This is a genomic window from Geomonas paludis (genome assembly GCF_014193585.1).
Taxonomy (GTDB): Bacteria; Desulfobacterota; Desulfuromonadia; order Geobacterales; family Geobacteraceae; genus Geomonas; species Geomonas paludis.
Genome location: NZ_BLXY01000001.1, coordinates 1035302 through 1150644, shown reverse-complemented (window position 1 = coordinate 1150644; position 115343 = coordinate 1035302). Strand labels below are relative to the sequence as shown.

General features: G+C 63.7%; 107 protein-coding genes (2 of these 107 running past the window's edge). 71 read left to right on the top strand and 36 right to left on the bottom strand.

Annotation, left to right across the window (positions count from 1 at the left end; genetic code table 11):
* The 6 genes from H7687_RS04745 to H7687_RS04720 form a co-directional block, all read left to right on the top strand.
* Positions 1-1071, top strand: partial view of a sensor histidine kinase gene (locus tag H7687_RS04745; protein ID WP_183345624.1) — the 3' portion only. Its footprint begins 555 nt before the window's first position; only the last 1071 of its 1626 coding nucleotides appear in the window; its start codon lies off the left edge, out of view; its stop codon occupies positions 1069-1071.
* Positions 1072-1255: 184 nt separating this feature from the next.
* Positions 1256-1462, top strand: a complete 207-nt coding sequence (gene thiS, locus H7687_RS04740; RefSeq protein ID WP_183345622.1) for a sulfur carrier protein ThiS — start codon at positions 1256-1258, stop codon at positions 1460-1462.
* 104 nt (positions 1463-1566) lie between these two features.
* Positions 1567-2349: a thiazole synthase gene (locus tag H7687_RS04735; RefSeq protein ID WP_183345620.1), complete on the top strand. Its 783-nt coding sequence runs from the start codon at positions 1567-1569 to the stop codon at positions 2347-2349.
* The gene (thiE, locus tag H7687_RS04730) at positions 2346-3008 is read left to right on the top strand and encodes a thiamine phosphate synthase (RefSeq protein WP_183345618.1); all 663 of its coding nucleotides are present in this window, start codon (positions 2346-2348) and stop codon (positions 3006-3008) included. Before H7687_RS04735 ends, thiE begins: the two co-directional genes overlap by 4 nt.
* Entirely contained in the window at positions 3009-3962 is a 954-nt protein-coding gene (gene mnmL / locus H7687_RS04725; RefSeq protein ID WP_183345616.1) for a tRNA modification radical SAM protein MnmL/YtqA, read from the top strand. It abuts the gene before it with no gap.
* Between the two features lie 11 nt (positions 3963-3973).
* Positions 3974-4630, top strand: coding sequence for a fumarylacetoacetate hydrolase family protein (locus tag H7687_RS04720; protein WP_183345614.1), 657 nt, complete (start codon positions 3974-3976; stop codon positions 4628-4630).
* 322 nt (positions 4631-4952) lie between these two features.
* Here H7687_RS04720 and H7687_RS04715 read toward each other — a convergent pair whose 3' ends face one another.
* The 8 genes from H7687_RS04715 to glyQ all read right to left on the bottom strand — a co-directional run bounded on the left by H7687_RS04715 (position 4953) and on the right by glyQ (position 16052).
* Positions 4953-7226, bottom strand: a complete 2274-nt coding sequence (locus H7687_RS04715) for a putative bifunctional diguanylate cyclase/phosphodiesterase (RefSeq protein WP_183345612.1) — start codon at positions 7224-7226, stop codon at positions 4953-4955.
* Positions 7223-8047, bottom strand: coding sequence for a PstS family phosphate ABC transporter substrate-binding protein (locus tag H7687_RS04710; protein ID WP_183345610.1), 825 nt, complete (start codon positions 8045-8047; stop codon positions 7223-7225). The genes H7687_RS04715 and H7687_RS04710 overlap by 4 nt, the downstream gene beginning before the upstream one ends.
* A gap of 291 nt (positions 8048-8338) precedes the next feature.
* Positions 8339-9172, bottom strand: coding sequence for a PstS family phosphate ABC transporter substrate-binding protein (locus tag H7687_RS04705; protein ID WP_183345608.1), 834 nt, complete (start codon positions 9170-9172; stop codon positions 8339-8341).
* Between the two features lie 120 nt (positions 9173-9292).
* The gene (locus H7687_RS04700; protein WP_183345606.1) at positions 9293-9742 is read right to left on the bottom strand and encodes a YaaR family protein; all 450 of its coding nucleotides are present in this window, start codon (positions 9740-9742) and stop codon (positions 9293-9295) included.
* An 83-nt stretch (positions 9743-9825) separates the two neighbouring features.
* Positions 9826-10026: a cold-shock protein gene (locus tag H7687_RS04695; protein ID WP_183345604.1), complete on the bottom strand. Its 201-nt coding sequence runs from the start codon at positions 10024-10026 to the stop codon at positions 9826-9828.
* A 167-nt stretch (positions 10027-10193) separates the two neighbouring features.
* Complete coding sequence (gene ppdK / locus H7687_RS04690; protein ID WP_183345602.1) at positions 10194-12929, bottom strand: pyruvate, phosphate dikinase; 2736 nt, start codon at positions 12927-12929, stop codon at positions 10194-10196.
* A 184-nt stretch (positions 12930-13113) separates the two neighbouring features.
* Complete coding sequence (glyS, locus tag H7687_RS04685) at positions 13114-15177, bottom strand: glycine--tRNA ligase subunit beta (RefSeq protein ID WP_183345600.1); 2064 nt, start codon at positions 15175-15177, stop codon at positions 13114-13116.
* Positions 15177-16052 carry a glycine--tRNA ligase subunit alpha gene (gene glyQ, locus H7687_RS04680; RefSeq protein WP_183345598.1) on the bottom strand — a complete coding sequence of 292 codons (876 nt, stop codon included), beginning with the start codon at positions 16050-16052 and terminating at the stop codon, positions 15177-15179. Before glyQ ends, glyS begins: the two co-directional genes overlap by 1 nt.
* Positions 16053-16316: 264 nt before the next feature.
* Between glyQ and merA the strand changes: the two genes are divergently transcribed.
* Together merA and H7687_RS04670 are read left to right on the top strand one after the other, a co-directional pair.
* Positions 16317-17723: a mercury(II) reductase gene (gene merA, locus H7687_RS04675; protein WP_183345596.1), complete on the top strand. Its 1407-nt coding sequence runs from the start codon at positions 16317-16319 to the stop codon at positions 17721-17723.
* A gap of 160 nt (positions 17724-17883) precedes the next feature.
* Positions 17884-18921 carry an HD-GYP domain-containing protein gene (locus H7687_RS04670; RefSeq protein WP_183345594.1) on the top strand — a complete coding sequence of 346 codons (1038 nt, stop codon included), beginning with the start codon at positions 17884-17886 and terminating at the stop codon, positions 18919-18921.
* Positions 18922-18927: 6 nt separating this feature from the next.
* Here H7687_RS04670 and H7687_RS04665 read toward each other — a convergent pair whose 3' ends face one another.
* The 5 genes from H7687_RS04665 to def all read right to left on the bottom strand — a co-directional run bounded on the left by H7687_RS04665 (position 18928) and on the right by def (position 23091).
* Entirely contained in the window at positions 18928-19794 is an 867-nt protein-coding gene (locus tag H7687_RS04665; protein ID WP_183345592.1) for an NlpC/P60 family protein, read from the bottom strand.
* A gap of 101 nt (positions 19795-19895) precedes the next feature.
* A complete protein-coding gene (locus tag H7687_RS04660) occupies positions 19896-20825 on the bottom strand; it encodes a polysaccharide deacetylase family protein (protein WP_183345589.1) in 930 nt (309 codons plus the stop codon).
* Positions 20826-20859: 34 nt separating this feature from the next.
* Positions 20860-21630 carry a DUF116 domain-containing protein gene (locus tag H7687_RS04655; RefSeq protein ID WP_246404581.1) on the bottom strand — a complete coding sequence of 257 codons (771 nt, stop codon included), beginning with the start codon at positions 21628-21630 and terminating at the stop codon, positions 20860-20862.
* On the bottom strand, positions 21620-22576 hold the full coding sequence (fmt, locus tag H7687_RS04650) for a methionyl-tRNA formyltransferase (RefSeq protein ID WP_183345587.1): 957 nt from the start codon (positions 22574-22576) through the stop codon (positions 21620-21622). Before fmt ends, H7687_RS04655 begins: the two co-directional genes overlap by 11 nt.
* Complete coding sequence (gene def / locus H7687_RS04645; protein WP_183345585.1) at positions 22573-23091, bottom strand: peptide deformylase; 519 nt, start codon at positions 23089-23091, stop codon at positions 22573-22575. Before def ends, fmt begins: the two co-directional genes overlap by 4 nt.
* A 271-nt stretch (positions 23092-23362) precedes the next feature.
* Between def and H7687_RS04640 the strand changes: the two genes are divergently transcribed.
* Positions 23363-23569, top strand: coding sequence for a hypothetical protein (locus H7687_RS04640; protein WP_183345583.1), 207 nt, complete (start codon positions 23363-23365; stop codon positions 23567-23569).
* A gap of 39 nt (positions 23570-23608) precedes the next feature.
* Here the strand turns inward: H7687_RS04640 and H7687_RS04635 are convergent, their stop codons facing one another.
* The 3 genes from H7687_RS04635 to H7687_RS04625 form a co-directional block, all read right to left on the bottom strand.
* Positions 23609-24220: a flavodoxin family protein gene (locus tag H7687_RS04635; protein ID WP_183345581.1), complete on the bottom strand. Its 612-nt coding sequence runs from the start codon at positions 24218-24220 to the stop codon at positions 23609-23611.
* Between the two features lie 258 nt (positions 24221-24478).
* Positions 24479-24640 carry a hypothetical protein gene (locus H7687_RS04630; protein ID WP_183345579.1) on the bottom strand — a complete coding sequence of 54 codons (162 nt, stop codon included), beginning with the start codon at positions 24638-24640 and terminating at the stop codon, positions 24479-24481.
* Between the two features lie 92 nt (positions 24641-24732).
* Positions 24733-26334 carry a thiolase family protein gene (locus H7687_RS04625; RefSeq protein WP_183345577.1) on the bottom strand — a complete coding sequence of 534 codons (1602 nt, stop codon included), beginning with the start codon at positions 26332-26334 and terminating at the stop codon, positions 24733-24735.
* Between the two features lie 118 nt (positions 26335-26452).
* Between H7687_RS04625 and H7687_RS04620 the strand changes: the two genes are divergently transcribed.
* The 13 genes from H7687_RS04620 to H7687_RS04560 all read left to right on the top strand — a co-directional run bounded on the left by H7687_RS04620 (position 26453) and on the right by H7687_RS04560 (position 38058).
* Positions 26453-26806, top strand: coding sequence for a VOC family protein (locus H7687_RS04620; RefSeq protein ID WP_183345575.1), 354 nt, complete (start codon positions 26453-26455; stop codon positions 26804-26806).
* On the top strand, positions 26803-27366 hold the full coding sequence (locus H7687_RS04615) for an SH3 domain-containing protein (protein ID WP_183345573.1): 564 nt from the start codon (positions 26803-26805) through the stop codon (positions 27364-27366). The genes H7687_RS04620 and H7687_RS04615 overlap by 4 nt, the downstream gene beginning before the upstream one ends.
* Before the next feature lie 242 nt (positions 27367-27608).
* Positions 27609-28913: a pyridoxal phosphate-dependent aminotransferase gene (locus H7687_RS04610; protein WP_183345571.1), complete on the top strand. Its 1305-nt coding sequence runs from the start codon at positions 27609-27611 to the stop codon at positions 28911-28913.
* A gap of 360 nt (positions 28914-29273) precedes the next feature.
* Positions 29274-30107, top strand: a complete 834-nt coding sequence (locus H7687_RS04605) for a CheR family methyltransferase (RefSeq protein ID WP_183345569.1) — start codon at positions 29274-29276, stop codon at positions 30105-30107.
* 49 nt (positions 30108-30156) lie between these two features.
* Positions 30157-31443 (top strand): methyl-accepting chemotaxis protein, encoded by a 1287-nt coding sequence (locus H7687_RS04600; protein WP_183346072.1) that lies wholly within the window; start codon positions 30157-30159, stop codon positions 31441-31443.
* Positions 31440-31892: a chemotaxis protein CheW gene (locus H7687_RS04595; protein WP_183345567.1), complete on the top strand. Its 453-nt coding sequence runs from the start codon at positions 31440-31442 to the stop codon at positions 31890-31892. The genes H7687_RS04600 and H7687_RS04595 overlap by 4 nt, the downstream gene beginning before the upstream one ends.
* Complete coding sequence (locus H7687_RS04590; RefSeq protein ID WP_183345565.1) at positions 31892-32257, top strand: response regulator; 366 nt, start codon at positions 31892-31894, stop codon at positions 32255-32257. Before H7687_RS04595 ends, H7687_RS04590 begins: the two co-directional genes overlap by 1 nt.
* Before the next feature lie 3 nt (positions 32258-32260).
* Positions 32261-33943 carry a chemotaxis protein CheA gene (locus H7687_RS04585; protein WP_183345563.1) on the top strand — a complete coding sequence of 561 codons (1683 nt, stop codon included), beginning with the start codon at positions 32261-32263 and terminating at the stop codon, positions 33941-33943.
* Between the two features lie 62 nt (positions 33944-34005).
* On the top strand, positions 34006-34605 hold the full coding sequence (locus H7687_RS04580) for a chemotaxis protein CheC (RefSeq protein WP_183345561.1): 600 nt from the start codon (positions 34006-34008) through the stop codon (positions 34603-34605).
* 124 nt (positions 34606-34729) lie between these two features.
* Complete coding sequence (locus H7687_RS04575; RefSeq protein WP_183345559.1) at positions 34730-35437, top strand: LolA family protein; 708 nt, start codon at positions 34730-34732, stop codon at positions 35435-35437.
* Between the two features lie 268 nt (positions 35438-35705).
* Positions 35706-36191, top strand: a complete 486-nt coding sequence (locus H7687_RS04570) for a YajQ family cyclic di-GMP-binding protein (protein WP_183345557.1) — start codon at positions 35706-35708, stop codon at positions 36189-36191.
* Between the two features lie 17 nt (positions 36192-36208).
* The gene (gene rimO, locus H7687_RS04565; protein WP_183345555.1) at positions 36209-37555 is read left to right on the top strand and encodes a 30S ribosomal protein S12 methylthiotransferase RimO; all 1347 of its coding nucleotides are present in this window, start codon (positions 36209-36211) and stop codon (positions 37553-37555) included.
* 83 nt (positions 37556-37638) lie between these two features.
* Positions 37639-38058 carry a TraR/DksA family transcriptional regulator gene (locus H7687_RS04560; protein WP_183345553.1) on the top strand — a complete coding sequence of 140 codons (420 nt, stop codon included), beginning with the start codon at positions 37639-37641 and terminating at the stop codon, positions 38056-38058.
* A gap of 234 nt (positions 38059-38292) precedes the next feature.
* Here the strand turns inward: H7687_RS04560 and H7687_RS04555 are convergent, their stop codons facing one another.
* The 5 genes from H7687_RS04555 to H7687_RS04535 form a co-directional block, all read right to left on the bottom strand.
* Positions 38293-39285, bottom strand: coding sequence for a 4Fe-4S binding protein (locus H7687_RS04555; protein WP_183345551.1), 993 nt, complete (start codon positions 39283-39285; stop codon positions 38293-38295).
* Positions 39286-39462: 177 nt separating this feature from the next.
* On the bottom strand, positions 39463-40278 hold the full coding sequence (gene ttcA / locus H7687_RS04550; protein ID WP_246404580.1) for a tRNA 2-thiocytidine(32) synthetase TtcA: 816 nt from the start codon (positions 40276-40278) through the stop codon (positions 39463-39465).
* 1 nt (position 40279) lies between these two features.
* On the bottom strand, positions 40280-40966 hold the full coding sequence (locus H7687_RS04545; protein WP_183345548.1) for a ferredoxin-like domain-containing protein: 687 nt from the start codon (positions 40964-40966) through the stop codon (positions 40280-40282).
* Positions 40967-41153: 187 nt separating this feature from the next.
* Positions 41154-43175 (bottom strand): bifunctional homocysteine S-methyltransferase/methylenetetrahydrofolate reductase, encoded by a 2022-nt coding sequence (locus H7687_RS04540; protein WP_183345546.1) that lies wholly within the window; start codon positions 43173-43175, stop codon positions 41154-41156.
* On the bottom strand, positions 43176-44822 hold the full coding sequence (locus H7687_RS04535) for a putative manganese-dependent inorganic diphosphatase (RefSeq protein WP_183346068.1): 1647 nt from the start codon (positions 44820-44822) through the stop codon (positions 43176-43178). It abuts the gene before it with no gap.
* Positions 44823-44974: 152 nt separating this feature from the next.
* Between H7687_RS04535 and H7687_RS04530 the strand changes: the two genes are divergently transcribed.
* A complete protein-coding gene (locus H7687_RS04530) occupies positions 44975-45586 on the top strand; it encodes a DedA family protein (RefSeq protein WP_183345544.1) in 612 nt (203 codons plus the stop codon).
* 90 nt (positions 45587-45676) lie between these two features.
* Here H7687_RS04530 and fsa read toward each other — a convergent pair whose 3' ends face one another.
* Genes fsa through folK form a run of 3 tightly spaced genes read right to left on the bottom strand, consistent with a single transcriptional unit; the run spans position 45677 to position 47074 of the window.
* Positions 45677-46321, bottom strand: a complete 645-nt coding sequence (gene fsa, locus H7687_RS04525; protein WP_183345542.1) for a fructose-6-phosphate aldolase — start codon at positions 46319-46321, stop codon at positions 45677-45679.
* 19 nt (positions 46322-46340) lie between these two features.
* Entirely contained in the window at positions 46341-46577 is a 237-nt protein-coding gene (locus tag H7687_RS04520) for a YHS domain-containing protein (protein WP_183345541.1), read from the bottom strand.
* A gap of 8 nt (positions 46578-46585) precedes the next feature.
* Positions 46586-47074 carry a 2-amino-4-hydroxy-6-hydroxymethyldihydropteridine diphosphokinase gene (gene folK / locus H7687_RS04515; protein WP_183345539.1) on the bottom strand — a complete coding sequence of 163 codons (489 nt, stop codon included), beginning with the start codon at positions 47072-47074 and terminating at the stop codon, positions 46586-46588.
* Between the two features lie 182 nt (positions 47075-47256).
* Between folK and H7687_RS04510 the strand changes: the two genes are divergently transcribed.
* Together H7687_RS04510 and H7687_RS04505 are read left to right on the top strand one after the other, a co-directional pair.
* The gene (locus tag H7687_RS04510; RefSeq protein WP_246404579.1) at positions 47257-47712 is read left to right on the top strand and encodes a tetratricopeptide repeat protein; all 456 of its coding nucleotides are present in this window, start codon (positions 47257-47259) and stop codon (positions 47710-47712) included.
* A gap of 96 nt (positions 47713-47808) precedes the next feature.
* The gene (locus tag H7687_RS04505) at positions 47809-48207 is read left to right on the top strand and encodes a secondary thiamine-phosphate synthase enzyme YjbQ (RefSeq protein WP_183345537.1); all 399 of its coding nucleotides are present in this window, start codon (positions 47809-47811) and stop codon (positions 48205-48207) included.
* Here the strand turns inward: H7687_RS04505 and thiL are convergent.
* The 3 genes from thiL to H7687_RS04490 are packed head-to-tail and all read right to left on the bottom strand — an operon-like array spanning position 48204 to position 52148.
* On the bottom strand, positions 48204-49262 hold the full coding sequence (gene thiL, locus H7687_RS04500; protein ID WP_183345535.1) for a thiamine-phosphate kinase: 1059 nt from the start codon (positions 49260-49262) through the stop codon (positions 48204-48206). The genes H7687_RS04505 and thiL overlap by 4 nt on opposite strands.
* Positions 49259-51697, bottom strand: coding sequence for an endopeptidase La (gene lon, locus H7687_RS04495; protein ID WP_183345533.1), 2439 nt, complete (start codon positions 51695-51697; stop codon positions 49259-49261). Before lon ends, thiL begins: the two co-directional genes overlap by 4 nt.
* Positions 51698-51707: 10 nt before the next feature.
* Entirely contained in the window at positions 51708-52148 is a 441-nt protein-coding gene (locus H7687_RS04490; RefSeq protein ID WP_183345531.1) for an Hsp20/alpha crystallin family protein, read from the bottom strand.
* Between the two features lie 316 nt (positions 52149-52464).
* Between H7687_RS04490 and H7687_RS04485 the strand changes: the two genes are divergently transcribed.
* Positions 52465-54396 carry a tetratricopeptide repeat protein gene (locus tag H7687_RS04485; RefSeq protein ID WP_183345529.1) on the top strand — a complete coding sequence of 644 codons (1932 nt, stop codon included), beginning with the start codon at positions 52465-52467 and terminating at the stop codon, positions 54394-54396.
* 318 nt (positions 54397-54714) lie between these two features.
* On the opposite strand, the gene H7687_RS04480 is transcribed toward H7687_RS04485, so the two are convergent.
* The 4 genes from H7687_RS04480 to mqnB form a co-directional block, all read right to left on the bottom strand.
* Positions 54715-55179: a septal ring lytic transglycosylase RlpA family protein gene (locus H7687_RS04480; protein WP_183345527.1), complete on the bottom strand. Its 465-nt coding sequence runs from the start codon at positions 55177-55179 to the stop codon at positions 54715-54717.
* 106 nt (positions 55180-55285) lie between these two features.
* Positions 55286-57484, bottom strand: coding sequence for a PAS domain S-box protein (locus tag H7687_RS04475; RefSeq protein WP_183345525.1), 2199 nt, complete (start codon positions 57482-57484; stop codon positions 55286-55288).
* Positions 57485-57657: 173 nt separating this feature from the next.
* On the bottom strand, positions 57658-58515 hold the full coding sequence (locus H7687_RS04470; RefSeq protein ID WP_246404578.1) for a 1,4-dihydroxy-6-naphtoate synthase: 858 nt from the start codon (positions 58513-58515) through the stop codon (positions 57658-57660).
* Between the two features lie 218 nt (positions 58516-58733).
* Positions 58734-59477: a futalosine hydrolase gene (mqnB, locus tag H7687_RS04465; RefSeq protein ID WP_183345521.1), complete on the bottom strand. Its 744-nt coding sequence runs from the start codon at positions 59475-59477 to the stop codon at positions 58734-58736.
* A gap of 798 nt (positions 59478-60275) precedes the next feature.
* Here mqnB and gspC point away from each other — a divergent pair.
* The 23 genes from gspC (at position 60276) to H7687_RS04355 (ending at position 79972) form a co-directional block, all read left to right on the top strand.
* Positions 60276-61169: a type II secretion system protein GspC gene (gene gspC / locus H7687_RS04460; protein ID WP_183345519.1), complete on the top strand. Its 894-nt coding sequence runs from the start codon at positions 60276-60278 to the stop codon at positions 61167-61169.
* A 62-nt stretch (positions 61170-61231) separates the two neighbouring features.
* The gene (locus tag H7687_RS04455) at positions 61232-61612 is read left to right on the top strand and encodes a four helix bundle protein (RefSeq protein WP_183345516.1); all 381 of its coding nucleotides are present in this window, start codon (positions 61232-61234) and stop codon (positions 61610-61612) included.
* Between the two features lie 35 nt (positions 61613-61647).
* A complete protein-coding gene (gene gspD / locus H7687_RS04450) occupies positions 61648-63576 on the top strand; it encodes a type II secretion system secretin GspD (protein WP_371877546.1) in 1929 nt (642 codons plus the stop codon).
* Between the two features lie 15 nt (positions 63577-63591).
* Positions 63592-65154, top strand: a complete 1563-nt coding sequence (gspE, locus tag H7687_RS04445; protein WP_183345514.1) for a type II secretion system ATPase GspE — start codon at positions 63592-63594, stop codon at positions 65152-65154.
* Entirely contained in the window at positions 65135-66337 is a 1203-nt protein-coding gene (gspF, locus tag H7687_RS04440; RefSeq protein WP_183345512.1) for a type II secretion system inner membrane protein GspF, read from the top strand. The genes gspE and gspF overlap by 20 nt, the downstream gene beginning before the upstream one ends.
* Positions 66338-66444: 107 nt before the next feature.
* Positions 66445-66975: an REP-associated tyrosine transposase gene (locus tag H7687_RS04435; protein WP_183345510.1), complete on the top strand. Its 531-nt coding sequence runs from the start codon at positions 66445-66447 to the stop codon at positions 66973-66975.
* Positions 66972-67100, top strand: a complete 129-nt coding sequence (locus H7687_RS22080; protein WP_281376668.1) for a hypothetical protein — start codon at positions 66972-66974, stop codon at positions 67098-67100. The genes H7687_RS04435 and H7687_RS22080 overlap by 4 nt, the downstream gene beginning before the upstream one ends.
* Positions 67101-67173: 73 nt before the next feature.
* On the top strand, positions 67174-67617 hold the full coding sequence (gene gspG / locus H7687_RS04430) for a type II secretion system major pseudopilin GspG (protein ID WP_281376667.1): 444 nt from the start codon (positions 67174-67176) through the stop codon (positions 67615-67617).
* Between the two features lie 189 nt (positions 67618-67806).
* On the top strand, positions 67807-68337 hold the full coding sequence (locus H7687_RS04425) for a prepilin-type N-terminal cleavage/methylation domain-containing protein (protein ID WP_183345507.1): 531 nt from the start codon (positions 67807-67809) through the stop codon (positions 68335-68337).
* On the top strand, positions 68334-68678 hold the full coding sequence (locus tag H7687_RS04420; protein WP_183345505.1) for a type IV pilus modification PilV family protein: 345 nt from the start codon (positions 68334-68336) through the stop codon (positions 68676-68678). The genes H7687_RS04425 and H7687_RS04420 overlap by 4 nt, the downstream gene beginning before the upstream one ends.
* Positions 68668-69291, top strand: coding sequence for a type II secretion system protein GspJ (locus H7687_RS04415; RefSeq protein WP_183345503.1), 624 nt, complete (start codon positions 68668-68670; stop codon positions 69289-69291). The genes H7687_RS04420 and H7687_RS04415 overlap by 11 nt, the downstream gene beginning before the upstream one ends.
* Positions 69288-70235: a type II secretion system minor pseudopilin GspK gene (gspK, locus tag H7687_RS04410; RefSeq protein ID WP_183345501.1), complete on the top strand. Its 948-nt coding sequence runs from the start codon at positions 69288-69290 to the stop codon at positions 70233-70235. The genes H7687_RS04415 and gspK overlap by 4 nt, the downstream gene beginning before the upstream one ends.
* Positions 70235-71524, top strand: a complete 1290-nt coding sequence (gene gspL / locus H7687_RS04405; RefSeq protein WP_183345499.1) for a type II secretion system protein GspL — start codon at positions 70235-70237, stop codon at positions 71522-71524. Before gspK ends, gspL begins: the two co-directional genes overlap by 1 nt.
* Entirely contained in the window at positions 71521-72063 is a 543-nt protein-coding gene (locus H7687_RS04400; protein WP_183345497.1) for a general secretion pathway protein GspM, read from the top strand. Before gspL ends, H7687_RS04400 begins: the two co-directional genes overlap by 4 nt.
* The gene (gspN, locus tag H7687_RS04395; RefSeq protein WP_183345495.1) at positions 72064-72900 is read left to right on the top strand and encodes a type II secretion system protein GspN; all 837 of its coding nucleotides are present in this window, start codon (positions 72064-72066) and stop codon (positions 72898-72900) included.
* A gap of 118 nt (positions 72901-73018) precedes the next feature.
* Positions 73019-73753 (top strand): amino acid ABC transporter ATP-binding protein, encoded by a 735-nt coding sequence (locus H7687_RS04390; protein ID WP_183345493.1) that lies wholly within the window; start codon positions 73019-73021, stop codon positions 73751-73753.
* Positions 73754-74076: 323 nt separating this feature from the next.
* Positions 74077-74895 (top strand): ABC transporter substrate-binding protein, encoded by an 819-nt coding sequence (locus H7687_RS04385; protein ID WP_183345491.1) that lies wholly within the window; start codon positions 74077-74079, stop codon positions 74893-74895.
* 308 nt (positions 74896-75203) lie between these two features.
* A complete protein-coding gene (locus H7687_RS04380) occupies positions 75204-76076 on the top strand; it encodes a cytochrome C (RefSeq protein WP_183345489.1) in 873 nt (290 codons plus the stop codon).
* 107 nt (positions 76077-76183) lie between these two features.
* Complete coding sequence (locus H7687_RS04375; RefSeq protein WP_183345487.1) at positions 76184-76579, top strand: DUF948 domain-containing protein; 396 nt, start codon at positions 76184-76186, stop codon at positions 76577-76579.
* A gap of 4 nt (positions 76580-76583) precedes the next feature.
* Positions 76584-76895, top strand: a complete 312-nt coding sequence (locus H7687_RS04370) for a YtxH domain-containing protein (protein ID WP_183345484.1) — start codon at positions 76584-76586, stop codon at positions 76893-76895.
* Between the two features lie 105 nt (positions 76896-77000).
* Positions 77001-78344 carry a YhjD/YihY/BrkB family envelope integrity protein gene (locus tag H7687_RS04365; RefSeq protein WP_183345482.1) on the top strand — a complete coding sequence of 448 codons (1344 nt, stop codon included), beginning with the start codon at positions 77001-77003 and terminating at the stop codon, positions 78342-78344.
* 33 nt (positions 78345-78377) lie between these two features.
* Positions 78378-79715, top strand: coding sequence for a penicillin-binding transpeptidase domain-containing protein (locus H7687_RS04360; protein WP_183345480.1), 1338 nt, complete (start codon positions 78378-78380; stop codon positions 79713-79715).
* A gap of 20 nt (positions 79716-79735) precedes the next feature.
* Positions 79736-79972, top strand: a complete 237-nt coding sequence (locus H7687_RS04355; protein WP_183345478.1) for a CxxCxxCC domain-containing protein — start codon at positions 79736-79738, stop codon at positions 79970-79972.
* Here the strand turns inward: H7687_RS04355 and H7687_RS04350 are convergent.
* The gene (locus tag H7687_RS04350) at positions 79969-80682 is read right to left on the bottom strand and encodes a UDP-2,3-diacylglucosamine diphosphatase (protein ID WP_183345476.1); all 714 of its coding nucleotides are present in this window, start codon (positions 80680-80682) and stop codon (positions 79969-79971) included. The two genes, H7687_RS04355 and H7687_RS04350, sit on opposite strands and share 4 nt — an antisense overlap.
* A gap of 72 nt (positions 80683-80754) precedes the next feature.
* On the opposite strand from H7687_RS04350, the gene H7687_RS04345 reads away from it, so the two are divergent.
* The 5 genes from H7687_RS04345 to H7687_RS04325 all read left to right on the top strand — a co-directional run bounded on the left by H7687_RS04345 (position 80755) and on the right by H7687_RS04325 (position 84392).
* Positions 80755-81189: a UPF0158 family protein gene (locus H7687_RS04345; protein ID WP_183345473.1), complete on the top strand. Its 435-nt coding sequence runs from the start codon at positions 80755-80757 to the stop codon at positions 81187-81189.
* Positions 81190-81315: 126 nt separating this feature from the next.
* Positions 81316-81834 (top strand): rhodanese-like domain-containing protein, encoded by a 519-nt coding sequence (locus H7687_RS04340; protein WP_183345471.1) that lies wholly within the window; start codon positions 81316-81318, stop codon positions 81832-81834.
* The gene (locus H7687_RS04335; RefSeq protein WP_246404576.1) at positions 81831-82259 is read left to right on the top strand and encodes a MauE/DoxX family redox-associated membrane protein; all 429 of its coding nucleotides are present in this window, start codon (positions 81831-81833) and stop codon (positions 82257-82259) included. The genes H7687_RS04340 and H7687_RS04335 overlap by 4 nt, the downstream gene beginning before the upstream one ends.
* A 270-nt stretch (positions 82260-82529) precedes the next feature.
* Complete coding sequence (plsY, locus tag H7687_RS04330; protein WP_183345470.1) at positions 82530-83114, top strand: glycerol-3-phosphate 1-O-acyltransferase PlsY; 585 nt, start codon at positions 82530-82532, stop codon at positions 83112-83114.
* 249 nt (positions 83115-83363) lie between these two features.
* Entirely contained in the window at positions 83364-84392 is a 1029-nt protein-coding gene (locus tag H7687_RS04325) for a peptidylprolyl isomerase (protein ID WP_183345468.1), read from the top strand.
* A 214-nt stretch (positions 84393-84606) separates the two neighbouring features.
* On the opposite strand, the gene rpoH is transcribed toward H7687_RS04325, so the two are convergent.
* Positions 84607-85458, bottom strand: coding sequence for an RNA polymerase sigma factor RpoH (gene rpoH / locus H7687_RS04320; protein ID WP_183345466.1), 852 nt, complete (start codon positions 85456-85458; stop codon positions 84607-84609).
* Between the two features lie 215 nt (positions 85459-85673).
* Here rpoH and H7687_RS04315 point away from each other — a divergent pair, with 215 nt between their 5' ends.
* Positions 85674-86747: a branched-chain amino acid aminotransferase gene (locus tag H7687_RS04315; RefSeq protein ID WP_183345464.1), complete on the top strand. Its 1074-nt coding sequence runs from the start codon at positions 85674-85676 to the stop codon at positions 86745-86747.
* Positions 86748-86975: 228 nt separating this feature from the next.
* Here the strand turns inward: H7687_RS04315 and H7687_RS04310 are convergent, their stop codons facing one another.
* Positions 86976-87542 carry a hypothetical protein gene (locus tag H7687_RS04310; RefSeq protein WP_183345462.1) on the bottom strand — a complete coding sequence of 189 codons (567 nt, stop codon included), beginning with the start codon at positions 87540-87542 and terminating at the stop codon, positions 86976-86978.
* Between the two features lie 394 nt (positions 87543-87936).
* On the opposite strand from H7687_RS04310, the gene clpB reads away from it, so the two are divergent.
* The 4 genes from clpB to glgA all read left to right on the top strand — a co-directional run bounded on the left by clpB (position 87937) and on the right by glgA (position 94725).
* Positions 87937-90528, top strand: a complete 2592-nt coding sequence (clpB, locus tag H7687_RS04305; protein WP_183345459.1) for an ATP-dependent chaperone ClpB — start codon at positions 87937-87939, stop codon at positions 90526-90528.
* Positions 90529-90657: 129 nt separating this feature from the next.
* Entirely contained in the window at positions 90658-91545 is an 888-nt protein-coding gene (locus H7687_RS04300; protein ID WP_183345454.1) for a DNA-binding protein, read from the top strand.
* A 272-nt stretch (positions 91546-91817) separates the two neighbouring features.
* Positions 91818-93077, top strand: a complete 1260-nt coding sequence (locus H7687_RS04295; RefSeq protein WP_183345453.1) for a M48 family metallopeptidase — start codon at positions 91818-91820, stop codon at positions 93075-93077.
* Between the two features lie 88 nt (positions 93078-93165).
* Complete coding sequence (gene glgA / locus H7687_RS04290) at positions 93166-94725, top strand: glycogen synthase GlgA (protein ID WP_183345451.1); 1560 nt, start codon at positions 93166-93168, stop codon at positions 94723-94725.
* Between the two features lie 128 nt (positions 94726-94853).
* Here glgA and H7687_RS04285 read toward each other — a convergent pair whose 3' ends face one another.
* Positions 94854-96896: a sodium-translocating pyrophosphatase gene (locus H7687_RS04285; protein WP_183345449.1), complete on the bottom strand. Its 2043-nt coding sequence runs from the start codon at positions 96894-96896 to the stop codon at positions 94854-94856.
* Positions 96897-97270: 374 nt separating this feature from the next.
* On the opposite strand from H7687_RS04285, the gene H7687_RS04280 reads away from it, so the two are divergent.
* From H7687_RS04280 to H7687_RS04260, 5 genes are all read left to right on the top strand, one after another.
* Entirely contained in the window at positions 97271-98551 is a 1281-nt protein-coding gene (locus H7687_RS04280; protein ID WP_183345446.1) for a nickel-dependent lactate racemase family protein, read from the top strand.
* A gap of 174 nt (positions 98552-98725) precedes the next feature.
* Positions 98726-100102 carry an FAD-binding oxidoreductase gene (locus tag H7687_RS04275; protein ID WP_183345444.1) on the top strand — a complete coding sequence of 459 codons (1377 nt, stop codon included), beginning with the start codon at positions 98726-98728 and terminating at the stop codon, positions 100100-100102.
* A gap of 104 nt (positions 100103-100206) precedes the next feature.
* Complete coding sequence (locus H7687_RS04270) at positions 100207-101487, top strand: (Fe-S)-binding protein (RefSeq protein WP_183345442.1); 1281 nt, start codon at positions 100207-100209, stop codon at positions 101485-101487.
* Positions 101488-102090: 603 nt separating this feature from the next.
* Positions 102091-103815 carry an acyl-CoA carboxylase subunit beta gene (locus H7687_RS04265; protein WP_183345440.1) on the top strand — a complete coding sequence of 575 codons (1725 nt, stop codon included), beginning with the start codon at positions 102091-102093 and terminating at the stop codon, positions 103813-103815.
* A gap of 137 nt (positions 103816-103952) precedes the next feature.
* Entirely contained in the window at positions 103953-106853 is a 2901-nt protein-coding gene (locus H7687_RS04260) for an ATP-binding protein (protein ID WP_183345438.1), read from the top strand.
* 100 nt (positions 106854-106953) lie between these two features.
* Here the strand turns inward: H7687_RS04260 and H7687_RS04255 are convergent, their stop codons facing one another.
* Positions 106954-107157 (bottom strand): hypothetical protein, encoded by a 204-nt coding sequence (locus H7687_RS04255; RefSeq protein WP_183345437.1) that lies wholly within the window; start codon positions 107155-107157, stop codon positions 106954-106956.
* A gap of 415 nt (positions 107158-107572) precedes the next feature.
* On the opposite strand from H7687_RS04255, the gene H7687_RS04250 reads away from it, so the two are divergent.
* The 7 genes from H7687_RS04250 to H7687_RS04220 form a co-directional block, all read left to right on the top strand.
* On the top strand, positions 107573-109225 hold the full coding sequence (locus tag H7687_RS04250) for an acyl-CoA mutase large subunit family protein (RefSeq protein ID WP_183345435.1): 1653 nt from the start codon (positions 107573-107575) through the stop codon (positions 109223-109225).
* 276 nt (positions 109226-109501) lie between these two features.
* On the top strand, positions 109502-109915 hold the full coding sequence (gene mce, locus H7687_RS04245) for a methylmalonyl-CoA epimerase (RefSeq protein ID WP_183345433.1): 414 nt from the start codon (positions 109502-109504) through the stop codon (positions 109913-109915).
* Positions 109916-110258: 343 nt separating this feature from the next.
* A complete protein-coding gene (locus H7687_RS04240) occupies positions 110259-111641 on the top strand; it encodes a porin (RefSeq protein WP_183345431.1) in 1383 nt (460 codons plus the stop codon).
* Between the two features lie 302 nt (positions 111642-111943).
* Entirely contained in the window at positions 111944-112219 is a 276-nt protein-coding gene (locus tag H7687_RS04235) for a hypothetical protein (protein WP_183345429.1), read from the top strand.
* Positions 112220-112316: 97 nt separating this feature from the next.
* Positions 112317-112553, top strand: a complete 237-nt coding sequence (locus tag H7687_RS04230; RefSeq protein ID WP_246404574.1) for a hypothetical protein — start codon at positions 112317-112319, stop codon at positions 112551-112553.
* A gap of 176 nt (positions 112554-112729) precedes the next feature.
* Entirely contained in the window at positions 112730-114208 is a 1479-nt protein-coding gene (locus H7687_RS04225; protein WP_183345425.1) for a hypothetical protein, read from the top strand.
* Between the two features lie 108 nt (positions 114209-114316).
* A protein-coding gene (locus H7687_RS04220; protein WP_183345423.1) for an ATP phosphoribosyltransferase regulatory subunit crosses the window boundary here: on the top strand, positions 114317-115343 show its 5' portion. The gene runs 296 nt beyond the window's last position; only the first 1027 of its 1323 coding nucleotides appear in the window; the start codon lies at positions 114317-114319; the stop codon falls past the right edge of the window.

Sequence of the window (115343 nt, the reverse complement as noted above, 5' to 3'; positions counted from 1 at the left end):
CTGGACGCCTACCGCAGCCGCATGCTGCTCCTCACCCTGCTCCTGATCACCCTCACCTCGCTCAGCCTCACCTATTTCACCCAGAAGCTGGTGAACCGCCCGGTGCGGGAGCTCCTGGAGCACACCCAGATGCTTGCGCGCGGGGAGTTGGACGGCCTGGTGCACAGCTTCGCCCACGATGAGCTCGGGGAGCTGGCCGACTCGTTCAACACCATGACCGTGAACCTGAAGAAGGCGCGCCAGGAACTCGAGGGGTGGGGGCGCGACCTGGAGCTCATGGTGCAGCAAAGGACCCAGGAGATCACCCGGATGCAGGCGCAGCTGATCCGCTCCGAGAAACTGGCCTCGCTGGGGGAACTGGTGGCCGGCATCGCCCACGAGATCAACAACCCCCTGACCGGGATCCTCGTGTTCGCCTCCCTGATCCAGAGCAACCCCAAGCTCGACCCGGTCCTCAAAAACGACATCGAGACGGTGCTTAGGGAAACCAAGCGCTGCGCCGGCATCGTCAAGGGGCTCCTGGAGTTCGCCCGCTGCGCGCCGCCGCAGAAAAGCCCCTGTTCGCTCAACGAGATCTCCGACGCGGCGCTCGAGCTGGTCCGGCACCAGACCCTGTTCCAGGACGTCACCATCGCCCGCAACTACTCCGGCCGCATCCCGCAGCTTTTGCTGGACCCGAACCAGATCGAGCAGGTGCTGGTGAACATGCTGGTCAACGCCGGCCATGCCCTGCGCGGCGAGGGGATGGTCATGGTGGTGACCGGCATCGACCCGGCCCAGCGGATGGCATTCATCAAGATCAGCGACAACGGCTGCGGCATCCCCGAGGCCAACCTGGACCGGATCTTCGACCCCTTCTTCACCACCAAGTCCAACAAGGGGACCGGCCTCGGGCTCTCCGTCTCCTACGGCATCATCCAGGAGCACGGCGGGCACATCGAGGTGCAAAGCCAGGAGGGGTCGGGCACCACCTTCACCATCCTGTTCCCCATTCCCGAAGCGGACGCCACCGCCCCCTCCCCCGCCGACCCGGCGCCGGCCGAACTCCCGGCCGGACCGGCAAGCGGGTAAAGCCGTATACAAACCCGCCATTTTCCCTCTGCCCCGCCCCTCCCGGCGCCCCGTACGGAGCTTAACTGCGCGGAAGAAAACGATTGACAGCAGGGGGCCGTATTGTTAGTTTACGGTCGGGTCACGCCCGGCTCGCGCCGCGGCCGGCCCGGCCAGCCCAACGTCACGCAGTACCGGAGCCGCAGTGAACATCACCACCAACGGCGAAGCCGTATCGATCGATCCCCTTACCGTTCAGCAGTACCTGGTCTCCCTCGGCATCGACCCGCGCCGCGTCGCGGTCGAGCTGAACATGGACATCCTCCCCAAGGCGCAGTACGAGACCACCCTGCTCAAGGAAGGGGACGCCCTGGAGATCGTCCATTTCGTGGGAGGCGGCGCCCGCGGCTAGCTGCCCGCGCCGCCCCGCCCGCCCGTCTCCGGCACACCCTGGTCCCGCGGCAGCGGGGCCCTATGCCGACCATCTGACAAGACGCTACCGATTGGAGAACAGTGATGCCTTTGACAAATGACAAGCTCGTCATCGCAGGACGCGAATTCGACTCCCGCCTCATGGTGGGGACCGGCAAATACGCCGACTTCCACCAGATGGTGCGCGCCATCGAGGTTTCCGGCGCCCAGATCATCACCGTCGCGGTGAGAAGGGTGAACATCTCGGACCGGAGCAAGGAATCGCTCCTGGACCACATCGACCTGAAGAAATACACCCTGCTCCCCAACACCGCAGGGTGCTACACCGCCGACGACGCCATCCGCACCTGCCGGCTGGCGCGCGAGGCCGGGCTCTCCGACTTCGTCAAGCTCGAGGTGCTCGGGGACGAGAAGACGCTCTTCCCCAACAACGAGGAGCTCTTGAAGGCGGCCAAGGTGCTGATCGCGGAAGGGTTCACCGTGCTCCCCTACACCAGCGACGATCCCATCATCTGCAAGAAGCTCGAGGACATGGGGTGCGCCGCGGTGATGCCGCTGGGGGCGCCCATCGGCTCGGGCCTGGGCATCCGCAACCCGTACAACATCCAGATCATCCTGGAGACGGTCAAGGTCCCCGTGATCGTCGACGCAGGCGTGGGCACCGCCTCCGACGCTGCCATCGCCATGGAGCTTGGCTGCGACGGCGTCCTCATGAACACCGCCATCGCCAGCGCCCAGGACCCGGTCGCCATGGCCGAGGCGATGAACCTCGCCGTCCGCGCCGGCAGGCTCGCCTACCGCGCCGGGCGCATCCCGAGGAAGCTCTACGCCACCGCATCCTCTCCGCTGGCGGGGCTGATCGCGTGAAAGGACTCGATTCCCCCTGGATTGACTTCAACCTCTACCTGATCACCGGGCGCGGCGAGACCCTCGGGCGCAACCTGGAGTTCGTGGTGGAAGAGGCGCTCAGGGGAGGCGTGCGCGCCGTGCAGCTGAGGGACAAGGGGGCGGCCAGCACCAAGGAGCTCTACGAGACCGCCCAGGAACTGCGCCGCCTCACCTCCCGCTACGGCGCCAAGCTCCTCATCAACGACCGTGTCGACGTGGCCCTCGCGGTCGACGCCGACGGCGTGCACATCGGCAGCTCCAGCCTGCCGCTGTACAAGGTGAGGAGACTCCTGGGCGAGCGCAAGCTGATCGGCGTCTCCTGCCACAACCAGATCCAGGCCGTCACCGCCCAGGAGATGGGGGCCGATTTCATCACCTTCGGGCCGGTCTACTACACCCCCAGCAAGGCCGAGTACGGGGGGCCGGTGGGGATCGAGAAACTGAACCAGGTGGCGCAGCAGCTGCAGATCCCGGTGTTCGCCCTGGGGGGGGTAAACCTGGAGAACTGCGCCGAGGCAGTCGCGGGAGAGGCGAGCGGCATCGCCCTCATCTCCGCCATCCTCTCCGCCCCCGATCCGCGCGACGCGGCCAAGCGGCTCCTGGCCATGCTTCCCCCGGTCGAGGAGCACCACGTCTAAATGACCGTCGGCGAACCGATCCATAGCCAACTGCGCATCAACTCCTACGGCTCGTATCTCAGGCGCCGCTTCGGCTGCCGCGTCAGCAAGGTCAACGTGGACGGCGGCTTCACCTGCCCCAACCGCGACGGCAGCCGCGGCACCGGCGGCTGCATCTACTGCGACAACAGCTCCTTCTCCCCCAAGGAGACCCAGGCGCTGATCCCGGTCGAGGAGCAGATGGCCGCCGGCATGGCCTACCACCGCGAGCGCCTTGCCAGCGACAAGTTCATCGTCTACTTCCAGAAGTACACCAACACCTACGGCCCGGTGGAGAAGCTCGCCGACCTGTACCGGCGCGCGCTGGCCCACCCCGACGTACTGGGCATCTCGGTGGGGACCCGCCCCGATTCGCTGAGCCCCGCCGCCATCGACCTCCTGACCGACCTGGCCCGCGAGCACTACGTCTGCGTCGAGCTCGGCCTGCAGTCCATGGACGACGCCATCCTCACCCGGATCAACCGCGGCCACACCCTGGCCGAGTACCTGGACGCGGTGGAGCGACTCTCGGGCCGCGGCCTGGAGATCTGCACCCACCTGATCTACGGCTTCCCCGGCGAGACCAGGAACGGCTTCTTGAAGACGGCGCGTCTCATAGCCTCGCTCCCGGTCAACTCGGTGAAACTGCACCAGCTGCACGCGGTCGAGAACACGCGCCTGGCCAACATGTACCGGGACGGGAGCTGGCAGCCGATCGGCATCGACGAGTACGTGGCGACCGCCTGCGACTTCCTGGAGGAGCTCCCGGCGCGGGTCACCGTGCAGCGGCTGTACGGGTCGGCCCCCCTGGCCATCCGGGTCGCCCCCAATTGGAACCTGAAGAACAACCAGATGTGGTACGCCGTGATCAACGAGCTGAGAAGGCGCGGCAGCTGGCAGGGATGCCGGCTCGCCAGCGAGGTCAGGGCGGCCTGAACAGGAGAACCATGAAGACGGCACAACTGACCGGAAGCGCGGAGCCGGTACGGATCGGCAAGATCCTCTGCATCGGGCGCAACTACGCGGACCACATCAAGGAGCTGGGCAACGAGACCCCGGAGCGCCCGGTGATCTTCACCAAGCCCGCCACCAGCGTGATCGGCGCGGGGGAGGAGATCGTCATCCCCGCCTATTCCAGCGACTGCCACCACGAGGCGGAACTGGCGCTGTTGATCGGCAGGGAGGGGCGCAACATCCCCGCCGCCGATGCCCTCTCCTACCTGGCGGGATACGCCGTCGCCATCGACCTGACCTTGAGGGACGTGCAGGCGGAGCTGAAGAAGAAGGGGCTCCCCTGGGACATCGCCAAGGGGTTCGACACCGCCTGCCCCCTCTCCCCGTTCGTGCCGGCCGCGCAGGTGGCGGACCCGCACCAGCTGCGCATCACGCTCACCGTGAACGGCGAGAAACGCCAAGACGGCGGCACGGATCTCATGATCCACCGCATCCCCGAGCTGTTGAGCTACCTCTCCTCCATCTTCACGCTGGAGCCGGGCGACCTGGTGCTGACCGGAACGCCGGCGGGGGTGGGCCCCATCAGGAGCGGCGACCGCGTGGTTGCCGAGATCGCCGGGGTGGGGAGCATCGCCGTATCGGTGCGGTAGGGAGAGTTTCACCAACACAGGAGGTTTGCATATGAACAACGAGAAAAGCTGCCCGGAGTGCCAGGGGCTCATGGTCCTGATGCCGGGTTGAGGTGGCCTCTTCTGGCGGTGCCAGAAGTGTGGCAAGAAGCTGCCCCAAAGCGGAGACAACTCCAAAGGGTGCGGCTGCAAGTAGAAGGATCACTCCACCCACACGTCCACGTCCCCTCTCCCTCTGGGAGAGGGTCAGGGTGAGGGCGTTGCCAAGGGCAAAACAGCTGCACGAGCCCTCACCCGCCCTTCGGGCACCCTCTCCCAGAGGGAGAGGGACTGAGATGCAGGTTCACGCCGGCTGCGCCGGCAGCGGCGCCCCGCCGCCCCCGGCCTCCCCCCCTGCCTCACCCCGCACTCCCGTCCCGCCCGCTCCCGCACTGTCGGGGGACGCCTCCAGCCGCTCCCGCTCCGCACGCAGCACCTCGAGCAGCCGCTCCTCGCCGAGGGGGCGGTAGTAGTAGAACCCCTGCAGTTCGTCGCAGCCGCGCTGGGCCAGGTAATCGGCCTGTTCCCGTGTCTCCACCCCTTCGGCGATCACGTGCAGCTCCATGGCCTTGGCGATGCCGATGATGGCATCCACGATGGCACGCTGGTCGGGAAGCTCACAGACGTTCCTGATGAAGGCCCGGTCGATCTTCAGGTGGTCGATGGGGAAATTCTTCAGGTACTGCAGCGACGAGTAGCCGGTGCCGAAGTCGTCGATGCCGATGGAGACGTTCAACCCCTTCAGACGCCACAGCTTGCTGGCGGTCTCTTCCACGTCCTTGATCAGGCAGGTTTCGGTGAGCTCCAGCTCGAGCAGGGCGAGGTCCACGCCGGTTTGCGCCGCCGTCTCCTCGACGACCCGGCACAGTTCGCTGCGCATGAAGTGACCCCCCGAGATGTTGACGGACACCCTGAGCGGCAGACACCCCGCGTCGAGCCACTGGCGCAACTTCCCGCACGCCGTCTTCAGCACCCACTCACCCAGCGGGACGATGATGCCGGTGGCTTCCGCCAGGGGAATGAAGCAGTCCGGCATGACGCGCCCCTGTTCCGGGCTCATCCAGCGCACCAGCGCCTCTACTGCAGTGATCCTGCCGGTGCGGGCATCGACGATGGGCTGGTATTCCAGGAAGAACTCCTCCCGCTCCAGCGCCATCCAGAGCTCGAACTCGAGCTTGGTCCGCTCCTGCAGCTTCTGGTTCATCTGGGTGCTGTAGAAGCAGAACTCGACGCCCGGCTTCTTGGCGTTGTACATGGCGATGTCTGCGTTCTTGAGCAGGGTCTCCGGCGTGGTGCCGTCGTCGGGGTAGATCGAGATGCCGATGCTCGCCCCCACGTACACTTCCCGTCCGCCGACCTCGTACACCGGGGTCAGTTTCCGGAGCAGGTTCTGGGCGATGCAGGTGGCATTCTCCTCGGTGTCGAGAGTGGCCACCACCACGAACTCGTCCCCCCCAAGCCGCGCCAGGGTGTCCTTCTTGCGCACCGACCCCTTCAGGCGCCGGCCCACCTCGATCAGGATCTGGTCCCCCGCCTCGTGCCCCAAGGTGTCGTTGATCGGCTTGAAGCCGTTCAGGTCGAAGAACAGGGTCGCCATCTTGAGCCCCTCGCGCTGCGCCATGCCGATGGTCTGCTCCATCCGGTCCAGCAGCATGCGCCGGTTCAAAAGGCCGGTGAGGCTATCGTAGTAAGCGAGGTTCTCCAACTGCTCCGCGGTCCGTTTCTTCTCGGTGACGTCCTCCAGCAGGGTCGCCACCATCCCCTCCCCCATGGGGAAGGCGTTGACCGTGAAGACCCGCCCGGCCCCTTCCTGTTTCAGCTCCAGGCACAACTCGCCCTGCGCCCCCTGGAGCGCGTCCCGGACCGATGCGAAAAGCCCCCCCTGCACCTGCCGGATGCTCTTGCCGATGTCATCCCGTCCGAAGCCGAAGACCGATATGGCGGCGGGATTGATGTCCGCCAGGATCAGGTCGGCCTCCTCTTTGTCCCCGGGCACCGCCCGGTACAGCGCCAGCCCCTCGTTGAGCGACTCGTAGACCGAACGGTACTTCTCCTCGCTCTCTTGGAGACTGCGGTAGGCGTTCTCGATGGCCCGCAGCGGCACGGTGCGCAGCCGGAAGAAGGTGAAGTGCGCGGTGATCCCCCCGCCGCACAGGAGCAGCAGCGTCACCAAAAGGGTCGGCGCCAGCGAGCGGGACACCCGCAGGTCGGCGACGTGGTGCCCGGCGTCGTAGATCGGGAAGGTCTTGCTGAGCAGCGGCCTGATCAGATGGTCGGCGCTCTCGGCGATCACCTCCCCCTTGAGGCTCAGGATGCAGCGCACCTCCTTGTCGGGTGAACCGCGCCGCGACAGCAGCTCCTTAAGGCGCAGCTCCTCGAACTGCCACATATTGGGGTTGGACACGACCATGGCGCCCACCACCCGGGCGTTGATCTCCCCCTCGGTCTCCAGCACACCCGTCATACGGGAGAAGGCCATGGTGAAATAGATGGCGGAGGGGACCACCGTCAGGATTGCCGCGAGGATCCCTGCCGTGAGCGTGGTGCTGCGCCGTATGGAGTTGCTCTGCTGGATCATTTGGCTCCCGAGTAAACGAGGCCGTGCTTGGCGGCCAGGGTGCGCCCCTTGCGGGATTCGAGAAACTTGAGGAACTTCGCTACCGCCGCCCCGGCGTCCTTGCGGGTGACCAGGTACAGGGTCTTGGCGTAGGGATACTTGCCGCCGGCGAGGTTGGCCACGGTCGGCTGGACCCCGTTCAGGCGCACCACGTTGACCGCGCCCGGCTCGGAGACGGGCAGTGACAGGGACAACATCCCCAGCGCCCCCTTGGTTTTCCTGACGTTTTCGAAGGCGTCGTTGTCGGTCACCCCCAGCAGCATATCCTTGCGTCCCTGCGCCACGGTAAGGGCGCGGTCCATCTCCGGTGACATGGACCGGGTCAGCTTGCTGTCGACATCCTCGTTGGGGCGCAGCACCACCCGGACCAGCTCGCCATCGGGCCACTTCACCGTCTGCCCCGCGTACATGGCGGCGAGCTCCTTGAGGGTCAGGTTGTCGACCAGCACCTGCTTGTTGGTCACTACCACGAACGGGGTCTTGCCGTATTCCTGCAGCACCAACCCCTCCGCGCTTTCCTCGGGTTTCAGCGGCCGCCCCGACACGGCAAGGTCCAGGGCGTTCCTGGCCACGGCCTTGATGGAGGCCGAGCTCCCCAGGCTTTTCTCCAGGTCGAAGGTGACGCCTTTGTTGTCCTTGTGGAAGGCGGCTACCAACGGCTTCATGAGCACCAAGCCGCTCCCGGTGCCGTTGATCCGGATGGTTTCGGCGGACGCCGCAGTGATGGAAGCGAGGAGGGACAGGACGGTGACTACGCCCAGCAATCGGGAGGGGTTTCGCATCGGTTCTTCTCCTGTCGCAAGATGAGAGTGCCGGCGTCGCCAAACGCTACGGACACGAATGCCGGACACATCAAGGCCACTCCCGTCTTATCGGTTACTGCGCCGTCATCTTTAATGATATTCGAAGCGAGGGCGTATCCACCTACGGGGGCAAGGGGCGAGGGAGGGACTCAAGGGAGAGCAGCAGAGGCGGTCGCAAGAAGCGCCCCGGTGGGGAGGGGCCAGCACCGGCCGGGGTGGGTGCGCTGGGGCGCAAAGGTGCCGGGGGCGGGTCTGCCGCCCCCGGACAGGTCACTTGCCCCGAGTAAGCAGCAACCCGTGCTTGGTCACCATGGCGCGGGCGGTCTTGGAATTGAGAAACTGCACGAAGGCCTTCACCCCCGGCGAGGACTCCTTCCTGGTTACCACCAGGATCTTCTTGGTGTAGGGGTACTTGCCGCTGGCGACATTGGCAAGGGTGGGAGCGACCCCGTTCAGGCGGGCGACGTTGACGGCGCCGGGCTCGGAGAGGGCCATGGACAGCGGCGCGAAGCTGATGGTGCCGTCGGTCTTCTTAAGGTGATCGAAGGTCTCCTGGTCGGTGACCCCCATGAGCATGTCCGGACGTGCGTGTGCGGCGGTCACCGCGCGGTCCATCTCCGGGGAGAGGGAGCGCAGCATCGTGGTGTCGATGTCGTCCTGGGGGCGCAGCACCACGCGGATGAAGTCGCCGTTGGGCCACTTGGCACGCGTCCCGACGTAGATGGCCGCCAGTTGCTCGGTGGTGATGTCGTCGAGCTTCCTGCCGGGGTGGGTGACCACCGCGTACGGGGTCCTGCCGTACTCGAACCAGGTCAGGTCGGGGATGGCTTCATGGGGCTTGAGGGGACGCCCGGGGACGGCGATGTCCAGGGCGCCCTTGGCGATCGCCTTGAGGGCCGCGGCGCTCCCCAGGCTCTTCTGCACCTCGAAGGTGATGTCCTTGTGCTTCTTCTGGAACGCCGCGATCAGTGGCTTCATCAACGCGACCCCGCAACCGGTGCCGTTGAGCCGGATCGTTTCCGCGGCGGATGCCGGCGCGGTGGTGCACAGCAGGAGAAGAAACAGGGTCGGGATGATGCTGCGGGAAAGACGGGAACTTGACATGCTGCGCTCCTCACGGGGGATGAAAACACCGGGACCGGGACAGACACAGCGGGCTTCACTGGAGAGTCGGCCGCCGGTAACCGTATCGGCCCGACGCCCGTTCTTCTTGAGAGTTTTTCGTTACAGCAGGAAATCCACCACCAACCCCTTGATCTTGATGATCTGGGCCACGATGCGGATGTGGTCCTTTTGTTCCCGCATCACCAGGTGGTAGAGGAGATCGGCTTCCTTGTCGATGACGGCGATCACCTCGTGGCTGCGCCCGGTGACCCCGCCGCTCAGCATCTCGATGCGGTAGGCCTCGGCGGATACCTTGCGCGCCATGGTGCCGATCAGCTCCCGGAACACCTTGAAGTTGGCGATGGTCGGTTCCTGCTCAAGGACGTCCCCCGCCTTGTCGATTTCTTCCTTCAGGCGCTGCAGCTCGCCTTCGTATTCGGTGCCGGACTTGGCGATGGCGGCGAGCCGGCCGGCAAAGAGGGGTGCGCTGGCCCCGGCCACGCTCTTGGCGGGCGTTCCCTTCTCTTTCTTGGCTATGCTGCGGGGATCCGACTTTTCGTTGATACGCATGCGCTCACCGGTCGCCCTCGGGCGGGCGAAACGAAAAAGGCCCCGAACGGATTCGGGGCCGGACCAAGGCTCAGGAAAGGAAACTAGTTCTTGACCACGTTGGCGGCCTGCGGGCCCTTGGCGCCCTGGACCACGTCAAAGCTTACCGAGTCCCCCTCGGCCAGGGACTTGAAGCCGTCCCCCTGGATGGCGGAGAAGTGCACGAACACATCCGCGCCGTTCTCCTGCTCGATGAAGCCAAACCCCTTAGCGTCGTTGAACCATTTCACCACACCGTTTGCCATTACTTTTTCTCCTGTACTGCTCGTTGTCTGATGAGGGCGGCCGGTGGTCCGGCCGCCCTTCTTTTTGGCGTCTTAAAAGACGCGCTATCCGCTATTACACGTTTACATCAAGCGTGTCAAGGCTTCTCCGGCTCCCTTGCGACGCCTTGGCCGTGCCGCCTGCCGGATCAGGCGCTGGCTACGGGCTGCTGCAAGGCGTCACTGTCCTTTCCCGCTGCGGCAGATTTTGCCGGAGCGGCCGCCTGGGCATTGAGCGTGGCGTGGGCCGCGGCCAGGCGCGCGATGGGCACGCGGAACGGGGAGCAGGAGACGTAGTCGAGGCCTACCGAGTCGCAGAAGATGACCGAGGCCGGGTCGCCGCCGTGCTCGCCGCAGATGCCCAGCTTGATGCCCGGGCGGGTGGCGCGCCCCTTCTCGCACCCCATCCTGACCAGGGCGCCCACGCCGTTCTGGTCCAGGGTGACGAACGGGTCGTCCTCGAGGATGCCGTTCTCCACGTAGAAGGGGAGGAACTTGCCGGCGTCGTCCCGGGACAGGCCGAAGGTGGTCTGGGTCAGGTCGTTGGTGCCGAAGGAGAAGAAGTCGGCCTCGGTGGCGATGCTGTCGGCGGTGATGGCGGCGCGCGGCAGCTCGATCATGGTGCCGATCAGGTAGTCGACCTTGACGCCGTAGCGTTTCTGCACGTCCTCGCAGACGGCGACCGCGTTGGCGCGCATGATGGCAAGCTCCTTGGTGACCGCGACCAGCGGGATCATGATCTCCGGGACGATCTGGAAGCCTTCATCCTTCACCAGTTCGCAGGCGGCCTCCATGATGGCCTGGACCTGCATGTCGTAGATCTCGGGGAAGGTGACGCCCAGGCGGCAGCCGCGGTGGCCCAGCATCGGGTTGAACTCGTGCAGGAACTCGACCTTGTGCTTCAGGGTCTGCACGGAGACCCCCATGGTGGCGGAGAGCGCCTCGATGTCCTTGTCCTCCTGGGGGAGGAACTCGTGCAGCGGCGGGTCGAGCAGGCGAATGGTCACCGGCAGCCCCTTCATCTCGCGGAAGAGCCCCTTGAAGTCACCCTTCTGCATGGGGAGGATCTTGGCCAGCGCCTTCTTCCTCCCCTCGAGGTCCGCGGAAAGGATCATCTCGCGCACCGCGGCGATGCGGTCCGCCTCGAAGAACATGTGCTCGGTGCGGCACAGGCCGATGCCCTCGGCGCCGAAGTCGCGCGCGGTCTTGGCGTCGTGCGGGGTGTCGGCGTTGGCGCGGACCTTCATGCGGCGGAACTTGTCCACCCAGGCCATGACGGTGGCGAAGTCGCCCCCTACGCCGGCCGCGACCATGGGCACTGCGCCCTTCATCACCTCGCCGGTGGAGCCGTCCAGGGTGATCACGTCACCCTTCTTGATCACGGTGCCGTCCTTGGCCACGAACTGGCCGCCGTGGTAGTCGACCTTGATGTCGCCGCAGCCGGCCACGCAGCACTTGCCCATGCCGCGGGCGACCACCGCCGCGTGCGAGGTCATGCCGCCGCGGGCGGTGAGGATGCCCTGGGCGGCGTGCATGCCGTGGATGTCCTCAGGGGAGGTCTCCACGCGCACCAGGATCACCTTGTGGCCCAGTTTCGCTGCGCTCTCCGCCTCGTCGGCGGTGAACACCACCTCGCCGGAAGCGGCGCCCGGCGAGGCCGGCAGCCCCTTGGCGATGACGGTACGGGGCGCCTTGGGGTCGAGGGAGGGGTGCAAGAGCTGGTCGAGCTGGGAGGGGGCCACGCGCAGCACCGCGGTCTTCTCGTCGATGAGCTTCTCGGCCACCATGTCCACGGCGATCTTCAGGGCCGCCTTCGCGGTCCTCTTGCCGCTTCTGCACTGCAGCATGTAGAGGATCCCCTTCTCGATGGTGAACTCGATGTCCTGCATGTCCTTGTAGTGGCGCTCCAGGATGTCGCGGATCCCTACCAGCTGCTGGTAGCACTCGGGGAGCACCTCCTCCATGGAGGGGAGGTCGCCCGGCTTGTACTTGGCGCGGTTGATCGGCTGCGGGGTGCGGATGCCGGCCACGACGTCCTCGCCCTGGGCGTTGACCAGGTACTCGCCGTAGAAGTAGTCCTCGCCGGTGGAGGGGTCGCGGGTGAAGGCGACGCCGGTGGCGCAGTCATCCCCCATGTTGCCGAACACCATGGACTGGACGTTGACGGCGGTGCCCCACTCGGCCGGTATGTTGTTGAGCTTTCTGTAGGTGATGGCGCGCTGGTTCATCCAGGAGCCGAACACGGCGCCGATGGCGCCCCAGAGCTGCTCTTTGGGATCTTCCGGGAAATCGACGCCCAGGGTCGCCTTGATCTTGGCCTTGAACTCGCCGACCAGTTCCTTCCAGTCGGAAGCCTTCAGGTCGGTGTCCAGGTGCACGCCGCGCGCCTCTTTCTTGCGCTCCAGGAGGTGCTCCAGCTCGTCCTTGTGCATCCCCATGACCACGTCGGAGTACATCTGCACGAAACGACGGTAGGCGTCGTAGGCGAAGCGCTCGTCGCCGGACTGGGCGATGATCCCCTGCACCGTGGTGTCGTTGAGGCCCAGGTTGAGGATGGTGTCCATCATGCCCGGCATGGAGGCGCGGGCGCCGGAGCGGACCGAGACCAGGAGGGGGTTCGCGGCGTCGCCGAACTTCTTGCCCATGAGCCCCTCGACGCGGGCCAGGTTGGCCTCGACCTCGGCGGCCAGCGCGGCGGGGTACTGCTGGTTGTTCTTGTAGTACTCGGTGCAGACCTCCGTGGTGATGGTGAAGCCGGCCGGAACCGGAAGACCGATGGCGGTCATCTCGGCCAGGTTGGCCCCCTTGCCCCCCAGAAGTTCCTTCATTTTGGCGTTGCCGTCAGCCTTGCCGGCGCCAAAAAAGTAGACGTACTGCGTTCCCATGTGCACCCTCCTTAGACGTTGTTAATTAATATCGAGCTTAAAGTATACACATAATCCGAAAAAGGCAACAGCCGCCGGGAGTTGCACCCGGACGGCTGTTTACGTGAGCGTCAGAAAAATCGTTGTGCTGCTGCGTCGGCCTGCTCCAGGGTGCTGCATCCCGGGTTCAGCTGTCGCAGTCTTTTCATGCCGATAACCTCGCGAAGTCGGCCAGGCTGCCGAAGAGCCGCGCGATGGAAGTCAGAAGCGCCAGGCGGTTCTGACGCACCTTTTCGTCCTCCGCCATGACCATGACCTTGTCGAAGAAGGCGTCGACGCTGGGCTTCAGGGTGGCGATCTCGGTGAGGGCGGCCAGGTAGTCGGCGCCGGAGAGGGCCGCGTCCACCTTCTGCTTCACCTGCTGCTGCGCCTCGTAGAGCGCCCCCTCGGCCGGTTCCTGGAACAGAGCAGCCGCGACCGGGGTGTCCACCCCTTCCTTGACGATGTTGCCCACGCGCTTGAAGGCGCCGGCAAGGGCGGCGAAGTCGTCGCGCTTCCTGAACTCGGCCAGGGCCTGGATCTTGGCGGCCGCCTCGACCAGGTCGTCGAAGGAAACCGAGACCACGGCATCCACCACGTCGGAGGGGTAGCGGTCCGCCATCAGGTTCACGAAACGGCCGCGGAAGAAGTCGAGCACGTCCTGGTACACCTGCTCCACCGGGCGGGTCGCCTTGCCGGCCAGCAGGTCCAGGGAGGACTTGATCAGCCCGGAAAGGGGCTCGCGGTACTTCTTGTCCAGGATGATGTTGATGATCCCCAGGGCCGAGCGGCGCAGGGCGTAGGGGTCGGCGGAACCGGTGGGGATGAGCCCCACGCTGAAGCAGCCGCAGATGGTGTCGGTCTTGTCCGCCAGCGAGACGAAGGCGCCGATGTCGGAGGCGGGGAGCTCGCCACCGGCCTGGGTGGGGAGGTAGTGCTCGGCGATGGCGTTGGCGACCGCCGCATCCTCGCCGTCATGCAGGGCGTACTCGCGCCCCATGATCCCCTGCACCTCGGGGAACTCGCCCACCATGCCGGAGACCAGGTCCGCCTTGCACAGGGTGGCGGCGCGGGCGGCCTTGTCGGCGACGGCCGGGTTGTGGCGCTGCGCCAGCCCCTTGGCCAGTTCGCGGAAACGCTCCATCTTCTCGTAGGAGGTGCCGAGCTTCGCCTGGTAGACCACGCTTTTGAGGCTCTCCACGCGGGACTCGAGCTTCACCTTGTGGTCCTCGTCGAAGAAGAAGCGGGCGTCGGAGAGGCGGGCACGCAGCACGCGCTCGTTCCCCTTGACCACCACCTGCGGGTCCTCGGTCAGGGTGTTGTTGATGGTGATGAAGCCGGGCAGCAGTTTGCCCTGGTCGTCCACCAGGGAGAAGTAGCGCTGGTGCTCGCGCATCGAGGTGATCAGGACCTCGCGCGGCACCACCAGGAAGTCGGGCGAGAAGGTGCCGTGCACCGCGGAGGGGTACTCGACCAGGAAGGAGACCTGCTCGAGGAGCGCCTCGTCGGGGAGCACGTTCCCCTTGGCCTGGCGGGCGACCCGGTCGATCTCCTGGCGGATGATGGCCTTCCTCTTCTCGGGGTCCGGAATGACGAAGTGGCGCTCGCACTCCTCCAGGTAGTGGGGCAGGTCGCGCACCGGGAAGGTGGTGTTGGCCATGAAGCGGTGGCCGCGCGAGGCGGAGCCGCTCTCGATGTTGCCGAAGGCGAAGGGGACCACGGTGCCGCCGTAGAGCGCCACGATCCAGTGGATGGGGCGGGCGAAGCGGACGTCGAAGTCGGCCCAGCGCATGGACTTCTTGAAGGGTATGTTGCCGATCAGGCGCGGCAGCATCTCGGGGAGGAGTTCGGCGGTGTCACGCCCGATCTCGCTCTTCACCGCGGCCAGGTACTCGCCCTTCGGGGTGATGACCACCTTCAGGTCGGCCACCTCGACCCCCTGGCCGCGGGCGAAGCCCTGGGCGGCCTTGGTCGGGTTGCCGTCGGCGTCGTAGGCGGCGCTCTTGGCCGGCCCCATGGCGGTCAGCTCCGCGTCGGGCTGGCGCTCGGCCATCCCTTTCACCGCCAGCACCAGGCGGCGCGGGGTCCCCAGCGTCACGATCTCGCCGAACTCGATGCGGGCCGTCTCCAGCTCGCGCTTCATGAGGGCTTCCATGTCGGCCATCGCCTTGGGGACGAAGCCGGCCGGAATCTCCTCGCAACCTATCTCAAGGAAAAGATCCTTGGCCATTAGCGACCTCCTTTCAGGAGCGGGAAGCCGAGCCGCTCGCGCATCTGCAGGTACCCTTCCGCGCACAGGCGCGCCACGTTCCTGACCTTGCCGATGTAGGAGGCGCGCTCGGTGACCGAGATGGCGCCGCGGGCATCCAGGAGGTTGAAGGTGTGGGAGCATTTCATGACGTAGTCGTAGGCCGGCAGCACCAGCCCCTTCTCGACCAGGCGGATACACTCCTTCTCGTACATCTTGAAGAGGGTGAGCAGCATGTCGACGTCAGCCTCCTCGAAGTTGTAGGTGGAGAACTCGACCTCGCTCTCGTGGTGGATGTCGCCGTACTTGACCCCCTTGACCCACTCCAGGTCGTAGACGTTGTCCACCCCCTGCAGGTACATGGCGATCCTCTCGCAGCCGTAGGTGATCTCGGCGGAGACCGGTTTCAGGTCGATGCCGCCGGCCTGCTGGAAGTAGGTGAACTGGGTGATCTCCATGCCGTCCAGCCAAACCTCCCAACCGAGGCCCCAGGCCCCCAGGGTCGGGGATTCCCAGTCGTCCTCGACGAAGCGGATGTCGTGCTTGTTCGGGTCGATGCCGAAGGCGCGCAGTGAGTCGAGGTAGAGGTCCAGGATGTTCATGGGCGAGGGCTTCATGATCACCTGGAACTGGTAGTAGTGCTGCAGGCGGTTCGGGTTCTCGCCGTAGCGCCCGTCGGTGGGGCGCCTCGACGGCTCCACGTAGGCCACTTTCCACGGCTCGGGCCCGAGCACGCGCAGGAAGGTGGCCGGGTTGAAGGTTCCCGCCCCTTTTTCCGTATCATAGGGTTGCTGGATTACGCACCCCTGTCCCGCCCAATACCCCTGCAGGGAGAGGATCAGATCCTGAAATGTCAACACGCCGCCTCCGATCAAATCGTTATTTCAAGTGGTGCAGCTTTTGGAATAAAAAAGTTTACTGTATCCAAACAGTTAGGCTCGCCAGATTACAACAGCGCACACGGCGCTGTCAAGGAATATCACCCGGAAAAACGGGAAAAACCGGCGCGCCCGCGGGGACTCGCGCAAGGGGCGCCGGGACGGCCGCACGGAAATCTCGGGTGAATTCTTCTGTTTACCGCCCGCCCCCGGAACGGTAAACTTAGCGAAGGGGTGATTCACATGAGTATGACCGGGGAGATCGTCATATTAGGATCGGGTTCCACCGCCTTCGCAGCGGCGCTCAGGGCCAAGGAGCGGGGGGCGCGCTCCATCATGATCGAGCGCAGCGTCCTGGGGGGGACCTGCATCAACTGGGGCTGCATCCCGTCCAAGACCCTGATCCACTGCGCCCTGTTCCGGCACGAGGCCGAACTGGGCCAGCGGCTGGGGCTCGGGGTCAGGCGCGACGGCGTCGACTACGGCACCCTGGACGGACACAAGTTCGCGGTGGTGCAGGAACTGAGGCAGAAGAAATACCTGGACGTGCTGGAGCAGCTCCCCGAACTGTCGCTCATCAAGGGGAAGGCGGTGTTCGTTGCCCCCGGCAAGGTGCAGGTGGAGGACCAGGTCATCGAAAGCGACCGCATCCTCATCGCCACCGGCGGCCACCCCCGCGTCCCCAAGATCCCCGGCCTGGAGCATACCCCGCACCTGACCAGCAAGAGCGCGCTCCTGTTGAAGGCCCTGCCGGAATCGCTCACGGTCATCGGTGGCGGCGTCATCGCCCTGGAGCTCGGGCAGATGTTCCATCGGCTCGGGGTCCCGGTCACGGTCCTGGAGCACGGCCCGCGCGTGCTGCCGTCCGTGGAGCCGGAGCCGGCGCTGGCGCTGCAGCGTGTACTCGAGACAGAGGGGATGCAGGTGGTGGTGGGAGCCGCGGTCTGCTCGGTGGCCCGCGACGGGGACGGGGTCCGCGTCGAGGCGCTCATCGACGGCGAGCCGCGCCACTTCTTCTCGCAGCAGTTGCTACTGGCGGTGGGGACCGCCCCCGCCACCGAAGGGATCGGCCTGGAGCGGGCCGGGGTGGAAGTGGACGGGCGCGGCTTCATCAAGGTGGACGGCGAGATGCGCACCACCGCCCCCGGCATCTGGGCGGCCGGCGACGTCACCGGCGGCATGCAGATCGCCACGGTGGGGGCGCGCGAGGGGATCGCCGCGGTGGACAACATGCTGGAGACCGGGTGCCACTGCCAGCTCGACTACCAGACCCTCCCCATGGCCATCTTCACCGACCCCGAAGTGGCCATGGTGGGCTACGGCGAGGAAGCGGCGCGGCTGGCGGGCTTCGACGTCGAGAGCCACACCATAGCCGCCTCCGCCATCCCCAAGGCCCACGTCACCGGCGCGCTGGACGGCGCGGTGAAGATCGTGGCCGACCGGGTCACCGACCGCATCTTAGGCGTCCACCTCTGCCTGCATCGCGGCGCCGACATCATCAACGAGGCCGCACTCGCCATCCGCTGCCGCATGACCGTCGCCGAGCTCGCCGACACCCTGCACGTCTACCCCTCCATGGGCGAAGGGCTGCGCCTGTGCGCCCAGGCCTTCAACCGCGACCTCACCCAGCTCTCCTGCTGCGCCGAATAACGGGGTGAAACCACCATCGCCCGCACCTTTACCGCAACATTAGAATTGACAATTAATTCATGAAGGAATACGATGCACGGCGTTCGGTGCCGCACCTGCGCGGCCGACGTGCCAGGGCATGCTTTTTTTGCAATGAAGTTTATGAGCGAGGGGAAATACGATGGCGGCTGAAGTTCTTTTCGTGGATGACAACAAGCTGATCTTGCAAGCCTCCGTCGACCTGTTCCGGTCGCAGGGGATCGACCTGCTCACCGCCACCAACGCGGCCGAAGCCCTGGAGCTGTTCCGACACCACGAGATAGCCGTGGTGGTCTCCGACAACCGGATGCCCGGAATGTCCGGGCTCGACTTTCTCTCCGAGCTGCGCCGGCTCTCACCGGACACCGTCAAGGTGCTCATCTCCGCCTACGTCGACCTCGCCACGGCACTTGCCGCCATCAACAACTCCGAGGTTTTCCGCTATCTGTTGAAACCGTGGAAACAGCAGGAAATCCTGGACGTGGTGCAGGAGGGGCTGCGACGCTACCAGACCGTGCAGGCCATGAGGCGTGAGGACGAGGCGGTGCTGCGCTCCCTGGCCCAGACCATCGAGCTCAAGGACCCCAACACCAAGGGGCATTGCGACCGGGTGGCGGTCTACGCCCTGCTCATCGCCGAGGCGATGGGACTGCCCAAGGAGACCCTGCGCCAGATCAAGTATGGCAGCTGGCTGCACGACTGCGGCAAAATCGGCATCTCCGAGGTGATCCTCAACGGCAGCGGCCGCCTCAACGAGGACGAGTTCAAGACCATGAAGCTGCACACCGACTGGGGCGCGGACCTGGCGGAAAAGGCGCGGCTTTCCGAGGTGGCCAAGAACATCATCCGTCACCACCACGAGAAATTTGACGGGACCGGCTATCCCCTGGGGCTCAAGGGGGAAGCGATCCCGCTGGAAGCGCGCATCGTCGCGGTAGCCGACATCTACGACGCACTCACCACCGACCGCTCCTACCGCGGCAGGTTCCTCGAGAGCGAGGCCCGGGAGATGGTGCGCTCGATGAGCGGCGCAGCGCTCGACCCCAGCATCCTCGAGGTCTTCCTGCAGGTGGTCCCGGCAGGCCCCCTTCCCTCTTCCGAAGAGGTCCTGGGCGAGGTAACGCCGCGCGAAGCGGACGGCAAGCGCCCCAACCTCACCCTGGTGCGCGCCCAGGCCTAGGGCGCCTCACCGCTCCCCGGCGGGGAACCACCGCCGCACCACGAAACTCCCGGCCCCGGCGCTCCCCTTCGGGAAGCTGTCCGCGGGCTTTCTCGTTTTCATGATCTGCCGGACCAGCTCGAGCTTCGGCGTGATCATCACCCCGCTGTGCTTCCCGCCGCACCCCATCCTGCTTTCGATGATGGAATCGCCATCCAGCACCACCATCACGTGTCCGTTCCAGACCAGGAGGTCCAACGGCTTGAGCTTCCCCGCGATCGCCTCGGCGGAAAGTCCCGCCACGGGGACCGCCTGGCCGTAGCCGGTCAGGGTCGAGGTGTTCCTGGGTGTGAAGCCGTCGGTCGCCTGGTACAGGAGTCCGGAGCAGTCCACGCCCGCGAGCGGGTCGCCCTGCGGGTAGTACCTGCGCAGCAGCGGAACGCCGTCCTTGACGTTGCCCCCCCAGACGTACGGTTTGCCCAGCGCCGCCAAAAGTCGTTTCTGGATCTCTGCCTGTTCCGGCAGGTGCGGGCGGCGTTCCCGGGCGGCCGGGCCGGCTGGCTCGACGAAACGGGCGTCCACGAACAACCCGGTTTTGGAGGGATAGGGGTAATCGTTGCTGGTCACCCGCAGCACCTTGACGCCGTTTTGCTCCTGCTCCCCCTCCACGGTGAAGAGGGTGCCCGGCAGGGCGATGAACTCGATCGGGCGCACCCCGCGGCAGGGGTCGAGCTGCACCTTGCCGCTGAAGCTGCCGGCGAAATCGGGGGTATTGAGGACCGGGGCGTAGGAGGCGGCGACCACCTGCCCGGGTGAGGCGCCGGAGGCGGTACGGCTGGAGACGGGGATGGCGACCAGGCTGAGGGCTATGACGGCAAGGAGAAGAGTCTTCATGACCTACCTCGTGACAGGACCGGCGGGAGCGGCTCAGGTCCTAAGCCCGGCCGGCGGAAGCGCGGCGGATGCCGCAGGTTGTGGCGCGGACGAAACCGCGATCAGTCGGCGAAGGCAGCCGGAAGGGGCAGCAGGCGCACCGCCGTCCCCTTTAACAGCGGCAGGGCGAGCTTGATCCCCTTGGGCTCGTTGCCGTTGCCGTGCACCAGGATGAAGCTGCCGCGCCGCGGCTGCTCCCCCTTGGCGAGCCAGGCGTCGGCGCCGATCGGGACCAGGGACAACTCGGCCAGCAGGTTCATGGCGGCGGCGCCGGAGACAAGCCCGGGAAAGCGGAAAAACGGTGACGGGACCAGGCCGCGCGCGAGCAGTTCCTGCTCCAGCTGCAGCACCTCGGAACGGAGGTCGGTCCCCGGCGCCAGCAGGAAGTTCTCGGACAGGGGGACCTTGGGGTCGTAGTGGTGGTGCCAGGAGTGGTTCACCCAGGTCACCGCCAGCCTCCCCGCCGCCACCTCCCCTTTCAGGTAGGCGACCTCCTCCGGATGGGTCTCCAGCCAGAGCCCGGTCACCATCACGGCCACGGGCACCGCCGCCCCCCGGCACAGCGTCTCCGCTGCCTCGAAGAGCTCCCGCTCGAAGGGGCGTTTCGAGGGGCAGAGATCGACGGTGAGGAAGAATCCGTCGGCAGCGGTTTCGGCGCGGGTGGCGCCGCCGTTTTGCAGCCGGTACGGGGGAGCGGTGTGGCGCTTGACGGCGCGCCCCAGCCGGGTGGCGTAGAAGCCCGCCTCCCCCTCCCTTCTGGGGACCAGGTCCGCCGCCGGCAGGTCGAAGCTCTGCAGCGTGGCGGGGTCCACCACCAGCCGGTGCGGCACCCCCTCCTCCATGAAGCTCCTGATGGCCCACAGCGCCCTCCCGGAGCGGTCCGCGACCGGCTCGCGCAGGGCGCGGTAGTCGGTGATGTGCCCGGCGTGGGCAGTGTGGGGCGCGGCGGTAAGCAGCGGCAGGATCAGGAGCAGGAAGTAGAAAAGACGCATGGCGGACTCTGCGGCTGGAGGTCCGGCGCGGCGGCTAGGCCAGCACCGAGCGGAGCGCGGCGTCGATCTTGTCGACGTCGACGCGGGTGTTGAAGCAGGGGCCGAAGGGGCGGTCGTTGAGCACCCCGATCACCGGGAGGGGGTAGCAGTCCTTGATGCCGGAGGTGAGGTCACGCTCGCAGGCGACGGCCAGGACCAGCTTGGGGCGCTTCTCGATGATCACCTTGCGCGCCAGGGTGCCGCCGGTCGCCACCGAGATGTCGACCTTATACTTGCGGGCCAGGTCGGCGAGCCCCATGATGTCGCAGCGGCCGCAGCGCAGGCACTTGTCGATCTCGCCGGTCACCTTGATCTCGCACTCGGCCAGTTGCAGGCAGTGGGGAAGCAGGATCAGGATCCGATCGGCGTTGATCTTCAGGCGCTGCGAGACCACCAGGGAGTTGTTCATGGCCACGAAGGACTGGCGGATGGTGTCCTTGGAGATGCCGCACAGCTTGCCGATCTGTTCGATGAGCGGGAGCAGGAACTTGATCACCACGCCGCGCATGAACTTCGTGCCGAGGATGTCCTTGCCCAGCGCGGTGGTGAGCACCAACAGGGCGGTGCCGAGCACCGCTATGCCGGAGAGGACGGCGAAGAGCATCCCCACCACGCGCGGCAGGTCCGGGTGGATGTTGGCCAGCCCCATGGTCGGGATGTACCACCCCAGGTAGATGAGCCCCACCACCAACAGGCAGGTCACCCCCATCAGGGCCACGAAGAGCCGCTTCTGGGGCGGCTTCTGGTAGGCCCCCTTATGCCCCAACGGCGCCGTCCTTTTTGCCCAGCAGCGCGCCTGCCGGCACCTTGTAGCCGGCCAGGAAATCGCCGGCGGCCATGCGCTTCTTCCCTTCCAGCTGCAGTTCGCGGATGAGGAGGCTCCCCTCGCCGCAGGCGACCTCGATGCCGTCGCGGCCGGCCGCGACCACCTCGCCCGGGTTACCCGCACCGGCGGCGGTCTGCACCTTGTACACCTTGAGCAGCTTGTCGTCGAGGAAGCTGAAGGCGCCGGGCCACGGGGTCATGCCGCGCACCTGGTTCTTGATGTCCTGGGCGCTCCTGGTCCAGTCGATGAGGCCGTCTTCCTTCTTCATCATCGGGGCGTAGCAGGTGAGCGCGTCGTCCTGTTTCTCCGGGGTCAGCTCCCCGGCCACCAGGCGGTCCAGGGTCTGGGCCAAAAGCTCGGCGCCCAGCTGCGACATGCGGTCGTGCAGGCTCTGGGTGTCCTCGTCCGGGTCGATGGGGGTCGCGCTCTTGAGCAGCATGTCGCCGGTGTCCAGCCCCACGTCCATCATCATGGTGGTCACCCCAGTCTCGGTCTCGCCGTTGATGATGCACCAGTTGAGCGGCGCGGCGCCGCGGTAACGCGGCAGCAGCGAGGCGTGCACGTTGATGCAGCCGTGTTTGGGGATGTCCAGAAGGGCCTTGGGCAGGATCTGGCCGAAGGCGATGACCACGATCAGGTCCGGCTCCAGGGCGCGGATCTGTTCGATCGACTCGGGCAGGCGCACCTTGACCGGCTGCAGCACCGGGATGCCGTGCTGTTCGGCCAGCACCTTCACCGGCGGCGGCAGGGTCTGCTGCCCCCTCCCCTTGGGACGGTCGGGCTGGGTGACCACGGCCACCACGTTTTCACCGCGTTCGATCAGGGTGCGCAGGGTCGGGCAGGCGAATTCGGGAGTTCCCATGAAGATGATGCGCAAACCGGTCATCGATGTTGCTCCTTTGCCTCTTCCTGGGCGCGCTGGTAGCGCTTGCGGAAGATCCCCTTCTTGAGCGGGGAGAGGTGGTCTATGAAGAGGACGCCGTCCAGGTGGTCGATCTCGTGCTGGAAGGCAATGGCCAACAGGTCGTCGGCGCGGATCACCACCTCCTCGCCGTCGAGGTTGAGCATCTTCACCACCACGCGGGCGTGGCGCCGCACGTTGGCGGAGAACTTGGGCACCGACAGGCACCCCTCCTCCTCGTACGCCTCGCCTTCGGCGTGGACGATCTCCGGGTTGATGGCGACGATCAGCTCGGGGTTCTCGTCCTGGCCCGAGACGTCGATCACCACGACGCGCTGGTGCACCCCGATCTGCGGGGCGGCCAGGCCGACGCCGGGGGCATCGTACATGGTTTCGGCCATGTCCCGCACCAGTTCGCGGGTCTTGTCAGTGATCACGGTAACCGGCAGGGAGCGCTTCTTCAGCTCCGGGTCCGGATAGGTCAGTATTTTTCGTACCATAAGTCCTTCCTTTGGCTTTAGGGCTATCCGGGTCACTATACTAAAGGTATTAGGGAAAAATCAACGACATACTCATGAGGGAGGGAGGGCTCCCGGCGCACCGGCCGGCGCCGCCGCGAGTCAAAATTCCGCCGCCGCAGGGGCCAAAGTCAAAAATACGACGGTCAAAAAAGCCGTTTTCGCCGGGCCTGGTTGAGCAATATCGGGTGGTTACCGGCAGGGAACGTCTCTTGCTTGCAGCAAGGTTCGCAGGTCGCAGCAGGAGGAAAACATGACGCCCAAAGCAGTGGCAGCACCGATGACAATCAACGCAGCATATAACCCGCGCCCGGTGGCCCTGCTTGCCGCCGCAGCCGCCGCAGCCGCCCTGCCGCACCTTCTGGCCAGCGGACGCGCCGACTCGCCCCGCGTGCAGAGCAGGCGCCCGCGCCGCCTCTGGGGGCGCGAGGACGGCTTCACCATGGCGTCTCCCCGTTAGTCAACCTGTCACGTCGCGCACAACCTCGCCCGTACCAGGCTACCGCCCCGTCACCAGGGTTTGTCCCATGAGGCGCGCCTTGTCCAGCACCCGCCGCCCCGCGCCCTGGCGCTCTTCTTTCGCCGCCAGTCCCACGAAGATCGTCCCCACGCAACGAGCCCCGAGCAGTTCCGCGCTCTGCCTGAGCGTCTTCACTACCGGCGTGAACAGCCGCGCCAGCAATCCCGGCGCCGCGCTCGCCGCCACCAGCACCGCCCGCCTGGGCTTCTCATTGCTGCGCACCTTGGGAGCGGGTACCCCCCAGGGCCAGTAGGCGTAGCAGACCAGCCGCTCCACGAAACGCTTGGTGAGCGCCGTGACCGAGCCGAAGTTGGTGGGCGAGGCCAGCACCAGCGCCTGGCACCCCTCCACCAGGTCGAGCAGCCGCGCCATCTCGTCGGCCACCGGGCAGATGCCGCGCGCCCTGCCGGGCTCCTGGGTGCAGAGCCGGCAGTTGGTGCAGAACTCGACGTGGGTGTCCAGGAGGTAGACCTTGTGCACCTGCGCGCCCGCCTGGGCGGCGCCGGCGAGCACTTCGTCCACGACCTGGTCGACCATGCCCCCCTTGCGGTAGCTCCCCACGATGGCGACCACCTTCAGCGCGTTGCCCATAACGCCTCCAACTTCCGCAAAACCGTGTACCCCTGGCACTCCAGCTAATCGCCTCCCGGAAGGAGGGAGAAGTACCCCCAGTACCCTCTCCCCCCCGGGAGAGGGTGCCCGAAGGGCGGGTGAGGGAGGTGCCACCAAGGGGTATCCTGCTCACGGCGGCGCCCTCACCCCTGCCCCTCTCCCGCCTGCGGACCAAAGCCCTTCGGTGGGCGGAGGCCCGGAGGGCGAGGGGGAACCCCACCGCCGGCAGGGTACGACCTACTTGATTTCCTCATCCCGGGCGGCCTGCTCGGCCCGCGCCTTGCGCTCCAGGTTCCTTCTGCGGCGACCGCCCAGGAAGGATTCCTCGATCACGATGAAAACGAACAGCACGATGAAAAGGGCGAAGATGACGCCCAGGATCTTGAACAGCAGGGTCATGTTGCGCGTGCTCCTTACTTAACCGTCTCGCCCGGGGCGCCCGGGCCGGCGGCTACTATACCGATCCCGCGTCCCCTGTCAAGGCAAACCCGCTAGCCGTTGCCGGTGAGCTTCTTCCAGCCGCTGCCGGCCAGTTCCAGCACGCCGTCCATGGTGCGCCGGTAGAACTTCCGGACCGGGATGCGGTTCACCAGGATCTCCTCGCCGCTTTTCTCCAGGCTCACCGGCTCACCGGATTTCAACTGCACGATCCCGGCGTAGTGCTCGCCCCCCACGCCGAACAGGAAGGAGTGGCGCTGGCCATGGGCCAGGCAGGAGACGATCAGGATGATCCCCTCCGGGTCGCCGGTCTTGAAGTCGAAGCGGGTGGTGGCGGCGACGAAGCGTCCCTGCACCGGTTCGCCGTTCAACAGTTCGTTGACGCTCAGGTTCTTGGGCTTCATGCGCCCCAGCGGCGGCAGTCCCCAGGGGGAGAGCTCGGGGCGGGAGCGCTGCCGGTAGTGGCTGGTGCGCTCCAGGAGGGTGACCACGTTGTTGTTGATCGGGCCGCCGATGGAGTGGGCCAGCCCCATCTGGAACCTGCCGCCGGTGATCAGGCGGTGGTTCTCGACGATCTGGATCATGCCGGTGGCCCCCAGCGGGTGGCCGCGCCCCTTCAAGCCGCCGGTGATGTTGGTGGGGAAGCTGCCGAACTCGCCGGTCAGCTCGTCGTTCAAAAGCGCCTCGAGGATGCGGCGCCGGGGCACGAAGCCCAGGTCCACCATGTTGATGGGGCCGAAGCCGTTGAAGGGGTCGTGCATGTTGACGTGGATCTTGCCGGCGAAGTCGGTGATCTTCCTGATGCCGGCCATGGCGTAGGCCTCGGCGGCGGCGCGCACGGTGGCGGGGAAGCTGTGGAAGTAGGGACGGTCGGCGATGGTGGGGATGTCGGTGGCGCTGCCCACCCCGGAGACGACCACCTCGTGCGGCGTGGCGGAGAGGAGCACGGCGGCCACCCCGTCGGACATGGGGCAGAAGTCGTGGTAGCGCAGCGGCCACCAGTAGCGGTAGTTCTTGCCGGTGACGATCTGGCGGTAGTACTCCTCGAGCGGGATCTCGAAACTGAGGTGGGCGTCCGGGTTTCTCGCGGCGAAGCGGTGCGCGCGCTGGGTCAACAGGGCGGAGAAGGCGGTCCACTCCTCGCTGGAGAGCTTCAGCCGCTCGATCAGCGAGCGCGCCACCAGCGCCCCGCAGGCGGGCATGGAGAGCCCGAACTCGGCCTCGTCCTTGTCGATGACGCCGGCGACGATGCGGGTCGCCTGACCGGTGGAGACGTCGCTCATCTTCTGGATGCCGATGGCGAGCACGTGGTCGCAGCGCCCGGAGGCGATCTGCAGGTAGGCGTACTCGAGGGCCGAGGCGCCGGAGGAGGAGGCCGTGTCGATCAGCACCGACTTGGCCCCCGAGATGCCGAGCACCCCGGCGATCTTGGCCGCGGTGTTGTCCACCCCGGAGAAGGCGACCGGGTTCTGGCACCCGACCACGACGGCGCCTACCTCGGAGCGGCGGATGCGGCTCCCGGCGAAGACCTCGCCGGCCTTTTCCGCCATCTCCAGAAAGGAGAGCGCCTCGCGCTCCCGGCCGTTGTAGCGCCCCACCGGCGCCGCATACGAGGAGGCGACGTAGACCTCCCTGGGTTTGAATTGCTGCGTCACGGATCCCTCCTGCAAGGGGCGTCCCGCCGCCGTCCGGCGACTGAATAGCCTTGCCAGCGCCCGCCCACTCTGCTATGTATTAGAACGCTGTCACAACATATCACTCAAGGTGGTTTTCATGGTAGAAAAAATTAAGAATATTGTTGTATTTGTCAAGGACATCAAGGCCGCGCGCCGTTTTTACCGGGAACAGCTGGGTCTTGCCGCCGGGCAGGAGACCGAGTACATGATGGAGTTCCTCCCGGCCGAGGGGACCGCCCTGGGGGTGTCGCTGGCCATGCACGAGGCGGCGCAGAAGCTGGTGGGACGCCACACCGGCATCACCTTCACCGTAAAGGACCTGGAAGAGCTCTACACCCGGCTCACCCGCGAAGGGGTCCGCTTCACCGAGCCCCTGGAGAAGAGCCCGTGGGGCAAAATGGCGGTTGTCGCCGACCCGGACGGCAACGAGTTCGCCCTGGTGGAGATGTGAGAGCGTTTCTGATCGGCGTCCTGCTCCTGGCCGGCGCCGGTTCGGCGGCCCTGGCCGCCCTCCCCGCGCCGCGCCCGTACAGCGGGTGCGCAGTGCTGATCCTCAGACAGGGGGCGGGGTGGCAGCCGGAGAGCCTGGCGCTGTACCAGGAGCCGGGTGTGCAGCGGGTCGCCGAGACCACGGCGCAGGCCCTGCCGCGGCTCTCCGGGGACGACGCGGAGCCGCTTGTGGCGGCGAGCGAGCGGCGCGGCGACTGGGTCAGGGTGGCGCTGGACGAGGCGGGACGCCAGGGGTGGCTGGAAAAGGCGCGCGGCTGGGAGTACCGCGAGTGGCGCGACTTCCTCCCCGGACGCACGGTGCGCCTGCTCCCGGGCCTGAAGAAGGAGTGGTACCAGCTGCGGCTGGCGCCCGGCGGCGAGGCGAGCCCCGCAGCGCCGCTCTCCCGGGACCGGGAGTTCAGGGTCCTGGAGGTGGAAAAGGAGTGGGCAAGGGTGGAAGCGCCGGCCGGGTGGCTGCGCTGGCGCGACCCCGACGGCAGGCTCACCGTCTCGCTGAAGTAGCTGCCGAAACAGAAAAAGCATTGACATTGATATCCCTGCATGTTATTTGAGGCGTCATGTATACTAACAACGTTACATCACGTGGCACAGTCCACGCGGCAGCAGCGGCCAGACACTTCTAGAGCCGCCACTGCTGATTAGAAAAATAGATTTCTACTGAAGGCCGTGGGGGACCCCCACGGCCTTTTTTTATACAAAATTCGCTTTAGTCCGGCACATACATACCAATCAGGGGGAAAAGAATGCGCAACGAGATAGTCGCTCCCGGCGCGGGAGAGCTTACCTACGAAATCCGAAACATCGTCACCGTGGCAGAGAAAGTGCAGCGCCTCGGGGTGAAGATCAACTGGGAGAACATCGGGGACCCCATCGTCAAGGGAGAGACCATCCCGCTCTGGATGAAGGAGATCGTTGCCGCCGAGGCGATGCACGACGAGAGCTACGCCTACTGCCCCACCCGCGGCGTCCTGGAGACCCGCGAGTTCATCTGCGAGATCACCAACAAGCGGGGCGGCGCGCAGATCACCCCGGACGACATCATCTTCTTCAACGGCCTGGGCGACGCCATCGCCAAGGTGTACGGGAACCTCAGGGCCGAGAGCCGCGTGCTGATGCCGTCGCCGACCTACACCACCCACTCCATCGGCGAGGCGGCCCACGCCAACGCGGTCCCGGTCTGCTACCGCCTCAAACCCGAGGACAACTGGTATCCCGACATGGAAGACCTGGAGTGCCACGTCAAGTACAACCCGCAGATCTCCGGCATCATGCTCATCAACCCGGATAACCCGACCGGGATGGTCTACCCCCCCGAGGTGCTCAAGGAGATCGTGGCCATCGCCAAGAAGTACGACCTGTTCCTGATCGCCGACGAGGTGTACAGCAACATCGTCTACAACGGCGAGCACACGGTCCCCATCTCCGACGTGATCGGCGAGGTCCCGGCCATCGCCATGAAGGGGATCTCCAAGGAACTTCCCTGGCCCGGCTCGCGCTGCGGCTGGATCGAGGTCTACAACGGCGAGCGCGACCCGCGCTTCAAGAAGTTCGTCAACTCCATCCTCTCCTCCAAGATGAACGAGGTCTGCTCCACGACGCTGCCGCAGCGCTGCCTCCCCGCCGTCATGAAGCACCCGGAATACCACAACTACCTGAACGAGCGCATCGGCCGTTACGAGAAGATGAGCAACATCATGTACGACGCGCTGTCCAGGATCCCGCAGCTGTCGGTGAACCGCACCAACGGCGCCTTCTACATGGCGGTCCCCTTCAAGCCGGGCGTCTTGAACCACACCCAGAGCCTGCCCATCCAGAACCCGGAGATCCGCGCCCTGGTGGAGGGGATCGTGAACCAGCCCGGCGTGGCGCCGGACAAGCGCTTCGTCTACTACATCCTGGCCCACACCGGCATCTGCGTGGTGCCGCTCTCCTCCTTCAACACCGAGCTTCTGGGCTTCCGGGTCACGCTCCTCGAGCGCGACGAGGAGGAGTGCCGCAAGATCTACCGCACCCTGACCGAGAACATCGCCGCCTACCTCGCCTCGTAAGCCGGGCCGGCTTCCCCCGCACCCCTCCTCCCCCTCCCTTGACGGGCCTGCGCGCCGAAGCGCTTCGTCCCGCGGAGGCGGGAGGGTGGGTGAACTTGCCAGCCTGTCCCCTTTTCCTCTAGGTCAGCGCGAATGCGGCGTCTACCCCCACCCCCTACCCCCCTCCCGCGAGGGGCGGGGGGATTTTTGCCCCCCCGCCGCCCCCTTTTTTGCCGCAAGTGCACGTCCTCATTGACTGTTGAACCACACTTATGCTATCCATTCTCCATTTGGGCAGCATCCTCACGAGCTTAGGGGTTCAGATGGCCTCGGTTGCACCGGAAAGAAGGCGTACGGCGGCAAACGCCCGCAGCGTGGCACATGCTTAACGGCATAACCGGCAGCGTCGAACCGGATATCGCCCCGGATACCTTCGAGGTCATCGGGCGCATCCTCAAAGCCCGCTCGGGGTTCACCCTGGACGGCTACAAGGACAAATGCGTCAAGCGGCGCATCCACATCCGCGTCCGCGCCACCCACTCCCCCTCACCTGAGGCCTACGGCGAACTGCTCACCCAGAGCACGGCCGAGCAGGACCACCTGCTCCGGGTGCTCACCATTCACGTCTCCCACTTCTTCAGAAATCCCACGGTCTTCGAAAAATTAGGCGCCGACATCCTCCCTGAACTGCTGCAGCGGCGCGACCAGGTCCGGATCCTGAGTGTCGGTTGTGCCGGCGGCGAGGAGCCCTATACCCTGGCGCTGCTGATGAAGGAGCGCTTCCCCGATGCGGTCGACGCGGGACGCGTCACCATCCTGGGGGTCGATGTGGACAGCATCATCCTGGAGCAGGCGCGGGAAGCGCTGTACCACCCGGACCGGCTGGCGGAGGTCCCGGCCGAGCTGCTGGAGCGCCATTTCATCCCCGAGGGCGGGCGCTACCGCCTGCGCGACGAGGTGCGCAGCCAGGTCCTTTTCGAACACGCCGACCTGAACCACCGGCAGGGGTGGGACCCCTGCGACCTGATCCTTTGTCGCAACGTACTGATCTATTTCGAGAGGGAGCGGCAGGAAACGATCCTGAACAGCTTCGCCGACGCCCTCTCCCCCGGAGGTTACCTGGTGCTGGGCAAGGCCGAGACACTTTTCGGCACGGCCCGCAAGCGCTTCAAGACGATCTGCCCCGTGGAGAGGATCTACCGCGTGTTGAGTTAACTGTGCATCTTTGCCTTTCATGAAAGGAGTTCACCGCATGTCTCGCCCCATATACATTCAGATCGGCTACAAGTTCATACTGGGCTTTCTGACCGTGGTCGCCGCCGTCGTCTTCGTGCCCACCTGGATCGGCCGGGTCGGGCTGCCGCCGGAGCTGACCAACGCGCTCTCCTATGTGGCCGCCCTCTCCGTGGGGCTCCTGTTGGGCGCCTTCTTCTCGAAGAGCTTCACCAGGAACATCACCCTCCTGCGCGGCGCCACCGAGGCGATCAGCCAGGGCGACCTGTCCAGCAACCTCGACTTTCCCGCCACCCGCTTCCCGGACGAGACCCACTCCATGGCGCTCTCGATCAACACCATGCAGGAGAACCTGCGCACCCTGGTGCGCCAGATCCGTCACACCTCCGAGCAGGTCTCCGAATCCTCGCGCACCCTCTCCTCCAGCGCCCTGGAGATCAACGCCTCCACCGAGGAGGTGGCGCAGGCCATCGAGAGCATCTCGGGGGGCGCGGAGAACCAGGCGGAGATGCTCTCCAAGAGCGCCAAGGTGATCCACGAGATGGCGATCTCGGTGGACCTGGTGGCGCGCCGCGCCAAGGAGACCGCCAAGGCGGCCCGGGAGACGAGCCTCACCGCGCAGAAGGGTGGCGAGCTCGCCACCGACTCCGTGGAGCGGCTGAAGAGCTTCTTCGACTCGGTGGAGCTGATCAGCATGCAGTTCATGGACCTGAACGGCAAGCTGCAGCAGGTGGGCAAGATCGCGGACTTCATCGTGGAGATGTCGCGCCAGACCAACCTGCTCGCCCTGAACGCCTCCATCGAGGCGGCCCGCGCCGGCGAGTACGGCAAGGGTTTCGGCGTGGTGGCAGAGGAGGTGAGAAAGCTCGCCGACGGCAGCGCCAAGAGCGCCACCGAGATCGTGGAGCTGATCGACCTGGTCAAGGTGGAGAGCCGCAGGGTGCAGGAGACCATCACCGACAGCTCGCGCGGCATCATCGTGGGCAAGAAGAACCTCGACACCACCGCGGACGCCTTCAAGGAGATCCTCGCCACCGTCGTCGAGACCGAGAGAAAGGCGAACTCCATCGCCGACCTCTCCCAGATGCAGACCACCGGGGCGGCCAAGATGGTGAGCATGGTGGACGAGATCGCCAAGGTCGCCGAGGACAATGCGGCCTCCACCGAGGAGGTCTCCGCCGCCACGGAGGAGCAGCACTCGGCCATGCAGGAGATGGTGTACCAGACCCAGGAGCTGGCCCAGCTCGCCGACGAGCTGCTGCGCTCGGTGGAGCGCTTCCAGGTCGGGCCCGAGCCCGCACCGGAGCCCGAGGCGTGACCGCCGAGCGCCTGCTCCTGTTCAGCGCGGCACGGCAGCAGTTCGCCCTGAACCTGCAGGAGGTCTGCGAGGTGATGGAGCCGCAGCAGTGCTATCCCTTTGCGGGAGCGCCGCCCCACTACCTGGGGCTGATCAACTTCCACGGCAACCTCACCGCGCTGGTGGACCTGGCCGGCTACCTGCGCCTGCCGGGGCGCCCGGTGCCGGGCAAGATCCTGGTCATCGACACCCGGCTCGCCCACCTCGCCCTCAGGGTGGACGCCGTCGGCTCCATCCTCGACGCTACCAGCATCACCAGCTTCGGCAGCCACGAAGATCCGCTCGTTGAGGCGCTGCTCGAGACGCCGCAGGGGAGCGTGCGCCTGCTCCGCCTGGAGACGCTTTTAAACGGCCTGGAGCAGGAACTGCAGCAAAGCGCCCCCAACAATGCCAAACCAGGAGGTACCTGATGGCCTTGAAGGTCATGATAGTTGACGACTCCCTGTTCATGAGGAAAATGCTGCGCGACATCCTCGTCGAGGACGGGTACGAGATAGCCGACGAGGCATCCGACGGCGTGGAAGCCGTTGCGAAATACAAGGAATGCCTCCCCGACCTGGTCACCCTGGACATCGTGATGCCCAACAAGACGGGGATCGAGGCGCTGCAGGAGATCATGGCCTACGACGCCGGGGCCCGCGTGGTGATGTGTTCCGCCATCGGCCAGGAGGCGCTCACCGCCGCCGCGACCGAGGCCGGCGCCAAGGCCTTCATACTGAAGCCGTTCAACCCGGAACTGGTCACCCGTGTGCTCAGGGAAGTGGCCCAGGGGTAACCGATGGACATGTCGCAGTACAAGGCCCTCTTCCTCTCGGAATCCCGGGAGTACCTGCGCACCATCGCGGAGCAGGTAGTGGCCCTCGAGCAGTCGCCCGGGGAGCGCAGTGCCGTGGACGCCCTGTTCCGCGGCGCGCACTCGCTGAAAGGGATGGCTGCGTCGATGGAGTACGGCGACGTGGTGGTGGTGGCCCACAGCATGGAGGACCTGATGGCGCGCGTGCGCGACGGGGCCACCCCCTTCGACGCCGGCGTCGCCGACCTGCTCCTGGAGGGGGTCGACCTGATCGACGTGCTGCTCCAGGACGTGGAGCAGGAGCGCCCGTCCACCCTCCCCACCGGCGACTTCGCGCAGCGGCTGGCGACCTACGCCCCGGCAGCGCCCAAGGCGGCCCCGGCCGAACAGGCTGAAGCCCAGGGAGCCGCGGCCGACGCCGTCCCCTCCCCCGCCCCGACTGGCCCCGCCCCCTCCGCCACCGCGGCGGAAGCCGCCCCGCCAGCGCCGGAGGCGGAAAAGGCCAAGGAGCCGGCCGGCGAGGCGGGCGGTACGGTGCGGGTGAAGACGGAACTGCTGGATCACCTGATCAACCTGACCGGCGAGCTGGTCACCAACAAGCAGCGCCTTCTGACCATCGCCGGCGAGTTGGCCTCCCCGGCCCTGAACGACGCCATCTCCGAGACCGCCAAGCTGCTGCGCTCCCTGCACGACGAGGTGATGAAGGTGCGCCTGATGCCGTTCGAGGCGATCAGCGACCGCTTCCAGCGCTCGGTGCGTTCGGTCGCCAAGAAAAGCGGCAAGGAGATCCATTTCGAGCTGACCGGGCGTGAAATCGGCCTCGACCGCGGTATGCTGGAGCAGCTCGTCGACCCGCTGAACCACATCCTGAGAAACGCCGTGGACCACGGCATCGAGGAAAGCGGGGAGCGGGAGCGGGCGGGCAAGCCGGCGCGGGGGACGGTGCGGCTCGCCGTGACCCGGGACCGGGACCGCATCCAGATCACGGTGCGCGACGACGGCCGGGGCATGGAGCCCGCCACCATGATCGCCGCCGCCATCGCCAAGGGTATCCTGACCCCGGAAGAGGGAGAGCTCTTGTCGCCGCGCCAGGCGCTCATGCTCTCCTGCATCCCCGGCTTCTCCACCGCCAAGGAAGTGACCGACATCTCCGGCCGCGGGGTGGGGATGGACGCGGTCAACGCCGCCATTCAGAAACTCGGGGGGACGCTGGGGATCGAGTCCGAGCCGGGTGTGGGCACCACCATCACGCTTAGGCTGCCGCTCACCATCGCCATCATCCACGCGCTGGTGGTGCAGGTGGGCCAGGTGAAGGCGGCGATCCCCGTGAACGCGGTGCAGCGCACCGTGGAGCTGTCCCGGCGCCAGATCGAGACCATGGGCAAGCGGCAGATGTTCCAGCTCGACGACGAGGCGATCCCGCTGCTGTCGCTGAACCGGGTGCTGGGGCTGCCGCTGGGGCGCTTCCCCGACGGCATCCTCCCCCTCTTCGTCACCGAGGCCCGCGGGCGCCGCGTCGGCATCGTGGTGGACCGGCTCCTCGGCCAGCACGAGCTGTTCGTAAAGCAGCTGGGGCGGCCGCTCTCCAAGTTGGCGGGTGTGGCCGGCGGCGCCACCTTGGGCGACGGCGAGATCGTCGCCATACTCGATTTGGCCGGACTGCTGTAACCGATTCCCGATCGTTAACCGCCGTTGCCCCCACCGGCAACGGCTTACCAGCGGAGGCTAGCATGGCCCACCACGAATTGCACGACGGCGAACTGAACGCCCTCACCCACGTGTGCAACACCGGGATGCAGCACGCCGCGGTCGCCCTGTCCCAGCTGATGGGCAAGGGGGTCAGCATCCAGGTGCCCCGGCTCCAGGTGCTGGAAGGCTCCGAAGTGTCGCACCTGCTCGGCTCGCAGGAGGTGACCGCCCTGCAGCTGCAGATCCTGGGCAACGTGCGCGGCAGCATCCTGATCCTGTTGCTCCGCGAGAACGCGCAGCGGATCCTGGAACTGTTGCTGGGGCAGGTTCCCAAGGAAGGGGAGCCGCTCTCCGAGATGGAGCGCTCCACCCTGATGGAGGTCGGCAACATCCTCGCCTCGGCCTGCCTCAATGCCCTGGGCAACTCGCTGAAGATGACCCTGCTCCCCTCGGTCCCGGCGCTGAGCGCCGGGCTGGGCGGCGACATCCTGGCCCGGGCGCTGGAGCGGGGTGAAACGGACGAGGCGGTGGTGATGATCGACGCCATGTTCTCGGTCTCCGATTCGCTCTGCGGCGGCAGCATCTTCCTCATTCCGGCGCCCGCGTCGCTGGGGGCCCTGCTGGGCGCACTGGAGCAATGAAAAGGTTGCACCTTGCCCGGTTGTATGTCAGAATGCCCGGTCAAACTGCCGCCACCGCGGCACATGTAGGGGACTGGCTCCGCAGGTGCCTGTCCCCTTTTCACTACTTTCAGAGGTCGAAGATATGAAAATCGCCAGAACCGCCGTCCTGTGTCTCGCCCTGATAGCCCTCAACGCCGGCGTGGCCCTTTGCGCCGAACTCGCCCAGGTGGTGCGCACCATCGAGCAGGGTTACGGCTCGCTGAACGACCTGCAGGCCGACTTCAGCCAGAGAAGCAGCATCAAGGCCATGAAGCGCGAGGAGAAGGGTGCCGGAGAGCTCCTGCTGAAGAAGGGCGGGGGCAAGGAGTCCATGTTCCGCTTCAACTACACCAAGCCCAAGCAGCAGATCGTCTCCAACGGCAAGACCGTGTGGTACTACATCCCGGACCAGAAGCAGGTCATGGTGATGGACCTGGCGCAGCTCCTCGAGGCCAGCAACGGCATCGCCATGAACTATCTGTCGGGGCTGGGTCAGGTCTCCAAGGACTTCAGCATCGCCTTCGCCGCCGAGCAAAAGGACAAGAGCGGCAACTACCAGCTGGAGCTCACCCCGCACAAGAAGAGCCCGGCCATGGCCAAGCTGCTGCTGACCATCTCCGGCGAGGCCGTCGAGAGCATGGTCGCCAAGGGGAAGAGTTCGACCCCGTTCCCGGTGCTCTCCTCCACGGTGGTGGACCAGACCGGCAACACCACCAGGATGGACTTCAGCAACGTGAAGACCAACCGCGGCATCTCCAGCGGCAAGTTCAGCTTCAAGATCCCCTCGGGGGTGCAGGTCATAAAAAGATAGAAAAAACAGATAAAGACAAAGATTGAGATTAAGAACGACCTGAAAAACAAACAAGAAAAAGATCGAGATTAAGGATGGAGACGAGTTTCTGGTTCTACTTAGTCTTAATCTTAATCTCAATCTGCTTAAAAAAAACAGATAAAGACAAAGATTGAGATTAAGAACGACCTGAAAAACAAACAAGAAAAAGATCGAGATTAAGGATGGGGACGAGTTTCTGGTTCTACTTAGTCTTAATCTTAATCTCAATCTGCTTTTAGGAGGTGTTATGCCGTCATTCGACATCGTTTCCAAGGTCGACATGCAGGAAGTCGACAACGCCATCAACCAGACCGTGAAGGAGATCGGGCAGCGCTACGACTTCAAGGGGTCCAAGAGCGAGGTAACCCTGGAGAAGGAAAGCATCAAGGTCCTTTCCGAGGACGACTTCAAGCTGAAGGCGGTCATCGACATCCTGCAGTCCAAGTTCGTCAAGCGCAACATCTCGCCTAAGGCGCTACAGTACGGCAAGGTGGAGCAGGCCTCCGGCAGCATGGTGCGCCAGATCATCACCCTGCAGGTGGGGATCTCCAAGGAGAAGGCCAAGGAGATCGGAGCGGTGATCAAGGAAACCAAACTCAAGGTACAAAGCCAGATCCAGGACGACCAGATCCGGGTCACCGGCAAGAACATCGACGACCTGCAGGAGGTGATCCGGATCCTCAAAGGCAAGGATCTCGACATCGACATGCAGTTCGTCAACTTCAGAAGCTGATAGAAGAGGGGATTTTTTTGAACCAGAAGATTAAGGAAAAAGTAAGCCTGGTGAGCCTGGGCTGCCCGAAGAACCTGGTGGATGCCGAGGTGATGCTGGGCTACCTCTCCAAGGACGAGTACGAAGTCACCACCGACGAGATGCAGGCCGATATCATCGTGGTGAACACCTGCTCCTTCATCAAGGAGGCCAAGCAGGAGAGCATCGACACCATCCTCGACCTGGCCGACAGGAAGCACGACGCGCGCTGCAAGCTCCTGATCGTGACCGGCTGCCTGCCGCAGCGCTACCAGGAGGAGCTCGCCAAGGAACTCCCCGAGGTGGACATCTTCATCGGCACCGGCGACTACCCGCGCATCGCGGAGATCATCGCCGAGAAGAAGGGGACCGAGGCCCAGCTCTGCTACACCGGCGACCCCAACTTCGTCTACAACGACGAGTTGCCGCGCCTGCAGTCCTCGCCGCACTACACGGCCTACCTGAAGATCGCGGAAGGGTGCTCCAACAACTGCTCCTACTGCGTCATCCCGTCCCTGCGCGGCGCGCACCGCTCGCGCCCCTTCGCGACGCTCATGGCGGAAGCGAAGGCGCTGGTAGAGTCGGGGGTGAAGGAACTCAACCTGATCGCCCAGGACATCACCGCCTACGGCCGCGACCTGCCGGAACAGCCGAGCCTCGAGCTCCTGGTGCAGGAACTGGCCAAGCTGGACGGGCTCAAGTGGATCAGGCTTCTCTACGCCTACCCGGACGGGGTCAGGGACTCGCTGATCGAGCTGATCAAGAACGAACCCAAGGTGTGCAAGTACCTGGACCTCCCCATCCAGCACATCTCGGACCCGGTGCTGAAGAACATGAAGCGCAGAAGCGGCGAGGCCGACATCCGCGCCCTGATCGCCAAGCTGCGTAAGGAGATCCCGGACATCGCCATCCGCACCTCGCTCATCGTCGGCTTCCCGGGTGAAACCAACGAGGACTTCAAGACGCTCCTGCAGTTCGTCGAGGAGACCCGCTTCGACCGCCTCGGCGTGTTCTGCTACTCCCGCGAGGAAGGGACCCCGGCGGCCGAGATGCCGGACCAGGTCTCCGAGCGGGTCAAGCGCGAGCGCCACAAGAAGCTGATGCGTACCCAGGCCCGGGTCTCCTTCAAGCACAACCGCACCCTGGTCGACAGCGAGGAGGACGTGCTGGTCGAGGGGTACAGTGAGGAAACGGAGCTGCTCTTGAAGGGGCGTTCCTCCCGTCAGGCACCCGATGTGGACGGCCAAGTGTACATCACCGCCGGCAACGCCAACGTCGGTGACATAGTGAGATTGAAGATCACTGACTCCTCTGATTACGACCTGATTGGGGAGATCATCGACTAGGCTTTTAGTCTTGACACCGACCGCTATTGCTGTATTATTGCGTCGCTTTGCGGGACAATGACTCAAATGGAGATAGTTTATACATGACAGAAAAACCCGAAGAAATGAAAGCGATGCTCCTCAAGATGAAAGAGGAGACGCTTAAAGAGATTAACAAGACTGTCAAGTCCGGCTCCGATGCACCGATCAACGAGCCGAGCGGCGACATCTATGACCAGGCTTCCAGCGAGCGCGACCGTGAACTCGGTCTTTTGCTGGGCGACCGGGAGCGCGAGAAATTGCGTAATATCGACGAGGCTTTACTGCGTCTGGAAGAAGGCGAGTACGGCATCTGCGAGGAGTGCGAGGAAGAAATCCCCATCGGGAGGCTGAAGATCGTCCCCTTCGCCCGCCACTGCGTCAAGTGCAAGGCGGACCTGGAGAAGCAGCAGGCACAGACCAAGCGCTTCGAAGAGGACCGCGCCTACCGCGAGATCGCGCTGGGCGAGGAAGAGGAAGGGTAGCAGGGCAAAAACAGGAAACAGCGGCAGGGAACGGGCATTAGCCTTTTTTACCCGGCCGGTGCTGGAAATACTAAGAGGGGACGGTAGAGATACCGTCCCCTCTTTTGTTTTCCTGCTGCGATGATTTTCCGGCATCCCCTCTCCCTTTGGGAGAGGGTTAGGGTGAGGGGATTGGCGCCTGCATCCCTCACCCGCCCTTCGGGCACCCTCTCCCGGAGGGAGAGGGAATAACAGCTAGGGGTGGTCCACCGGGGGTGCCGTTATCAGCCGCTGGTAATCGGCCTTGGTGATGGCGCTGTGCCAGTGACCGGTGGCCCGGCCGATCAGGGTGCCGCCGATGAACACCGCCACCACCAACGCCGCATACACCATGCCCGGCACCACCTTGCCGTTCTTCGCCTTCAGCTGCAGCGCCTCGGGTTTCGGGCAGGCGCTCACGCAGCGCAGGCAGCCGACACACTCCTCGGAGCAGACCCTCTCCTTGTGCATCACGTCGATGTAGGACGGGCAGGCCTTGGTGCAGCCGCCACAGGAGATGCAGGCGCTTTCATTGCGCTGCACCTTGACCGGCGACAGACGCGACACCAGGCCGAGCAGCGCACCGTACGGGCAGAGGAAACGGCAGAACGGGTTCTTGAACAAAAACGAGAGCGCCAGCAGCACGCCGATCACCACCAGCGGGGTACCGGACAGGTTCACGAAGAAGTCGAGCATCTTCACGTCGGCCATCTTGTTGTAATCGCCGGTGATGAAGGAGGCGACGCTGTCCGGCGCCATGAGCACCAGGATCGAAAACAGGAAGAAGGCGAGCAGCAGGTACTTGATCGGACGCAGCAGCCAGTCGAGCCAGAGCCAGACCTTGAAGTTCTTGCCAAACAGCTTGGTCCCCACCTTCCAGCATACCTCGGTGATGGTGGACACGGGGCAGACCCAGGAGCAGAAGGAACGCTTCAAAAGGAGCGACAGCGCGATCACGGTCAACAGGACCACCAGCGCCGCCGGGTGCACGTCATTGATACTGCCCAGGGTCATCCACCCCTTGAGACTCACCAGGCCGGAGATGGGGAGAAACGCCTCGACGCCGTCGGGACGCTCCACGAACGGGGTGGCGCCGCCGCTTCTGAAATGGAGCACGAAACGGTAGAAGGTCACTCCCAGGTAGAGAGAGAAGAGAAGAAAGCCCCACTGCACTGCCAGCCTGACCTGTTGCACTTTTTTTTCTGCCATGAACCTCACCTTTGTTGCCTCGCCTATATGTTGCGACTTATTTTGTCGCTACCACGTGCTACCGTCGTATCATCAAGGAAAGCGGAGGTAGCATATGGAACCGATGGTCATAGGAGCTGTGGGAATCGTCGTCTACTGCGGGCACCTGACGGTGAAGGACATCATCGCCGACCTGCGTCAGGAAGGGATCCTGGTCAAGCCCTTGTCCAGCAAGTGGCGCGGGTGGACGTTGGACAAGGCCTTCAAAAGGCTCTTCTTCACCAAGGGGTTGTCGCGCTCCAAGGTCTCCAACAACTCCTTCATCTTCTTGCGCTGCAAGTCCGCGGTGCCGCAGACCGGGCAGCAGCAGCATACGACCGGGAAACGGTTGTTGCGGGAGAACGGGATAATCTCCTTCTCCGGGACGTAGACCAGCGGCCTGATCACCGTGGTGACGCCGTTGTCGGCCAGCATGCTCGGGGCCATCGCCTTCAGCGACCCCACGAAGAACTGGTTCAAAAGGAGCGTCTCGATGAAGTCGTCCATGTGGTGGCCAAGGGCCAGCTTGTTGCAGCCCATCTGCTGCGCCAGGGTGTAGAGCGTGCCGCGTTTGAGCCTGGCGCAGATGGAGCAGTAGGAGGAGTTGGGGCGGCGCTTCTCCGAGATGATGTCGTAGTGCTCGGTCTTCTCCATGTGGTAGGTGAAGCCGTGCTCCTTCAGGTGCTCCTCGATGATGTCGGCACGGTAGCCGCGGTAGCCGGAGTCGATGTTGATGGCGACTAGTTCGTAGCGTACCGGGGCGCGCCGGCGCAGCGTGTCCAGCATGTGCAGCATGGAGTACGAGTCCTTGCCGCCGGAGACCGCGACGGCGATGCGGTCCCCCTCCGAGATCAGGTTGAAGTCGTGGATCGCCTTGCCGACGCGGTTCTTGATGCGCGTGAAGAGCGCGTCCTCGATGAGCCCTGTAGAAGGCTCCCGCGCAGGTTTTGTTTCAGTCATTATCGCAGCGTCCATGTCACTTCCCGACCGCGGCGTCCTGGCTGCCGAGCACGGCCGCCCTGAATGCCTCGATCCCCTTCTCCTCGATCAGCCTGCCCAGTCGCCCCTGCTGCGGGTCGTTCTTGTACACTTCGACCACCTTGGCGACGATCTCCAGCACCTCTTCCTCGGTCTGGATGTTGTCCACCAGGAGTTCCGCCAGGCGGGGCCTGGGACCGGAGTTGCCCCCCACCAGGATGCGCCACCCCTTGTTGTGGCCGACGATGCCGATGTCCTTGACGCCGGACTCGGAGCAGGCGAGCAGACAGCCGGAAACCCCCATCTTCATCTTGTTGGGAAGCTCCATGGCGTGGTAGATCTTGTCCAGCTTGAGCCCCAGCGAGGCGGAATCGAGCACCGCCCTCTTGCACCACTGGGTGCCCGGGCAGATCTTGATGCTCCTGACGCACAGGCCGATAGCCGCGCCGGGGGCCTGGGCGAGATCGGCCCAGACCGCGTCGAGCTCTTCTTCCTTCACGCCGAACATGGCGATGCGCTGGGCCGAGGTGAGCTTCACTTCCAGCTTGTACTTGTCGGCCACGTCGCAGATCTTTCTCAGGGTGGCGGTGTCCGTGAAGCCGCCCGGGATGTGCGGGGCGATGGCGTAGGTTTCGCGGTCACGCTGCAGGATGGCGCCTTTTTCCAGGATGTCCTTGGTGTTCATCATCTGCTCCTTTGTCTTTATTGAAATTGATGCAGGTCAAAATAGTTGAAAAGCAACCCGGAACACAGAGGTCCCAGAGGTACACAGAGGTCACAGAGGCATAACGCCCTCACCCCTACCCTCTCCCGGAGGGCGAGGGGGAATTACCGGTTTTGCATATACCCTTTCTCTGTGCCCTCTGTGAACCTCAGTGTCCTCTGTGTTCCGCTTTGTTTTTTATGAACTTAACCAACTCCACCGCGATCTCGTATTTGCCGAAGGGGGGGATCAGGTAGAAACCGCCGGCCTTGGCGCTGGCGGCTTCGATGAATTCCCTGGCGATGGCGAGACCTTCTGCCACACCTTCGTCGCCGCTCTTGCCGGCCATGCGCTTGCGGATCTCCTCGGGGATGACGATACCGGGCACTTCGTTGTGCAAAAACTCGGCGTTCCTGCCGGAAACGAGCGGCAGCACGCCGGGAAGGACCGGGATCCCCAGGTGCGCGGTCTGCTCCATCATGTCCTCGAAGCGCGCCAGGTCGTAGATGGGCTGGGTCTGGGCGAAACGGGCGCCGTTGGCCACTTTCTTCACCAGCCGCCGTACCTGCACTTCCATGTTCTGCGTGTTCGGATTGAAGGCGGCGCCGATGGTGAAACCGGTGCCGGAGCCGATAGGATTGCCCAAGGCGTTGACCCCGCTGTTCAGGTCGCTCAACAACTTGATCAGCGTGAAGGAGTTCAGATCGAACACGGAGGACGCCCCCGCCTCGTCGCCCAGGCTCGCCGGGTCGCCGGTGACCGCGAGGATGGAGGTGACTCCCAAGAGGCTCGCCCCCATCAGTTCGGACTGCATCCCGATCAGGTTGCGGTCACGGCAGGTGACGTGCGCGATCACCTCGATGCCGACTTCGCGGCGTATCAGCGAGGCGAGGGCCAGATTTCCCATGCGCACGCGGGCCAGCGGGTTCTCGGCCAAATTGATGGCATGGGCGCCGGCCTCCTTGAGCGCCCGGCTCCCCGCTAGCACCTTCGCGCAGTCGAGCCCCTTGGGCGGGTCGAGCTCCACGGTGATCACCGGCTCTGCACCCCAACGGTCCAGGAAGCTTGACTGAAGCTCCCCTCGCCCTTCGGGCCTTCGCCCACCGTAGGGCTTCGGTCCGCAGGCGGGAGAGGGGCTGGGGGTGAGGGCTTCGCTAGCGGCAGCGCTCTCGCTGCGTGGCAGCGCCCTCACCCGCCCTTCGGGCACCCTCTCCCGGGGGGAGAGGGGTTGCGCGGCGGTCAGTTCCCCCTCGCCCTCCGGGCCTCCGCCCACCGAAGGGCTTCGGTCCGCAGGCGGGAGAGGGGTCAGGGGTGAGGGCGCGGCACCTGCCACTTTCCCCTGCATCCTGGCGGCCATGGCGCGGATGTGCTCGGGGGTGGTGCCGCAGCAGCCGCCCACCAGGGAGGCCCCGGCGGCGACCAGTTCCTCGGCGCGATCGGCGAAGTACTCCGGGGTGGTGCGGTAGATGTAACGGCCGTCGATGTACTCGGGGAAGCCGCTGTTGGGATAGGCGGCCAGCGGCAGCGAGCAGGCGGCAGCGATCCGCTTGACGGTGGCCAGCAACTCCAGCGGTCCGGCGCCGCAGTTGGCGCCCACGATGTCGGCGCCGGCAGCGGCGAGCGCACGCGCGGCGCCCTCGGCGGAGGTACCTCCCGGCAACCGCCCCCCCTCACCGAAGGCGAGGTTGGCGACCACGGGAAGTCCGGTCTCCCTGGCAGCGGACAGGGCGACCAGGAGTTCGTCCAGTTCGGAGAAGGTTTCCAGGATCAGGAGGTCCACCCCGCCCTCGGCCAGCGCCGCCGCTTGCACCCGGAAACATTCCGTGATCTGCTCCGGCGCGAGGTCGCTCTTGCCGCGCCCCAGGGGGCCGATGGAGCCGGCCACGAAGACGTCGTGCCCGTCTGCGGCGCTCCTGGCGAGTTGGGCGCCTTTGCGGTTGATCTCGGCGACCTTGCCACCGAGGCCTATAGCGGAAAGCTTGGCGCAGTTGGCGCCGAAGGTGTTGGTCTCGATCACCTGCGCACCGGCGGCCACGTACTCGCGGTGCAGTTCCAGCACCAGTTCCGGGCGCACCAGGTTCAGGTGCTCGAAGTTCGCCTCCGGCGCCACCCCCTTGGCGTAGAGCATGGTGCCGATGGCGCCGTCGCCGATCAGCACCCCCTGCGCGATCCGATCCAGGAATTTCTTCATCTAGCGACCTCCCAGCACCTTGATCATGTGCGGCACCAACTGCTTCTTGCGCGACATGACACCTTTCATCTCGAAGACATGCGGCTCGGGCTGCGGATAGCCCATGAACCGGGTGAAGGCCTGCCCCCCCTCCATGAGGAACATGGTGCTCTCGGTGGAGATGTCGGTGACCATGAGCCCGGCGAGCTCCAGCCCATCTTTCTCGCGCCGCGCCGCGAGGGCCTTGCGCAGTTCGCCCTTCATCTCGTTGAACTCGGCGTAGCCGAACACCTCGACCTGGCCGACGCCGAAGGTCAGTTCGCCCTGGCTGAAGAGCTTGAAGTCGGAGCCGACCACCCGCTCGGGGCTGCCGTATCCGGAGAGCGCCCCGGACGCGGCGAAGATCTCGGCGCCGAACGCTTCCCAGTCCAGGCCGGCAACGGCGGCGAGGCGCGCCACGGTGGCACGGTCCCTGGGCGTGGTGGTCGGGGACTTGAGGATCACGGTGTCCGAAAGGATGCCCGCCAGAAGCAGGGCCGCGATCTGCGCGGGGGGCTCCACCTCGTGCTCCTCGTAAAGCGAGGCCACGATGGTGCAGGTGCTCCCGACCGGCGCGGTGATGAAGGGGATCGGGTTGCTGGTGGGGGGATTGCCCAGCTTGTGGTGATCGATCACCTCGAGGATCTCCAGGTCCTCGGCGCCGGGCACCGACTGGGTGAGCTCGTTGTGGTCCACCAGGATCAGGGCGTAGGGAAGCGGGGCGAACAGCGAGGACTTGGTGGCGACGCCGGCCAGGGAGCCGTCCTCCTCGAGCGCCAGCACCGCGCTCTCACCCGAGTGCAGCAGCTTGTCCCGTAGTCGTCCCAGCGGTTCTCCGACGGAAACACTCTCGAAGGTCGGGACAGCCAGCGCCAGCACCGGGGTGGCCAGGCGGGCACGGGAAACGGTGGCCGCGGTGTCGAGCGGCGTGGAGATGAGCGCGACCCCGCGCGACTTGGCCAGGCGCACCACGTCATCGGCGACGGGGAGGCCGCCGGTCACCACCAGCAGGCGCACGCCCCGCTCGATGGAGGCCTTCTGGATCGAGGTGCGGTCGCCGGTCACGACGACCAGGGTGGCGGGATCGAAGCCGGAGATCCGGTCGATGAAGGATTCCTCGGCCATGGCCCCCACGAAGAGGTGCAGGCTCTCGACGGCGGCATCGGCGCTCCCGGCGAGGAAGCTTCCGGAGAGGCAGGCGGCCAGCGAGGCGAGCGAGGCCGAGACCAGCCGCAGCGACTCCGCGCCGGTGACCAGCGAGCGCTCGGCGATCTTTCTCAGCGGAATCACTCCCTTGGGAACACCGGCGCCGTCGAGCACCGGGAGCACCCTGATGGAGTTGTGATGGAACTGTTCCAGTGCGGTCAAAAGCGGTGCGTCGGCGGCCACCGTGATGGGGGTGCGCTGGATCACGTCGCGCACCTTGGGGTGCACGTCGGCCAGGTACAGCGGCGCCTCGATGCCGAGCCGCCCCAAAAGCCAGGTGGTCTGGGGGTTCAGGTTGCCGGCCATGGCCGCGGTGACCCGCTCGTCCCCCAGCGCCCGCTTCAGGTGGGCGTAGGCGACGGCCGAGGCGATCGAGTCGGTGTCCGGGTTTCTGTGGCCGATGACGAAGATCTGCTTGTCCATGTTTCCTTTCATGTGCGTCCCGCGCGGGCCGGCGGGAGGCTCATCCCCGGCCGTCCCCTGCGCAGGACGGAAAAAATATTAAATTAGTCGTTTTTTTGGCCTGCGCCGTATAGAATGGCGCCGGCAACGAAAGCGATAAAGGAGAGTAAGGCATGCATGCAGCAGTACAGTGGCTGGTCGAAACCATAGGGGCCATGGGCTACCCCGGCATCTTTCTCCTGATGGCCCTGGAAAGCTCCGTCTTCCCGATCCCCAGCGAACTGGTGATGCCGCCGGCGGGCTACCTGGCCCAGCAGGGGCAGATGAACATGACCGTGGCCATCGTCTGCGGCACCGTGGGGAGCCTCGTCGGCGCCTACGCCAACTACTTCGCGGCGCACTACCTGGGCCGCCCGCTGATCCTGAAGTACGGCAAGTACGTCTTCATCACCGAGGAGAAGTTCGCCAAGGTGGAGCGCTTCTTCAGGGACCACGGCGAGATCTCGACCTTCATCGGCAGGCTTTTGCCGGTGGTGCGCCACCTGATCTCGCTCCCGGCGGGGCTTGCCGGCATGAACCACGTCAAGTTCTCGCTCTACACACTGCTCGGGGCCGGCATCTGGGTCACCGTGCTCACCTTCATCGGCTACTTCATCGGCAGCAACCAGGAGCTGATCATGCGCTACTCGCACCAGGCGGTCATCGGCGTCCTCGTCGCCAGCGCGGTGATCATCGCCGTCTACGTCCGCCTGCAGCGCTGCAAGCGCGCCCAGTCCCCGGAATAATCCCCACCATAAAGCAAGGGCGGGTCCAGGACCCGCCCTCAGTAACGCCTTTGTTACCCGATCTGCGGGAGAAGCCTCCCGCGTCGCCCACTACTTGGGAACCTTCTCCCAGTCTTCCAGGAATTTCTTGATCCCGGCATCGGTGAGCGGGTGCTTGGCAAGCTGCAGCATGACCGAGTACGGGATGGTGCAGACGTCGGCGCCGATGATAGCCGAGTTGAGCACGTGCACCGGGTTCCTGATGCTGGCCACGATGATCTGGGCGTCCATGCCGTAGTTGTCGAAGATGGTCCTGATCTCTTCGATGATCCCCATGCCGTCCTGGGAGATGTCATCGAGGCGGCCGACGAACGGGGAGACGTAGGTGGCGCCGGCCTTGGCGGCGAGCAGCGCCTGCATCGGGGTGAAGATCAGGGTGACGTTGGTCTTGATCCCCTGCTTGTGCAGGGTCTTGGTCGCCTTGAGCCCTTCCGGGGTCATCGGGAGCTTGATGACGATGTTGGGGTGGATCTTGGCCAGCTCGGTGGCCTCGGCGATCATGCCGTCATGCTCCAGGGAGATGACCTCCGCGGAGATGGGACCGTCCACGATCTCGGTGATCTCCTTGATCACTTCCTCAAAACGCCGGCCGCTCTTGGCGATCAGGGAGGGGTTGGTGGTGACGCCGTCCACCAGTCCCAGTTCGTTGGCCTCCCGAATCTCTTTAACGTCCGCTGTGTCGATAAAAAACTTCATCTTTCCTCCGGTTGTGTTGTTAGTGCCCTTGCTGCATCTCTTCGAATTTTTTCAGACAGTCCATGGAGCAGAAGTGGTAGCGCTTCCCCTCCAGCCTGCCGACCACCGCGTCGGCCTCGGCTATGTACACGCCGCAGACCGGATCCTGGAAGGTCTCGGCGGCGGCAGGTTCTTTTTTCGCTATCTTTTCGGACGATTTCCCGACGAACATGCGGTACACGAGGTACGCCAGGAGCGCCCAGATCAAAAACTTCACTCGTCCCCCTAAATCCTGACCACCTTCTCGGGCGAGGTCAGTTCGGTCAACAGTTCGACGATGCGTTTGCCCAGGGTCGGGTGCACCAGGTCGGGTGCGATGTCGGACAGCGGCTGGAGGGCGAAACGACGCTCGGCCAGGCGCGGATGCGGGATGGTCAGTTGTTCGCAGCTGAAAACCAGCTCGCCGTAGAGGAGGATGTCGAGGTCCATGCTGCGGGCGCCCCAGCGCTGCGACGGCACCCGGTGGAAGACCCCGGTCTCCAGCTTCTTGAGCCGGTCCAGGAGTTCCAGCGGCGCCAGTTCGGTGTTGATGCGCACCACGGCATTGTAGAAGTTGTCCTGGGGCACCCCTCCGACCGGTTCGGTCTCGTAGAAGGGGGATACGGCGGTGACCCTGGTCTGCGGCAGCTTGCCCAGCTCCGCTATCGCCATCAGGAGCTTCAGCTCCCGGTCGCCGATGTTGCTCCCCAGCCCTATGTACGCGCACTGTTCCACAGCCGCAGATTAGAACACAAATCCCTTTTTTTTTCAACCCTCAGCGCCTCGCCGCCCCAGTCGCCTTCGGCTAAGAATAACGCGGGGATAGCCGCTGCCGGGGCAACTTGAAGGTTTCCCATGTCACAAATTAAATGGTATAGTATCCCATCTTAATGTAGACGCTGCAGACAGGAGTGCATGTGAACCCGGAACTGACCCAAATGGAAACAAGCGAACTGGTGCATCTCGGACAGGAGGAGCTGGAGGCCCGCCGCTTCTCGTCGGCGATGCGCTACCTGCAGGCCGCCATGGAACGGCAGCGCACCCCGGACCACGTCTCCCTGTACGCCCTGGCGCTGGCCCAGGCTACCGGCAACGTAAAGACGGCGGTGGCCCTGTGCCAGGAAGCCATCAAGAGGGAGCCGCGCAACTCCGACCACTTCCTGCGCCTGGGTACGATATACCTGGTCGCCGGGAGGAAGAAGGAGGCGATCCGGACGCTCAACCTCGGGCTCAGGGTGGGGAAAAGCCCGGCCATCATGAAGCTGCTGCAGTCGCTGGGGCACCGTCAATCCCCGGTGATCCCCTTCCTCTCCAGGGGGAACCCCCTGAACAAGTACCTGGGGAAGATTCGGAGCAGCCTGTTCAGGAGGTAGCCCTTGTCCCCTCCCCCGGAGGGGGAGGAGCTGAGGTAAGGGGGACAGGCACCTGCGGAGCCAGTCCCCGTAGCGAGCGCATCGGAGGAGGGACGGATGATCCAGTACCTGACATTGAAAAGCAGGGAGCGGACGGAGTTGATCGACATCACCGCCATGGTGCAGGGGCTCATTGCGGCCAGCATGGTGGGGAGCGGCAGCTGCGACGTCTTCGTGATGCATACCACGGCGGGGGTCACGGTAAACGAGGGGGCGGACCCGGCGGTAAAACGGGACATCGCCAACTTCCTGGACCGGCTGGTGCCGGACGAGCACTACTTCACCCACGCCGAAGGGAACTCCGCGGCCCACGTCAAGTCGACCCTGGTGGGGAGCTGCCAGCGTCTGTTGATCGACCGGGGCAAGCTCCTCCTGGGCACCTGGCAGGCGCTCTACTTCTGCGAGTTCGACGGGCCGAGAGAGAGGAAGGTGGCGGTGAGGATCAGCGCGGACTAGTCCGCGCCGAAGTGGTCGAAGCCGCGCCGCGGCGGCGTGTAGGGGGAGCCGTCCGGTGCGGTGAGTTGAATGCCGGCGTCCGCGGTTATCTCGCCAATCACGGAGACCGGGAGATTAACGGAGGCGCAGATCGCCGCCACCTCGGCCTCCTTCCCGGCAGGTATGCAGAAAAGCAGTTCGTAGTCCTCGCCGCCGGAAAGGGCCAGCGCGAAGGGATCGTGGCCAGGAGACAGCTTGCCGGTAGCGGCGCCCTCACCCCTGCCCCTCTCCCAGAGGGCGAGGGGGACATCTAGATGGTGCCCACAGTGAGCCAGGTAGTCCCCGGAAAGCGGCAGCCGGGCCAGTTCCAGGCGCGCCCCCACTCCCGACATCTCGCAGATGTGCCCCAGGTCCTGCAACACCCCGTCGCTTACGTCGATCATGGCGGTCACGACACCCGCCTCGGCCAAGGCCACGCCGGCCTCCACCCGCGGTGTCGGGTCCAACTGCCGCGCCACCAGGAATCCTTCCCGCACCCCTTCAAACAACAGCTTGAGCCCCGCCGCCGCGTCCCCGACCGTCCCGGTCACGCAGACCAGATCGCCGGGCTGCGCGCCGCTTCGCTTCAGCACCAGTTCCGGACGCTGCTCGCCCAGCGCCGTCACCGAGATGGCCAGACCGCCCTTGGAGGCGCAGGTATCCCCCCCTACCAGGGTCGCGCCGTAGCGCTGTGCCTGCTCCAGCATCCCGGCCATGAAGCCGTCCATGAATTCGATCGGAACGTCCTTGGGGAGCGCCACGCCGAGCAGGAAGTGGCGCGGGCGCGCGCCCATGGCGGCGACATCGGAGAGGTTGACGGAAAGGGATTTTCTGCCCAGGGTGTGCGGGTCGCAGAAGGAGAGGTCGAAGTGGACCCCTTCCAGCAGCATGTCGGAGGTGATCAGGGTGACCTGTCCGGGGGTGGGAGACAGCGCCGCCGCGTCGTCCCCGATGCCCAGAAGCACCGAGGGTGACGCGGCGACGTTTGCCTTGATCCTGTCTATCAGGCCGAATTCGCCCAGTTCGGCTAGTTTCAAGCCTTGCCCCTCACCGGGGCCGCGACCGGAACGCGGGTCCTGACCTTGGCCTTGGGCGGTTCAGGCTTGGCCGCCTTGGGCGCCGGCGGCGGGAACTTCTCGAGGGCGACCGCCAGCACGTCGTCGATGTTGGCGGCGGTGACGATCTTGAGCTTCTTGAGGATGGTCTTGGGGACGTCCTCGAGGTCCTTCTTGTTCTGTATCGGGATGATCACCGTGGTGACCCCCAGGCGCGCCGCGGCGAGGATCTTCTCCTTTAGGCCGCCGATGGGGAGCACCTTGCCGCGCAGGGTGATCTCGCCGGTCATGGCGACCTCTTTGCGCACCGGGATTTTGGTGAGCGCCGAGACCAGCGCGGTCGCCATGGTGACCCCGGCGGAAGGGCCGTCTTTCGGGATGGCGCCGGCCGGGACGTGCACGTGGATGTCGATGGTGGAGCTGAAGTCCTCGGGGATGTTCAACTCCGCGGTCTTGGAACGGATATAAGAGAGCGCCGCCTGGACCGACTCCTTCATCACGTCGCCCAGCTGGCCGGTGAGGGTCAGCCCACCCTTCCCTTTCATGACCGTCGCCTCGACGAAGAGCACCTCGCCCCCCACCGGGGTCCAGGCGAGACCGGTGACCACGCCGACCTCATTCTTCTCCATCTCCTCCTCGCGCAGGAACTTCGGGGGGCCGAGGTACTTAGGCACGGTGCCGGCGGTGATGACGAACTTCTCCCCTTTGCCTTCGGCGAACTTCCTGGCCACCTTGCGGCAGACGCTGCCGATCTCGCGCTCCAGGTTCCTAAGGCCCGCCTCGCGGGTGTACTTGGCGATGATGGTGCGCAGGGCCTCCTCGGAGAAGACCGCGATCTCCTCGGTAATGCCGTTTTCCTTCACCTGGCGCGGCACTAGGTAGCGCTTGGCGATGCCGAGCTTCTCCTCCTCGGTGTAGCCGGAGAGGTTGATGACCTCCATCCTGTCGCGCAAGGGCCCCGGGATGGTGTCCATCTGGTTGGCCGTGGCGATGAACATCACGTTGGACAGGTTGAAGGGGAGGTTGATGTAGTGGTCCGAGAAGCTGTTGTTCTGCTCCGGGTCGAGCACCTCCAGCAGAGCCGAGGACGGGTCGCCCCTGAAGTCGCTCCCCAGCTTGTCCAGCTCGTCCAGCATGAAGACGGGGTTGTTGGAGCCGGCCTGCTTGAGCCCCTGGATGATCCGGCCCGGCAGCGCGCCGACGTAGGTGCGGCGGTGGCCGCGGATCTCGGCCTCGTCGCGCACGCCGCCCAGCGAGATGCGCACGAACTTCCTCCCCATGGCGCGGGCGATGGACTTGCCCAGGCTGGTCTTGCCGACGCCGGGAGGTCCGACGAAGCAGAGGATGGGGCCCTTCATCTTCTTCTTGAGCTTTCTGACCGCCAGGAACTCGAGGATACGCTCCTTCACCTTCTCCAGGAAGTAGTGATCCTCGTTGAGGATCTCGGAGGCGCGGTTGATCTCGAGGGCGTCCTTGGTCGCCTTGCCCCAGGGGATGTCCACCATCCAGTCCAGGAAGGTGCGCAGCATCCCCGCCTCGGCGGCGTCGGGGTGCATCTGCTCCAGGCGCCCGAGCTGCTTCAGGGCCTCCTTCTCCACGTTCTGCGGCATCTTGGCGTTTTCGATGGCCTTTCTCAGTTCGGCCATCTCCTCGCTTCTGGCGTCGGTCTCGCCCAGTTCCTGCTGGATGGCGCGCAGCTGCTCGCGCAGGTAGTACTCGCGCTGGCTCTTGCCCATCTCCTCCTTGGCGGCGGACTGGATGCGGGCCTGCATGTTGAGGAGCTCGCTTTCCTTGTTGAGGAGGTCGTTCACCTTCTTCAGGCGCTCCAGCGGATCGATCACCTCCAAGAGCCCCTGCGCCTCCTCCACCTTGAGGCCGATGTTGCTGGCCACCAGGTCGGCCAGGGCGCCGGGTTCCTGCATGTTCTCGACGATGACCATCACCTCCGGGGAGACGGCCTTGCCCAGCGCCACGATCTTGGCCAACTCTTCCTTCACGGTGCGGATCAGGGCCTCGGACTCCAGCGTGTTCTCCGGGGCCGCCGGCTCGATGATGCGGTCGATGCGCACCGAGTAGAAGGGCTTCTCGGCCAGGTATTCGGTGATGCGCCCCTTGGTGAGCCCCTGCACCAGGATCTTCACCCTGCCGTCGGGAAGCTTCAGCATGCGCATGATCATGGCGACGGTGCCGACCTCGTAGATCGCCTCGGGCGCCGGGTCCTCGTCGCCGACGTCCCGCTGCGTGGCCAGGAAGATCATGCGGTCCTTGGAAAGGGCGTGGTCGACCGCCGCGATGGAGATCTCGCGCCCCACGAAAAGCGGCAGAATCATGTAGGGATAGACGACCACGTCCCGTACCGGGAGCAGCGGCAGAACATCCGGTATGTTAAGTTCTTCGGTCTCCTGCCTGTTTTCCATTTACCTCTCCTTACTGAATCGGGATCTCGCGGATGTGCGGCGTCTCCCCCTTGCACCAGGGGAACTCGACCGTGAGCAGGCCGCGCCGGTAGCGCGCCTGCACCCCCTCCAGGTCGACGCCGGGAGGGACCTCGATGGCCCTGCAAAAGCGGCCGGTGCCGCGCTCAAGGCAGGTATAGGTGGCGCCCGGCTCCGTTTCGTCTCGTGCCGTCCCCTCCACCACCAGGGTGGAGCAGCACAGGCTCAGGGTGATGTCGCTGCGGTCGCAGCCGGGGAGTTCCACCTCGACCACGAAGGAGCGGTCGGTTTCGTAGATGTCTAGCAGCGGGGACTGTTCCTTGTCGGTGAAGCCTTCCCGCCCCTCCAACGTGGAGAGAAACCGGAAGATCTCGTCCATCTGCTGGCGGAACAGGTTCAGCCATTCCAAAGGTTCCTTGGGAATTACCGCCATCGCGCCCCTCTGTTGCACGGCTATTAATGAAAAACCGGCCCCGTGGCCGGTGCAGATGATTTAACCATCTTTATCATGAAAGTCAAGGTAATCCGCCTTAACCTGGGAGCCCTCCCCGCCCGGCGCGGGTTTGCGGACTCAAGATCTCAGGATCCTTAATGATTATCGTTTTGGAATTGAATTTATTGGGCCCGATGTGTATAATCCCGCAACCTCACCGGGCCCCATGGCCCGGCAGCGCCCGGCAGCACCGGGCCGAGCCCCGGCGCGGCGCCTGCGCCCCCACCACACGTTCTCTCGAATAAAAGGGCCCTACATGAAAAGATACGCAGCACTGTCGTCGCTTCTGGCGGTGACCCTGTTCAGCACCGGCTTCAGCTGGCCCTTCCCGGCGACCAACAGCTGCCTGGAAGCGAAGAAGATCATCCTGGAACTGCCGCCGCAGGCAAGCGAACAAAAGAAGAAGGATGCGGAAAAGCGCGTAACGGAGCTCTGCCCCACCGGCGCCCCCGGGCGCTACCTCAAGGCCCTCGCCTTCGAGCGGAGCGGCAACGTCGACGCCGCCATCCAGGAGTACCGCGAGACCCTCGCGCTGGACCCGGACTTCTACCCCGCCAGCGGCAACCTGGGCCTGTTGCACCTGCAGAAAGGGGCCAGTGAGGAGGCGGCGGTCGAGCTCTCCCAGGGCTTGAAGGCCGGCGACCCGCGCTACCACGGCGGCCTCGCCCGCATCCTGGCCCAGAAGGATCTGCACCAGCTCGCCATCTTCCACTACACCGAGGCGCTGGCCGCCTTCCCCGAAGACGCCGCCCTGCACAACGACCTGGCGGTCTCCTACGACGCGGTTGGGCAGAAGCAGAAGGCCGAGGACGAATACAAAAAGGCGCTCGCCATCCAGCCGGGCAACGCCCGTGCGCGCCTGGGACTGGGGGCCCTGCTCCTCGCCCGCGGCGAGACCGACAAGGCGGTGACCGAACTGAAGCAGGCCGCCATCGCCGAGCCGGGCAACAAGGAAGTGCACCGCCTGCTCGCCGAAGGGTACGTCCGCAAGGGGGACCAGAAGAGCGCCGAGTACGAGCGGGTGCTGGCCGGCATCGGCCCGAAGGTGAAGGAGACGCCCAAGGTCGACCACATGGCCCTCGCCGACCAGTACAAAAACGCCAAGGATTACGAGATGGCGATCAGCGAGTACCGGCTGAGGATCGCCGAGGAGCCGACCGACGCCGTGGCGCAGCAGCGCCTGGGGGACTGCCTGCTGGCGGTGGGGCGCGAAGACGAGGCGATGTCCTACTACCGCGACGCCATCAGGAACAAGGGCGAGAACCCGCAGCTGCACCTGAACCTGGCCGGCATCTACGAGCGCAAGGCGCTCCTGGACGAGGCGGTGGTGGAGTACCGCCAGGTTCTCTCCAGCACCCCGGACAACCAGCAGGCGCGCCAGCGTCTCGCCGAGATCTACACGCTGAGGGGAAGCTTCCCGCAGGCGCTGGAGCAGTACCAGGCGCTGATCAAGGCCAACCCGGCCGACGCCTCGACCCAGCTGAAGCTGGCGCGGGCCTTCGTGAACACCAAGGACCTCGACTCGGCCATCAGCGCCTACCAGGCCGCCATCAAGCTCGACCCGGAGTCGCTGGAGACCCACCGCGAGCTCGCCAACCTTTTGCGCAAGCGCAACGAGATGGACCAGGCCGCCAACGAGTACCAGGAAGTGCTGCGCCTGAAGAAGGATGACCAGGAGGCCCGTACCGCCCTCACCGCCATCTACGTGAAGAACAAGAACTACGACTCCCTGGCCAAACTGCTCAAGGAAGGGGTGGAGCTCTCCCCCAACGACGCCAACGCCCACTACAAGCTGGGGCTGGTGTACGAGTTCCAGAAGAACTACAGCGCCGCCACCGACGAGTACAAGGAAGCGGTGCGGCTGAAGGCCGACCACGCCAAGGCCCTGAACGCCATGGGCCGCGTGCAGATGAAGGACGGCCGCATCGCCGAGGCCAAGGAATCGCTCGAGGCCGCCAGGAAGGCCGACCCGGAGCTGGAAGAGGCCCAGGTCCTGTTGAGCAACATCAAGGACGAGTTCAACCCCGAGCCGAGGAGCTTCCGCAAGCACAAGGGGTCGAGCGGAAAGTCCAAGAAAGGCAAGAAAGGGAAGAAGTCCAAGGACAAGGAAGAGAAGTCATCCAAGAAGTCCTCCAAGAAAGGCTCATCCAAGAAGAAGTCCTCGAAGAAGAAGCAAAAGGAAGAGTAGCCGCCGACTCCGGCAGCAGCACCATATGAAAAGGCAGCCCTTAACCGGGGCTGCCTTTTTGCGTATGCAGGGCCAGACTAGCCCGCCGGAAGGGTTCCTCCCCCCCTCCCGCTGAGGAGGGGGGATCAAGGAAGGGGACTGGCTCCGCTAGGTGCCTGTCCCCCTACTACCTTGCGGGTGGCAGGGCTGAAAGGAGCGTTCCGCAAGAGGGACAGGCACCTGACGGAGCCTGTCCCTTCTGCTGTCCATTGCAAGAAAAAAGGCCGGTGGGACAAGCCACCGGCCTTTTTCTCTGTTCGCCCAGATTGTATTTTGTTGCTAGGATTCGTCCTCGGTGAGCGGGATGATGGCCACCTTGGCCTTGCCCTCCCCGAGGAACCCCAGTTTCCTTGCCGCGGCCCGTGACAGGTCGATGAAGGGGAACCCCTTCTTACGGCAACGGTCGTTGACGACAACCGTGACTTCCTTGTCGTTGGCGAGGTTCCTGACCAGAACCTTGGTGCCCAGCGGAAGACTCTGGTGGGCGGCGGTCATCTTTTCCGGATGATACCGCTCTCCCGACGTGGTCGCTCTTCCGTGGAACTTCTTGGCATAGTAGGAGGCTATGCCGACCAGTTTTTTCACCACCGACTTTTCTTGCGGTTCTACCTTTTCTACTGCCTTTTCTACTACCGGTTTTGCTACTTGTTCTGCAGCCAGCAGGGGAAGCGTGTGGATCGGGAGGAGCATCAGGGCCAGGACGACGATGCGTACCAGCCTGCGGCTCCGCTCGGATGATGCCATGCGCACCTCCTTTGTTGGGCGAGGCATTCGTATAACACGTTCTAACCCGCGAGTCAAGTTCCAATGAGCGTCGCGCCGGGTAAGCCTTTAATCTTGCAAGGTTTACCTACCCCGCCGTTTGCCCCTGCGCCGGTACGGCTTCGACGGGCTGCGCGCCACGCTGGCGCCGGCCGATGGTGGTGGTGTCGTTAATGATTACCACTTCGCGCGCCGAGCCGTCCACCTCCGGCGGGAAGGCGTGCCGCTTGACCACGAACCACTTGCCGGTGGGCTTGTGCAGCAGTTCCACCCCCGGGGACTCCAGGTGCTCCTTGAGGCCGTGCTGCTCGAGGAAGGCGACACAGTCCCTGCCCACGATGTCGCGGTGCGCCATCCCGGTGAAGGTTTCCACGGCCCGGTTGAAGCGCCGGATCTTGCCGAACTGGTCGGCCAGGATGAACAGGTCGGAGATGCAGTCCATGATCTCCTCCCACTCGCGCCGGATCCCCTCCATCTGGTGGAAGACGTTCTTCAACTCCTCGTGCTTCATGTAGAGGCGGGCGTCGCTTTCCAGCAGTTCCCGCTCCATCTGGCGCTGGTCGGTGACGTCGCGGGAAATGGCGATCAGGCACGCCTCCCCCTGGTACTCGATCACGTCGGCCGACCACAAAAGTTCGCGGATCTCACCGGACTTGACCCGGAAACGCACGTCGAGGTTGCGCACGTGACCGTGCTCGTTCAGGAGCTTGAGCATGACCATGCGCGCGTCGGGGTCGGCCCAGAGCATGAGTTCGGTGGAGGTCCTGCCGATCACCTCCTCCCGGCTGTACCCGGTGATCTCCTGAAACGCCTCGTTGACGTCGATGTAGGTGCCGTCCTCGGCGCGGGTGATGACGATGGAGTCCGGCGAGGCATGGAAGGCCTTGGAAAATTTCTCTTCCGAGTTCCTGAGGGCATCTTCGGCCTCGATGCGCCAGGTGATGTCCTGGGCGGTGCCCAGCATGTGCAGCGGCTTGCCCTGGGCGTCGTAGGTCACCTCGGCCCGCGCGGAGAGAGTGCGTGTCGAGCCGTTGGGGAGCACGATGCGGTAGTCCATGTGATAGGCGCTGCGGTTGTAGATGGCGTCGTTCACAGCGCGGACCACCTGCTCCCGGTCCTGGGGGTGCACGGCCTGCAGCACCAGCTCGTGGGTCGGCACGAAACAGGCCGGGTCGGCGTCATAGATGCGGTACATCTCGTCGGACCAGGTGAGCGTGTCGCTGCCGAGGTCCCAGTCCCAGTTGCCCAGCCGCGCGATGCGCTGCGCTACGGCGAGAATGGCCCGGCTTTCCCTGAGCGCCTCCTCGGCTTCCTTGTGGGCGCTGATATCCACCAGGGAGAGCACGGAGCGGTCGGTCCCCTCGATCGCGGCCCAGTTGCCGGCCATGGTCCGGATGGCGTCCCTGCCGGAGAGCTGCACCTCGAAGCTGCGGCGCGGCGTGCCGGAAAGGGCGTCGTCCCCGGGGATGGCGACCCCGTCGCTGTCGCAGCTGCCGATGAACTCGGTCCAAAGCCTTTTCCCCTCGAGTTCCTGGCGGGAAAGGCCGGTCAGCGCCGCGAAGCCCCGGTTCACCATCTGCAGCGTGCCGTCGGGGAGGATGATGGCCATGGCGGTCCCGGTGTCTTCGAAGATGGCACGGTACCTCGCCTCGGACTCCTCCAGCCGCTGCTGCGACAGGCGGCGCACCGTGATGTCCCGCGCCACGAAGAGCACCCTGCGCACACCCTGCTCCAGGTCCCCGATAGGGTGCACGGAGATGTCCTCGTAACGGATCTCGCCCCCCCCGGCGCGGTAACAGATCTCGCTGTTAAGGGCGGTGCCGCTGCAGGTACAGTCGGAAATGAGACTCATGATCTGGTCGGCAAGCCCCTGGCGCGCCACCAGGTCGGAGAAGCTGCACCCCTTGGCCCGCTCTTCGGTCAAGGCGTAGTTGGCGAGGAAGACGCTGTTGCAGTTGACGACGGTGTAGTCGGCGGTGCTCAGGACACAGATGGCGTCATGGGATGAATCCAGGAAGATCTGGGAAAGGTCGTCGGAATGGCGCAGCGCCGTCTCCACCCTGCGCCCCCGCTCGCACACCACGGAAAGGGAGGCGAAGAAGGCGCCGAGCAGGCTGGCATAGAAGGTCCGCATCCAGATCTCGTAGCTATTGGGATCGTGGAGCTGCTGCAGGAAGGGTTCCCGCCCCATGATGGTGGCGTCGAGCAGGGCGTCCCCGAGCCAGAACGTGGCCATGAAGCCGAGCGCCACGCCTATGTGCCGCTTCCAGTTGAACGGCTTGATCATCTGGAATCCTCCACGATGCTAAGACAGCTTTTGCACCTTTCGGCGGAAAAGGAAATTACTTGAGACGAAGGGACTGGCTCCGGTCAGGTGCCTGTCCCTCTAGCGGAACGCTCTATGCCCCATCCAACTGACCGAAGCTCCAAGGGGACAGGCACCTGGCGGAGCCAGTCCCCTCAGAAAATGAGCAGCGGGTCCTGCCAGGGGGGGATGATCCCCGCTGCCGCCGCGCGCCCCAGGAGCAGGCGCACCGCAGCTTCACCTTCGCTCCCCAGACCGCGGGAGAAATCGTTCACGTAGAGCCCGATGTGGGCGTCGCACACCTCGTCGCTCATCTCCTGGGAGTGAGCGCGGATATAGGGGCGGGCCTCGCCGGGATGGCCGAAGGCATACTCGACGCTTTCCGCTATCCCCTGCTCGAGCCTGAGCAGCACCTCCCTCCCCAGGGAGCGCTTGGCCGCGATCCCGCCCAGCGGGATGGGGTGGCCGGTTTCCCGCTCCCACCACTCCCCGAGATCGAGCACCTTGTGCAGGCCGTACTCCTGGTAGGTGAAGCGGGACTCGTGAATGATTACCCCGGCCGCCACCGAACCGTCGGCCACCGCCGCCATGATCTCGTGGAAAGGGAGGTAGACGAAATCGGTCAGGGTGGGATTGAAGAGCCGAAGCAGCAGCGCCGCGGTAGTGTAGCGCCCGGGAAGCGCAACGCGCTTGCCGGCCAGGGTGGCGGGGTCCACCTGGCCGCGCGCCACGACCAGGGGACCGCAGCCGCGTCCCAGGGCGCCGCCGCTTCTGAGCAGCAGGTAGTCCTTCAGGATGTGCCCCAGGAGGTGGTAGGAAACCTTGGAGACGTCCAGCACCGACTCCAGCGCCATCCGGTTCAGGGTCTCCACGTCTTCCAACTGCTCCCGGAAGCGGAAGCCGCAGTCGACGCGCCCGTGGATCAAGGCGTCAAAGATGAAGGTGTCGTTGGGGCAGGGCGAAAAGCCCAGGGAAAGTATCGGTGCCGATTGCTGTTCCTGTCTTACTGGCATAACTGCATCCATGTGTTGCTCAGACTCCCTGTTTACAGCGACAGCGCCACGGCCGCAGGCGCCCGCCGCGGCAAAGGCCGCACTTTAAGACTCACCAATATACAATCAGGGGGTCTGCCGTGCAAGAAAAGGTTAACGAGATCCTCATAGTCCAATTAGAAATACTGACGGGAAGATCCCTTAGACGGGGACCAAGGAAGGGAAACGCAGAACCTTCTTTAGCGGATGCCGGGGCGGCCGGCGGCCAGTTGCTCGAGGTACAGGCCCAGAAAGCGCTGTACCTGTCCCACCGCGCGCTTCAGGTCCCAGCGGGACAGGTCCCGGTCCTCCACCATGTTGCTGATGCCGCGCACCTCGAGGCAGGGGACACCGTACATCAGCGCCACCTGCGCCACGGCAGCCCCCTCCATGTTCTCGCAGACCCCGGGGAAGCGGCGCAGCAGCTCCTCCCCCTGCCGGGTGGTGCCGGAACAGGTGGAAACGGTGAGGAAGGGCCCCATGACCGCGTCGAAGCCGCCGGCCGTCGCGCAGTCGAGGGCGCGGCGGGCTAGCTCCTGGTCCAGCGGGATCCGGTTGAAGAGCCGCTCGCCTCTCCCCTCGTACACGGGGATGCCGATCAGGTCGAGCCCGCGCCACCCGGTGGGGGTCGTAACCCCCTCGTCGGCAAGGCACTCGCTGTCGGCCACGGCGAGGTCGCCCACGGCGAGGCCGGCGCCGGCAAAGGCGCCGCCGCAGCCGGTATTGATGACGAGATCGGGGGCGTAGCGCTCGCAAAGGAGGGTGGTGGCGCTGGCCGCGTTCACCTTCCCGATCCCGGTCAGGGCGAAGAGGATCTCGAACCCACCGACCTCGGCGCGGTGCAGCGGCACGTGCCCGCCGCCCGGTAGCGCGCAGGCCGTGGTTGCGGCCAGCAGTTCGGAGAGTTCCATCCGGGTCGATGCGGTGACGATGATGCGGCTCATGCGCTGCTCCCTGCACAGTTTTGGGCGCGAGTGTAGCACAGCAGAGAAGGCGACTTCAACGACTGTCGCGTTGGCTTACAAAATCCATTTTTGGCCTCCAACGCTTAAAGGGCGTAAAGCGTATTTAACGCAAAGCCGCAAGGACGCAAAGAAAACCTATTGGGTAAAAGACAAGACAATTTAAGTTTCCCTTTTACAGTATTCTGCTCAGCGTCTTGGCACCCCTGCGTCTTCGCGTTGAAGCTTTTTACTCTTATCGTTTTGTACGCTTTGTCTGCTTTGCGTCATTGCGTCTTGCGTTACAAATTAAAGCTTTTGATCCTGAGTTTTTTATGTCTTTCATTGCTTTGCGTCTTTGCGTCGCGTCTTGGCGTTCCCAGTCAAATAACCGTCGCCTGTCAAAAAAGTGATCCTTTGGGGGGAGCGTTCCTGGTTCCGGCACTCGGCGCCGCCTCGCTGCGCCGGGGTCTTCATTGGAAAAAAGTGCGGCAAATCATGGTCCATCTGCTAAACTCTTTCCCGTATCGGCGCTCCAGAAGCGGCGGCACAGCTTTTGCTGATAAAGGTGGCGCTTGGTTAAGGCATGGGTACCGCAGGCTCTCATTATCCAGTCTCCCCTCGTGAGCCGTCGTGACGGTGGTCCCTGAGCCGGATGGTTCGAACGCCATGGACAGAGGGGGAAAAGGGGAGCCGCCGGGATGCCCGAGACGGGGTGTCCGGACCCCCTTTTTTGTTGCATAACTCAGAGGCATCTAATATATTCGCTCAGTTCCAACTACTCGCAAAGAAGGGTCTTTCATGCCGCGCTGGATTCTCCCCCTGAACCTTACTCTTGGCCTCGCCATCACCGCAGTCGCGGCGCTCATTGCAGCCGATTTGCTGAGCGTCAAGATCGCCGCCCTGTACCCCAGGACCGCACCGAAACAGGTCGCGGCGCAGGCGGCGACGCCGGCCGGGAGCCAGGACCTGATGAGTTTCGCGCCCATCCTGGAGCGGGGGCTGTTCGGCAAGGCGACCCAGGGGAAACTGACACCGCTGCAGCAGCAGGCGGCCGCGGGTCCCGCGGCGGCCGCGCCCCCACCGGCGGCGGTCGGGGACCTGGTCCTTTTAGGGACCGCGGTCGGCTCCTTCCGCGAGACATTCGCCCTGGTGTTGAAGAACTCAAGCCACGAGGAGCGGGTCTTCAGGCTGGGGGACACGGTGTTCTCGGCGGGCCCGCTGGTGTCGGTCAAGAAGGACGTGGCCGAGATCCTGGTCGGCGGCAAGCGGGTTAAGATCCTCACCCCCATGGCCGCCGCGGCCGAAGCGGCAGCGGCTCCCGTGGCAGCACCCGCCGCTGTCGGCGGCAGCCTGACCGCCACTGCCGGCGCAGGCGGCAACTACGTCATCGACCAGCGCGCGCTCAACGCCGCCCTGGACAACATCGGCCAGGCCATGACCGACGCGCGCCTGCTCCCCAGCATGAAGGACGGCAAGGTCGAAGGGTTCCGCGCCTCGGAGGTGAAGCCGCAGGGGATCTTCGGCACCGTCGGCATCAGAAACGGCGACGTGCTGTTGCGGATGAACGACTTCCCCATCGACTCGCCGGAGAAGGCGATCCAGTCCTTCGCGTCGCTCAAGGGGCAGAGCCGGATCAAGCTCGACCTGATCCGCGACGGCAAGCCCACCACATTCACTTACGATATACAGTGAGGCGAGATTAAGACTGAGATTGAGACTAAGGAGAGGCGAAACAACAAACACCTGAGGGCGCCATGTACCATAGCTTCAAAGATATGCCGGTTTGGCAGGAGGCTATGGCCGTGGCTGAGCGGGTGCACAAGGCAACGGAGCATCTCCCGCGAAAGGAAGATTACGGCCTTACTTCACAGATTCGCAGGTCCGCCCTCAGTATATCAGCAAACATTGCAGAGGCTTTTGGAAGGAAACACCTTCTTGACAAGGTTAACTTCTACTACCACGCTCGAGGGTCTCTGACGGAGACACAGAATCACATCGAGTACTCAAGGAGAGTGGGGTACCTTACAACGGAAGAGGCCGATTCACTTGATGATGCTCTATGCAAGCTGTACCTGGAAATCAACAAGATTGTAGTGACTTTAAAAGAAATGCAGTCAGGTTTTACTAAATCTTAATCTTTATCTTAATCTGCCTCTAGGGGGGTTTATCCTTGAAAAGAAGAGTTGCGCGCATCACTGCCATGCTCATATTCCTGCTGGCTGCCCCGAATCTCGTCCTCGCCAAAGGGGTGGTGCTCAACTTCACCGACGTGGACATCGCCACCATGGTGAAATTCATCAGCGACCTGACCGGCAAGAACTTCATCATGGACGAACGGGTCAAGGGTAAGATCTCGGTCTTCTCCCCGGCCAAGCTCTCCAACGAGGAAGCCTATAACGTCTTCACCTCGGTGCTGGAGCTCAAAGGCTTCACGGTCATCCCTGCCGGGAAGGTGATGAAGATCGTCCCGACGGCGGCCGCCAAGCAGGCCGGGATGAAGGTCTTCAGCGACGGCGAGAAGGGGGTGGTCAACGACACCTACCAGGCGCGGGTGATCCAACTGGAGCACGTCGCCCCGCAGGACGCGGTCACCTTCCTGCAGCCGCTGGTCTCCAAGGACGGGCAGATCTCCGCCTTCGGCGCCGCCAACCTGATTCTCGTGGTGGACTCCGCCTACAACATCCAGAAGATCCTGGGCATCCTCAAGTACATCGATACCGACCAGGTGCGCGAAGGGGCCGAACTGGTGTTCCTGAAAAACGCCGCCGCCGACAGCGTGGCCACCCTGGTCAAGGACTGGCTCTCCGGCAAGCAAAGCGGCAAGACCGCCGCCGGCGCGGTCCCCTCCGCCGGCAACGTACCGGTGGTCGCCGACGCCAGGCTGAACGCCCTGATCATCTTCGGCTCCGACAAGGACAAGGCCGACATCAAGAAACTGATCGCGCTGGTCGACGTGGTCCCCCCCACCACCAGCAGCAAGGTGAACGTCTACTACCTGGAAAACGCCGAGGCGACCGAGGTGGCCAAGGTGCTGGAAGGGCTGGTGAAAGGTACTCCCACTACTGCTCCCGGCGCCCCGGGCGCCGCGGCGGCGCCGCAACAGGCCGTGTTCGAGGGCGGCAAGATCACCATCACCCCGGACAAGGCCACCAACTCGCTGGTGGTCATGGCCTCCCCGACCGACTACCAGAACCTCTTGCAGGTGATCCAGAAGCTGGACCGCAGAAGCCGCCAGGTATTCGTACAGGCGATGATCGCCGAGGTCTCGGTGAACCGGGCCAAGGACCTGGGCGTGCAGATCGGCGTTATCGGCGCCGCCTCCAACGGCACCGTTGCCACCATCGGCACCTTCGACCCCTTCGGCACCGTGGCCGGCCTCTCCACCACCGCACAGGCGGCCAAGACCCTGGGCATGGACGTGACGCTGGGCAAGATCAACGTCCCGGTGGTGCTGCAGGCGCTGCAGACCAACGGCGCACTGAACGTCCTCTCCACGCCCAACATCATGACCAGCGACAACAAGGAGGCCGAGATCTTCGTGGGTGAAAGCGTACCCTTCGTCTCGGGCACCAACCTCACCTCGACCGGCCTGTCGCAGCAGTCCATCGAGAGAAAAGACACCGGTATCATCCTGAAGATCAAGCCCCAGATCAGCGAGGGAGAGTACGTCAAGCTGGACATCTACCAGGAGATCTCCGCGGTCAAGAACTTCGGCACCGCAACCGACCCGAGCCTGGGCAGCACCAAGCGCTCCGCCAAAACCTCGGTGGTGGTGAAGAACACCGACACCGTGCTCATCGGCGGCCTGATCCAGGACACCGACCAGGAGACCGAGAGCAAGGTCCCGCTTTTGGGCGACATCCCGGGCCTGGGCTGGCTCTTCAAAACAAAGAGCACCAAGCGGGACAAGACCAACCTGCTGATCATGCTCACCCCGCGCATCATCAAGGACGCGCGCGACCTGGCCGAGGTTTCGGTGACCCAGAGGAACAACTTTTCCGAGGCGGTGAAGAACAACGCTCCCTTCAACCTGGAGCGCGCTCTCGAGGAAAAGCCGAAGTCCGTGACCGCGGACAAGCCCGAAATTCGCAACCAGTAACGGCGGACATACTCCATGGCAGAAACGCTTGACATAGAAAGCATAGCGGCGCGTCTCGGCCTCCCCTTCCAGGCCGAGATCGACGACTCCAAGGTGGACGGCTCCCTGGTGAACCGGGTGCCGCTCAACTTCGCCCGCAACAACCTGCTCTTGCCGCTGCGCGAGGAGGACGGCACGGTGATCGCCGCCAGCGCCGACCCGGCCAACCTCCTGGCCGTGGACGAGATGGCGGGTCTGTTCCAGCGTCCGGTCTCCACCGTGGTGGTGCCCCAGCCGGTCCTCATCGACGCGGTGAACCGGCTCTACTCCCGGCTCTCCGGCTCGGCGCAGGAAGTGGTCGAGGAGCTCGAGGGGGAGGAACTCTCCACCCTGGCCACCTCGTTCAACGAGCCGCGCGACCTGATGGAACTGACCGACGAGGCGCCGGTGATCCGGCTTTTGAACTCGATCCTGTTCCAGGCGGTCAAGGAGCGCGCCAGCGACATCCACATCGAGCCGTTCGAGCGCGAGCTCGAGGTCCGCTTCCGGATCGACGGCCTGCTCTACAAGATGCTCTCCCCCCCGAAGGTGATCCAGGAAGCGCTCACCTCCCGCGTCAAGATCATGTCCGGCCTGAACATCGCCGAGAAGAGGCTGCCGCAGGACGGCCGCATCCGGGTGAAAGTCGCCGGCCGCGACGTGGACATCCGCGTATCCCTGATCCCGACCTTCTTCGGCGAGCGCGTGGTCTTAAGGCTTCTGGACAAACAGCGCGGCGTCCTTTCCCTGAAGGAAATCGGGCTCTCGGACAAGAACGACCTCCTCATGGAGCGCCTCTTGTCCCGCACCAGCGGCATCATCCTGGTCACCGGCCCGACCGGCAGCGGAAAGACAACGACGCTCTACGCGGCGCTGTCCCAGATCAACTCGCCGGAGAAGAACATCATCACCGTCGAGGACCCGATCGAGTACCAGCTGAAGGGGGTGGGGCAGATCCAGGTCAACCCGAAGATCGACCTGACCTTCGCCAACGGCCTGCGCTCCATCCTGAGGCAGGACCCGGACATCGTCATGATCGGCGAGATCCGCGACGCCGAGACCGCCGAGATCGCCATGCAGGCCTCGCTCACCGGCCACCTGGTGCTCTCCACGCTGCACACCAACGACGCCGCCACCGCCGTCACCCGTCTCATCGACATGGGGATCGAGCCCTTCATGGTCGCCTCGTCGCTCTCCGCGGTGCTGGCGCAGCGCCTGGTGCGGGTCATCTGCCCGCACTGCAAGGAATCCTACACCCCGGACCGCAGCTACCCCGGCGTGGAACTGCCGCCGGTCCTCTACCGCGGCCGCGGTTGCGACAAGTGCTTCAACCTCGGCACCATCGGCCGGGTCGGCATCTACGAACTGCTCCCCATCGACGCGGAGCTCTGCTCCATGATCATCCGCCAGGCCTCCTCCGGCGCCATCAAGGAGTACGCCGTCTCCAAGGGGATGCGCACCTTGCGCGAGGACGGACTGATGAAAGCGGCGGCCGGGATCACCACCATCGAGGAGGTCCTGAGGGTGACCCAGGACGACTATGCCGACCTTTCGCTATAGCGCATTCAACCAGAAGGGGGCCGAGGTCGCCGGGACGGTGGACGCCGCTACCGAGAGCGAGGCGCGGCTGCAACTGAAGCAGAAGGGGCTCTTCGCCAAGGAAATCGCCCCCGCAGCCGAGGCCGGCTCGCGCTGGGCGCTCAAGTCCGGCGTCAGCGTCCCCGACCTCTCCCTTGCCACGAGAAGGCTCGCCACCCTCTTGGGGAGCGCCGTGCCGGTGTACGAGGCGGTGGCGACCCTGTGGGAGCAGGAGGCCCCGGGCGAGTTGAAGCGGGTGCTCGGGCGGGTGCGGGACCGGCTCGCCGAGGGGCAGGGACTGGCGCAGGCACTGGCCGCCGAGCCGCAGGTGTTTTCCGAAAGCTACGTGGGCATGGTCGCCGCCGGCGAGGCGAGCGGCGCCCTGGAGGTGGTGCTCGAGCGTCTGGCCGAGTTCCAAGAGGACCAGGCTGAGGTGAGAAGCCGGGTCATCACCGCCCTCATCTACCCCGCCATCATGGTGGTGGTCGGCATCGCCGTCATGATGGTGCTCCTGGGCTTCGTGGTGCCCAAGATCTCCGCCGTCTTCGAGAGCAACAAGGCCACCCTGCCCCTGGTCACCGTCCTTCTCATCAAGGCCAGCACCGCGGTGAGGAAGGGTTGGTGGATCATGGGCGCGCTGGCCCTGGGCGCCGTCGCCGCCTGGAAGCGGGCCAAGACCAACGAGACTTTCCTGCACAAGCGCGACCGGTTCATCCTGGGTCTCCCCATGGCGGGCCAGCTCTGGCGGCGCCTGGTGCTGTCGCGTTTCGCCAAGGTGCTCGGGCTCTTGCTGCAAAGCGGCGTCCCCATCATCAAGGCCATGGAGATCACCGGCGAGGCCGTGGTGAACCGGGAGTACAAGTCGTTCCTTGCCGAGGCGCGCGAGTCGCTGATCCAGGGGGGGAGCCTCTCCGCCACGCTCAAAACGAGCCCGCTCTTCCCGCCGCTCTTGACCCACATGACCGCCGTCGGCGAGAAGAGCGGCGAACTGGACGCAATGCTGATCAAGGCGGGCGATGCCTTCCAGAAGGAGTTCAACGCGCAGGTGACCCGATCCATGGCCCTGCTCGAGCCGATGCTGATCCTGGGCATGGGGCTCACCATCGGCTTCATGGTCATCGCCGTCCTGCTCCCCATCATGCAACTGAACCAGTTGGTGAAATGAGTTGAATGGCCTCCCCCTTTCGCAAAGGGGGAACGAGATTTTCTCGTTCCCAAGCTCCAGCTTGGGAACGCAATGCGGTAGAAAGCTCCAGCTTTGAAGGAGTCGACGTGAGAAGCCGCTACAAAGCCAGTGACGGGAGCAGCACTCACTTTGTGACGTCCACCATTGTGGAGTGGATCCCTCTCTTCACCTCGGCGCGCTACTGCGGCATCGTCACTGACTCGCTGTGTTTTTGCAGGGAACGTAAAGGACTACAGCTTCATGCCTATGTCATCATGGACAACCACGTCCATTTGGTAGTAACCGCGCCGGATGTAACGGTATTCATGCGTGACTTCAAGAGCTTCACCGGCAAGAAGATCATAGAACTCCTGGACGCTGAAAAGAAGAATTGGCTTCTGGGAAGGCTGGAATTCTTCAAGAAGGAGTACAAAACTGAAAGCCAGCACCAGGTCTGGCAGGAAGGATTTCATCCGCAGGTGATTTCCTTTGAGGAGATGTACCGGCAGAAGTTGGATTATGTGCATTCCAATCCGGTACGCCGCGGGCTCGTCTCCTCGCCGGAGCATTGGGTTTACTCCAGCGCCTCCAATTACTTTCAGGGAGCGGGAATCATAGATGTTGATCAGATCAGTTGAAGCTGGAGCTTCAACATCGGCCGGGCGTTCCCAAGCTGGAGCTTGGGAACGAGAGTAAGCTGGAGCTTGGTAACGAGAGCCTGGAGCTCGGTAACGAGAGCCTGGAGCTTGGTAACGAGAGCTAAGGTTATCGCAGCGCTGGTCGGCCTCTGTACCACTACTTTAAATACAATCCGATTGATATAGGAGGGTTCTGAAATGCTGAAGACAATGAAAGACAGCCGCGGCTTCACCCTGATCGAACTGATGGTGGTCATCGTCATACTGAGCCTTCTGGCCGTTTTGGTCGGTCCGAAGATCATCGGCCGCAGCGACGACGCCAAGGTAGCCGACGCCAAGGTCCAGATCCGCAACCTCGAGACCGCGCTCAAGCTCTACAAGCTGGATACCGGTAGCTTCCCCGGCACCGAGCAGGGGCTGCAGGCGCTGGTCGCCAAGCCGACCACCGGCAAGATCCCCAACAACTATAAGGCGGAAGGGTATCTCGAGAACAAGAACGTGCCCAAGGATCCCTGGGGCAACGACTACGTCTACCTCTCCCCCGGCGAGCACGGCGACTACGACCTCTCCTCCTACGGCGCCGACGGCGCGCGCGGCGGCGAAGGCAAGAACGCCGACATCGAAAGCTGGAGCATGAAGTAGGTCGCAGGAAACGGACTGTCCACGCTCCCCTCGCCCTTCGGGCCTTCGCCCACCGAAGGGCTTTGGCCCGCAGGCGGGAGAGGGGCTGGGGTGAGGGCTTTCCCTTGGAGCAGCACACGCGATATAGCAACGCCCTCACCCCGGCCCTCTCCCGGGGGGAGAGGGAGAGTTCGAGGAGATCGCGCCCCTTTGGTTTTTAAAGGTAAGATCCCAAAATGTAGCGGCCGGGAAGCCGGCTTCACCCTCCTGGAGCTGATGGTGGTGATCTTCATCATCGCCCTCGCGGCCGGCATCGTGCTGCCCCGGCTCCCGGAACCGGAGGGCACCCGCCTGAAGAGCTCGGCGCGCAACCTGGCCAGCGGCCTCAGGTTCCTGAACGACCAGGCCATCATCACCAAGAAGGTCTACCGCCTGCACCTGCACCTGGGCGAGAACACCACCCGCATCACCGAGCTCTCCCCCTCCGGCGAAGAGCTGCAGCCGGGCGACCAGTTCATGGGGAGGCGTCTGATCGAAGAGGGGATCGATATCGAGGACGTGAACGTGCCCGCCTTGGGCGTCGTGACCGAGGGAGAGGTCATCATCCCCTTCGGCCCGGGCGGCGTGGCGGACGGAGTGACCATCCACCTAAAGGGGGGCGAGAAACACTACACAGTGACCGCCAACCCTTCCGGCGGCAAGGTGACGGTGCAGGACGGCTACCAGGAGGTGACCTCGTGAGAGGCTTTACCCTCCTGGAGGTGATGATCGCGCTGGCCATCACCGCCGGCGTCCTATTGACGGTGATCTCCTCGGTGAACCACCACCTGGCCCGGATCTCGGCGGACAAGGAAGAGACCACGGCGGTGCTCCTTGGGCGCGCCAAGCTGGAAGACCCCGAATTCGCCAAGAAGGCCGAGAAGAAGGGAGACTTCGCCCCCGACCACCCCGATCACAAGTGGGAGCGCGAAATCACCCAGACCGAGATCCCCGGGCTGAACCTGGTCCGGCTCACCGTCACCTGGAACAACGACAGCAAGAGGCTTTCGCTCGTGCAATACGCACCGCAAAATGCGCAATAACAAGGGCTTCACCCTCATCGAACTCCTGATCGCCCTGGCGCTGCTGGTGATCCTCGCCGGCGCCCTGTACGGCACCTACTTCTCGGTGGTGGCCGCGCGCGAAAAGGGTGGCACACGCATGGAGGAGCGCCGGGAGCTCTCGACGACGCTGGGAAAACTGCACAACGAGCTGGCCTCGTGCTTCTTCAACAAGAAGAACGAACGGCTGCTCTTCGTGGTGGAAAACCAGGACAGTTTCGGAAAGCCCAAGTCTCGTTTGGCTTTTACGACCCTGACTCCTCCCCGTATCGACCCTGCTCCGGCCTCAGATGTCATGCTCGTGGATTACTTCGTGCGGGAGCAGAACGACGGGCAGCGCCTGACTTTGATGCGGGAAGCCCGCTCCCCTTACCTCGATGTCAGTGTGAAGTCCACCCCCTACCCTGTCATTGACGAGATAGAAGGATTTCTAGTCGAATGCTGGGACGGAGCCAAGTGGGTAAAGGTATGGGACACGGGGAAGGTCAACGGTATTCCGATGAACTCATTCATTCCCAAGCAGGTCAGGGTGACCGTGACGCTCAAGGGGGGTGAGGTCTTCAGCACCATCGCCGCACAGAGGCTTAGCGAATGAGGGGGCAGAGGGGCTTCGCCCTGGTGATCGCATTGATCGTGACCACGCTCCTCGTGGCGCTTTTGGCCGAGTTCGTCAACGAGGTCTACGTCGACACCTCGCACAGCCATAACTTCGTGGCGTCGCAGCAGGCCGGGGTAATGGCCGAGTCCGGTATCGCGGGGGGCATCAAGCTGCTGCAGCTTTCCGCCTCGCTCCGTAGGGCGAATCTGGACACCTCCAGTAATTTCAGTTCGCTGCTCGAGCTGTGGGCGCAGCCCCGCTCTCTTGACGCGGATAACGGCACGGTCACCGTGACCATTGAAGAGGAGAGCGGCAAGATCGATCTAAATGCCGCCACTTCGCAGACAGGAGAGCCGGTCGAGTTTTCCAAGAACGCTCTGCTGCGACTGTTCGACAACCTGAAACTGTCACGTGACCTCTACGACGCGCTGGCAGACTGGGCGGACACAGACGACATGCCCCGCCCAAGCGGAGCCGACAAGAGTTACTACGGCTCGCTGAAGCAGCCCCACCAGGTGCACAACAACAAGCTGGAAACGGTCGAGGAATTGGCGCTCATCAAGGGGTTCACGCCAGAGGTGGTAGCCAAGCTGAAGAACTTCGTGACGGTTTACGGTACCGCAAATGGAGTCACCGACGGAATTAACATCAACACGGCGCCTAAGGAGGTCCTGATGTCTTTGAACGATGACCTCATGCGGGGCAGCGGGGTCTCGCAAATCCTTGAGTACCGCAAGACAAAGGTGATCAAAAGCTCCGCCGACGTTTTTGGCAGTTCCCCCCTGGCTATCGCCTTGTCTCCCCCTTGGGTCGGATTTAAGGGATCCATCTACCGCATCCGCTCGGAAGGGAAAGTGGGTGAATGCATCAGTGTCGTAGAGGCCGTGGTAACCAACGTGGAAAACGCTCCGCCTACGATCCTTTACTGGAGAGAATATTGATGGACATGCTGATCGTACAGCTGAAAAGGACCGAGCTGGTCCTGGCCAGTTTCAGGGCCAAGAAAGGCGGAGCGGCCTTCCTCTCCGCCGAACGGCACCCGCTTCTGGGTGAGGAGGGGGAACTCTCCCGCATCCTGGGCGGCAGCTCCCTGGCCACAGGAGAGCACCGGGTGGTCCTCGCCCTCCCCCCTTCCACGCTGTTCATGAGGGAGCTGGAGCTCCCCATCAGCGATCGCGCCAAGGTCCGCGAACTGCTCCCGCTGGAACTGAAAGGGGAGACCGCCCTCGACACCGACCAGTTGGCCTTCGACGCCCTCCCCCTTGCCGGCGGCAAGATGCTGGCGGTCTGGGGCAGGGTCCAGGAGCTTGCCGAGAAGATCGATCTCCTCAAGGAAGCAGGGCTCGAACCGGAAGTGGTGACGGCATCGGTCTTCCACTGGGACAAGCTGGCTCCCGCCGCCGGTACCGTCGCGGTGAGTGACGGCGAGGCGGTGGCGGCCTACAGCGACGGCGCCCCCATCTACTTCCGCGCCCTCCCCCCCAACGCCACGGACCAGGACCTGCAGCGTACCGTCACCGCCCTGGAGATGTCCCGCAGCCTGCGCGTGGAGCGGGTCATCTCGCATAACCCGGGAAAACAGCAGCAGGACACCGTCGCCCCCTCCACCAGGGGGCTCTTCGAGGCCTTCGGCGACGACCCGCGCGCGGCCCACGATCTGGCCGGCGCCTACGCGCTCGCGGCGGCCGTGGCGGACAACTCCGCCGTCAACCTGCGCCGCGGCCCGCTCGCCTACACCGCGGCCACCGAAAAGCTGTACCAGCGCCTCCGCGTCAGCATGATGTTGGCGGCCGCCCTGGTGCTGCTCATCTTCGTCGAAAGCGGCGTGCGCTACTACCTGGTCAAACGCGACCTCGCCTCGCTGGACCGCACCATCACCGGCATCTACAAGGAAGTGTTCCCGACCCGTAAAAAGGCGGTCGACGAGGTGGCGGAACTCCGGTCCGAGATCAAGCGTCTGGAAGGCGCCAAGACATCCAGCAACGTCTTAAAGCTCTTGAGCGACGTGGCCCAGGTCAAGGGGGACGACGTCTTCGGCATCTACGAAACCGAGGTAACCGGCGCGGATGTGCGCCTGAAGGGGGACGCGAAGAGCGTCCAGGCCGCCGGGGACCTGAAGACGCGTGCCGCCGCCATCCTGGAGGGGGCCGAGGTCGGTGAGACCAAGTCCCGTCCCGACGGCAGCGTGACCTTCACCCTGAGCGGGAAGATGAAGGGGGTGACCCGATGAACCGCGAAGAGATGATCACCCTCATGCAGGGGCTGGACCAGCGCACCCGGCAGCGCATCGGCATCGCCATCGCCGTCGTGCTGGCCATCATCGTGCTTCTGTCCGCCGCCAACAGCAGGATCTCGGCCCTCGAGAAAAAGCGTGCCGCCCGCGAGGCGGACATCGCCGAGATGATGCGCCTGAAGCTGCGCTACCAGGAGGCGAACCAGGGCGCCCAGCGCCTGGCCAACCGGCTCATGGCCACCAAGCCCGACGACTCCCCGGCCAAGATCGTGGAAGAGATCGGCATCAAGGGGCGCGCCAGCCAGATCAAGTCGGTCAAGGGGGACGACATCCCCGGCTACGTCGAGGATGCGGCCGAGCTGCGCATGGAAGGGCTCTCCGCCAATGAGGCGGTCAACCTGATCTACCGTTTGGAAAAAGGGGCCCGCCCGGTGACGGTGAAGAAGGCCCTCATCAAGCAGAGGTTCGACGACCCGTCCAAGCTCGACGTGGCACTCACCATCGCCCTGATCAAGCCGGCGCCGGCGGGGAAATAGATGAACAGACGCACCCTCTACCTTGCCTGCGGCGTTCCCGCGGCCCTCATTTTGTTCCTGCTGCTGACGCTTTTGTTCACCCCCAACCACGCCATCGTGGGGGTAATGGTCCGGGCGGCCGAGAATGCGGGGTACACCCTTAAGTGCACCGGCTTCGGCAAGAGCTTTCCCTTGGCTATCAGGGCGGACCAGGTCGAACTGGGCTCCGACAAGGGCGCCATCCTGAAGCTGAACCAGGTGAAGGTGCGCCTGGAACTCCTGCCGCTTTTGGCAGGCAAGGCGCGCCTCGCCTACCGCTGCGGCATCGGCACGGGCGAAGCGAGCGGGGATATCGACCTCGGCAAAGGCAAGGGGTGGAGCATGCAGTGTCGCGGCGTGCGACTCGAGGACATCCCATTCTTCAGCACCGTCGCCGAGGCCACGGTCAGGGGCGAGTTGAAGCTCACCGGCAAAATGGAAGCAAACAAGGCGGGCGGGAGCGGTGACCTGCAGCTGGAGGTCCGTGCCGCCGAGGTCGCCGGCGTGAAGATCGGCTCCATGCCGCTTCCCGATGCCGCCTACCGCGAGGTGCGCGGCGCCCTGAAGATCGACAAGGGACGCGCCGTTTTAAAAAGCTTTACCTTAAACGGCGACGGCATCTACGTGCGCCTCTCCGGCGACACCGTGCTCGGCAACCCCGTCGGCGCCTCCCCCCTCAACCTGACCATGGAGATGATGCCCAAGCCATCCTTCCTGGAGCGCCAGAAGTTCGTGTTTTTACTGCTCACCAAGTACCAGACCTCCCCAGGGGCGTTCAAGGTCCCCATCGCCGGCACCCTGGCCCACCCGTCACTGTAAATTTCTCAAAACGCGGTTTGAGGAAATCAAAAATTGGGTTGCATTTGTCGCATTCGTTACTTAAGATGAAGGTAATGAAAGCGCCGTCGCGCAGGTTTTAACCGAGCGGGAGTATCCCATGATCGAATTCAGAGGCGTCCACAAGTGGTTCAAGAAGCTGCACGTGCTGAACGACATCAACCTCCACGTGAAGCCCGGGGAAGTGCTGGTGGTCTGCGGCCCATCCGGCTCCGGCAAGTCCACCCTGATCCGGACCGTGAACCAGCTCGAGCCCATCGACCAGGGGACGCTGATCGTCGACGGCAAGGATTTAAGCGACAGGAAGCTCGACATCAACAAGCTGCGCGCCGAGGTTGGTTTCGTCTTCCAGCAGTTCAACCTCTACCCTCATCTTTCCGTCCTCAATAACATCACCCTGGCCCCCATAAAAATCCGTAAGACCCCGAAGGCAGCGGCGCAGGAGCAGGCCATGGCGCTTTTGGAGCGGGTCGGGCTCGCCGAGAAGCGGGACGCCTACCCCGCCCAGCTCTCCGGCGGCCAGCAGCAGCGCGTCGCCATCGCGCGTGCCCTCGCCATGAAGCCGCGCATCATGCTCTTCGACGAGCCCACCTCCGCCCTTGACCCCGAGATGATCGGCGAGGTGCTCGACGTCATGCAGAAGCTCGCGCTAAGCGGCATGACCATGGTCGTGGTCACCCACGAGATGGGGTTTGCCCGCGAGGTTTCTCACCGCGTGGTCTTCATGGACCAGGGAACCATACTGGAGCAAGCCGCTCCCGAGCAGTTCTTCAAGAACCCGCAACACGAACGGGCGCAGCAGTTCCTGAAACAGCTGCTCTCTCCCATGCATTAACCGCCTGAACGGCCGTTCAAGGTTCAACGTTCAACGTTCGACGTTAAACCCACCTCACGATGCGCGGGCTCAGCTATGGCTTCTGCATTGCAGCTTTTTTTGCCGGGGAAGATGCACGTGCAAGTCACTGTGATGTTTGCCCGTGCCCTTTCACTGTGTCGAACGTTGAACCTTGAACGTTGAACGGCATCTGTTTCTTGTTTTTTTTGCCCGAAAGGATGCAGGTACAAGTCACTCTGGTATAATCCGGTACGTTTTCACTCCGTCGAACGTTGAACCTTGAACGTTGAACGGGTTTTATTCATTCAAAAGGAGGAACACTGATGAAGAAACTGTGGACGCTGTTTGCTGCTGTTGCACTGGTCGGCATCATGGCTCACGCCGCACTGGCAGCCGGGGATACCCTGGCCGAGGTGAAGAAGAAAGGGGTCCTCGTGGCCGGCGTGAAGGATTCGCTGCCGCCGTTTGGCTACGTGGATGAGAAGACCCGCGAAATCGTGGGCTACGACATCGACTTCTGCAAGTACATCGCGAAGAAACTGGGCGTGAAGCTGGAAGTGAAACCGGTGACCTCGGCCTCCCGCATGCCGCAGCTCATGGAAGGCAACATCGACATCATCGCCGCCACCATGACCAAGAACCCGGAGCGCGCCAAGCAGATCGACTTCAGCTACACCTACTTCCTGACCGGCCAGAAGTTCATCACCAAGAAGGGCGCGGTGAAGAGCCTCAAGGACCTGGAAGGGAAGAAGATCGGCACCGCCAAAGGCTCCACCTCGGAGCAGAACGTGGCCAAGGCCATCCCCACCGCCACCATCCTCTCCTTCGACGATTACCCGCAGGCCTTCCTGGCGCTGCAGCAGGGCAAGGTGGCGGCAGTCACCACGGACGAGTCGATCCTGGCCGGCATCCTGGGCAAGGCGCCCAACAAGAACAAGTTCGAGATCCCCAACCTGCAGATCTCCGAGGAGCCCTACGGCCTGGGGATGAGGAAGGACGACAAGAACTTCGTCGCCTTCGTCAACAAGACCCTCCTGGAGATGGAGAAAAACGGCGAAGCCAAGAAGATCTTCGAGAAGTGGTTCGGCCCCAAAACCGCCACACCGCTCAAGCGCACCTTCAAGATCGCCGCCGACAAGTAGCCTCCCCCTGCGGCCTCCCCCTCCCGGGGAGGCCGCACTGCTTTGACGCCGCCGCAATAGCACCGCTTCGACTCAAGAAACAGTGTAAAAAACGCGCTACGCTGCTTCTTTATCCCCGCCTCTCTCATTGTCGCCCAATCCCCCGACAGTACCTTTACCGATATCGATCAACTCGGACTGTAGTTAGTATGGCGCTAAAGCTTGATCAAGGGGGCTGTTTTAGTGCCTAAACCCTTGACAATTCACCTCAAGACGTTATATAAATCCATGCTTAAAATTAACTCTGTTTTAATACCAAGGAGGGGGCAATGAGAGTAGCAAAACTTTTCAACCTTGTATCGGCCCTGGCGCTGTTCGCATTCGTGGGAACCGCTGCCGCTGCCGGTCCTGCACAACCTACGGCGGTGCTGACCAGCGCGGACTGCGTGAAGTGTCATGAGCAGCCGCCCAAGGATATCGCAGCTGCAGGCGGCAAGCACAAAACCGAGGTGACCTGCCAGGACTGTCACGTCGGGCACCCGCCCAAGGTTAAGAAGCCGATCCCGCAGTGCAGCCAGTGCCACGAAGGCAAGCCGCACTTCAAGCTCCAGGGCTGCCTGGGCTGCCACTCCAACCCCCATACCCCGAAGAACATAAAGTTCGGCAACAACGTCACCGATCCGTGCCTGACCTGCCACACCGGTCAGATCGAGCAGCTGCGCTCCTTCAAGAGCAAGCACACCGCCCTCAACTGCTCCTTCTGCCACAACGTCCACGGCCGCATTCCGGAATGCACCCAGTGCCACAAGCCGCACTCCAACGACATGGCCGCCAAGGACTGCAAGGTCTGCCACCAGGCCCACAAGCCGGCTGACGTGACCTACAAGTCCGACACTCCGTCCAAGATGTGCGCCGCCTGCCACAGCAAGGCGTTCAAACTGCTGACCGCCAGCACCGCGAAGCACAGCAAGCTTGCCTGCGTCTACTGCCACCAGGCCAAGCACAAGATGGTGCCGCAGTGCACCCAGTGCCACGTCAAGCCGCACCCGGCCGCCATCATGGCGAAGTTCCCGAAATGCGGCGAGTGCCACAGCATCGCCCACGACCTGAACCGTTGGGGTGACGCAGCTGCCCCGGCCCCGGCAGCCGCCCCGGCCAAGCCGGCAGCTCCGGCCAAACCGGCCAAGCCGGTGAAGAAGTAACACTCCTGCAGCGAATCGGGGAGGCCCTGCGCGGCCTCCCCGATCTTTTTACCCCTCCCCGTTTTCAACCCTTTGACAACCAGTTCGCGTAGCACCAGGAGGATCGCATGCTTTTTCTACAGATAACCTCGGCAGTGACGGCGCTGACTCTCGTGATACTGGCGCTGTGCCTCATTCCGGTCCTCACTGAACTGAAGAAGGCGGCTTTGGCCCTGCAGGGTGCAGCCGATCTGCTGCAAAAGGAAGTAACGCCCCTGGTCAAGGAACTGCGTGACACGGTGTCTGATGTGCAAGTAGTAACAGGCGCCGCGGCCGCCAATGCCGAAGGCGTGAACCTGCTTTTGAGCGAGCTCGGCCACGCCGGACACAACATTCGCATGATCAACAAGGTATTAGGCATCGCCACTGAGATTGTGGCCAACGCTCCGGTCTGGATCACGGGGGCCAAGGTTGCGGGCAAGTATATTGCTGATAGAATAATCAAATCCAAAATTAGGGGGTGACGCCATGTCAAAAGATAAAGATATCGGGACCGGTACCATGCTGCTTTCCTTCCTGGCCGGTGCTGCCGTCGGGATAGGGGCAGCCCTGCTGCTCGCGCCGAACACCGGCGAGGAGCTGCGCGGCAAGATCAAGGACCTGGCCGACGACGCGGTGGACAAGATCAAGGAATACGCCAGCGAGGCGCAGGACAAGATCAGGTCCAGCTACGAGGACGGCAAGGACCTGGTGCTGGAGAAGAAGAACATCATCTCCTCGGCCATAGAGGCCGGCAAGGAGGCCATGGAGCGGGAGCGGGAGAAGAAGACCCAGGTCTAAGCGCCATGTCCCACAGTCCGAAAGCCCACCCAGGTGGGCTTTTTTTCTTTGCGGCGCACGCCCCGGCGGGGGTGCCTGCCGCGAGCAGCAGCGGTGCCACAGCTTATGAACGACAGTAACGGCAAGAAGAAGTTCTCCCCCGGCCTCATCTGGCAGTACGACCCGGCGGCCATCGGCGGCTGGAAAGGTAGAGGGGTGCGGCTTTTGCAGTTCACCAGCTTCGCCTTTTCCAACTTCATGGCCAACAACGCCCTGTTGCGCGCCACGGCCCTCTCCTTCACGACGCTCCTGTCCCTGGTGCCGCTGCTCGCCCTCGCCTTCTCGGTGCTCAAGGGACTGGGCGCGCAGAACCGCCTGGTGCCCCTGATCCTGAAGCAGGTGACCGCGGGGAACGAGGAGGTGGTGATCCGGGTCATCTCCTACATCGGCAACACCAACATGGGCTCGGTGGGGGCCATCGGTCTCGCGGCGCTGCTCTTCACCGCCATCAGCATGCTGGGCAGCATCGAGGAGGCCTTCAACGTGATCTGGGGGGTGCCGGAGACCCGCACCTTCTACCGGAAGTTCAGCGACTACCTGAGCGTCCTGGTCAGCGCGCCGCTGCTCCTTCTGGCCGCCACCAGCATCACGACCACGCTCTCCAGCAAGTGGCTCACCGGCTGGATCATGGAGTGGACCTACCTGGGCGACCTGTTCCTGTTCGCCCTGGGTCTCACCCCCTACCTCGTGGTCTGGGTCGCCATCTTCCTGCTCTACGTGTTCATCCCCAACACGCGGGTGCGCTTCGACTCGGCGCTGATCGGCGCGGTGCTCGCGGGCACGCTCTGGCAGTTCGCCCAGTGGGCCTACATCCACTTCCAGGTCGGCGCCGGCAACTACAACGCCATCTACGGCACCCTGGCCGCGCTCCCCATCCTCATGGTCTGGATCTACGTGAGCTGGATCATCGTCCTGTTCGGCATGGAGGTGGTGGCGGCGCACCAGAACCGGGGCACCTTCCGGCGCGACATCCGGGGGCGCGAGATCAGCCACGAGCTGCAGGAACTGGTGGCGCTGGCGGCGCTGCGGCACATAGCGGACGCCTTCTATCGCGGCGAGCCCGCCTGGGGCGAAAGCCACCTGGCGGCCAAGCTGGGCGTCCCCCTGCGCGTCGTGCGCAACACGCTGGAGCACCTGCGCGACCAGGGCTTCGTGGTCATGGCCGGCGAGGGGCGCGGCAGCTACTACCCGGCACGCGACCTGGACCAGGTCTCCATCGCCGACGTGCTCCTCTCCCTGAGAAGGCGCGGCGCCTCGGCCGCCATCACCGGGGAGGATCTGGCCGGGGGCCTTCTGAACCAGTCGGAACAGGCGGTCACGGCGGCCCTGGGAGGGGTCACCCTGAAGGATCTCGCCTTCCCGGAAATGCGCCCCCCCGGCGTTGACAAAGGGGACGCAGTTGACATATAGTGGCCCGATTCAACTGAGGGCCAGAAGCGGGATATGCAAGATTTTAAAGACATCGACAAAGATAAGAAACGCAGCAGACGATTCCGCAAGGCAAAGGCAGAAGAAGGACGCAACGTGTTCCTTCGGCAGATCGAGGAGACCAAGCCGCAGAAGAAGCGGCTCAAGATCATCCTCCCGGCCATCGCGCTTTTGCTCGCCTCCTACCCCCTGATCTCCCTCTTCGGATCCCCCCGCGCCAAAACCGCGCCGGCGGCAGAGGTGCCGGCCGCCGTCTCCCTGTCCAAACTGGACCAGGGGAGCGCCTTCAAGCTCGCCGCCGACGCCTACTCCAACGCCCAGGTGCAGGGGGGAAAGTTCACCGCGCCCCTGCCGCAGGGCGGGCAGGTGATCTACAGCATCGACGAAGAGGTGCAGAGAAAGATCGAGAAACTGTTCAGCGACTACAAGGTCCCCTACGGCCTCTTCGTCGCCCTCGAGCCCAAGACCGGGCGCATCCTCGCCGCCGTCTCGCATTCCGCCTCCCAACCGGGGTGGGAAAAGGGGGCCAACTACCACCTCTACCCCATGGCGTCGCTGTTCAAGATCGTCACCGCGACGGCGGCCCTGGAAGAGAAGAAGGTGGGGCCGGACACCATGTTCGCCTTCAACGGCAAGCTGACCTCGGAGAGCCCGAAGTACTGGCGCGTGCGGCCGGGGCGCGGCAACCAGCAGATGCCGCTGTCGCTTGCCATGGGGAAATCGGTGAACCCGGTGTACGGGCGTCTCGCCGGCGAAGTGGTCGGGCGCGACCCGCTGCTCCTGTACGCGGGGAAATACGGCTTCAACCAGCCCATCGTCCCCGGCTCCCCGATCCTTGCCAGCACCGCCCCCGTCCCGGGTACCGTCGACGAGCTGATGCGCATGGGCGCGGGGCTCAACCGCGAGGTGAAAGTCTCCCCCTTCCACGCCGCCGCCATCATGGCCACGGTGGCCAACGGCGGGGTGATGATGGCGCCGTCGCTGGCCAGCGAGATCCGGGACGCCAAGGGTAACGTGGTGTTCTCCCAGAAGCCCCAGGTGCTGCGCACCGTGATGTCGCCGCAGACCGCCAGCGACCTGGCGCACATGCTCGCCACCACCGTGGAGAGCGGCACCTCGCGTCGCGCCTTCCACGACCGCAGGGGGAGGAGGATGCTCGCCTCGGTGCGCATCGCCGCCAAGACCGGCTCCATCGACGGCTCCGACCCCGCCGGGCACTACAGCTGGTTTGCCGCCTACGCTCCCATGGAAGACCCGCAGATCGCCCTGGCCGCACTGGTCATCAACGAGAACAAGTGGCGCATCAAGGCGACCTCGGTGGGCGAACAGGCCCTGGAGGCGTTTTTCAGGTAGCCGGTTTCAGGTAGGTGGAGATGGATTGTTCAGGATGCGGGACCTGCTGCGTCGCGCCGGATATCAGCGCCTTGGGGAAGAAGGTGGGAGAGCCGTGCCGCCACCTCTCCGGTGAGCAGCGCTGCCAGATCTACCAGGAGCGCCCCGCCGTGTGCCGCGGCTACCGGCCCGACGAGATCTGCGCCCTGATCGCCGCGCCGACCCTGCAGGAGCGGGTGGAGAAGTACCTGGGACTGTTCGGGTTGCGGCCGGACTAGGCGAAGCGCTCCAGGGTGACCCCCGCGTCGGTCCACTGGGCGTAGGAAAAGTGGGTGATCCAATCGCCGAGGGCGATGAAGACCCGCTCCCCTTCCCTTACTTCCATCGGGAGATGGAAGTGACCGGTGATCACCAGGTCGCACCCGGATGCGAAGCGCTCGCGCGCGAAGCTCTCCAGGATGCGCGGGTAGTCCCAGCGGCTCTTGCGAGCGGTGTGCTGGCGGCTGGAGCGCAGGGACAGCTTGACCGCGATGCGATCGGACAGCCGGCGCGGGACAACCGGCACCAGCGCCCTCACCAGGGGGCTGCGCAGCACGAAGCGCCAGGCCCGGTAGCGGCGGTCGGCGCGGTTGACCTGGTCCCCGTGGCACAGGCAGACCCTCTTCCCGCCCATCTCCAGTTCCGCGCCGCCGACATGGACCTCGGCCTGCAGTTCGTCTCTGAAGAAGCCCCCCAGGTGGAAATCGTGGTTCCCCTCGAAGTAGACGATGCGCACCCCGCGCGCCCTCACCCGCTTCAGACAATCCACGATGTCGCCGTAGTGGCCGTACACCGGCCGCGGGTTGCCGATCCAGAACTCGAAGATGTCACCCAAGAGATAGAGGGTGTCGGTGTCGGGGGGAAGCGTGTCCAGGAAACGGACCAGGGTCCGGTAGTTCCGGTCCTGCGGGCTCCTCAGGTGGGCGTCGGCGATGAAAATCTTGCGCATTTGCGCAATATATACAAAAATACGGGTCTGGTAAAGGGGACTTAACCCCCAACCTGTTTTCAAGAGGTACCGATGCACGCACTACGCAACCTGGAGATCGTCTGGGAAGACCTGATGGAGGCCTTCGAGAACGGCGACCAGGACCTGGTCTACTTCCTGGACCGCGAGACCGGCGAGGTCTTCTCCGTCCCCGCCGAATACGAGGACGAGAGTTTCTGGGAGGAGGTGGCCTCCCAGGAGGAGCGCTTCCTGGAGATCCCCCCCTTCGACTACGGGCAGGAGCGCCAACTGGTGCACGCCTTCATCCAGCGCCTGACCAACGAGGGATTGAAGTCGATGCTGACGCGGGCCTTCAGCGGCAAGCAGTCCCACGGCAGGCTGCACGAGATCCTCGCTTTCTACCCGGAGGAGCAGGAACGCTTCCAGGCCATCCGCGAGGCCTTCCTCACCGACCGCGCCGCGCATTGGCTGGAGGAGCACGACATCTACCCTCCCGAGCGGTTCTAGCATCCCCCGAAGCGGCGCCCGTTGACCCGGACGCCGCTTTTGCGTAACATCTCTCAGGTGTCCACTTCAACGGGACGTGCCGCCTGCAGCGCCGGGCGCACCTCCCTCACATTCGGGTCCCTACACATGGCACAGAAAAGCTGGCTCAAAACTTCCCTGGAGATCGCGGTGATCGTGCTCGCCTCGGCGCTGTTCGGCATCGCCTGGAACAGAACGCTCCTGGCCGATGCCTGGCGCGGCGCCCCCGCGGGGCAGGCGGCGCCGGTTCCCCAGCAGGCGGCACCGGGCTCCCAGCAGGCGGAGGCGCTGCCGATGCCCATCGCCCTGGCCCAGGTAAAGGAACTGCACGACTCGGGACAGGCGGTGCTGGTGGACGCCAGGAGCGCGGCGAGCTTCGCGAAAGAGCACATCGCGGGTGCGCGGTCGCTGCCGCTGGAGGAAGCGACCCGCCAGGCGACGCCGCAGCTCAAAGGCGTCGCCAAGGACGCCGTCATCATCGCGTACTGCAACGGCTTTTCCTGTCACGACAGCATGGACCTGGGCAAACTCCTGATCAAGGCCGGCTACGCTTCGGTGTACGTATTCGAAGGGGGGCTACCCGAATGGCGCGACGGCGGATACCCCACCTCGGGAGGGAAGCAATGAAAAGTTTCCGCTCCTCCATGATCCCCCTGGCGCTGCGCATCGTCCTCGGGGCCATCTTCATCTATGCCGCCATCCCCAAGATCGCGGATCCGGTCACCTTTGCCGGCAGCGTGGCGGCCTACCGCATCCTCCCCTACTTCTGGAGCTATGTCACCGCCGCGGTGCTTCCCTTCCTGGAGCTCACCTGCGGGGTGCTCTTGATCCTGGGGGTGCGGGTCAGAAGCGGCGCCCTCATCATCGGCGCGCTCAACGTGGTCTTCATGGCCGCACTCTCCGCCGCCATGATACGGGGGCTGGACATCGATTGCGGCTGCTTCCGCCCCGACGGCCCCAAAACCGCCCCCTGGGTTGCACTGCTGCGCGACGTATTTTTTCTCGCCATGACCGCTGCGGTGCTGCGCTACGAGCGGCTGCGCGCCCGGTAGCACCGCCAGGTTCGCGCGCCCCCTTCCCTTGATTAAAGCCCCCCCTCCCCTCGCGGGAGGGGGTTAGGGGGTGGGGGCAGGTGCCACAGTTGCAGTCATGGCAAGGTCACCCACCCCCCTGCCCCCTCCCGCCTTCGCGGGACGAAGCGCTTCGGCGCGCAGGCCCGTCAAGGGAGGGGGGGCACACAACACCATCCCCCCGGCGGCTTGCAGTTTGAGCCGAAATACTGTAGGATGCGCCGTTGTTTCATTAACCACTGGGAGAATGTTTTGAAGACCGAAATTCTGCTCGTGATCGGCGCGTACCTGCTCGGCTCGGTACCGACCGGCCTGCTCCTGGCCCGGAGTATGGGCATCAATATCAGGGAATGTGGCAGCGGCAACATCGGCGCCACCAACGTCTACCGCACCGCCGGCAAGAAGCTCGGCATCATGACCCTGGTCGGGGACTGCCTCAAGGGGCTGATCCCGGTCCTGATCGCGCAGTCCCTGGAACTCTTTCCGATGTGGGTCGCCCTCATCGGCCTCGCCGCCTTCCTCGGTCACGTCTACACCGTCTTTCTCGGTTTCAAGGGTGGCAAGGGGGTCGCTACCGCGCTGGGCGTGCTGCTGGGCACCGCACCGCTGGCCGTCCTCTTCGGCATCCTCGTTTTCGCCGCCGTCCTCTACAAGTGGCGCTACGTCTCCTTGGCATCCATCAGCGCAGCCGCCTGCATCCCCGCACTCGCCTTTGCCACCTGTGCCCCCCGCGAAACCATCGTCATGGCGGCTGTCATCGCCGTGATCGTGATCCTCAAGCATCACGAGAACATCGCCCGGCTCCGCGCCGGCACCGAGAACAAGTTCAAGGCCTGAAATCCAGGCTCGCCAGCCGCACCGACCGGTCAGACGCAGGGGTAAATGCCCCTGCGTCCGGTCAGGCGGTGGGTCATTTGCACCGTGCTCCCCCCTCTTCCCCGCACCTTCTCTCCGCCCCCACCGGGCCATTTCCAGGAAACTGCTGTAATCACACGACGTTGCCCCAGACGGAAGCCGTAAGGGTACATCTCTTGCTGTCCTCCAGGGCGCTGCACAGGAACGTTACGCTTCACCTGGAGGAAATGGATGTACCCTCGGAGCAAAGCGGTCGCTTTGGTGATCGCGATACCACTCCTTTTGCTATCCCTTGTTGCCTGCAACCAAGCAGACCAGAAACCGCAATGGCAGTCCCCGCCGTCACTCAGAGAAGGCTTTCCCACCGATCCTGTCCAGAAGGTCAACGGCACGATCATCACCCGCGCCGAACTGGATCGCGCGGTGAAGGCCCTTACGGTAAACCGGCAGTTGCGTCAGCCGCTGTCGCCGGCCATGCTTCGCGAGCTTGAGGCGGAAGCCATCGTACAGCTGGTAGAGTCCGAGCTGCTGTACCAGGCTGCCCAGAGCACGGCGACCATGCCCCGGGGGGGGGAACGGCAGGTGTCCGAGGCAATTGCCCGTGAGCGGACCAGACACCTGAGCGATGCCGCATTCTACCGCAGCATCGAGGAGGCCGGACTAACCCTGCCGCAACTAGAACAGTCGATACGAAAAGAACTGGTGATCGGCAACTTCGTGGAGCAGAGGTTCGGCAGGTCCGTGGGCGTCGCTGCAGATGAAGCCGAGGCTTTCTACGAAGCGAACAGGGAACGGTTCAGGACCGGGTGCAGTGCCAGGGCCAGCCAGATCCTGGTTGCGATTTCCGGTAGTGGCGAGGAACGGGACAAGGAGCGGGCACGGGAACGGGCGGAGGTCCTGCTGCACCGGGTGCGGGAGGGAGAAAGCTTCAGCATCCTGGCGCAGTCGCACTCGGATTGTCCCAGCAAAGCCCGCGGGGGCGACCTCGGCTACTTCAACCGCGGCGAGCTCGACCCGCGCCTGGAACAGGCGGTCTTCGCGCTGAAGCCGGGCGAGATCAGCGATGTCGTGCAGACCTCCTACGGCTTTCACATCCTGAAGCTGACCGAAAAGCGCGCCTCGCGCCCGGAGAGTTACCAGGAGGCGAAGTCCGCCGTCTACGCCTCCCTTAAGAAAGGGAAGATGGCCCCGCTGGTCGCGGCGTACGTAACCGAGTTGCGCGGCAGGGCCAAGCTCGAACCAGGCCTCCCCCTCCCTTGACGGGAGGAAGGGACTGGCTCCGTTAGGTGCCTGTCCCTCTGCGGAACGCTCCTTTCAGCTCAGCCACCTTCAACAAGCATTAGGGGGACAGGCACCTGGCGGAGCCAGTCCCCTCTAATAGAGCCAAAGCAAAAAAGGGCGGCTCCCAGCAGGGAAGCCGCCCTTCAAGCGAAGGGGGACAGGCACCTTGCGGAGCCAGTCCCCTTGTTTTCCATTATGCCGCCTGCTCCAGGACCAGCGGGGTCAGGAAGCGCTTCATTTTCTTGAGCGCGCCTTCCTCGATCTGGCGCACCCGCTCGCGGGAGATGGAGAAGTGGTCGGCGATCTCCTGCAGGGTAAGCGGCTGGTCCGCCGAGACGCGGTGCTCGATGACGAAGCGCTCCTTCTCGTTCAGCTGTTCCAGCGCGCTGGCCACCGTCTGCTCCAGGATGCTGCTCTCCTGGCGCTCGGCCAGCATTTCCTCCTGGTTCTGGCGCAGGTCGGGCAGGCTTTCCAGGAAGGTCGCCCCCTCCCCTTCGAACATTTCCACGTCCAGCGAGAGCTCGCCTCTCAGGCGCTGTTCCATCTCCTGCGCCTCGGTGTCTTTCACGTCCAGCGATATTGCCGCCGCGTGCAGGTCACCTTCTCCGGTCATGTTGATGATGGCCTGCTTGGCCTGGTTCAGCTTGAAGAAGAGCTTCCTCTGCGCCTGGGTGGTGCCGATTTTCAGAAGGCTCCAGGCCGAGATGATGTGGTTTTGGATGTACGCCCGGATCCACCACACGGCGTACGAGATGAGACGGACCCCCTTGGCGGGGTCGAACTTCCTGACCGCCATCATCAGGCCGACGTTCCCCTCCTGGATCAGGTCCAGCATCTTCATCCCGTAGGAGCGGTACTCCCCGGCAATCTTCACGACAAACCTGAGGTTCGAGGTGATCAGCTTGTGTGCCGCCTCCAGGTCCCCCTCGTCGCGGAACCTGCAGGCCAGATCCATCTCCTCATCCGCCGACAAAAGCGGGAAACGGTTGATCTCCGTGAGGTAGAGGGTAAGGCTGTCTATAGGTACCGGCATTGCGTGCGTCATGTCGATCTCTCCCTTGTGAGTGCTGGTTTTGCCTACTGCTGTTAGCACTCTCCACTCTTGAGCGCTAACAAATATAACAAGTCGCATGCAAAAAATCAAGGGGATGCCCGTGAATTTACGGGGGTTAAATTACTTGCGCCTGCCGCTGCGAATGTGGTAAACGAAAAGATCCAAATAAGCGACGCCTGGCGCCGAAAAACCGGAGGTTCTGCCACATGGAGATCAGGGTAATACCTATTAGCGAGGGGGAGAAGAAGGCCAAGTATACCGACGAGTCGCAGCTGGGCTTCGGGAGGATTTTCACCGACTACATGCTGCTGGTCGAGTGGAAAGCCGGGCAGGGTTGGGTCGACGGCCGCATCAAGAAGTACGAGCCGTTCCAGATCGACCCCGCGGCGCTTGTTTTGCACTACGCGCAGGAAATCTTCGAGGGGCTGAAAGCCTACAAGTGGGCCGACGGCACCATCGCGCTGTTCCGCCCGGAGATGAACGCCCGTCGCTTCAACCATTCTGCCGAACGGCTCTGCATGCCGGAAGTTCCCGAGGAACTCTTCGTGAAAGGGATCGAGCAGTTGGTCGCCCTGGAGAGCGCCTGGGTGCCGGGTTCGGAGGGGACGTCGCTCTACATCCGTCCCGCCATGATCGCGGTGGAACCGCACGTCGGCATCAAGCCCTCGGACCACTACTACTTCTACGTGATTCTCTCCCCGGTAGGCGCCTACTACGCCGCCGGTTTCAACCCGGTCAAGATCATGGTCGAGGACAAGTACGTCCGCGCCACCCCCGGCGGCACCGGCGAAGCCAAGACCGGCGGCAACTACGCCAGCTCGCTGAAGGCCGGCCTGGAAGCCAAGAAGAAGGGGTATGACCAGGTGCTCTGGCTGGACGGCGTGCACAAGCGCTACATCGAGGAAGTAGGTTCCATGAACATGTTCTTCGCCTACGGCGACACCATCGTCACCGCGCCGCTGGAGGGGAGCATCCTGCACGGCATCACCCGCGATTCCGTGCTGACCCTGGCCAAGTCCATGGGGCTCAAGGTCGAGGAGCGCAAGATCGACGTGAACGACCTGATGCAGGACCTGAAGAGCGGCAAGATCACCGAGGCCTTCGGCAGCGGCACCGCCGCCGTGGTCACCCCGGTCGGCACGCTCCACTATGCCGGTGAGACCGTAGATGTCGGCAACGGCGGCGTCGGCAAGCACACCCAGACCCTGTACGACACCCTGACCGGCATCCAGACCGGCAAGATCGAAGACAAGTTCGGCTGGATCAGGAAAGTGAAGTAACTACAAGCCGGCAGAAAAAAGAAAAGGGGACAGGCTACTTTTGCCTGTCCCCTTTTTGTTTCCGATATACATGCTTTTGCGCCACATCCCCTCTCCCTCCGGGAGAGGGCAGGGTGAGGGCGTCGGCAGATGCAAGCTATTAACTTCGTGGCAGCGCCCTCACCCGCCCGTTGGGCACCCTCTCCCAGGGGGAGAGGGGGACTAGCCGAAGAGCCTCAACACCAAGCTTCAGAACAATTCCATCTGCCCCCTGAGGAGCTCGCCGGGAGCGGGCGCCACTTTGCCCGGCCCCTCGACACCCTTCCAGGACAGGCCCGCCTTGATCATCTCCTGGAGCCACTTCTTGGGAACGGACCGGTAACGGCAGCGCTTTAAGGCGCCGACGGTGATGGTGGCGGAGACGACCCCGCGCCGGATGCGCGGCACGATCTCCGTTATCTTGCCGATGAACAGGAAGCACTTGGTCGCGTCTTTGTGCTCGAGGAGCACCTCGTCACCGATTACGGCGAGACAGATGGCGTGGTGGCGCTTGTTGTCCACGAAGAAACTGACGGCGCATCCGGGCGTGGCAACGACGGGCTTCGCTAGCTCGTCGGCGTCCCAGACCAGTTCCTCGCCGTCGTCCTCATCGTCATCGAGGAGTTTCTCCGGATCGTCGCCGTAGAAGAGATGCTCGTCCGCCGCAAGGTCGAGGTCGTCATCCAGTTCGTCCTCTGGCGCAAGGTCCAGTTCCACCTCGGCGTCCGGATTGTCTTCGGCACCAATGCCGTTGTCGTCGCGATTCAACTTTGCCAACTGCAGCTCCCCTGCAGGCCTCACAGCGTCGCTACCGGCACCTACCGATATGCGCCAACCGTTGCGAGCACCGCTCTGTTACGCTGCCGGATAATGCCATATCTTGCCGCGCACTACAAGCCCTGCCGCGAGGGGACTGGCTCCGCCAGGTGCCTGTCCCCTTAATGCTTGTGGGTAAAAACCGCCCCGCACCTTGACACGCCCCCCTCCCCTCCCTATCTTCTTCTAGGACTTTGGCTCTATTAGCGAGGGGACTGGCTCCGCCAGGTGCCTGTCCCATTGGTGGCTGAGCTGAAAAGAGCGTTCCGCTAAAAGGGACAGGCACCTAACGGAGCCAGTCCCTTCTGCGACACCAACACCGTCTGCTAATAGAGCCAGCTTAGGAGGCACCCCCATGATTAGACAGGAAAAGATGACCGTTAAAACGCAGGAAGCTATAGCGACGGCTCACGAAAATGCCCTCGCCATGTCCGCCCCCGCTATCGAAGCGGAACACCTGCTGCTCGCACTTATCGACCAGGATGGGGGCTTCGTCCCCGACCTCATCAAGAAGATCGGCGCTCCCCTGCCGCGCCTGCGCGACAGCGTAGAAGATGTGCTCAAGCGCCTGCCCAAGGTGACCGGCGGCGCGCAGGTCGGGCTCTCGGCGGCTTTGAACCGCATCCTGGACCAGGCCCAGAAAGAAGCGGACACCATGCACGACTCGTTCGTTTCGACGGAGCACCTGCTGCTGGCGCTGGTGGCATCCAAGGATACGCCCAGCGGCCGGCTCTTGAGCCAGAACGGCGTGACCCGTGACGGCATCCTCGCCGCGCTGAAGGAATTGCGTGGCGGCGAGGCCGTCAACGAACAGGACCCGGAACAGAAATACCAGGCGCTGGCGAAATACTGCCGCGACCTGACCGACCTCGCCCGTCAGGGGAAACTCGACCCGGTCATCGGGCGCGACGACGAGATCCGCCGCGTGCTCCAGGTACTGTCGCGCCGCACCAAGAACAACCCGGTACTGATCGGCGAACCGGGCGTCGGCAAGACCGCCATCGCCGAGGGGCTCGCCCAGCGCATCGTCTCCGGCGACGTCCCCGAAACGCTCAAGGACAAGGTGATCATGGCGCTCGACATGGGAGCGCTCATCGCCGGCGCCAAGTACCGCGGCGAATTCGAGGAGCGGCTCAAGGCCGTCATAAAGGAAGTGGCGCGCTCGGAAGGCAAGATCATCCTCTTCATCGACGAGATGCACACGCTGGTGGGCGCGGGAGCGGCTGAGGGCGCCATGGATGCCTCCAACATGCTCAAGCCCGCGCTGGCCCGCGGCGAGTTGCACTGCATCGGCGCCACCACCCTCAACGAGTACAGAAAGCACATCGAGAAGGACGCGGCACTGGAGCGGCGCTTCCAGCAGGTCTACGCCGGCGAGCCGAGCGTGGAGGAGACCATCTCCATCCTGCGCGGCCTCAAGGAAAAGTACGAAAACTACCACAAGATCCAGATCAAGGATTCCGCCATCATCGCCGCGGCGACCCTGTCCGACCGCTACATCACCGACCGCTTCCTCCCGGACAAGGCGATCGACCTTATCGACGAGGCAGCCTCGCGGCTCAGGATCGAGCTGGACTCCAAGCCGACCGAGATCGACGAAATCGACCGCCGGGTTATCCAGCTCCAGATAGAGCGGGAGGCCATGCTGCGCGAGCACGACCCGAAGGCACTGGAAAGGCTCAAGAAGCTGGAAGAGGAACTGGCAACGCTGAAGGCCCAGTCGGACGAGCTGAACAGCCACTGGAAACGGGAAACGAACATCCTGGCCGAGTTGGGCGAGCTCAAGCAGCGCAAGGAGGACAAAGCCGAGGAGGCCAAACGCGCCGAGCGCGACGGCCTGCTGGCCCGCACCGCCGAGATCCGCTACGGCGAAATCCCGGCCATCGAGAAGGAGATCGAGGACAAGCGCCTCACCCTGGAACAGATCCAGAAGGAAGGGAAGATGCTCCCGGAGGAGGTGGACGCCGAGATGGTGGCCGAGGTGGTCGCCAAGTGGACCGGCATCCCGGTGAACCGGATGCTGGAGACCGAAAGCGAGAAGCTGGTGCGCATGGAAGAGCGGCTGAAAAGCCGGGTGGTGGGCCAGGACGAGGCGCTCACCCTGGTGGCCAACGCGGTGCGCCGCGCCAGGAGCGGCCTGTCCGACCCGAACCGCCCCATCGGCTCCTTCATCTTCCTGGGCCCCACCGGGGTCGGCAAAACCGAAACGGCCCGGGCCCTGGCGTCGTTCCTGTTCGACGACGACCAGGCCATCGTGCGCATCGACATGAGCGAGTACCAGGAAAAGCACACGGTGGCCCGCCTGATCGGGGCTCCCCCTGGGTACGTCGGGTACGAGGAGGGAGGCCAGCTCACCGAGGCGGTACGGCGCCGCCCCTACTGCATCGTGCTCTTCGACGAGATCGAAAAGGCGCATCCCGAGGTGTTCAACGTCTTCCTGCAGATCCTCGATGACGGCAGGCTGACCGACGGGCAGGGACGGACGGTGGACTTCAAGAACTCGGTGATCATCATGACCAGCAACCTGGGATCGCAGTGGATCCAGCAGTACGGCGCCACCGACTACGCCAAGATGCAGGGCGAGGTCATGGAGACCCTCAGGGAGGCCTTCAAGCCGGAATTCCTGAACCGCGTCGACGAGATCGTCATCTACCACGCGCTCCCCCTGGAACGGATCAAGGAGATCGTCTCGATACAGCTGCAGTCCCTGACCAGGCGGCTGGAAGAGAAGAGCATCGGGCTGGAGGTCACCGAGCAGGCACGCGAGTTCCTGGCGCGGGAAGGCTACGACCCCGCCTATGGCGCGCGGCCTTTGAAGCGCGCCCTGCAGCGCAAGATCCAGGACCCGCTGGCGCTCATGCTGCTGGAAGGAAAGTTCGGCCCCGGAGACACGGTCCAGGTGGACGTGGCAGGGGACGGGAACTCCCTCGCCATCGGCCGCAAGTAGCGAAGATAGCGAATACAATAAACAAAAATTAACAAATTGATATTTTATCTTTAAGCTGCTATTGTACGCGGCGCAAAGCTAGGCTTTTGCGCCGCCCTGGCGGCAATTCGATGTGGGGGAGAGTCTCAGATGAAGCGTTATTCCACCATTATGTCCGTCCTCGTCACGCTTGCGCTGCCGGTGGCCGGGACCTGTGCTGACGCACCCAAAGCACCCGAGAAGGCTGACACCAAGGTCGAAGCGGTTGCAGCACCGAAAGCAGCCGATGCCAAGGCCGATGTCAAAGCCGACGCTGCAGCCAAGGCGCCCGAGTCCAAGGCCGAGGCGATCCAGAAGAGCATGTCCAAAAGCGGCCATTCCATGATGATGGGTGGCGCTGCTCCCGCCGAAGCCGGGGCAGCCGAGATCAACACCAACCCCACCGGCAAGGTCATTGAGACCATGGCAGGCGGCGGCTACACCTACGCCAACCTGGAAGTGGCCGACGGCACCAAAACCTGGGTTGCCTACCCGGTGCTGGAAACCCGCGTCGGCGACACCCTGTCCTTCCAGGGCTGCATGCCGATGAGCAAGTTCCAGAGCAAGACCCTGAACCGCACCTTCGACAGCATCCTGTTCTGCAACGCTCCGGAAGTTAAAGGTGCGGCCAAGCCCGCCGCCAAGGAGGCCAAGAAGGCCGCTCCCGGCGAGAAGATCAAGGTGGAGAAGGCAACCGGCGCCAACGCCTACACCGTGGAAGAGATTTTCGCCAAGCGCGGCTCGCTGAACGGCAAGCAGGTGGTGGTGCGCGGTCAGGTGGTTAAAACCGCCACCGGCATCATGAACAAGAACTGGCTGCATCTGCAGGACGGCACCGGCAGCGACAAGAAGAAGACCAACGACCTCGTGGTGACCACCACCGACAACGCCGAAGAGGGCGATATCATCACCGTCTCCGGTACCCTCGCCAAGGACAAGGACTTCGGCGGCGGTTACAAGTACACCGCCATCATCGAGAAAGGGAGCGTCAAGAAGTAAGGCGCCCCGCACTCAAACCAGCGAAAAGGCCCTCCGTCCACACGGAGGGCCTTTTTTAATACACCCGGGCTGAATACCCGCCCCTGTCCTCCACGAAACCTCCCTCTCCCCCTGGGTGAGGGGCGGGGTGAGGGCGCCGCTACGAAGCAACCATGGTACAATGGGCTATTTCCCTCACCCGGCCTTCGGCCACCCTCTCCCGGAGGGCGAGGGATAAGGTGCCATACCTGTTAAGAGACGGTTTTGCCAACTGAGGCACTGGGGAAATGACCATGTCCACCACAACTCTGCTGATCGCCCTTTACCTTGCACGTTTCGCCGCGGCCTGCCTGCTGCGCTACCTGAACCTGCGCCACCTCAGGCGCTACGGCAGCATCGTGCCGGATGGGTTCGCCGACGCCGTCGATGCGCAGGCGCTGGCAAAGTCGGCAAGTTACACGCTGGCGCAGAGCCGGCTGGCCCTGATCGACTCCATTTATGACAGCGCGCTCCTGCTCGTCTTCATGTTCACCCCGCTGCTGCCGCTCTACGACCATTGGATCGCCTCGCTCACCGACTCGTTCGTGCTTCGGGGCGTGCTCTTCATGCTGATCCTCACCCTGGTCCAGGAGGTGCTCGATATTCCCTTCTCGCTGTACAGCACCTTCCGCCTGGAACGGCGCTACGGTTTCAATACCACGACACCGGCCCTGTGGCTGTCGGACCTCCTCAAGTCGACCCTGATCTCCGCGGCCCTCACCGCCATCGTCATCAGTGCCGCTCTTTTGCTGGTCCAGCACTCTCCCGGTTTTTGGTGGCTCTGGGTCTGGGCCTTCTTCGCCCTGTTCTCCATCGTCATGATCTACGTCTCTCCCTACATCATCGAGCCGCTGTTCTCGAAGTTCGAGCCGCTGGGCGACCCGGAGTTGGAGGAAGAGATCCGCGAGATGCTGCAAAAGGCCGATCTCAGGGTGAAGGACGTGCAGCAGATGGATGCTTCCCGACGTAGCCTCCACTCCAACGCCTATTTCACCGGCATCGGCCGGGTCAAGCGCATCGTCCTCTACGACACGCTGCTGAAGCAGATGCAGCGCCCCGAGCTCCTGGCCATCCTGGCGCACGAGGCGGGGCACTGGAAGAAGGGGCATATCTGGAAACGGCTGGTGCTGATGGAGGCCGCCGCGCTCGCGCTCTTCTTCCTGGTGCACCAGGTGATGGCATGGGGCGGGCTTCCGCTTTTGTTCGGCCTCCCTCAAGCCTCGTTCCTGGCCCAGGTCCTGATGGTCAGCTTCATCTTCTCCATCGTTTCCTTCCCGCTGACGCCGATCGGCTCCTGGCTGTCGCGCCGCAACGAGTGGGAAGCCGACCGCTTCGCTGCCGACCTGTCCGGCGCCCCCGACGCCCTCGCCTCGGCCCTGGTGAAACTCTCCACCGAGAACCTCTCCAACCTGCACCCGCATCCGCTGTACGCCGCTTTCTACTACAGCCACCCCCCCGTTGTGGACCGGGTTGCTGTGCTGCGAGGCATGAAGACAAAGGATGCGTCGGAATAATTAACACAACCTCATTGCACCCGCCGTCTTGTTCTGGTATTTTTGGTGGGGCCTAATGCCACAAGAACAGCAACAGGAGCCGATCGTAATGCGTCTGAACATCCTGATTACCGCCTCGGAAGCAGTCCCGTTCGCCAAGGAAGGCGGCCTGGCCGACGTGGTCGGCGCCCTCCCCAAATACCTCGAAGCACGCGGCCACGACGTGCGCGTGGTCATGCCCCGCTACTACAAGGTGGACCGCGAGCGTTACCAGTTGCGCCAACTCCCCGGCGTGCTGGTGGTCCCCATGGGGATCATCGGCAACATGTACTGCGGCGTGTACCAGGGCACCATGCCCGGCTCCAGTGTCCCCATCTACTTTTTCGAGCACGAAGACTTCTACGGGCGCGATTCACTCTACGAGCGGGACAACCAGGGGTACCTCGACAACGACAACCGCTTCATCTTCCTGTCCAAGGCAAGCCTGGAGTTGTGCAAGATGCTCCAGTTCACCCCCGACCTGGTGCACGCCCACGACTGGCACACCGCGGCCGTTCCGGTGCTGATGAACACCTGGTACCGGCACGATCACCACCTCGCCCAGGCCGCCTCGCTCCTTACCATCCACAACATGCAGCACCAGGGGAGCTTCTACGAAGGGGCCATGGATGTCCTCGGCATCGGCTGGCACCACTTCACCTTCTTGGAACTGGAGATGGACGACCAGGTGAACCTCCTCAAAGGGGGAATCTACCACGCCACCATGCTAAACACGGTCAGTGAAGGATACGCCCGCGAGATCCAGACGCCGGAGTACGGGTGGGGGTTGGAGGATGTGGTGCGCCAGCGCTCAGACGTCCTCTCCGGTATTCTGAACGGCGTCGACTATCACGAGTGGAACCCGGAGGAGGATCGCCTCCTGCCCGCCAATTACAGCGCCAGCGATCTCTCCGGAAAGGCAATCTGCAAAGGCGAGCTGCAGCGCGCCCTGGGACTGCCCCAGCGCGAGGATGTACCGCTGATCGGCATGGTGTCGCGCCTGGTGAAGCAGAAGGGGATCGACGTCCTGGCCCAGGCGCTGCCCCGTCTGCTCGAACTGGACATCCAGTTGGTGCTTCTGGGAGCCGGCGAGCCTTGGGCCCACTTCTATTTCGGCGGCATCGCGGCGGACCGCCCCGATCGCTTCGCCTGCCGCATCGGCTACGACAACAGTCTCGCCCACCGCATCGAGGCCGGCTGTGATTTCTTCCTGATGCCTTCCGCCTTCGAACCCTGCGGCCTCAACCAGATGTACAGCATGCGCTACGGCACCCTCCCCATCGTGCGCGCGACCGGCGGACTGGACGACTCGGTGCAGAACTACAATGCGGCTGACCGCACCGGCGACGGCTTCAAGTTCTGGAACCTGGACGCGGGCGCCCTTTTCGACACCGTCGGCTGGGCAGTGCACACCTGGTATCACGATCCCGAGGGGATCGCGGTTTTGCGAAAAAACGCCATGGCCAAGAGATTCACCTGGGAAAACGCCGCAGAGAAGTACGAGCGGCTCTACCTCGAAGGGATGAGGAGAAAACTGGGCGAAGAGAGATTCCAGCAGGTGCTGGCGGAGAGGTCGCCAAAGCGAAAAGCCCCGCGGAGGAAGTCAGAGGCCTGCCAGCCCTCGGCTTAGTCCCTACACTCCTCCAGTCCACCCTGTCCATAAGGTCCACGCGGTCCATCAGATCCACCCGAGCAACCAACAAAAAAAGGCGCCCCGGTAATCCGGGACGCCTTTTTCGCTTCAGCTAAAAGCCGGTGCTACATCTTGTTCAGCAGCGGAACGATGAGCAGGGACACGATGTTGATGATCTTGATCATCGGGTTGACCGCCGGGCCGGCGGTGTCCTTGTACGGGTCGCCTACGGTGTCGCCGGTAACGGCAGCCTTGTGGGCTTCGCTACCTTTGCCGCCGTGGTAGCCGTCCTCGATGTACTTCTTGGCGTTGTCCCAAGCGCCGCCGCCGGTGGTCATGGAGATAGCCACGAAGATACCGGTAACGATGGAGCCGACGATGACGCCGCCCAGAGCCTTGGGCCCGAGGGTGAAGCCGACGATGATCGGGGCGAGGATCGGGATGAGGCCGGGAATGACCATCTCTTTGAGAGCGGTCTTGGTCACGATGTCGACGCAGGAAGCGTAGTCGGGCTTGCCGGTACCTTCCATGATTCCCGCGATGGTGCGGAACTGGCGACGAACTTCGTCGACGACCGCGCCGCCCGCTTTACCGACGGCTTCCATGCACATAGCGGCGAAGTAGTAGGGAAGCATGCCGCCGATGAAGAGACCGACGATGATCTTCGGATCGGAAAGGGAGAAGGTCTTGTCGGCGATGGTCAGCTCCTGGACGTAGGAGGTGAACAGGATGATGGCGGCCAGACCGGCGGAGCCGATGGCGTAGCCCTTGGTGACGGCCTTGGTGGTGTTGCCGACCGCGTCGAGCGGGTCGGTGACGGCGCGCACGGAGTCGTCCAGTTCGGCCATCTCGGCGATGCCGCCGGCGTTGTCGGTGATCGGGCCGTAGGCGTCCATGGCTACGACGATACCGGTCAGGGAGAGCATGGAAACGGCGGCGATGGCAATGCCGTACACGCCGGCGCAGTTGGCCGCGACGATGATGCCAGCGGAGATGACGATGACCGGAAGAGCGGTCGACTTCATGGAGATGCCGAGGCCGGCGATGATGTTGGTGGCGTGGCCGGTCTTGGAAGCTTCCGCGATGTGCTTCACCGGGGCGAACTCGGTGGAGGTGTAGTACTCGGTGATCCAGAAGATGGCACCGGTTACCACCAGACCGACGATGGCGGAGATGAAGATGTTGGTTGCGGAGATGACCGCCCCGTTAGCCTCGGCAAGCCCCTGCGGGAACATCTGCACGGTGACGAAGTAGAAGGCGATGCAGGCGATCACGCCGGAAGCGATGAGGCCCTTGTAGAGAGCGCCCATGATCTTGCCGGAGCCGCCCAGCTTTACGAAGTAGGTGCCGATGATGGAAGCGATGATGGAGATGCCGCCCAGGATCAGCGGGTAGCTGACCGCGCCCGGGTTGCCGAAGCTGATGGCGCCCAGCAGCATGGCGGCGATCAGGGTAACGGCGTAGGTCTCGAAGAGGTCAGCGGCCATGCCGGCGCAGTCGCCGACGTTGTCGCCTACGTTGTCCGCGATGACGGCCGGGTTGCGCGGGTCGTCCTCGGGGATGCCAGCCTCGACCTTACCCACGAGGTCGGCGCCGACGTCAGCACCCTTGGTGAAGATACCGCCGCCCAGACGGGCGAAAATGGAGATCAGCGAGCCGCCGAAGCCGAGGCCGACCAGCTGGCTGACCACGTCCTTGACCGGAGCGCCCGGCATGACAGCCTGCAGGAACATGTAGTAGCCAGCCACGCCCAGAAGGCCCAGACCGACGACCAGCATGCCGGTGATGGCGCCGCCTTTGAAGGCAACGTTGAGAGCCTTGTGGATGCCGGATTTGGCAGCCTCGGTGGTCCTCACGTTGGCGCGCACCGAGACGAACATCCCGATGAAGCCGGTGAGACCGGAGAACACGGCGCCGACCAGGAAGCCGACTGCGGTCATCCAGCCGAGGGAAGCGAAGAGGGCGACGAACATGGCAACGCCCACCACCGCGATGATGGTGTACTGACGCTTCATGTAGGCGCCGGCGCCTTCCTGGATCGCGGAGGCGATCTGCTTCATCCGCTCGTTACCCTGGGGAAGTCCCAGGATCCACTGGGCCGAGATCAGACCGTAGGCGACTGCAGCCGCGGCACAGACCAGGGCGAAGACTACTGCATACTGTTCCATTGAAAAAATTCCTCCTATTTGGATATGCCTCAAAAAAGGCGTGCCTTCCAACATAGTCATAAAAACGGGTGATTGTTATCGAAAACGCCCCATTTTGTCAATCTAATTCATATCCCGAAGGGTAATTTCTTAAAATATTTTTATCATCCCGTCGTATACTTCGCTACGGCCACACATCCGTCTGCTCCGGCAGAACCGTGTGCGCCCCCGCTGGGCCGGTGCGGGGCCTGTCCTGTGTCACCTGTAGGGGCGAACAATCATTCGCCCGCCCCTCGCCTTGCGAGACAGTCGGCACGTCGACTTCTATGCCAGTCACTTCAATTCCTTATCCAGCCAACTGCATCTGGTAAACAGTTGCGTATCGGAGGTCGAATATGTATCATAATCCGATGCTCGAGCTTAAATGCGGCGAACACAGCTACCCTCTGCAGCTTGCTCCGGAACATCTCCTTTCCGTGCTGGGCCCCCGCCCTTTCCAGCGGCAGGGAACACCGGTCGAGCTGGTCGAGCGCGCTCTCGACGGCTGCACCGATTCCCTGGCGAGCTTCGCCCCCGGCGACCGCGTAGTCATCGTCACCTCCGACGTGACCCGTCCCACCGGGAGCGAGGTCTACCTTCCCCTGTTGGTCTCACGGCTCAACTCCGTCGGCATCAAGGACCGGGATATCGAGATCGTCATCGCGCTGGGGATCCACCGCAAGCAGACCCCGGCCGAGCACAAGAAGATCGTGGGCGAGTTGTACGGCAGGATCAAGGTCACCGATCATGAATGCGATGACCCCGGAGAGCTGGTCTACCTGGGCGATACCCAGCGGGGCGTGCCGGTGGAGGTGAACCGCAGGGTTACCGAGGCGGACCGGGTCATCCTGACCGGCGCGGTAACCTTTCACTACTTCGCCGGCTTCGGCGGCGGCCGCAAGAGCATCCTCCCCGGCGTCTCCAGCCGCAAAAGCTGCATGGCGAGCCACTTCTCCCTTTTGAACCCGGAGGAGGGGAGCGGCAGGCACCCCAAGGCCGTGGCCGGCAACCTGGAGGGGAACCCGGTCCACGAAGCGATGCTGGAGGCGTGCGGCATGGTCGCCCCCGACTTCATCCTGAACACGGTGCTCGGCCCCGACAAGCAGATCTGCGCCGCCTACGCCGGCGACTGGCAGGCCGCGCACGAGGCCGGATGCCGGTTTTACAACGACACGTTTTCCACGCCCATCGAGGAGAAGGGAGACCTGGTCATCGTGTCCTGCGGGGGGTTCCCCAAGGACATCAACCTGATCCAGGCCCACAAGTCGATGGAGTACGCCAGCCGCGCGTTAAAGCCCGGAGGGGTCATGATCCTCCTCGCCGAATGCCGGGACGGCTACGGCAACGCCACCTTCTTCAACTGGTTCAGCTATGAGAGCTGCGCCGAACTCGAGTCCGCCCTCAGGAAGCGCTACGAGATCAACGGCCAGACGGCTTGGTCGGTGAAGGAAAAGGCTGAGCGATTCAGGATCGTGCTGGTATCCAAGCTGCCCGCGGAAGAGGTGCGCACCATGGGGATGATCCCCGCGGCGACCCTCGACGAGGCGACGGAGCTGGCAGTTCCCATGCTCCCGGACGACTACAAGGCGTACCTGATCCCCTCAGGGGGCACGGTGCTGCCGGTGCATCATAGTTAGAAAAGGCCGCCCACGCGTCCCCGCCCCCGCCTGCGGACCGAAGCCCTACGGTGGGCAAAGGCCCGGAGGGGGAGGGACAGGGAGGGGGCTACCCGATGGCCTAACCGCCGAGGCTTCCCCCCCACCCAACCTCCCCCCTACCGGGGGAGGAGTAAAGACGAAAGGAATCACTAGATGCTAGACGCACGCACCCTTCAGCAACTCACCGACATCGTCGGGGCCGACAACATCGCCACCGGCGCGCAGGACCTGATCTGCTACGGCTATGACGCCACCCAGATGGAGTTCCTCCCGGACGCCGTGGTGCACCCGGACAGCCCCGAGCAGGTTTCCCGCATCCTGCAGCTCGCCAACAAGGAGAACTTCCCGGTCTTCCCGAGAGGAGCCGGCAGCGGCTTCACCGGCGGAGCCCTTCCCAAAGGGGGCGGCGTGGTGCTGGTGACCACCAGGATGAACCGCATCCTCAGGATCGACACCGACAACCTGGTGGCCGAGGTCGAGCCGGGTGTCGTCACCGAGGCCTTCCAGATGGAGGTGGAAAAACTGGGGCTCTTCTACCCGCCCGATCCCGCCTCGCTCAAGTTCTCTACCTTGGGCGGCAACGTCGCCGAGTGCGCCGGCGGCCCGCGTGCCGTGAAGTACGGGGTTACCAAGGACTTCGTGATGGGGCTCGAGGTGGTGCTGCCGACCGGCGCCATCATCCGCACCGGCGGCGAGACCGTGAAGGGGGTGGTGGGCTACGACCTGACCAAGCTTTTGTGCGGCTCCGAGGGGACGCTCGGGATCATCACCAAGATCATCTTCAAGCTGCTCCCGTACCCGGACTCGAAGAAGACCATGCTCACCGTGTTCGACTCCATCGACGGCGCGGCGCGCGCGGTTTCCACCATCATCAAGAACAAGATCATCCCGACCACGCTGGAGTTCATGGACCACGCCACCCTCACCTGCGTCGAGCGCCGCTTCAACCTGGGCATGCCGGAAAGCGCCCGGGCGGTGCTCCTGATCGAGGTGGACGGCGACCGTGACCTGATCGAGAAGCAGGCGGGTCAGATCCACAAGCTGATCGAGCCGCTGGGGCTGGTGCAGTTCCGGGTGGCCAAGGATGCCGCCGAGAGCGAGGAGTTGTGGCGGGTGCGCCGCCTGGTGTCGCCGTCGTTGCGCGACGTGAACCCGGACAAGTTCAACGAGGACATCGTGGTCCCCAGGAGCAAGGTGCCCGACGTGATCCGTCGCATCGAGGTGATCCAGAAGCGTTACGACATCCCCATCGTCAACTTCGGCCATGCCGGCGACGGCAACATCCACGTCAACATCATGATCGACAAGAGTGTCCCGGGGCAGTTGGAGAAGGCGCACGAGGCGATCAAGGAAGTGTTCCAGGCGGCGCTGGACCTTGGCGGCACCATGTCCGGCGAGCACGGCGTCGGTCTTGCCAAGCAGCCCTACATCCCCCTGGAGCTGAACGCGGACCAGATAGCCGCCATGAAGTCCATCAAGGCCGCCCTGGACCCCAACAACATCCTGAACCCCGGCAAGATGCTGCCGTAACGGCAACCGGCAACCGGCAATTGACAATGGACAATCGACTATGGGTTTCCCATCACTCCCAGCCCTCCCATAGTTCCCATTGCCGCTAAGAAGAGAGAACCAGCATGACCAAGAAGCACACCGACCCGCTCGAGCGGGTAGCCCAGGAAATGAAGAAATGCGTGAAGTGCGGCGCCTGCCGCGCCAACTGCCCCGCCTTCGGCACCTTCCAGCGCGAGCCGGCCACGGCGCGCGGCAAGGTGGCCCTGGCCCAGCACCTGGTCAAGGGGGACATCACCCTCGACGACGGCACCTACGCGGCCATGTCCAAGTGCCTTCTGTGCGGCAGCTGCGTCGACAAGTGCCCGAACCAGGTCCCTACCGACGAGATCGTCATCGCCGCCCGCGAGGCCCTGGCGCAGCGGCGCGGCCTCACCACCTTCCACAAGGCGGTGGGGCAGGTGATCAGGAACCGCAAGCTGATGAACTTCGGCGCTCTTGCCGCGGCCGTCCTGGGGCCGATCTTCTTCAGAAAGGTCCCCAGCACCTCCGGCCTGAGGCTGCGCTTCCCGATGCCCTTCATCGGCGGCAGCCGTCACATCCCGCAGATCGCCAAGAAGCCGTTTATGAAACGCCATCCCGAAATCATCAAGGGTGAGCCGGGCAAGCCGACCATCGTCTTCTTCGTGGGGTGCATGACCAACTTCGTCTACACCGAGATCGGCGAGGCGACCCTGGCGCTGTTCCGCCACCTGGGCTGCACCGTGATCATCCCGCAGGGGCAGCAGTGCTGCGGCCTGCCGGGCATGTCCGGCGGCGACCTCGATACGGTGCGCGAACTGGCCGAGCAGAACCTGGCCGCCATCGAGAAGCACCAGGCCGACTACGTGATGACCGCCTGCGCCACCTGCGGCGGCGCGCTGCACAAGCTCTACCCGCTGGTGATCGGCAAGAGAAACCCCGAATTGAAGGCGCGGCTCCAGGCGGTGGCGGATAAAACGGTGGATGCGGCGGTGCTGCTGCAGAAGCTGGGTCTGCACCCGGAGGAAACCGGCACCGGCCAGAGGATGCGCATCACCTACCACGATCCCTGCCACCACCGGACCGCCGGCATCGCCAAGCAGCCGCGCACCCTGCTCAAAGAGACCCCGGGGCTGGACCTGGTGGAGATGGAAGGGGCCGACCGCTGCTGCGGCCTGGGCGGCACCTTCAACGTCTACCACTACGAGAGCTCGCTGGACATCAACGCCGGCAAGAGCAAGGCCATCATCGACACCGGCGCCGACGCCGTGGTCACCGGCTGCCCCGGCTGCATCATGCAGCTCTCGGACGGCTTAAAACAGGCAGGAGATAAAACGAGGGTATTGCATACCGTCGAGCTTCTGGCCCGCAAAATCAGGCGCTGACAGGCAACCCCTGTCAGCCGCCTCCCTCCTCCTTTTTAGCCCCACTTTAAAACCCTTCGTATTTCCGGCACTTTGCCTGTATACACTCTTTTTCTTATTGACAAAAGCCAAGCAAAACCTTATGAAGGGTACGCGCCTAAAAAGTAAAACAATAGTTCGTTTTACTATGCCTCATTAGCCGTTGCGGCGCACCCAGGCCAGGTTAAATCAGCCCGAAATCGCATTTAGTCAAAATGAAATTTTGGGAACTGTTCCATAGAAAAAGGACGATCCTCCGGCCCGGCCAAAACGCACCTTTCTTAGCGTTACACCCCCTTCAGATTCGCTAAATACCCGCAATAGTGCCTCATCTACCCTCCGGCTCACCTTGGGTCCCGCATCCCAACACAACCGGCGGCCGCAGTCTCCTTGCCCTCCATATTCAGGGAGACTAAAAAAAACCACCGTACCGGACGACCTCTTTTACCGTCTAGCGGTTGACGTTTTCGCTAACTGACAAAGATTTGCAACACTTTTTTAATATCAAAGCCAGGAGGACGTAGATGAACTGCGCAGTACCCTGCACACAGATGCAAAATCCCACAGCCCGGAAGGATGCCAACAATGTCGAATAAAATGATCAAGCCCTCATTGAAGAATCCGTTTGACGTAGCGGAGAAGGTCGAGTTCAACATCCCCGGCGAGATTTCCCGCGCCACGGGCGGCTACGAGGAGGCGATGAAGGAAGGTTACGACCTGATCCAGCGCCCCATCAAGTCGGTGAGCATCGACCAGATCGAGAAACAGCACTTTAAAAAGCGCATGACCGTATGGGAGAGGATCCGCGTCCTGACCGAGTGCGAGCCCAACATCCTGTTCCAGAACTGGGGCAAGAACCTGGACGGCGCCTCGCTGGTGACCGGCATCCTGAACATCCACGGCCGCGACGTCGCCGTTTACGGCCACGACTTCACCGTGCGCGCCGGCTCCATGGACGCCACCAACGGCAACAAGCTGGCCCGCCTCTTCTACATGGCGGGCGAAAAGGGTATCCCGGTCATCGGCATGAATGACTCCGCGGGCGCCTTCGTCCCCGCGGGCGTGGGCGGCCTGGACGGCTACGCCGAGGCCTTCACCGCGCTCAGGAAGATCTCCGGCGTGGTCCCCTCCATCATGTGCATGTTCGGCTTCAACGCCGGCGGCGGCTCCTACCTGCCGCGCCAGGGGAGCTTCGTGATCCAGCCCAAGGACACCTTCTTCGGCCTCACCGGCCCGGGCGTCGTGAAGAGCGTCCTCGGCGAGGACGTCACCCCCGAGGACCTGGGCGGACCGAAGGTGCACGGGCAGTCCGGCGTCGCCGACCTGACCGTCGAGGACGAGGTCGGGGCGCTCAGGACCGCCATCATGCTGCTCAACTACATCCCGGACAACAACTCGGTGATGGCCCCCTACCAGGAGACCAGCGATCCGCTGGACCGTAAGACCTGGGAGATCAACACCCTGCTGAAGAAGGCCTTCAACTCCCCGACCGGCTTCAACACGCCGTTCGACGTTTCCATCATCATCCAGCAGATCTGCGACCACGGCGACTACTTCGAGATGCAGCGCGACCGCGCCAGGAACGTGGTCACCGCTTTCGGCCGCCTGGGCGGCAACGTGGTCGGCTTCGTCGCCAACAACTCCGCCGTCGACTCCGGCCAGATCGACTGCGACGCGGCCTACAAGATCGCCCGCTTCAACCGCTTCTGCAACATCTACAACATCCCGATGATCTTCATGGAAGACACCACCGGCTTCCTGCCGGGCCGCGAGCAGGAGGCCCGCGGCATCGTCCAGGCCGGCCGCGCCATGCTCGACTCCATCGTCGACATCCGCACCCCGCGCATCCTGTTGATCCTCAGGAACGCCTACGGCGGCGCCTACGCCTCCTACAACAACTACCCGACCGGCGCCGACCTGGTGCTCGCCCTCCCCACCACCCGCCTCGCGGTCATGGGGCCGGCAGGCAAGGAGTTCGTCTACAAGGACGAGCTGAGGAAGGTCAGAAACGCCGTCATCGAGCGCGTCAAGCGCGGCACCCAGGAGAGGATCGACGCCGGGGTCAAGCCGGAACTGGCCAAGGCCGACGCCGAGAAGGAAGCCGCCGACTGGCTCAAGGCCGAGGAGGCGCTGCTCAACACCCGCTACGAGAAAGAGCTGATGAACCCGAAAGAGGCGCTCTCCCTGGGCTCCATCTCCTCGCTGGTCATGCCGACCGACCTGAGGAAGGTACTGGGCGAAAACATCAACTTCTTCCTGCGTCACTACAAACCGGGCCCGATGCAGTCCGTACAAAGGGAGTTCCACTAATGGCGACTACTGATATGGGAATTGGAATTGCGCAAGGGGGGAGCACCGCTCCCGAGGCAGGATTCGGGCAGGGTGCGCTGGCACGCCAGGGCGCCCGCCCCTCGTCGGCGCTTTATAACGTAACGGAGATGAAAGCGATGGCACACACGTCTGAAAAATACACCAAGAACCCGTTGATCCACAGGGACCGCAGGCTTTCCGCCTCCACGTCCGCGTGGGTCCGCTCCTTCGCCTGCGAAGATCTCAAGCCGCTCATCGTCTGCCGCGGCCCGATCCGCAAGGAAGCGATGGACGTCTACCAGGAGATGGGGATCACCCACTACGGCATCCTGCTCTCCGAGAAGGACTCCATCGTCTACCCGAACGCCCTGGCGCCTGAGCTGCGCACCCTGACCGACTCCACCCGCGTGCACCGCGTGCCCGATTACACCGGCGCCAGCAAGGAGGAGCGCGTCGAGCGCATCCACCAGATCATCAGCATCGCCAAGGACAACGGGTACGACTCCATCTTCGCCGGCTACGGCTTCATGGCCGAGGACGACGAGTTCGTCGGCGCCATCGAGAAGGCCGGTCTCACCTTCATCGGCCCCTGCGCCGCCACCCAGACCGGCGCCGGCAAGAAGGACGAGGCGAAAAGGACCGCCCTCTCGGTGAACGTCTCCGTCACCCCCGGTATCGACAACGTCACCGCCCGCACCCTGGTGAAGAAGCACGGCAGCCGCGAGAAGCTCCTGGCGCTGGTCGCCTCCGACAGCCTCGACTGCGATTCCCAGGTGCTCGCCGACGAGAAGCTCTCCCTGGAGGACCTGGCCGACCACATCCTGTACGCCTCCTACAACAAGGGGATCGACCTCTTCTCCATCGAGGAGCTCTGCGCCCAGGTCGAGGCGGAGTGCGCCGCCATGCTGAAGAAGCACCCGCAGTCCCGCGTCCGCCTGAAAGCCATCGGTGGCGGCGGCGGCAAGGGTCAGCGCCTTCTGGGTGCCGACCTGCTCACCAATAAAAACGCCAGCGATGCCGACATCGCCAAGGCGGCGGCCGATGCCCCGGGCCTCGTGCGCGAGATCCTGAACGAAGTCAAGGCCAACGGCGTAGGTGACAACAAGAACGTCCTGGTCGAGCTCAACATCGAGCAGACCAGGCACAACGAGATCCAGCTCTTGGGCAACGGCGACTGGTGCATCGCCCTGGGGGGCCGCGACTGCTCCCTGCAGATGCACGAGCAGAAGCTCCTCGAGGTGTCGGTGACCCAGGAAGGGTTGATGACCGCCATCGAGGAAGCCAAGATCGCCGGCAGGAAGGCCGAGGTGAAGGCCCTCGAGAGCGACCTCAAGGTCCTGAAGAGGATGGAAGAGGAATCCGAGCGTTTCGGCAAGGCGGTAGGCCTTGACTCCGCTTCCACCTTCGAGTGCATCGTGGACCGCGACCGCCACTACTTCATGGAGGTCAACACCAGGATCCAGGTGGAGCACCGCGTCACCGAACTCTGCTACGCGCTCAAGTTCGTGAACCCGGAGGACGCCAACGACTTCTTCGTGGTGGAGAGCCTGGTGGAAGCGATGGCCATCCTCGCCCGTCACAAGAAGCGGGTGCCCAAGCCGCAGCGCATGGTGCGCATGAACGCCGCCGTCGAGGCGCGCCTCAACGCCACCGATGCCTCCCTCTCCCCGCACGCAGGGGGCATGATCCGCTACTGGTCCAAGCCGATCGAAGGCGAGATCCGCGACGACCAGGGTATCAGCATGGTGAACCCCGACACCGGCATCTTCATGAAGTACAAGGTCGCCGGCGCCTACGACTCCAACATCGCCCTGCTGCTCACCACCGGTGAAGACCGCAAGACCAGCTACGACAAGATGTCCGAGGTGCTGCGCGCCACCACCCTGCGCGGCTCCGACCTCGCCACCAACCTCGAGTTCCACTACGGCCTGGTGAACTGGTTCCTGGGCAGGAACGTGATGGCGAAGCCGACCACCCGCTTCGTGGTCCCCTACCTGACCCTGGTCGGCACCCTGAAGGAAGAGGCCAACAAGCTCGACCCGGTCTACGCCTTCCTGCAGATGAAGAAGCATTACGCCAAGCGGGTCGCCGAGGCCTACGCGGACCAGCCCGAGGTCCAGGCCAAGGAGTCCAAGAACATGTCGTCGCTTCTGGACCGCAAGGGGACCCTGATCATCCGTCCCATCGAGCGTCTCCTGGGCGATCCGCACCTGCTCTCGGGCTGGCTCTCCATCAACACCAAGAACTTCCGCATCGACAACGGCAAGGTGGTGTGGCTGAGAAACCCGGTCGGCGTGCTGAACGAGACCTACGAGTACCTGCACATGAACCACCGTCCGCACAAGCCGGCGGCGGAGATCATCTGGAGCCACGACAACGAGCTCCTGCAGCAGGCGCTGCGCTTCTCGAAGACCCTGCGCGAGCACTTCGGTCTGGCCCGCGACGAGTACTTCACCCTGAACGAGATCGTCAACAAGGAGGAGCCGCAGGGTGGCTTCGACGCCGACACCTGGCAGCAGATCCGTTCCGCCCACTTCGGCTACGAGGCGGGCCTGGAGCTTCTGGGCTTGCTGTTCCTGGTCGGGCAGAATACCAAGTTCTGGGAACTGCGCGTCGAGGAGGACCTGGAGATCACCATCCCCGAATACCTCAACGACCCGGACCTGCAGGCGCGCATGAAGAAGATCCTGGTCCCGCCGCCGGCCACCAAGGCCGACGAGATCGTCGCCGTCTGCGGTGGCATGTACTACGGCCAGGAAGCCCCGGGCATGCCCCCCTTCGCCTACGAGGGGATGCACTTCGAGAAGGGACAGCCGCTGTACATCATCGAGGTCATGAAGATGTTCAACAAGGTGTACGCTCCCTTTGCCGGGACCATCGACAAGATCCTGGTCACCTCCGGCGACGGCACCATCGTCTCCAAGGGGCAGCCGCTGTTCAAGGTCACCCCGGACGAGAAGTTCGTCGAAGTGGACGTGAACGCGCTGGAGAGGGAAAAGCGCACCGTCACCTCCGACTACCTGAAGGCGGTACTCTAGTCCAAGACGCAAAAAGGGCTCCGGATGGTGACATCCGGAGCCCTCTGCTCATCCACTGACCCCGCCCTGAAAGCCGGGTCAGTTATTTTTTTGTAGCTGGCTAGGCCGCCGCGAAGCAGATGTTGTCCGCGGAGAGGGCCTCGAGGAAAGAGTCGGCAAGCGGGTCCTTGACGATGGCCATCATGCCGTGGTTGACGGACCAGGTGGTACCGCAGGTGGGGCACTCCTTGAGGTCCTCGTTGAAGGCACCGGAGCGGAGGTCCATGGCGTTTTGTTCGTCGTTCTTACATACCGGGCATTGCATCTGCGTCTCCTCTTGCCCTCAGCGGGGCGCTCATGATTATTTTGGTCGCCAAGAAATATATGGGCGCCGCAGTTGTTTTACAAGAGAAAAATCGGCAAAACCGCTGGTAAAACATTATGTTATAGGCGTTTTGCTGTTTTGTATGACAGATCGTGATTTTAAATTTTGCCGCGAAAATAAAACACGCCAAAACGCACCACGGGGAGCCGAGCGAGACAAGTTGCTGTTTTGACTCGATTCTTTAAATTTAAATCACCATTATAAAAATAAAACAGACCTGACGCGCCGTCGGGCAGTATCACCGCAGCACGGTTAGGAAAAAATAATTCACTTTCGCGAAAATTTAGCGTAAACAAAAGACGTCTTTCACTAGCTTGATTCTGTTATCACAATTTCGTACCGCCAGGAGAGCATCATGAGCATTTCTGAAAAGAAACAGGCATGGCAGGCAACCGTAGAGAAGAGCATGGCCAAGGCGCCCGAGCGCAGGAGCTCTTTCAAGACCAGCTCCGACAATGAGCTCGAGCGCTGCTACGCCCCGCAGTTCGACTACCCGGGCTACGAGGAGAACCTGGGCTTCCCCGGGCAGTTCCCCTTCACCCGCGGGGTGCAGCCGACCATGTACCGCGGCAGGTTCTGGACCATGCGCCAGTATGCCGGCTTCGGTAACGCCGCCGAGTCCAACGAGCGCTACAAGTACCTGCTTTCCGCCGGGCAGACCGGCCTCTCCATCGCCTTCGACCTCCCCACCCAGATGGGCTACGACTCCGACGCGTCCATGAGCCGCGGCGAGGTGGGCAAGGTCGGGGTCGCCATCGACTCCCTGGCGGACATGGAAGTCCTCTTCGACGGCATCCCGCTGGACAAGGTCTCCACCTCGATGACCATCAACTCCACCGCTTCCATCCTCCTGGCCATGTACATCGCGGTGGCCGAGAAGCAGGGGGTGACCCCGGACAAGATCTCCGGCACCATCCAGAACGACATCCTCAAGGAGTACATGGCCCGCGGCACCTACATCTACCCGCCGAAAGAGTCGATGCGCATCATCACCGACATCTTCGCCTACTGCAAGGACAGCGTCCCCAAGTGGAACACCATCTCCATCTCCGGCTACCACATCCGCGAGGCCGGTTCCTCCGCCGTGCAGGAAGTGGCCTTCACGCTGGCCGACGGCATCGCCTACGTCGAGGCGGCGGTCAAGGCGGGCCTTGACGTGGACGAGTTCGCGCCGCGCCTGGCCTTCTTCTTCAACGCCCACAACAACCTGCTGGAGGAGGTGGCCAAGTTCCGCGCCGCCCGCCGCATGTGGTCCCGCATCATGCGCGAGCGCTTCGGAGCCAAAGACCCGCGCTCCCAGATGCTGCGCTTCCATACCCAGACCGCAGGCTGCACCCTGACCGCACAGCAGCCGGACAACAACATCATGCGCGTCACCCTGCAGGCGCTGGCCGCGGTCCTGGGCGGCACCCAGTCGCTGCACACCAACTCCCGCGACGAGGCGCTGGCCCTTCCCACCGAAGAGTCGGTGCGCATCGCGCTCAGGACCCAGCAGGTCATCGCCTACGAGTCCGGGGTCGCCGACTCCATCGATCCCTTGGCCGGATCCTTCCTGGTCGAGTCCCTCACCGACCAGATCGAGCAGCAGGCCATGGCGTACATCGAGAAGATCGACACCCTGGGCGGCGCCGTCGAGGCCATCTCCCGCGGCTTCCAGCAGAAGGAGATCCAGGATTCCGCCTACGCCTACCAGCGCTCCATCGAGAAGGACGAAACCATCATCGTCGGCGTCAACAAGTTCACCGTGGAGGAAGGCGCGCCGCAGGGGCTGTTGAAGGTGACCGACGAGGTCGAGGTGAAGCAGAAACAGGCCCTCGCCGCCATGAAGGCCAAGCGCGACGGCGCCAAGGTGGAAACCACCCTGAAGGCGCTGGAGCAGGCAGCCAAGGGGAGCGAGAACCTGATGCCGTACATCCTCGACGCGGTGAAGAGCTACGCCACCCTGGGCGAGATCGCCAACGTCATGCGCGGCGTCTTCGGCGTGCACAGGGAGACCGTGGTGCTTTAAAAACCGGCACGGCAAGTTCCTGCCGGAACGGCGCAGATCGTTCCGGCAGGAACCGTAACATCGCAAGGCTTCGTTCTTTTCATCACAATCCTGTTTCTGTCACAGCACACCGACTCACCAAGTTTCATCCCTTTCCAATCAGTCATAGGTTTTTTTCACGAATTGTCACGTGCCCGTAACGTAACTTTTTCGTTACCGTTACTTGCATTTTGAAAATTCTACGATATCATCTGCCACCGTCAGAGAGTTTCTGACGCAGTCATCAGGGGAACAGACATGCTCACGAAGATAAACCACCTTGGGGTAGCCGTTACATCTATTGAAGAAGCACTTCCCTTTTATCGTGACACCCTGGGAATGAACTTCGCCGGTATCGAAGAGGTGCCGAGCCAGCTTGTGAAAGTTGCTTTTCTCTCCATCGGAGAATCTAAAATAGAACTTCTGGAACCGACCTCTGCGGAAAGCCCGGTGGCGAAGTTCCTGGAGAAAAACGGCCCCGGCGTGCACCACGTGGCCTACGGGGTAAGCGACATCGAAGCCACCATCGCGCGGCTCATCGCCGGCGGGACCAGGATGATCGATGCCACCCCCAGAAGCGGCGCCCACGGAGCACGCATCGCCTTCCTGCACCCGAAGAGCAGCAACGGCGTGCTCACCGAACTGTGTGAGGTGCACGAGGAAAGTCACTAAAGCATGCGATTTCCCATATCTAATGAGTGAAGTTTTTTTCTGTTGACATTTGTTTGAAAAATAATATAGTGACCTCAGATTTATATAACACCGGTTTGCTCATTGGGATAGGCTGTACTGGCTGATCTGCGTGACCTTCTACGCAAATGTCGAGGAGATAATCATTGCTGACTCAAAACAGCCCGAGTACCATTCAGAAGAGCTCTTGGCTCAACCCTGTTCATTAGCGGCGGTTGACTTAAGAGCTCTTTCTTTATAGTGAAACTGACCTTCGCCCCGTGGCGAATTGACAGTACAGCAGGAACTTCAATCGCGTTGTAACAAACAAACCAGGAGGTAGACGATGAGCTTTCAAAAGAAATTGCTTGCATTTGCAGCTGTCAGCGCTCTGAGCGCAGCAACCGCCGTTCCGGCAATGGCGCTGGAGAACGAGTTCCATGGTATGTTCAAATTCATGGGCTACCAGACCAACGCCCTCTCCGGCGGCGACACCAAGGACATCCTCCGTAAAGACGCACACTCCGGCTTCTTCGCCGAGCAGCGTGCACGCATCATGTACATCGCCAAGGCGAACGACAACCTGAAGCTCGTTACCCACTTCGAGCTCGACACCCGCTTCGGCGGTGTCTCCACCGGCTACAAAGGGACCACCGGCAACGACTCCGGTAACCTCGACGCCGACCAGCTGACCCTCGAGACCAAGAACGTTTACCTCGACTTCAACGAGCCGGCCACCGGCGCCAACTTCAAAGTTGGTATGCAGCCCTGGGCCGACGCCTACGGCAGCCTGTTCCTGCTGGCTGACATGACCGGCGTCGTCGCCACCAAGAAGATTGACGGCATAACCGGCCAGCTCGGCTGGTTCCGCTTCGACGACAACACCCCGGCCACCTCCATCACCGGCCCGGGTCAGTACACCGCCGACCTCATCGTCCTTGACGGCAAGTTCGCCGTCAACAAGGACATCACCGTCGGCGCCACCTACTACAACGTCCAGAACGACACCGTCGCCACCGCCGCCGTACCCGCCGTCCCCGGCAATCCCGGCGCCGCCGCCGGTGCCCGCACTACCGTTTACGATGTGCTCCACATGATTGGCGTCAACGCCGACCTGAACTTTGGCCCGGCCAACATCAAACCGTTCGCCGCTTACCAGTTCGGCGAAGTGAATGCTACCAGCGACATCAGCTCCTACATGTTCGGCGCAACCGGCAAGGTCAAAGCAGGCCCGGGCGCGGTTAACTTCGCCGGCTTCTACCTCTCCGGCGACAAGGGCGGCACCAACAACAACGCCTTCCAGACCGTATCTGCCGGCACCACCTACTTCAACCCGGCCAACATGTGGATCCTGGTTCGTCCGAACCAGGCAGTCAACACCTCCACCTCGCTCACCGGCAACGACCTGACCGTCGGCGGCCGCGGCTCCATCGGCCTCTTCGCAGGCTACGAGGGCGCCATGGGCAAGACCTTCTACAACGCCAACGTTGGCCACCTGAGGACTGTAGAGGCCCGCGCGGCCGAGAAGAAGTCCCTCGGCACCGAGGTTAACGCCCAGGTCGGCTACAAGATCTACGACAACCTGAGCGCCAGCGTTGCTGCCGCTTACGTCTTCCTCGGCGACGCCCTGGGCAGCGCTACCGCTGCCGACAGGGTCGGGACCTACGCTCAGACCGCCGACGCAGACAATCCGTACCTGTTCAACGTACAGCTGAGCTACGCATTCTAAGAACAAGCGTCTCGGCTGCCGTCCGACGGCAGGTATAGACACAGCAGAACCAGCAAGCCGGAGAGACCACTCTCCGGCTTGTTTTTTTGTCCGTATTGCCTGTCACGCCTCCCCCCTTGCCTTCCCTCCGACGCCGCTGTTCCTTGTGCACGAGGCAGCAAGCCGTCCCCCAGGCACTCTCCAGCTCACTGAACCAGCGCCAGAGCCTATCTGCACATTTATCTCCGCCCTGTTTGACAAGCACGTGTTATGTGTTTCAATCATTATGCTTTTCTAACGATATCTTTTAAAGGAGCTAACGTATGAGAAAGATGGCAATGATGCTGGCGGCAAGCCTTTTTATGCTGTCTTCGGTCCCGGCATTCGCCCAGACAGCGGCTGACCAGAGAGACGAATGCCTGTTGGCGTCCAAAAACTGCATGAACCAGGTCGACGACATCCAACAGAGGATCCGCAAACTGAACCGGGAGATCGAGAAGGGGACCAGGGTGTACACCCCGCAGGAGCTCAAGAAGCTGCAGGACAAGCTGAAGGAAACCAGCGATATCCTGCGCAACCTGGAAAGGCCTGACAGCTAAACCGGCACCCGGTGAGCAAGCAACTCCACGACAGAGACATGCCAGAAAGGAGCACACCATGAAAAGGGCAATACTGTTAGTTACGGGAGCCTTATTGATGGCGACAAGCACAGGCGTCTATGCCGAGCAGACACCGGCCGAGAAAAACGAGTGCCTGCTCCTGTCCCAGAACTGCAAGGACCAGGTCGACGACATCTTTACCCGGATGCAGCGCCTGTCCAAGGAGATCGACAAGGGGACCAGGGTCTACACGCCCAAAGAGCTCGATCAACTGCGTCAGAAACTCGCTGAAACACAAGAGATGCTGAGGGAGATGGAAAAGCCCGGGCACTGATACTTCTGTTGCCGACAAGTCGAAGAAAGAGGCGGACCCCAGGTCCGCTTTTTTTATTGCCGCACCTTGCCAAAAACTGCGCTCAAAGCGGGTCCACGGCGGGTGAAACAGTTTGACTAATGAGGAACGCTCTGCGATAATTCGGCGTCTTAAATAACCCGAAAGCGGAGCAATCAATGAAAAGATCCCTTGTTGCCATCCTGATTCTCGTTGGCACGCTGCTGGCAGCCGCGGCAGCCTCAGCCTCAACCATCCGCGCCTATATCGCCGAGTTCACCGTTTCCCCCGCCGACAACGGCAACCTGAAAAACACGCTGCAGCGCCTGCTGGCGACGCGCCTGGCCGGCGACGGCGTGGTGACCGTCGACACCCCCGCCGAGGCGGACGTCATCGTGTCCGGAAGCTACACCACGCTGGGCAAGATGTTCAGCCTCGACGCCATCGCGAAGAGCGCCGGCGGCAAGCAGCTCGCCACCGCCTTCGAGCAGGGCGAGAGCATGGACGCCCTCATTCCGGCCGTGGGCAAGATCTCCGGGAAACTCAAGGGTGACATCGTGAAGCAGTTCCAGGCGTCGGCACCGGCGCTACCCGCCCCCCCCGTCGAGGCCCCCTTCAGGGCTCCGCGTGCCGAGATCGAGCGTCCGGCAGCCGCCCAGGAACTGGTCAAGGCCCCCTCTTCCGAGATCGTGCGCAGCGAGGCTACCCCCGGCTGGATCAGCCAGCGTCTGTCGGGCGTGTACAGCGGCGTCGCCACCTGGGGGACCAAGGAGTTCATGACTGCCGACGACAAGGGGATCCACCTGTATCGTCCCGGCGGAAAGCTCGACCTGGTCACCGAGGTCATCCTCCCCGAGCGCATGAAGGTCCTGGCGCTGGACGCCATGGGGCCGGAGGCCAACGGGCGTGTCCTTGTGTTCGTGACCATCATGGACCGCGAGAACATCTCCTCCAGGATCTACGCCCTCCAGAACGACACACTGAAACTGGTCGCCGAGGACGTCCCCTACATGTTCCGCACCGTCGCCCCCTACGGCGGCGCGAAGAAGCTCTACGCCCAGCAGATGGGGCGCACCGATGACTTCTACGGCGACGTGTACGAGGCAAGCATCGTCGACAAGGGTGTGAAGCTCAGCAACCCGATCAAGATGCCGCGCTTCGCCAACATCTTCAATTTCAACCTGTTCCGCGACCAGTCCGGCAAGAGCTACCTCACCGCCTTCAGCGACAGCGGCTACCTCCTGGTCTACTCCGACACCGGCGAGGAGCTCTGGAGAAGCTCCGACAAGTTCGGCGGCTCCGAGACCTACTTCCAGCGCAGGGATTGGGAGAACGAGCGGACCAACATGACCCCGTTCCGCACCCGCTTCCTCGAGCAGCGCATCACCGTTACCGAGAAGGGCGAGCTCCTGGTACCGCAGAACGCCGGCTTCTTCGTGCTGGGCAACATGCGCTCCTACTCCAAGTACTCCGTGGTCAACTTCACCTGGAACGGCTCCTCCCTGGAGGAGAAGTGGCGCACCAAGCAGAGCCAGAACTACCTCGCCGACTACTCCTACAACCCCGCCTCCAAGGAGCTGGTCCTCCTCGAGGTGGCCCAGAAGGGGACCTTCGGCGGCAAGGGTGGCAGCGTGGTGCGGCTGATGGGTATCGAATAGCCCGACGGCGGGGGGAATGTCTTGACTTCCCCCCGCCATACTGTTACGATTCCTCGTTTTTTGCCACCTTTTGCCGGACTGCCGGTACTCCCGGAGTTAGGACGACCCGTGACCAACCCCGCATGCATTGAAGCGCCCCTCCCCAAAGGGGTAAGCGATTTTCTCCCGGAAACTGCCGACAAGATCACCTTCATCGCCGACAGCATCCACCGAGTCTTCGAGCTCTGGGGCTTCCGGCGCATGATCACCCCGCTGCTCGAGTTCGAGGACGTGCTCGCCCTGGGCATGGGTGACGAGCTGCGCAGCAAGACCTTCCGCTTCGACGACCGCCAGACCGGGAGGCTTCTGGCCATCCCGCCCGACATCACCCCCCAGGTGGCGCGCATCGTCGCCACCAGGATGCACTCGCTCCCCCTGCCCCACCGTATCTATTATTCCGGCCGTGTACTCAGGCAGGCGCAGATGCAGTCGGGGCGAAGCCGCGAGATCTTCCAGTCCGGCGTGGAACTGATCGGGCTGAACTCCCCCGAGGCGGACGCAGAGATGGTCGCCATGGCGGTCGAGGTGCTGAAGAACCTGGGCTTCACCGGCTTCAAAATCGATCTCGGGCAGGTGGATTTCTACCGCGGCATCATGGACGCCTCCGGGCTCTCCCGCGAGGTGCAGCGGCAGCTGCAGGAAGCGATCAGCAAGAAGGAAGTCACCGCGGTCCGTTCCATCCTGGAAGCTGCCGGTGCTCCCGAGCGGGTCAGGGAAGAGATTGCGCTGCTGCCCAGGCTCTACGGCGGCCGCGAGGTACTCAAGGAAGCCGCCCGCATCGCCGGCAACGAGCGCTCCAGAAAGGCGCTGGAGAACATCACCCAGGTGGTGGAGATCCTCGACATCTACGGCGTCGCGGACCACCTCACCATCGACCTGGGTGAGATCCGCGGGCTGGACTACCACACCGGCATCACTTTTGAGGGCTTCGTCCCCGGTATCGGCGAAGCGGTCTGCAGCGGCGGGCGCTACGACGACCTGACCGCCAAGTACGGCTACCCGGCGCACGCCACCGGGTTCGCCTTCAACATCCTGGCGCTTCTGGCCAGCATGGCCAAGAGGCCGGAGGTAGAGGCTTCCAGCAGCCGCGACTTCC

Coding starts and splice junctions, on each gene's coding strand:
- H7687_RS04260 (WP_183345438.1), top strand. CDS start 103,953: ATGGCACACACGTCTGAAAAATACACCAAGAACCCGTTGATCCACAGG.
- H7687_RS04620 (WP_183345575.1), top strand. CDS start 26,453: ATGGTAGAAAAAATTAAGAATATTGTTGTATTTGTCAAGGACATCAAG.
- def (WP_183345585.1), bottom strand. CDS start 23,091: ATGGTACGAAAAATACTGACCTATCCGGACCCGGAGCTGAAGAAGCGC.
- ttcA (WP_246404580.1), bottom strand. CDS start 40,278: ATGGACGCTGCGATAATGACTGAAACAAAACCTGCGCGGGAGCCTTCT.
- H7687_RS04720 (WP_183345614.1), top strand. CDS start 3,974: ATGAAGACGGCACAACTGACCGGAAGCGCGGAGCCGGTACGGATCGGC.
- H7687_RS04335 (WP_246404576.1), top strand. CDS start 81,831: ATGAAAAGTTTCCGCTCCTCCATGATCCCCCTGGCGCTGCGCATCGTC.
- H7687_RS04700 (WP_183345606.1), bottom strand. CDS start 9,742: ATGCGTATCAACGAAAAGTCGGATCCCCGCAGCATAGCCAAGAAAGAG.
- H7687_RS04360 (WP_183345480.1), top strand. CDS start 78,378: ATGCAAGATTTTAAAGACATCGACAAAGATAAGAAACGCAGCAGACGA.
- H7687_RS04665 (WP_183345592.1), bottom strand. CDS start 19,794: ATGAAGACTCTTCTCCTTGCCGTCATAGCCCTCAGCCTGGTCGCCATC.
- H7687_RS04325 (WP_183345468.1), top strand. CDS start 83,364: ATGTACCCTCGGAGCAAAGCGGTCGCTTTGGTGATCGCGATACCACTC.
- H7687_RS04355 (WP_183345478.1), top strand. CDS start 79,736: ATGGATTGTTCAGGATGCGGGACCTGCTGCGTCGCGCCGGATATCAGC.
- H7687_RS04630 (WP_183345579.1), bottom strand. CDS start 24,640: ATGACCCTGCTGTTCAAGATCCTGGGCGTCATCTTCGCCCTTTTCATC.
- H7687_RS04235 (WP_183345429.1), top strand. CDS start 111,944: ATGAGAAAGATGGCAATGATGCTGGCGGCAAGCCTTTTTATGCTGTCT.
- mnmL (WP_183345616.1), top strand. CDS start 3,009: ATGACCGTCGGCGAACCGATCCATAGCCAACTGCGCATCAACTCCTAC.
- H7687_RS04475 (WP_183345525.1), bottom strand. CDS start 57,484: ATGATCAAGCCGTTCAACTGGAAGCGGCACATAGGCGTGGCGCTCGGC.
- H7687_RS04605 (WP_183345569.1), top strand. CDS start 29,274: ATGCTTAACGGCATAACCGGCAGCGTCGAACCGGATATCGCCCCGGAT.
- H7687_RS04505 (WP_183345537.1), top strand. CDS start 47,809: ATGATCCAGTACCTGACATTGAAAAGCAGGGAGCGGACGGAGTTGATC.
- H7687_RS04735 (WP_183345620.1), top strand. CDS start 1,567: ATGCCTTTGACAAATGACAAGCTCGTCATCGCAGGACGCGAATTCGAC.
- H7687_RS04265 (WP_183345440.1), top strand. CDS start 102,091: ATGTCGAATAAAATGATCAAGCCCTCATTGAAGAATCCGTTTGACGTA.
- H7687_RS04375 (WP_183345487.1), top strand. CDS start 76,184: ATGCTTTTTCTACAGATAACCTCGGCAGTGACGGCGCTGACTCTCGTG.
- H7687_RS04275 (WP_183345444.1), top strand. CDS start 98,726: ATGCTAGACGCACGCACCCTTCAGCAACTCACCGACATCGTCGGGGCC.
- H7687_RS04345 (WP_183345473.1), top strand. CDS start 80,755: ATGCACGCACTACGCAACCTGGAGATCGTCTGGGAAGACCTGATGGAG.
- H7687_RS04560 (WP_183345553.1), top strand. CDS start 37,639: ATGACAGAAAAACCCGAAGAAATGAAAGCGATGCTCCTCAAGATGAAA.
- H7687_RS04295 (WP_183345453.1), top strand. CDS start 91,818: ATGTCCACCACAACTCTGCTGATCGCCCTTTACCTTGCACGTTTCGCC.
- mce (WP_183345433.1), top strand. CDS start 109,502: ATGCTCACGAAGATAAACCACCTTGGGGTAGCCGTTACATCTATTGAA.
- H7687_RS04270 (WP_183345442.1), top strand. CDS start 100,207: ATGACCAAGAAGCACACCGACCCGCTCGAGCGGGTAGCCCAGGAAATG.
- H7687_RS04390 (WP_183345493.1), top strand. CDS start 73,019: ATGATCGAATTCAGAGGCGTCCACAAGTGGTTCAAGAAGCTGCACGTG.
- H7687_RS04400 (WP_183345497.1), top strand. CDS start 71,521: ATGAACCGCGAAGAGATGATCACCCTCATGCAGGGGCTGGACCAGCGC.
- fmt (WP_183345587.1), bottom strand. CDS start 22,576: ATGACCGGTTTGCGCATCATCTTCATGGGAACTCCCGAATTCGCCTGC.
- H7687_RS04455 (WP_183345516.1), top strand. CDS start 61,232: ATGTACCATAGCTTCAAAGATATGCCGGTTTGGCAGGAGGCTATGGCC.
- H7687_RS04230 (WP_246404574.1), top strand. CDS start 112,317: ATGGCGACAAGCACAGGCGTCTATGCCGAGCAGACACCGGCCGAGAAA.
- H7687_RS04385 (WP_183345491.1), top strand. CDS start 74,077: ATGAAGAAACTGTGGACGCTGTTTGCTGCTGTTGCACTGGTCGGCATC.
- H7687_RS04380 (WP_183345489.1), top strand. CDS start 75,204: ATGAGAGTAGCAAAACTTTTCAACCTTGTATCGGCCCTGGCGCTGTTC.
- H7687_RS04285 (WP_183345449.1), bottom strand. CDS start 96,896: ATGGAACAGTATGCAGTAGTCTTCGCCCTGGTCTGTGCCGCGGCTGCA.
- fsa (WP_183345542.1), bottom strand. CDS start 46,321: ATGAAGTTTTTTATCGACACAGCGGACGTTAAAGAGATTCGGGAGGCC.
- H7687_RS04705 (WP_183345608.1), bottom strand. CDS start 9,172: ATGTCAAGTTCCCGTCTTTCCCGCAGCATCATCCCGACCCTGTTTCTT.
- H7687_RS04470 (WP_246404578.1), bottom strand. CDS start 58,515: ATGCCAGTAAGACAGGAACAGCAATCGGCACCGATACTTTCCCTGGGC.
- H7687_RS04365 (WP_183345482.1), top strand. CDS start 77,001: ATGAACGACAGTAACGGCAAGAAGAAGTTCTCCCCCGGCCTCATCTGG.
- H7687_RS04575 (WP_183345559.1), top strand. CDS start 34,730: ATGAAAATCGCCAGAACCGCCGTCCTGTGTCTCGCCCTGATAGCCCTC.
- gspC (WP_183345519.1), top strand. CDS start 60,276: ATGCCGCGCTGGATTCTCCCCCTGAACCTTACTCTTGGCCTCGCCATC.
- H7687_RS04240 (WP_183345431.1), top strand. CDS start 110,259: ATGAGCTTTCAAAAGAAATTGCTTGCATTTGCAGCTGTCAGCGCTCTG.
- H7687_RS04580 (WP_183345561.1), top strand. CDS start 34,006: ATGGCCCACCACGAATTGCACGACGGCGAACTGAACGCCCTCACCCAC.
- gspL (WP_183345499.1), top strand. CDS start 70,235: ATGGACATGCTGATCGTACAGCTGAAAAGGACCGAGCTGGTCCTGGCC.
- H7687_RS04340 (WP_183345471.1), top strand. CDS start 81,316: ATGGCACAGAAAAGCTGGCTCAAAACTTCCCTGGAGATCGCGGTGATC.
- rpoH (WP_183345466.1), bottom strand. CDS start 85,458: ATGACGCACGCAATGCCGGTACCTATAGACAGCCTTACCCTCTACCTC.
- H7687_RS04695 (WP_183345604.1), bottom strand. CDS start 10,026: ATGGCAAACGGTGTGGTGAAATGGTTCAACGACGCTAAGGGGTTTGGC.
- H7687_RS04640 (WP_183345583.1), top strand. CDS start 23,363: ATGACGCCCAAAGCAGTGGCAGCACCGATGACAATCAACGCAGCATAT.
- H7687_RS04530 (WP_183345544.1), top strand. CDS start 44,975: ATGCATGCAGCAGTACAGTGGCTGGTCGAAACCATAGGGGCCATGGGC.
- ppdK (WP_183345602.1), bottom strand. CDS start 12,929: ATGGGAACGCAGTACGTCTACTTTTTTGGCGCCGGCAAGGCTGACGGC.
- merA (WP_183345596.1), top strand. CDS start 16,317: ATGAGTATGACCGGGGAGATCGTCATATTAGGATCGGGTTCCACCGCC.
- H7687_RS04570 (WP_183345557.1), top strand. CDS start 35,706: ATGCCGTCATTCGACATCGTTTCCAAGGTCGACATGCAGGAAGTCGAC.
- H7687_RS04480 (WP_183345527.1), bottom strand. CDS start 55,179: ATGGCATCATCCGAGCGGAGCCGCAGGCTGGTACGCATCGTCGTCCTG.
- H7687_RS04300 (WP_183345454.1), top strand. CDS start 90,658: ATGAAGCGTTATTCCACCATTATGTCCGTCCTCGTCACGCTTGCGCTG.
- H7687_RS04415 (WP_183345503.1), top strand. CDS start 68,668: ATGCGCAATAACAAGGGCTTCACCCTCATCGAACTCCTGATCGCCCTG.
- gspG (WP_281376667.1), top strand. CDS start 67,174: ATGCTGAAGACAATGAAAGACAGCCGCGGCTTCACCCTGATCGAACTG.
- H7687_RS04315 (WP_183345464.1), top strand. CDS start 85,674: ATGGAGATCAGGGTAATACCTATTAGCGAGGGGGAGAAGAAGGCCAAG.
- gspF (WP_183345512.1), top strand. CDS start 65,135: ATGCCGACCTTTCGCTATAGCGCATTCAACCAGAAGGGGGCCGAGGTC.
- H7687_RS04485 (WP_183345529.1), top strand. CDS start 52,465: ATGAAAAGATACGCAGCACTGTCGTCGCTTCTGGCGGTGACCCTGTTC.
- gspN (WP_183345495.1), top strand. CDS start 72,064: ATGAACAGACGCACCCTCTACCTTGCCTGCGGCGTTCCCGCGGCCCTC.
- H7687_RS04250 (WP_183345435.1), top strand. CDS start 107,573: ATGAGCATTTCTGAAAAGAAACAGGCATGGCAGGCAACCGTAGAGAAG.
- glyS (WP_183345600.1), bottom strand. CDS start 15,177: ATGGCCAAGGATCTTTTCCTTGAGATAGGTTGCGAGGAGATTCCGGCC.
- H7687_RS04255 (WP_183345437.1), bottom strand. CDS start 107,157: ATGCAATGCCCGGTATGTAAGAACGACGAACAAAACGCCATGGACCTC.
- H7687_RS04610 (WP_183345571.1), top strand. CDS start 27,609: ATGCGCAACGAGATAGTCGCTCCCGGCGCGGGAGAGCTTACCTACGAA.
- H7687_RS04710 (WP_183345610.1), bottom strand. CDS start 8,047: ATGCGAAACCCCTCCCGATTGCTGGGCGTAGTCACCGTCCTGTCCCTC.
- lon (WP_183345533.1), bottom strand. CDS start 51,697: ATGGAAAACAGGCAGGAGACCGAAGAACTTAACATACCGGATGTTCTG.
- H7687_RS04350 (WP_183345476.1), bottom strand. CDS start 80,682: ATGCGCAAGATTTTCATCGCCGACGCCCACCTGAGGAGCCCGCAGGAC.
- H7687_RS04540 (WP_183345546.1), bottom strand. CDS start 43,175: ATGAAGAAATTCCTGGATCGGATCGCGCAGGGGGTGCTGATCGGCGAC.
- gspE (WP_183345514.1), top strand. CDS start 63,592: ATGGCAGAAACGCTTGACATAGAAAGCATAGCGGCGCGTCTCGGCCTC.
- H7687_RS04555 (WP_183345551.1), bottom strand. CDS start 39,285: ATGGCAGAAAAAAAAGTGCAACAGGTCAGGCTGGCAGTGCAGTGGGGC.
- H7687_RS04660 (WP_183345589.1), bottom strand. CDS start 20,825: ATGCGTCTTTTCTACTTCCTGCTCCTGATCCTGCCGCTGCTTACCGCC.
- H7687_RS04635 (WP_183345581.1), bottom strand. CDS start 24,220: ATGGGCAACGCGCTGAAGGTGGTCGCCATCGTGGGGAGCTACCGCAAG.
- glgA (WP_183345451.1), top strand. CDS start 93,166: ATGCGTCTGAACATCCTGATTACCGCCTCGGAAGCAGTCCCGTTCGCC.
- H7687_RS04545 (WP_183345548.1), bottom strand. CDS start 40,966: ATGAACACCAAGGACATCCTGGAAAAAGGCGCCATCCTGCAGCGTGAC.
- H7687_RS04280 (WP_183345446.1), top strand. CDS start 97,271: ATGTATCATAATCCGATGCTCGAGCTTAAATGCGGCGAACACAGCTAC.
- H7687_RS04590 (WP_183345565.1), top strand. CDS start 31,892: ATGGCCTTGAAGGTCATGATAGTTGACGACTCCCTGTTCATGAGGAAA.
- H7687_RS04535 (WP_183346068.1), bottom strand. CDS start 44,822: ATGGACAAGCAGATCTTCGTCATCGGCCACAGAAACCCGGACACCGAC.
- H7687_RS04225 (WP_183345425.1), top strand. CDS start 112,730: ATGAAAAGATCCCTTGTTGCCATCCTGATTCTCGTTGGCACGCTGCTG.
- H7687_RS04715 (WP_183345612.1), bottom strand. CDS start 7,226: ATGATCCAGCAGAGCAACTCCATACGGCGCAGCACCACGCTCACGGCA.
- H7687_RS04370 (WP_183345484.1), top strand. CDS start 76,584: ATGTCAAAAGATAAAGATATCGGGACCGGTACCATGCTGCTTTCCTTC.
- clpB (WP_183345459.1), top strand. CDS start 87,937: ATGATTAGACAGGAAAAGATGACCGTTAAAACGCAGGAAGCTATAGCG.
- H7687_RS04585 (WP_183345563.1), top strand. CDS start 32,261: ATGGACATGTCGCAGTACAAGGCCCTCTTCCTCTCGGAATCCCGGGAG.
- H7687_RS04490 (WP_183345531.1), bottom strand. CDS start 52,148: ATGGCGGTAATTCCCAAGGAACCTTTGGAATGGCTGAACCTGTTCCGC.
- gspK (WP_183345501.1), top strand. CDS start 69,288: ATGAGGGGGCAGAGGGGCTTCGCCCTGGTGATCGCATTGATCGTGACC.
- mqnB (WP_183345521.1), bottom strand. CDS start 59,477: ATGAGCCGCATCATCGTCACCGCATCGACCCGGATGGAACTCTCCGAA.
- H7687_RS04670 (WP_183345594.1), top strand. CDS start 17,884: ATGGCGGCTGAAGTTCTTTTCGTGGATGACAACAAGCTGATCTTGCAA.